This is a genomic window from Sphingobacterium haloxyli (assembly GCF_002980525.1).
Classification (GTDB): Bacteria; Bacteroidota; Bacteroidia; order Sphingobacteriales; family Sphingobacteriaceae; genus Sphingobacterium; species Sphingobacterium haloxyli.
In genome coordinates this window covers 115,344-230,686 of record NZ_PVBQ01000004.1, presented here as the reverse complement: position 1 = coordinate 230,686, position 115,343 = coordinate 115,344, and the positions used below count along the sequence as shown (strand labels likewise).

87 protein-coding genes and 1 tRNA gene (2 of these 88 cut by a window edge) are annotated in these 115,343 nt (G+C 42.1%); 31 read left to right on the top strand and 57 right to left on the bottom strand.

Features of this window, described 5'->3' with window-relative positions; all coding sequences use genetic code 11:
• Positions 1 to 1,695, top strand: partial view of a BNR-4 repeat-containing protein gene (locus tag C5745_RS06665; protein WP_105716211.1) — the 3' portion only. 180 nt of this gene lie to the left of the window's left edge; the window shows 1,695 of its 1,875 coding nt (coding positions 181–1,875); its start codon lies off the left edge, out of view; its stop codon occupies positions 1,693 to 1,695.
• A 7-nt stretch (positions 1,696 to 1,702) separates the two neighbouring features.
• On the top strand, positions 1,703 to 4,201 hold the full coding sequence (locus C5745_RS06660) for a sugar-binding domain-containing protein (protein ID WP_207795730.1): 2,499 nt from the start codon (positions 1,703 to 1,705) through the stop codon (positions 4,199 to 4,201).
• Positions 4,202 to 4,351: 150 nt separating this feature from the next.
• Here C5745_RS06660 and C5745_RS20060 read toward each other — a convergent pair whose 3' ends face one another.
• The 7 genes from C5745_RS20060 to msrA all read right to left on the bottom strand — a co-directional run bounded on the left by C5745_RS20060 (position 4,352) and on the right by msrA (position 14,287).
• Complete coding sequence (locus C5745_RS20060) at positions 4,352 to 4,567, bottom strand: hypothetical protein (protein WP_133166307.1); 216 nt, start codon at positions 4,565 to 4,567, stop codon at positions 4,352 to 4,354.
• A 39-nt stretch (positions 4,568 to 4,606) separates the two neighbouring features.
• Positions 4,607 to 4,816 carry a hypothetical protein gene (locus C5745_RS06655; protein WP_105716209.1) on the bottom strand — a complete coding sequence of 70 codons (210 nt, stop codon included), beginning with the start codon at positions 4,814 to 4,816 and terminating at the stop codon, positions 4,607 to 4,609.
• Positions 4,817 to 4,902: 86 nt separating this feature from the next.
• Positions 4,903 to 6,864 carry an alpha-L-arabinofuranosidase C-terminal domain-containing protein gene (locus tag C5745_RS06650; protein WP_105716330.1) on the bottom strand — a complete coding sequence of 654 codons (1,962 nt, stop codon included), beginning with the start codon at positions 6,862 to 6,864 and terminating at the stop codon, positions 4,903 to 4,905.
• Between the two features lie 39 nt (positions 6,865 to 6,903).
• On the bottom strand, positions 6,904 to 8,448 hold the full coding sequence (locus C5745_RS06645; protein ID WP_105716208.1) for an alpha-N-arabinofuranosidase: 1,545 nt from the start codon (positions 8,446 to 8,448) through the stop codon (positions 6,904 to 6,906).
• A 206-nt stretch (positions 8,449 to 8,654) separates the two neighbouring features.
• Positions 8,655 to 10,364, bottom strand: a complete 1,710-nt coding sequence (locus C5745_RS06640; RefSeq protein WP_105716207.1) for a RagB/SusD family nutrient uptake outer membrane protein — start codon at positions 10,362 to 10,364, stop codon at positions 8,655 to 8,657.
• Positions 10,365 to 10,374: 10 nt separating this feature from the next.
• A complete protein-coding gene (locus C5745_RS06635; RefSeq protein WP_105716206.1) occupies positions 10,375 to 13,398 on the bottom strand; it encodes a SusC/RagA family TonB-linked outer membrane protein in 3,024 nt (1,007 codons plus the stop codon).
• A gap of 376 nt (positions 13,399 to 13,774) precedes the next feature.
• Positions 13,775 to 14,287, bottom strand: coding sequence for a peptide-methionine (S)-S-oxide reductase MsrA (msrA, locus tag C5745_RS06630; protein WP_105716205.1), 513 nt, complete (start codon positions 14,285 to 14,287; stop codon positions 13,775 to 13,777).
• A gap of 145 nt (positions 14,288 to 14,432) precedes the next feature.
• Between msrA and C5745_RS06625 the strand changes: the two genes are divergently transcribed.
• Together C5745_RS06625 and C5745_RS06620 are read left to right on the top strand one after the other, a co-directional pair.
• Entirely contained in the window at positions 14,433 to 15,668 is a 1,236-nt protein-coding gene (locus C5745_RS06625) for a C40 family peptidase (RefSeq protein WP_105716204.1), read from the top strand.
• 4 nt (positions 15,669 to 15,672) lie between these two features.
• Complete coding sequence (locus tag C5745_RS06620; protein ID WP_105716203.1) at positions 15,673 to 16,740, top strand: dipeptide epimerase; 1,068 nt, start codon at positions 15,673 to 15,675, stop codon at positions 16,738 to 16,740.
• Here the strand turns inward: C5745_RS06620 and C5745_RS06615 are convergent.
• The 3 genes from C5745_RS06615 to C5745_RS06605 are packed head-to-tail and all read right to left on the bottom strand — an operon-like array spanning position 16,727 to position 21,273.
• A complete protein-coding gene (locus tag C5745_RS06615; RefSeq protein ID WP_105716202.1) occupies positions 16,727 to 18,409 on the bottom strand; it encodes a sodium/sugar symporter in 1,683 nt (560 codons plus the stop codon). The genes C5745_RS06620 and C5745_RS06615 overlap by 14 nt on opposite strands.
• Before the next feature lie 47 nt (positions 18,410 to 18,456).
• Positions 18,457 to 19,788 carry a xylose isomerase gene (gene xylA, locus C5745_RS06610; RefSeq protein ID WP_394342063.1) on the bottom strand — a complete coding sequence of 444 codons (1,332 nt, stop codon included), beginning with the start codon at positions 19,786 to 19,788 and terminating at the stop codon, positions 18,457 to 18,459.
• A 3-nt stretch (positions 19,789 to 19,791) separates the two neighbouring features.
• Positions 19,792 to 21,273: a xylulokinase gene (locus C5745_RS06605; protein WP_105716201.1), complete on the bottom strand. Its 1,482-nt coding sequence runs from the start codon at positions 21,271 to 21,273 to the stop codon at positions 19,792 to 19,794.
• Between the two features lie 98 nt (positions 21,274 to 21,371).
• Here C5745_RS06605 and C5745_RS06600 point away from each other — a divergent pair, with 98 nt between their 5' ends.
• Complete coding sequence (locus tag C5745_RS06600) at positions 21,372 to 22,397, top strand: LacI family DNA-binding transcriptional regulator (RefSeq protein WP_105716200.1); 1,026 nt, start codon at positions 21,372 to 21,374, stop codon at positions 22,395 to 22,397.
• Positions 22,398 to 22,409: 12 nt separating this feature from the next.
• Here the strand turns inward: C5745_RS06600 and C5745_RS06595 are convergent, their stop codons facing one another.
• A complete protein-coding gene (locus C5745_RS06595; RefSeq protein ID WP_105716199.1) occupies positions 22,410 to 24,563 on the bottom strand; it encodes a cation:proton antiporter in 2,154 nt (717 codons plus the stop codon).
• A gap of 105 nt (positions 24,564 to 24,668) precedes the next feature.
• Positions 24,669 to 25,844, bottom strand: a complete 1,176-nt coding sequence (locus C5745_RS06590) for an ABC transporter permease (protein WP_243403270.1) — start codon at positions 25,842 to 25,844, stop codon at positions 24,669 to 24,671.
• A gap of 126 nt (positions 25,845 to 25,970) precedes the next feature.
• Between C5745_RS06590 and fmt the strand changes: the two genes are divergently transcribed.
• Complete coding sequence (gene fmt / locus C5745_RS06585; protein WP_105716197.1) at positions 25,971 to 26,885, top strand: methionyl-tRNA formyltransferase; 915 nt, start codon at positions 25,971 to 25,973, stop codon at positions 26,883 to 26,885.
• A gap of 11 nt (positions 26,886 to 26,896) precedes the next feature.
• Here the strand turns inward: fmt and C5745_RS06580 are convergent, their stop codons facing one another.
• Entirely contained in the window at positions 26,897 to 27,103 is a 207-nt protein-coding gene (locus C5745_RS06580; protein ID WP_105716196.1) for a helix-turn-helix domain-containing protein, read from the bottom strand.
• 343 nt (positions 27,104 to 27,446) lie between these two features.
• On the opposite strand from C5745_RS06580, the gene C5745_RS06575 reads away from it, so the two are divergent.
• Positions 27,447 to 28,307 (top strand): sigma-70 family RNA polymerase sigma factor, encoded by an 861-nt coding sequence (locus C5745_RS06575; protein WP_105716195.1) that lies wholly within the window; start codon positions 27,447 to 27,449, stop codon positions 28,305 to 28,307.
• A 77-nt stretch (positions 28,308 to 28,384) separates the two neighbouring features.
• On the opposite strand, the gene C5745_RS06570 is transcribed toward C5745_RS06575, so the two are convergent.
• The 7 genes from C5745_RS06570 to C5745_RS06540 form a co-directional block, all read right to left on the bottom strand.
• Positions 28,385 to 31,243 carry a M16 family metallopeptidase gene (locus tag C5745_RS06570; RefSeq protein WP_105716328.1) on the bottom strand — a complete coding sequence of 953 codons (2,859 nt, stop codon included), beginning with the start codon at positions 31,241 to 31,243 and terminating at the stop codon, positions 28,385 to 28,387.
• A 179-nt stretch (positions 31,244 to 31,422) separates the two neighbouring features.
• Positions 31,423 to 31,494, bottom strand: a tRNA-Arg gene (locus tag C5745_RS06565).
• Between the two features lie 82 nt (positions 31,495 to 31,576).
• Positions 31,577 to 32,218 (bottom strand): hypothetical protein, encoded by a 642-nt coding sequence (locus tag C5745_RS06560; protein WP_105716194.1) that lies wholly within the window; start codon positions 32,216 to 32,218, stop codon positions 31,577 to 31,579.
• Between the two features lie 13 nt (positions 32,219 to 32,231).
• On the bottom strand, positions 32,232 to 34,349 hold the full coding sequence (locus C5745_RS06555; protein WP_105716193.1) for a TonB-dependent receptor: 2,118 nt from the start codon (positions 34,347 to 34,349) through the stop codon (positions 32,232 to 32,234).
• Positions 34,350 to 34,362: 13 nt separating this feature from the next.
• Positions 34,363 to 34,716: a hypothetical protein gene (locus tag C5745_RS20055; protein WP_133166306.1), complete on the bottom strand. Its 354-nt coding sequence runs from the start codon at positions 34,714 to 34,716 to the stop codon at positions 34,363 to 34,365.
• Positions 34,717 to 34,791: 75 nt separating this feature from the next.
• Positions 34,792 to 35,685 carry a site-specific tyrosine recombinase XerD gene (xerD, locus tag C5745_RS06545; RefSeq protein WP_105716191.1) on the bottom strand — a complete coding sequence of 298 codons (894 nt, stop codon included), beginning with the start codon at positions 35,683 to 35,685 and terminating at the stop codon, positions 34,792 to 34,794.
• A 364-nt stretch (positions 35,686 to 36,049) separates the two neighbouring features.
• Entirely contained in the window at positions 36,050 to 36,820 is a 771-nt protein-coding gene (locus tag C5745_RS06540) for an OmpA/MotB family protein (RefSeq protein ID WP_449448535.1), read from the bottom strand.
• Between the two features lie 128 nt (positions 36,821 to 36,948).
• On the opposite strand from C5745_RS06540, the gene C5745_RS06535 reads away from it, so the two are divergent.
• From C5745_RS06535 to C5745_RS06500, 8 genes are all read left to right on the top strand, one after another.
• Complete coding sequence (locus tag C5745_RS06535) at positions 36,949 to 38,478, top strand: NAD(P)H-hydrate dehydratase (protein ID WP_105716190.1); 1,530 nt, start codon at positions 36,949 to 36,951, stop codon at positions 38,476 to 38,478.
• Positions 38,479 to 38,546: 68 nt separating this feature from the next.
• Complete coding sequence (locus C5745_RS06530; RefSeq protein WP_243403269.1) at positions 38,547 to 40,217, top strand: M1 family metallopeptidase; 1,671 nt, start codon at positions 38,547 to 38,549, stop codon at positions 40,215 to 40,217.
• A gap of 99 nt (positions 40,218 to 40,316) precedes the next feature.
• Positions 40,317 to 41,339 (top strand): rod shape-determining protein, encoded by a 1,023-nt coding sequence (locus C5745_RS06525; protein WP_105716189.1) that lies wholly within the window; start codon positions 40,317 to 40,319, stop codon positions 41,337 to 41,339.
• 95 nt (positions 41,340 to 41,434) lie between these two features.
• Positions 41,435 to 42,271, top strand: a complete 837-nt coding sequence (gene mreC, locus C5745_RS06520; RefSeq protein WP_105716188.1) for a rod shape-determining protein MreC — start codon at positions 41,435 to 41,437, stop codon at positions 42,269 to 42,271.
• Complete coding sequence (locus tag C5745_RS06515) at positions 42,264 to 42,791, top strand: rod shape-determining protein MreD (RefSeq protein ID WP_105716187.1); 528 nt, start codon at positions 42,264 to 42,266, stop codon at positions 42,789 to 42,791. Before mreC ends, C5745_RS06515 begins: the two co-directional genes overlap by 8 nt.
• A 17-nt stretch (positions 42,792 to 42,808) precedes the next feature.
• Entirely contained in the window at positions 42,809 to 44,782 is a 1,974-nt protein-coding gene (gene mrdA, locus C5745_RS06510) for a penicillin-binding protein 2 (protein WP_105716186.1), read from the top strand.
• A 1-nt stretch (position 44,783) separates the two neighbouring features.
• A complete protein-coding gene (gene rodA, locus C5745_RS06505; protein ID WP_394342062.1) occupies positions 44,784 to 46,046 on the top strand; it encodes a rod shape-determining protein RodA in 1,263 nt (420 codons plus the stop codon).
• Between the two features lie 137 nt (positions 46,047 to 46,183).
• Complete coding sequence (locus C5745_RS06500) at positions 46,184 to 46,879, top strand: hypothetical protein (protein WP_133166305.1); 696 nt, start codon at positions 46,184 to 46,186, stop codon at positions 46,877 to 46,879.
• Positions 46,880 to 46,897: 18 nt separating this feature from the next.
• Here the strand turns inward: C5745_RS06500 and C5745_RS06495 are convergent, their stop codons facing one another.
• The gene (locus C5745_RS06495; protein WP_105716183.1) at positions 46,898 to 47,515 is read right to left on the bottom strand and encodes an IMPACT family protein; all 618 of its coding nucleotides are present in this window, start codon (positions 47,513 to 47,515) and stop codon (positions 46,898 to 46,900) included.
• Positions 47,512 to 48,360, bottom strand: coding sequence for a DMT family transporter (locus C5745_RS06490; protein WP_105716182.1), 849 nt, complete (start codon positions 48,358 to 48,360; stop codon positions 47,512 to 47,514). The genes C5745_RS06495 and C5745_RS06490 overlap by 4 nt, the downstream gene beginning before the upstream one ends.
• Positions 48,361 to 48,973: 613 nt before the next feature.
• Here C5745_RS06490 and C5745_RS06485 point away from each other — a divergent pair.
• The 4 genes from C5745_RS06485 to aroC are packed head-to-tail and all read left to right on the top strand — an operon-like array spanning position 48,974 to position 53,319.
• Positions 48,974 to 49,801: a prephenate dehydratase gene (locus C5745_RS06485; protein WP_105716181.1), complete on the top strand. Its 828-nt coding sequence runs from the start codon at positions 48,974 to 48,976 to the stop codon at positions 49,799 to 49,801.
• 19 nt (positions 49,802 to 49,820) lie between these two features.
• Positions 49,821 to 50,927, top strand: coding sequence for a chorismate mutase (locus C5745_RS06480; RefSeq protein ID WP_105716180.1), 1,107 nt, complete (start codon positions 49,821 to 49,823; stop codon positions 50,925 to 50,927).
• On the top strand, positions 50,928 to 52,184 hold the full coding sequence (aroA, locus tag C5745_RS06475) for a 3-phosphoshikimate 1-carboxyvinyltransferase (protein ID WP_105716179.1): 1,257 nt from the start codon (positions 50,928 to 50,930) through the stop codon (positions 52,182 to 52,184).
• Between the two features lie 46 nt (positions 52,185 to 52,230).
• Positions 52,231 to 53,319, top strand: coding sequence for a chorismate synthase (gene aroC, locus C5745_RS06470; protein ID WP_105716178.1), 1,089 nt, complete (start codon positions 52,231 to 52,233; stop codon positions 53,317 to 53,319).
• Between the two features lie 38 nt (positions 53,320 to 53,357).
• Here the strand turns inward: aroC and C5745_RS06465 are convergent, their stop codons facing one another.
• Positions 53,358 to 55,775, bottom strand: coding sequence for an alpha-ketoacid dehydrogenase subunit alpha/beta (locus C5745_RS06465; RefSeq protein ID WP_105716177.1), 2,418 nt, complete (start codon positions 55,773 to 55,775; stop codon positions 53,358 to 53,360).
• 269 nt (positions 55,776 to 56,044) lie between these two features.
• On the opposite strand from C5745_RS06465, the gene purL reads away from it, so the two are divergent.
• Positions 56,045 to 59,731 carry a phosphoribosylformylglycinamidine synthase gene (gene purL, locus C5745_RS06460; protein ID WP_105716176.1) on the top strand — a complete coding sequence of 1,229 codons (3,687 nt, stop codon included), beginning with the start codon at positions 56,045 to 56,047 and terminating at the stop codon, positions 59,729 to 59,731.
• Positions 59,732 to 59,808: 77 nt separating this feature from the next.
• Complete coding sequence (locus C5745_RS06455) at positions 59,809 to 60,915, top strand: serine hydrolase domain-containing protein (protein ID WP_105716175.1); 1,107 nt, start codon at positions 59,809 to 59,811, stop codon at positions 60,913 to 60,915.
• Positions 60,916 to 60,936: 21 nt separating this feature from the next.
• Here C5745_RS06455 and C5745_RS06450 read toward each other — a convergent pair whose 3' ends face one another.
• Both C5745_RS06450 and C5745_RS06445 read right to left on the bottom strand, forming a co-directional pair.
• A complete protein-coding gene (locus C5745_RS06450) occupies positions 60,937 to 61,947 on the bottom strand; it encodes a 1-acyl-sn-glycerol-3-phosphate acyltransferase (RefSeq protein WP_105716174.1) in 1,011 nt (336 codons plus the stop codon).
• Between the two features lie 63 nt (positions 61,948 to 62,010).
• Positions 62,011 to 62,292, bottom strand: coding sequence for a hypothetical protein (locus tag C5745_RS06445; protein WP_133166304.1), 282 nt, complete (start codon positions 62,290 to 62,292; stop codon positions 62,011 to 62,013).
• Between the two features lie 161 nt (positions 62,293 to 62,453).
• Between C5745_RS06445 and kdsB the strand changes: the two genes are divergently transcribed.
• From kdsB to C5745_RS06430, 3 genes are read left to right on the top strand one after another with little or no spacing between them, the layout of a single operon-like run.
• Positions 62,454 to 63,197 (top strand): 3-deoxy-manno-octulosonate cytidylyltransferase, encoded by a 744-nt coding sequence (gene kdsB, locus C5745_RS06440; RefSeq protein ID WP_105716172.1) that lies wholly within the window; start codon positions 62,454 to 62,456, stop codon positions 63,195 to 63,197.
• A 17-nt stretch (positions 63,198 to 63,214) separates the two neighbouring features.
• Entirely contained in the window at positions 63,215 to 63,874 is a 660-nt protein-coding gene (locus tag C5745_RS06435; protein ID WP_105716171.1) for an HAD family hydrolase, read from the top strand.
• A gap of 4 nt (positions 63,875 to 63,878) precedes the next feature.
• Complete coding sequence (locus C5745_RS06430) at positions 63,879 to 64,643, top strand: sulfite exporter TauE/SafE family protein (protein WP_105716170.1); 765 nt, start codon at positions 63,879 to 63,881, stop codon at positions 64,641 to 64,643.
• A 34-nt stretch (positions 64,644 to 64,677) separates the two neighbouring features.
• Here C5745_RS06430 and C5745_RS06425 read toward each other — a convergent pair whose 3' ends face one another.
• Positions 64,678 to 64,950: a GNAT family N-acetyltransferase gene (locus tag C5745_RS06425; protein WP_105716169.1), complete on the bottom strand. Its 273-nt coding sequence runs from the start codon at positions 64,948 to 64,950 to the stop codon at positions 64,678 to 64,680.
• Between the two features lie 131 nt (positions 64,951 to 65,081).
• Between C5745_RS06425 and C5745_RS06420 the strand changes: the two genes are divergently transcribed.
• From C5745_RS06420 to C5745_RS20185, 3 genes are all read left to right on the top strand, one after another.
• Positions 65,082 to 66,203 carry a CofH family radical SAM protein gene (locus C5745_RS06420; protein WP_105716168.1) on the top strand — a complete coding sequence of 374 codons (1,122 nt, stop codon included), beginning with the start codon at positions 65,082 to 65,084 and terminating at the stop codon, positions 66,201 to 66,203.
• Positions 66,204 to 66,253: 50 nt separating this feature from the next.
• Complete coding sequence (gene scpB, locus C5745_RS06415) at positions 66,254 to 66,814, top strand: SMC-Scp complex subunit ScpB (protein WP_105716167.1); 561 nt, start codon at positions 66,254 to 66,256, stop codon at positions 66,812 to 66,814.
• A 131-nt stretch (positions 66,815 to 66,945) separates the two neighbouring features.
• Positions 66,946 to 67,104 (top strand): hypothetical protein, encoded by a 159-nt coding sequence (locus C5745_RS20185; RefSeq protein ID WP_165793035.1) that lies wholly within the window; start codon positions 66,946 to 66,948, stop codon positions 67,102 to 67,104.
• Positions 67,105 to 67,196: 92 nt separating this feature from the next.
• Here C5745_RS20185 and C5745_RS06410 read toward each other — a convergent pair whose 3' ends face one another.
• From C5745_RS06410 to C5745_RS06365, 10 genes are all read right to left on the bottom strand, one after another.
• Complete coding sequence (locus tag C5745_RS06410) at positions 67,197 to 68,717, bottom strand: RagB/SusD family nutrient uptake outer membrane protein (protein WP_105716166.1); 1,521 nt, start codon at positions 68,715 to 68,717, stop codon at positions 67,197 to 67,199.
• Positions 68,718 to 68,734: 17 nt separating this feature from the next.
• Complete coding sequence (locus C5745_RS06405) at positions 68,735 to 71,986, bottom strand: SusC/RagA family TonB-linked outer membrane protein (RefSeq protein WP_243403268.1); 3,252 nt, start codon at positions 71,984 to 71,986, stop codon at positions 68,735 to 68,737.
• A gap of 268 nt (positions 71,987 to 72,254) precedes the next feature.
• Positions 72,255 to 73,364 (bottom strand): FecR family protein, encoded by a 1,110-nt coding sequence (locus tag C5745_RS06400; protein ID WP_105716165.1) that lies wholly within the window; start codon positions 73,362 to 73,364, stop codon positions 72,255 to 72,257.
• Between the two features lie 59 nt (positions 73,365 to 73,423).
• Positions 73,424 to 74,020, bottom strand: coding sequence for an RNA polymerase sigma factor (locus C5745_RS06395; RefSeq protein ID WP_105716164.1), 597 nt, complete (start codon positions 74,018 to 74,020; stop codon positions 73,424 to 73,426).
• Positions 74,021 to 74,142: 122 nt separating this feature from the next.
• A complete protein-coding gene (locus C5745_RS06390; protein WP_105716163.1) occupies positions 74,143 to 74,472 on the bottom strand; it encodes a helix-turn-helix domain-containing protein in 330 nt (109 codons plus the stop codon).
• Between the two features lie 92 nt (positions 74,473 to 74,564).
• Entirely contained in the window at positions 74,565 to 75,935 is a 1,371-nt protein-coding gene (locus tag C5745_RS06385) for a Mur ligase domain-containing protein (RefSeq protein WP_105716162.1), read from the bottom strand.
• A 4-nt stretch (positions 75,936 to 75,939) separates the two neighbouring features.
• Entirely contained in the window at positions 75,940 to 76,782 is an 843-nt protein-coding gene (gene prmA / locus C5745_RS06380; protein WP_105716161.1) for a 50S ribosomal protein L11 methyltransferase, read from the bottom strand.
• Complete coding sequence (gene tpiA / locus C5745_RS06375; protein WP_105716160.1) at positions 76,782 to 77,552, bottom strand: triose-phosphate isomerase; 771 nt, start codon at positions 77,550 to 77,552, stop codon at positions 76,782 to 76,784. The genes prmA and tpiA overlap by 1 nt, the downstream gene beginning before the upstream one ends.
• Positions 77,553 to 77,577: 25 nt before the next feature.
• Positions 77,578 to 78,759, bottom strand: coding sequence for a putative sugar nucleotidyl transferase (locus C5745_RS06370; RefSeq protein ID WP_105716159.1), 1,182 nt, complete (start codon positions 78,757 to 78,759; stop codon positions 77,578 to 77,580).
• Positions 78,760 to 78,844: 85 nt separating this feature from the next.
• Positions 78,845 to 79,090, bottom strand: coding sequence for a type B 50S ribosomal protein L31 (locus C5745_RS06365; protein WP_105716158.1), 246 nt, complete (start codon positions 79,088 to 79,090; stop codon positions 78,845 to 78,847).
• Between the two features lie 194 nt (positions 79,091 to 79,284).
• On the opposite strand from C5745_RS06365, the gene lysS reads away from it, so the two are divergent.
• Entirely contained in the window at positions 79,285 to 80,991 is a 1,707-nt protein-coding gene (lysS, locus tag C5745_RS06360) for a lysine--tRNA ligase (protein ID WP_105716157.1), read from the top strand.
• Between the two features lie 29 nt (positions 80,992 to 81,020).
• Here lysS and kdsA read toward each other — a convergent pair whose 3' ends face one another.
• Both kdsA and recQ read right to left on the bottom strand, forming a co-directional pair.
• On the bottom strand, positions 81,021 to 81,836 hold the full coding sequence (gene kdsA, locus C5745_RS06355; protein WP_105716156.1) for a 3-deoxy-8-phosphooctulonate synthase: 816 nt from the start codon (positions 81,834 to 81,836) through the stop codon (positions 81,021 to 81,023).
• A gap of 12 nt (positions 81,837 to 81,848) precedes the next feature.
• Complete coding sequence (recQ, locus tag C5745_RS06350; RefSeq protein ID WP_105716155.1) at positions 81,849 to 84,038, bottom strand: DNA helicase RecQ; 2,190 nt, start codon at positions 84,036 to 84,038, stop codon at positions 81,849 to 81,851.
• Positions 84,039 to 84,136: 98 nt separating this feature from the next.
• Here recQ and C5745_RS06345 point away from each other — a divergent pair, with 98 nt between their 5' ends.
• The 3 genes from C5745_RS06345 (at position 84,137) to C5745_RS06335 (ending at position 86,998) form a co-directional block, all read left to right on the top strand.
• Positions 84,137 to 85,099, top strand: a complete 963-nt coding sequence (locus C5745_RS06345) for a KpsF/GutQ family sugar-phosphate isomerase (RefSeq protein WP_394342065.1) — start codon at positions 84,137 to 84,139, stop codon at positions 85,097 to 85,099.
• A 115-nt stretch (positions 85,100 to 85,214) separates the two neighbouring features.
• Positions 85,215 to 85,592, top strand: coding sequence for a DUF1573 domain-containing protein (locus C5745_RS06340; RefSeq protein ID WP_105716153.1), 378 nt, complete (start codon positions 85,215 to 85,217; stop codon positions 85,590 to 85,592).
• A 203-nt stretch (positions 85,593 to 85,795) separates the two neighbouring features.
• Positions 85,796 to 86,998 (top strand): pyridoxal phosphate-dependent aminotransferase, encoded by a 1,203-nt coding sequence (locus C5745_RS06335; RefSeq protein ID WP_105716152.1) that lies wholly within the window; start codon positions 85,796 to 85,798, stop codon positions 86,996 to 86,998.
• 55 nt (positions 86,999 to 87,053) lie between these two features.
• Here C5745_RS06335 and C5745_RS06330 read toward each other — a convergent pair whose 3' ends face one another.
• The 19 genes from C5745_RS06330 to C5745_RS06240 form a co-directional block, all read right to left on the bottom strand.
• Positions 87,054 to 87,830: a glucosamine-6-phosphate deaminase gene (locus C5745_RS06330; protein ID WP_105716151.1), complete on the bottom strand. Its 777-nt coding sequence runs from the start codon at positions 87,828 to 87,830 to the stop codon at positions 87,054 to 87,056.
• Positions 87,831 to 87,931: 101 nt separating this feature from the next.
• Entirely contained in the window at positions 87,932 to 88,993 is a 1,062-nt protein-coding gene (locus C5745_RS06325) for a LacI family DNA-binding transcriptional regulator (protein WP_105716150.1), read from the bottom strand.
• A 376-nt stretch (positions 88,994 to 89,369) separates the two neighbouring features.
• Positions 89,370 to 90,443: a dihydrodipicolinate synthase family protein gene (locus C5745_RS06320; RefSeq protein WP_105716149.1), complete on the bottom strand. Its 1,074-nt coding sequence runs from the start codon at positions 90,441 to 90,443 to the stop codon at positions 89,370 to 89,372.
• Positions 90,443 to 91,456: an NAD-dependent epimerase/dehydratase family protein gene (locus tag C5745_RS06315; RefSeq protein WP_105716148.1), complete on the bottom strand. Its 1,014-nt coding sequence runs from the start codon at positions 91,454 to 91,456 to the stop codon at positions 90,443 to 90,445. The genes C5745_RS06320 and C5745_RS06315 overlap by 1 nt, the downstream gene beginning before the upstream one ends.
• 10 nt (positions 91,457 to 91,466) lie before the next feature.
• Positions 91,467 to 92,684 carry an Nramp family divalent metal transporter gene (locus C5745_RS06310; protein ID WP_105716147.1) on the bottom strand — a complete coding sequence of 406 codons (1,218 nt, stop codon included), beginning with the start codon at positions 92,682 to 92,684 and terminating at the stop codon, positions 91,467 to 91,469.
• Between the two features lie 4 nt (positions 92,685 to 92,688).
• Positions 92,689 to 94,050, bottom strand: a complete 1,362-nt coding sequence (locus tag C5745_RS06305; RefSeq protein ID WP_105716146.1) for an enolase C-terminal domain-like protein — start codon at positions 94,048 to 94,050, stop codon at positions 92,689 to 92,691.
• A 100-nt stretch (positions 94,051 to 94,150) separates the two neighbouring features.
• The gene (locus C5745_RS06300; RefSeq protein WP_105716145.1) at positions 94,151 to 95,446 is read right to left on the bottom strand and encodes a BNR-4 repeat-containing protein; all 1,296 of its coding nucleotides are present in this window, start codon (positions 95,444 to 95,446) and stop codon (positions 94,151 to 94,153) included.
• Positions 95,447 to 95,483: 37 nt separating this feature from the next.
• Positions 95,484 to 97,865, bottom strand: a complete 2,382-nt coding sequence (locus C5745_RS06295; protein ID WP_105716144.1) for a BNR-4 repeat-containing protein — start codon at positions 97,863 to 97,865, stop codon at positions 95,484 to 95,486.
• Positions 97,855 to 98,841 carry a DUF4466 family protein gene (locus tag C5745_RS06290; RefSeq protein ID WP_105716143.1) on the bottom strand — a complete coding sequence of 329 codons (987 nt, stop codon included), beginning with the start codon at positions 98,839 to 98,841 and terminating at the stop codon, positions 97,855 to 97,857. Before C5745_RS06290 ends, C5745_RS06295 begins: the two co-directional genes overlap by 11 nt.
• A 5-nt stretch (positions 98,842 to 98,846) precedes the next feature.
• On the bottom strand, positions 98,847 to 99,251 hold the full coding sequence (locus tag C5745_RS06285) for a hypothetical protein (RefSeq protein WP_105716142.1): 405 nt from the start codon (positions 99,249 to 99,251) through the stop codon (positions 98,847 to 98,849).
• Between the two features lie 33 nt (positions 99,252 to 99,284).
• Positions 99,285 to 101,114, bottom strand: coding sequence for a RagB/SusD family nutrient uptake outer membrane protein (locus tag C5745_RS06280; protein WP_105716141.1), 1,830 nt, complete (start codon positions 101,112 to 101,114; stop codon positions 99,285 to 99,287).
• An 11-nt stretch (positions 101,115 to 101,125) separates the two neighbouring features.
• Positions 101,126 to 104,182, bottom strand: coding sequence for a SusC/RagA family TonB-linked outer membrane protein (locus C5745_RS06275; protein ID WP_105716140.1), 3,057 nt, complete (start codon positions 104,180 to 104,182; stop codon positions 101,126 to 101,128).
• 295 nt (positions 104,183 to 104,477) lie between these two features.
• Entirely contained in the window at positions 104,478 to 105,701 is a 1,224-nt protein-coding gene (locus C5745_RS06270; RefSeq protein WP_243403267.1) for a Gfo/Idh/MocA family protein, read from the bottom strand.
• A gap of 52 nt (positions 105,702 to 105,753) precedes the next feature.
• Positions 105,754 to 107,334 carry a family 20 glycosylhydrolase gene (locus tag C5745_RS06265; RefSeq protein WP_243403266.1) on the bottom strand — a complete coding sequence of 527 codons (1,581 nt, stop codon included), beginning with the start codon at positions 107,332 to 107,334 and terminating at the stop codon, positions 105,754 to 105,756.
• A gap of 20 nt (positions 107,335 to 107,354) precedes the next feature.
• Positions 107,355 to 108,827: a sialate O-acetylesterase gene (locus C5745_RS06260; RefSeq protein WP_105716139.1), complete on the bottom strand. Its 1,473-nt coding sequence runs from the start codon at positions 108,825 to 108,827 to the stop codon at positions 107,355 to 107,357.
• 79 nt (positions 108,828 to 108,906) lie between these two features.
• Positions 108,907 to 110,145, bottom strand: a complete 1,239-nt coding sequence (locus C5745_RS06255) for a glycoside hydrolase family 88 protein (protein WP_105716138.1) — start codon at positions 110,143 to 110,145, stop codon at positions 108,907 to 108,909.
• A 20-nt stretch (positions 110,146 to 110,165) separates the two neighbouring features.
• A complete protein-coding gene (locus C5745_RS06250) occupies positions 110,166 to 112,541 on the bottom strand; it encodes a hypothetical protein (RefSeq protein ID WP_133166303.1) in 2,376 nt (791 codons plus the stop codon).
• Between the two features lie 32 nt (positions 112,542 to 112,573).
• On the bottom strand, positions 112,574 to 114,946 hold the full coding sequence (locus tag C5745_RS06245; protein ID WP_105716136.1) for an alpha/beta fold hydrolase: 2,373 nt from the start codon (positions 114,944 to 114,946) through the stop codon (positions 112,574 to 112,576).
• A 128-nt stretch (positions 114,947 to 115,074) separates the two neighbouring features.
• Positions 115,075 to 115,343, bottom strand: the 3' portion of a protein-coding gene (locus C5745_RS06240) for a putative oxidoreductase C-terminal domain-containing protein (protein ID WP_165793034.1). Its footprint extends 1,126 nt past the window's final position; the window shows 269 of its 1,395 coding nt (coding positions 1,127–1,395); its start codon lies off the right edge, out of view; it ends in the stop codon at positions 115,075 to 115,077.

The following is a 115,343-nucleotide window of genomic DNA, read 5'->3' as shown; positions in this document are numbered from 1 at the left end:
TATATCGATATACATGGTCATATCAAAGCGACCCAAATCAACCATCTTACCAATACGACGAACGAAGTATTGATTCGCTCATGGTTCCAACCGGATGACCACAACAATCCGACCTTTCTGGTACTACCCGATGAGCGCGTCATGGTTTTCTATTCACGCCACACCGATGAGCGCTGTTTTTATTACCGCATTTCCCAAAAACCCGGCGATATCACGACCTTAGGACGAGAAGTCAGGTTAGAGACGGATCACAACACCACATATCCATCACCATTTATCCTTTCCGACGACCCCAATCATATTTATCTATGTTGGCGTGGATTAGGCTGGCACCCAACAATCGCCCGCCTAACCTTACCTGATAAAAATGATGTTGTTGAATTTGATCGTGGCCCCTATCAGATTGTGCAGTCCCAAAAAGGAAAAGGTGGCGTTAGACCATATACAAAATACATGTCCAATGGCAAAGACAAAATATACTTAGCTTATACGACCACCCATCCAGACAATCAGGCCGTCAACTATATCTATTTTAACTATGTTGATATCCATACATTCGGATTGAAAGATATTAAAGGAGAAACACTAGCCACCATTGGAAGCGGAACATTACACGAAGTAGACGCCACCCCTGCTTATAAAAACAGGTATCCTGATGCTGTTGTGGAAGATGCACCTTTCCGAAATTGGTTATGGGAAATCTCCGTGCAGGATAAAGACAAACCTGTTATTGCCATGGTACGAATTAGTGAAGATAAGAAGAAGCACGACTATTATTATGCTAGATGGAACGGGCGTGAATGGCAAAAGACCTATCTGTCCCATGCAGGGGGGCACTTTCATCAAACACCCGATATCGAGAAGTGCTATAGTGGCGGCATGGCTATCGACAAAACCGATCCAGCTATCATTTATGGCTCGGTGCCGGTCAGTGGCAAACACGGCAACGTATACGAACTGAAAAAGTTTACGGTAGATCCAGAAGGAAAGCTGTCATCCAGCAAACAGCTCACATTTGACTCACCTAAAAACAATATCCGTCCTTTCGCTATTGCACACACAAAAGACGACCTGAGATTAACTTGGATGCATGGCGACTATTATGATTGGATCGTCAGTTCGTCACGCCCAAAAGGCTATCCTACGGAGATACATACAACTATGTCTATTCCGACTAACAACATCAACCTCACAAAAGAAAAGGCTCTACAGCAAAATCCCGGTAAAATTTCCGTCGAACATAGCGAGAACATCCGCCTGGCAAAATCCAAACAATTTAGTATCGTGATGACCTTATCAATCGATCATGACGCTTACTACGGTAAAATAATAGAGACCAACGCCTTTGTTTACGGACTTGAAAAGAGCGAACGCCCTAAACCTTATCTGGAGATTAAAAACAACACCTACAAAAGCAGCAATGTATTAGGAACCGCCGACATATGGAAAACAAAAAACAGAGGAACAGGCGGACAGTGGTATCCCCCCACAAAATTGGATACTTTCCAATTGGTAATAACCTACGAAAAAAGCCTCTTGAAAACGTATATCAACGGGCTTATCGACCAGAATATAGAAATAACCGGGTTGTCGCTGTCCGAGGTAATGCTTGGTAGATATCATGGAACTATCGATGACATACAAATATATAAACGCGCCTTATCGCAGGATGAAATAAAAGCAAGTAGGAAATAAACATATTATGATAAAAATAGCATCTTATCTGGCATCGACAATATTGATGTCATGCTGTATTCCACAGCTCCTTTTTTCTCAACCTGGATTCGGCCAGGCCGAAAAAATAAACACAAACTGGCATTTTCATCTGGGCGAGATCGACAGTGCAGCCCTACAACATCAGCTCGACCGATCCTGGCGAAGAGTCCAACTCCCGCACGACTGGAGCGTTAAACAGCCTCTAAGCCCTACCCTAGCTAGCGCCACCGGATACCTTCCCGGAGGCATCGGATGGTATAGAAAAAACGTCACCATTCCTCAGCAAGACAGCGGACAAAAGCTTTATATTTACTTTGAAGGCGTATACAACCGCAGCGAAGTATTTGTTAATGGAAAGTCGGTTGGAAAACGCCCGAACGGTTATATATCGTTCAGTTACGACATTACCCCATACATCAAATACGGAGAAGAAAACGCCATAGCCGTAAAAGTAGATCACAGCCAAGATGCCGATTCCCGATGGTACACCGGATCAGGAATATATCGCGACGTATGGCTAGTACGCGCAAATCCCGTTCATTTAGATCAATGGGGCGTATACGCTTATCCCGAAGTGAAAAGGGACCGCGGTACGATGCACGTGCAGACCGCCGTACATAACGAATCGGAGGCCCCCGCTACGCTCTCCATCGTAAATGAGCTAGTTGCTCCAAATGGCGATCTCGTAGCAAAAAAAACATCCAAGGTCACGCTCGCAGGCGGCGCCCGAGATGAAATCAAAACAACGTTGGAAGTCAAGAATCCACAATTATGGGATCTGGAACACCCAGACCTCTACACCCTACGTACCCGGGTACTCCAAGGCAATCAACAAGTAGATGAGTCCGAAGTAAAAACAGGATTCCGAACCTTTACATTCGACCCCAATAAAGGGTTTGCGCTTAACGGTCAGTGGATGAAAATGAAAGGTGTTTGTATACATCACGATGCCGGCGTATTAGGCGCTGAAGTCTACCCTGAAGTTTGGCGTCGCCGTTTGTTGGCCTTGAAAGAATTGGGTGTTAACGCCATCCGTACCAGCCACAATCCCCAAGCCCCTTCCCTATATACATTGTGTGACGAATTGGGACTATTGGTGATGAATGAAGCTTATGATGAATGGGAATATCCCAAAAGAAAGTGGCTGGAAGGTTGGAATGTAGGAACACCCGGATTCCAGGGCTCGTATGATTTCTTTGAAGAGTGGGGCGAAAAAGATCTGGCAGACATGGTAAAACGAGATCGCAACCACCTTTCTATTTTTGCTTGGAGCATAGGAAACGAAGTCGATTATCCCAACGACCCCTATTCGCACCCTATACTCGATGGCCGTACAGAAAGTGGGTTTACACAGCCTATATTCGGCGGATATAAGAAAGATGCACCCGACGCCACGCGGTTAGGAACGATAGCCAAACGTCTTGCGTCGTTTGTCCGCAAATACGACAGCAGCCGTCCGGTAACAGCCGGACTAGCCGGTGTTGCCATGTCCAATGAAACGGCATATCCAGGCGCATTGGATATCGCCGGCTATAATTATACCGAAAGCCTTTATCACCAAGATCATGAACGCTATCCCGGGCGTATCATCTATGGAAGTGAAAACCGCCACGACATGGGCGCATGGAAAGCCGTTAGAGATAACGAGCATATCTTCGGACAATTTCTGTGGACGGGTATCGATTATTTAGGTGAATCGGGCCGTTGGCCTTCTCGAGGTTTCTATTCCGGCCTATTGGACTTTGCCGGTTTTACAAAACCCCGTGGATATTTCCGCCAAGCACTCTGGTCGGCAAAACCGATGGCCTACCTAGGTACCTATCCATTACAGGGAGGTGGAGCTGCAACGGATGTTTGGTCCCGACTGGAGGCCGAACAGGGTCAACGTAAAGATCAGGCACCATCGATGGATGCCTGGCCGGTATGGAACTATCAAGAGGGTCAACAGATACGTGTCGTTTGTTATACCAACGCAAAAAGAGCGCGGTTAGAACTCAACGGAAAAGTTGTCGGAGCGGCTAAAGAATACAATGACGAGTACGGAATTATCCACTGGGATATCCCCTATACTGCGGGGATACTAGAGGTAGTCGGATTGAACACAGATAATCAGGAAATAACCCGTCATCGTATACAATCTAGCAAAAGACCACAAGCTATCCAGATACTCCAATCGAGTAAGACAACCGTACGAGCAAACGGAGGTTTAGCGCAGATTGAGCTACAGATTGTCGATGAGGATGGCCTTCCGGTGGTATTAGCAGAAGATGAGATAACCTGCCAGCTGGTTGGCCATGGTCGTTTGCTCGGTATGGAAGCAGGAAACAATGCCGATATGGGTGATTACACCGACAACAAGCAACGTGCCTACCACGGCAAAATGATTGTTTATATACAGGCAAACGGCGAACCCAATGAAAAGATTGTAGCGAGATTTACTGCCCCCTGGTTAAAGTCGGCGGATTTAGAGATCCAACTGGATTAGAAAGCAAAACGGCGTCTGTCGGTCTTTTCCATACTATTCTCCAACGTATCCCGAAAAAATTGGCACAAATATGGACTTTTAGACGTTATTTTGAATGACAAAATGAAGAGAAACTGAGGCTTACAATGCCATGAAGGCACTTTTCTAGCATTATAATCTTGAAAAGATGCGAGATAAAACAGTTATGTCTTTTGGGAAAACGCCTATGTCTTTTACAAAAACAGCTACATCTCCTGACAAATTAGCTTCACTTTCTACTAAAACAACTATGTGATCTGCTAAACTAATTAAGTCTTTTGAGAAAGCAATTACGCCTTTTACAAAAACAACTACTTCTTTTACAAAAACAGCTACATTCCCTGACAAATTAGTTTCACTTTCTGTTAAAACAACTATATGATCTGCTCAACCAATTAAGTCTTTTGAGAAAACAATTACTTCTTTTGCAAAAACAGCTACATCCCCTGACAAATTAGCTTCCCTTTCTACTAAAACAACTATATGATCTGCTAAACCAATTACGTCTTTTGAGAAAACAATTACATTCGCTGGTAGAATAGAAACGCCTTTTCGGCAAGCAACTACACGATAGTGCGGGACAACCGATAACATCATTAGGGTATATCTGGAATTTGACCGCACAAAATGGAAACAGGCTGTACCTTATGGATACAGCCTGTTCACATGATATAATGCTATTATTATTTCACCGGCACTTTAATCACGGTGAACGAATAGGGAAGAAATGTATCTTTAATTGTTTTGCCTTTATACGTTACCTGCGTTGTTTGCGGTTGTATTTTCAGTGGTTCTTCCAAGCTATTGGCCACGTCAAGATTTTCGTTTGCCAATGTAATCTTTATTGCGTCCCCGTTTATCTTTTTCTTCGTATCCAGTTGAAAGTTGGCGTCTATCGGTTGGTCGTTATAATTGACTAATTTTATGATCAGTTCCTTCGTATCGGCATCGTAAACAGCAGACGCGTATAAGCTGTCTTGACCTGTCACATTTTGACCGTCTCTCTTCACGGGTAGAATGTCGGTTCCCTTATGTAACGAATATAATTTCTGTACATGATAACTCGGTGTGCCGTATACATTCAGATTATCGACCCAGATGAGATCAGGTGACCATTGCCAGCCATCTACATGACCAAACAAAGGCGCATAGGAGGCCATGGTTACCACATCTCCGTTTCGTTCCAGTCCTGTTAAGAAAGCCGCCTCCGACAAAGCCGCCTCCCAAGTGCTTCTTCCTGGTCCGTTCGGACGTGTCGTATGCGACGCGTATTCTCCTGCAAAAATCTTAGGGCCATTACGATCGTAATCATCATACCGGTCGGCGCTTGAGAGAAACCATGCCGGTGGGCGATAATAGTGTTCATCTACAATATCAATGTTCATCGTGCGGAGTTTTCCGTCCAGAAACTCAAATCGCTCACCTTCAGGGTCAGTTCCCGAACTGGCTATGATTTCAATCTCGGGATGCTTTTCCTGCAGTATTTCGTGGAATACGGCGAGTCTTTCAATGTACTGCGGCCCCCAGTTTTCGTTACCAACACCCAACTTTTTTAAATAGAAAGGTTCAGGATGTCCCATTTCGGCACGTAGCTTGCCCCACGGTGTGCTCGTGTCACCGTTAGCAAATTCTATCAGATCTAATGCATCTTGAACGTATTCGTCCAATTCGTCCAGCGGAACCACCTCCCCCGTGTTAAATTGGCAGGCCATCCCACAATTTAGAATCGGTACTGCTTCGGCACCGATATCTTCTGCCAATAAGAAATATTCATAAAACCCAAGTCCAAATGTTTGAAAATAATCCGGGGTTAGCCGGTGGTTAAATTCTGTATTCCAGCGGTTGATGATAAGTTCTCTTTCTTCGATCGGACCTACGGTTTTTTTCCACTGGAATCGATTGGCTAGATCTCTTCCTTCTACAATACACCCACCCGGGAAACGGAGAAAATCGGGGTTCATGTCCGCCAATATCTGCACCATATCTTTTCTTAGCCCTTTAGACCTACCTTTCCATGTGTCTTTCGGGAAAAGTGACAACATATCAGCTTCCACATCGCCTGCTCCCTCAAACCAAACATTTAGTTTTCCCTTTGGCGAAGTTTCTGCCGATGTAAATACGACAGCGCCCGATTGCCAGTTTGCTCCTTCGGACAATGGCAACGCCGCGGTACCTATCACCTTGTCATTTTCGTTCAGCAACTCCACCTTCACCTGCATGCCTGGAGATGCCTGTCGATAAAGCAACGAAAATTCATAATCATTTCCTTGTTTTACCCCCATACCTCTAAATCCTTCGTTTTGCAAACCTATCTTGATGTCGGCAGCTTTATGTATTTTCAACGAACGGGGATTACCCTTGCGCCGACCGTCGTTGACAATTAAGAAAGTACCTTCCGGTACCTTTCCCAGACGTTTCCACCCCATCATTGGATGGTCAAACTCAAAAGAGCGGTTTTTCACTAATTCCGCATATATTCCGCCATCGGCGCCCATATTAATATCTTCAAAAAATATTCCCCACATATGTGGCGATATTTTCCCGGAAGCCTTATCTAATTGCACCTGCAGATCAATTGCATTTTGGGCAAAAAGAAAAGTTCCGCAAATGGCAAAAACAGTTGTTAATGACAATATCCTTTTCATGTATTTATCTTGCATTATATCGATGTTTTTAAAAATTCGCTAAATAAGTTCCAATACAATAACCGAGTGCGCAGGCACGTTTATTTCGATGCGGTTTCCTTGTAACTTAGCTTCTTTATATTCTTTCGGAAGCACCGTATGTGGTTGCTCGAAAGTGTTATGCTCTCTTAAACTGTTAGTTGCCAGAATTCGCCCCGTTACCTTCTTAGCCTGTATCGCTCCCAAATCCAATGAGACCTTCTTTTGCTGGCTAGGATCGATATTGACAACGGAGATATGCACTTTTCCTTGTTTGTCTTTCGATGCAGAAGCTGAAAGGGCCGGGATCGCGTCGTCGCCGTATTGATAGTTGTCGCTTTCCAATGTTATAGGAATCAATTGGGCATCTTGATGCACCTTATACATTTCCATCACATGATAAGTTGGCGTCAGGATCATATCCTTACCTTTCGTTAGGATGACGGCTTGCAGAACATTAATCGTCTGCGCAAGATTTGCCATCCTTACACGTTTGGCGTGGTTATGAAAGATATTTAGCGTCATTCCTGCAATCATGGCATCCCGCATGGTATTTTGTTGGTATAGAAAACCTGGGTTGGTTCCCGGTTCGACTTCGTACCAACCTCCCCACTCGTCAACCACCAAGTCTACCTTACCTTGTGGATCGTATTTGTCCATAATGGCGGTATGTTTTTCGATAAGCTCATTCATAAACCAAGCGGACTTCATCGTTTTGAAATACTCCTCATCGGAATAATTTGTCGATGAACCTTTCTTATTCCAGTTGATGACGGCATAGTGGTGTAACGCCACACCTTTCATGAGGTGGTTCGGTATTTTTTTCATCAATGTTTCTGTCCAATGGTAGTCGGCGCTGTTTGCTCCCGACGCGATACGATATAACCCGCCACTGTTGTCCCAATCGGCCATAAATGTGGCGTATTTTTTGTAGATATCGGCATAATATTCAGCTGTCATATTGCCACCACATCCCCAAGCTTCGTTTCCTACTCCCCAGAACCTAACATTCCAGGGTTCTTCTCTGCCGTTCTGACGCCGTAGATCGGACATGGGGCTTTTCCCCGAGAAGTTTACATATTGTACCCAATCCGCCAATTCCTGCACTTCGCCACTTCCGACATTACCAGCTAGATATGGCTCCGTTTCTAATAGCTCACACATGTTCAAAAAGTCATGTGTGCCAAAAGAATTGTCTTCCGTCACGCCTCCCCACCAGTTATTAACAATCGAAGGCCGAGCTCCTTTAGGTCCTATCCCGTCCTTCCAGTGATACGTGTCAGCAAAGCAGCCCCCTGGCCACCTCAAATTAGGTATTTGCAACTTCTTAAGTGCCTCCACCACATCGTTGCGAACACCGGCCGTATGCGAAATAGAGTCGTTGGCCTCTCCCACATAAAAACCATCGTAAATGCATCGGCCCAAATGTTCCGCAAAATGGCCGTAAATATGTTTGTTTATGGTGACCTTGTTTTGCTGGTCGGTTAATTTGATACGGTTCTGCGCATAGGAAAACATGCAGACAGATAACAAGACGATGCTCAGTTTTAACTTTACGTTTATCATATTAGTAGTTATTTACATTTTTGGTTTATAATACTTCTATATTAAAGCTATTCTCCTGGTCGTATTCACGTTAGGTTTTAATCCTAAAATTAATGTCAAAATAACATTTATTTTTATAAACACAAAATTTTTTTACGAGATAAGGCAGCTAAATTGACAAAGCTGGAAGAACAGACAGATTCTTCCAGCTTTAGTATAGTCATACTTTATTTGCTATAACCGGGGTTTTGCTTCAGTGATTCCCCTTCTTTATTGTTCAATTGGATTTCGCTCAAAGGGATAGGAAGTAAAGCGTTATAGTCTTGAAAACCCGACGTAATCTTATTAGCTGGGCCGTCATCTCCATTTAACACAATACGTTCTTTTAGTTTACCTGTACGTACCAATGTCATTCTCCGGTTTTCTTCCGAAATCAGTTCTCTAGCGCGTTCATCAAGAATGAAGTCAATGGACATATCCGAAGCGTCTACCTTACCTAAGTTCGCGTTACCACCCGTTTCGCGCGCCATCTTAAAGGCTCGATCTCGTAAAACATTGATATCATCAGCGGCGCCACCTGCATTTCCTCGGCGTAGACGTGCTTCCGCACGTAAAAGGTAAGTCTCACCTAAACGCATAACGGGCCAATCTTTTACCAACGCATATCCAAAGTCATCAGCGGGATCGTAACCTCCCCATTTCGTGGGGAACGGATACCAAACTTCCAGACTGTCCGCCCGGAATGGAATAACCTTATCCCCGGTTTTTATTGTCACATTTCTTACACCTGCGTCTTTTGCTACACGATAACCATCAGCGTCGACACCAATTGTCGCTTCATAGTTAGGACGATTGTAGTTTGTGGTTCGGCGAATATTATAGTTACTATTTCGAATATCGCCTTCTAATCCACTCCATACGGAGTACTTCATAAAATTGCTCAGCCGGAGACGCCCGTTTCCGCGACCGCCCAGCGAATCGGCATTCACCATACCTTCCCATTTATGATACCCTGGCTGCCAAACCCGTCGGTGCTGGGGATTATCGATCGTACCGCCATTTACTTCGCGGTTAAGCTCCAATTCAAATGTCCAGATAGCTTCGGTATTTCCCTCGGAACGACGCATATTGCCCTGTCGAAACATATCCCGATAGTAGTCGCCACCTTCCGCTAAATATTTACCATAGCGCGCTTCGATCAATTTATACTTTCCGCCTTCAATGATATCTGTTGCCATCTTTTCTGCTTTCTCAAAATAGGAAGCATCGCGTACACCAATGCGCAAGTAGGCTTCTGCAGCCAGTTGCCTAGCCATATCCTTGTTAATCCGACTTGGATTCGCCGCTTCTCCTACATTGGGCAGGTTGGCCACGGCATATTCCAAGTCGTCCGCTATCACGCGATCAACTTCTGCTACAGGCGTTCTGGAATAGTTAAAAGTCGGCACGTTGATCGATTCCGTTAACAAAGGAACATCTCCCCATAAGGAGACAAGCGTGTTATACGCATAAGCTCTGAAAAAGCGCGCTTCTGCTGCAGCGGCCGGATTTTCTTCCCCAACGGAGCTAATGATGGTATTCGCGTTATTGATAAACTCATAAGATCGCTCCCATAAATAAGATACCCCAGCATTCTCCGAATTCAGGTCGGCATATTGGTAAAACGGATTTTCGACTCCTTCGGTCGATCCGGCGCTGGTAATATCCATTCCAATTTGCCAACAGGATATAAACCCCTGTCGACCGCTCCATCCCCATAATTGAGCATAAATATAGTGTAGTCCTACTAATTGGTTTTCTACGGTAGAAGGGTCACCGGTTCCAGCTTCATATTGTGAATAAGGCTTTTCGTCCAAAAAACTATCGCTACACGACGCAACTCCTAAAGAAAACAGCGCTAGTACCGTGCCTAATTTTGTATGTTTATATATCTTCATGACTTTATTTTTAAAATGTAAGGTTTACGCCAAAAACATAATTTCGAACCATCGGATAATTGGTATTATCTCCTACATTATCCTGTGTATGTCCTCTCGGGATATCTCTAGATTCCGGATCCCACCCCAGCCAACTTGTCCATGTATACAGGTTTCGACCGCTGGCATAAAGTGTAACACCCGATACACCTATTCTGCTTGCTGCATTAGAAGGCAGGTTGTAGCTTAAGGTGACGTCTTTCAACCGGGTGAAGCTGGCACTCTTTGGAAAACCATAACCATACACATTGGAACGGTTGCTCAAAGAACGCCATTCGTTACTTTTATTGTCAGGTGTCCAGTAACCTAAATCTGCCGGAGCACTCCGCCTTCCGAGTTCATCCGCTGCGCCTCCTATTTGTACATTGTTACGCATTGCGCCCTGCACAGTTTGGATGAAAATATTCAATGAGAAGTCTTTATATGTGAATGTATTGGTAAGACCACCGGTCCATTTCGGAGCAGTCTGTCCTAATATCCTACGGTCATCGTCATTGATTATCCCATCACCCGAGAGGTCTGCCAACTTCACTGCCCCCGCTTCTGCCTGCTCGTCCCATCCTCTATGTAGGCCGGCAGCTATCTCCTCTTCTTGCCAAATACCCACTTGTGTATAATCGTATATCACACCAACCGGGTGCCCTATAAACCATCTATTTCCCAAATTGTCTCGCCCGTCACCGTATATATCTATAATTCTGTTCTTGTTATGCGAAAATACCAGGGCAGTAGACCAGCTGAAATCGTCCTTTACGATATTTCTCGAGTTCAGTGTGACATCAATACCCGTATTTTCGACTTTACCCAAGTTGGACCATACGTCGGCAAAGCCAGTTAAGCGTGGCAAGCGCTGTAATATCAACATGTCCTGTGTACTTGTCTTATAAAACTCAATAGTACCGCTCAAACGATTCCCCCATAGCCCAAAATCAATCCCAGTATTGAACCCCGCAGTTTTTTCCCAACGTAAATCGTCGTTCCCCATCCGATGGCGGTAGCGTAACGCGGCGCTGGATAATCCACCCATACCCAACGGATTGGAATCCATTAACGAGCGCGTTTGGTATGGCGTAATAGCCTCATTACCGGAAACACCATAGGAAACACGTAATTTTAAGTTATCAATTATATTTTTTGTATTGGCCATGAAACTTTCGTTATGAATATTCCATGCCGCCGCCGCAGATGGAAACACCCCATATTTATTATTCGGACCAAAAACCGATGCACCATCTCGACGGACAGTAAAGGTCAACATATACCGGCTGTCATATCCATAGTTCAAACGTGCCATTTGGGATACTGAACGATATAGATCCGCACCAGATGTCACTTTCTGCGTGGATGCGGTGCCTAGATTTCCCCACTCCAAGACATCGTTCGGAAAAACCTCGCCAATCGCTTCTGATTGTTGCCAGTATTTGCTACGTGCAGCGTATAATCCTGTAAAGTCAAAACGATGCAGCCCGAAAACTTTTTCATAGGTTAAAATATTTTCGATGGTATACGTCTGCGATTCTGCATTATGTATTCTTCCCCAACCGTTAACGTTATACACCGATAAACCCTGATATTCGTTTGTACGTTTCGGCACATAAGAATATCCGCCGTTAAACCGGTATTTCAAACCAGACAAAGGTTCCCAAATATTACCAAAATTCATTTCGGCGTAACCGTTTAACGACATATTAAACTCTCGCCGCTCTGGATCAGTAGTGGTATGCAGCAATGGGTTTTCCCATAATTGCTCCGAATACATTGGCCACCGTGTCAATGTACCATCATCTTCATACATACGCGCATACGGACTCATCGCCAAGGCTTGTGTCAGATTTGCTCGTCCACCATCCCGATTGTGTGCAGCTATAAAAGCTGAAGTACCGACAGTCAGGTACTTAGTCGGATCAAAATCCGTGTTGGTACGAAAAGAATAACGCTTATAATCGAATCCCTTCACAATCCCTTTTTGGCCGAAGTAGTCTACCGATACGTAATATTTAGCATTTTCGCTTCCTCCGGATAAACCGACGTTATGATTTTGGATCGTTCCGGTCTGCATGACAGCATCTAACCAATCTGTTGTGATGCCATTCTGATAATTATCCCATTCGTACTCGTTACGTACTGGACCGCCATCAAATAAACTGGTATTTGTAATCCGGGCATATTCTGCGTACCTATTCAACAACTCCTCTGCCGATACAGGTTCTAACATATGAGAAGGCTCCTCAATACCGCCATACCCGCTATAACGAATTTGAGGAGTTCCAGAAGTCCCTCTTTTCGTTGTGATTAATATAACCCCATTAGAGCCATTTACGCCATAGATAGCTACCGCCGAAGGATCTTTTAAAATTTCAACCGACTCAATGTCGTTTGGATTAATATCATTAATAGATCCATCTGTTCTCGATAAGGGTATTCCATCGACTACGATATAGGGTGAAGCGTTAGCACTCATGGAATTAAGCCCCCTCACCTGCGTAGACGGATTATCACCAGGTATCGACGAGGCCTGCGTAATATTGACGTTTGACACGGCTCCTTGAATAGCCTGCATCACATTGGTCACCGGTAATTTAGACAGTCTTTCTTTAGGCACAGAAGCAACGGACCCAGTAATGTCAGACCGCCTTTGCGAACCATAACCAACTACTACCAGCTCTTCCAAAACATTATCTGACGGTTGCAGATTGACGTCCAACGTTGTCGACTGTCCTACAGTAATCGTATATGGCTCATAACCAACGATTGTAAATACCAGTACCTGCCCCGTGCTCGCGGAGATCGAGAACGCGCCGAACGCGTTTGTTTGCGTACTGTTCGAGGTCCCCCTTACGGCAACCGTAACGCCAGCAAGTTCGCTACTTGTTACCGCGTCCCTCACAACGCCTTTTCGTGCTGTTTCTTGTGCGATACCGGATGCCAAACATAGCATCGCACATAAAAGCATAGAAAATGCCTTGTAGTAATTTTTCGTAATTTGTTTCAACATAGCTTTAAATGTTTAAAATGGTTAACTTACTCTATCCTCCCATAAGCGTTTCTGCTATCATCACACTACAAAACATCTGTGTGTACTAAAACATCTGTATTTATTCAGCTGCCGCAAGATGCATAGGTTTATGAGTCGGCTTTTATCATATTTATGTTACAAACATAGTATTGTACGGGGTTCACGAGGTTGGATTATCGTTCAAAAGTGTCTAAAATGGATGCAGAAGATAAATTTATCGAGAGAAAGGCTGGCAGACAGTTATTACAGCAACGGCAATAAAAAAACCTCGCTTGCGCGAGGCTGCATAGTTTTGTAAATAAACAAACGAAACCGTTCTTAAGCACCAGTGTGGAGAACACTTGTGCTATCGATTTTACTTATATTCTTTCAAAAACTTCTGTAACTTAGGAGCAATAACCGCGGCACAATAGGGATTTTCGGGATTCTGGTTAAAATAATCGCGATGGTAGTTCTCCGCTTCCCAAAATGTTTCTGCGGGTTCTACTGCCGTTACTATGAGGTCTGAAAAAACAGCCTGTTTTTCCAGTTCCGCAATAAAACGTTCGGCAGCTTCTTTTTGTAGCCCATCGTGATAAAAGACGACAGAACGGTACTGCGTTCCGATATCATTTCCTTGCCTATTTAACGTCGTGGGGTCATGTGTTTTAAAAAAGACCTTCAATAACGTCCCAAAATCAACCTTGGTTTCGTCAAAATCTAGTTGTACCACTTCGACATGACCCGAGTCTCCATTGCACACTTCCTTATATGTTGGATTAGCTGACTTTCCTCCCATATAACCCGGCAAGACACTGCGGACACCTTCTATGTTTTGGAAGATCGCTTCGGTACACCAAAAACATCCTCCTCCAAATGTTGCTTCCATAATAATACAAACCTAAATAAAATGTCCCTCATTCGCGAACGGACACGAATTTATTTTCGGCATCTATCCTTTGAACAGTCTTTTGAAGGGAAGTACCTTTACATCCGCGTTGTTTTGCATTATATTGCATATCTTCGTGTCTATCATGACAAAAAGCGTAAACTTTCTCCATAAAGCTACCTATCTGATAGGTAGTATTCTATATACGATATCGGCATCTGCACAAGTAGACTCAACTATATACTTTCGAGTTCAAGACCTCGTCGAGACTACAAAAAAAGAATACGCGCCGGATAAGCGGACAAAACTGCTGGAAATTGCCGAGGCGGATGCGACACAGGACACCTACAAGATTCAAACTAGCGAAAGCGACATTAAGGAAATACTCCAAGCTCAATTTGCTGCTCTATCCGGGGATTTCAAGGTCAACCTCTTACCCGAACAATCACTTGGCGAACATATTTACGGTATCGTGAACATATCCGTTGCTAACCTCCGTACAAATCCTTCCCATACAGCAGAAATGGCCTCCCAGCTGCTGTTAGGTACACAAGTTGATATTTTACAAGAAAAGAGCAGCCATTATCGCATACGGACTCCCGATGGGTATATCGCATGGGTGCCCTCCTCCTCTATCATCCGGATGGATAAAGCGGAATTATCCATCTGGAATAAAGCGCCCAAATTACTGTATACGGGCGAGTTTGGAAAGTCCTATTCACAACCGAAAACAAGTAGTCCACGGGTCTCCGATTTAGTATATGGCAATATTTTCGTTCTCCTAGTGGAAGACCAGAATTTTTTTAAGGTGGCTTATCCTGATCAACGGATTGCCTACATTCCGAAACAGGAAGCGGTTTTATTTGTCGATTGGCTAGCAACGAGGCAAGCCACGGCCGATAATATCCTGACAAGCGCAAAATCTATGTTGGGTTCACCGTATCTCTGGGGTGGAACCTCGGCAAAAGGGATAGATTGCAGTGGCTTTACAAAAATCTCTTTTTTTATGAACGGCTATATTGTTCCGCGGGACGCGTCACAACAGATAGCAGCTGGGAATCCCATTGAGATTCTGGACAGTGCTGAAAATTTTGCACCGGAATTGGCAATGCAAAACCTACGTCCCGCTGATTTATTGTTCTTTGCATCCAATAAGGGAAAGGGGCCAAATCCTGGCATAACACACGTGGCCTTGTACATTGGCGATGGCGCGTTTATTCATGCGGCTGGTAGTATGGTAAGGATCAATAACCTGTTGCATGGTGCATCGGATTATGACGAAGAGCGTGCCCGTACCATTGTCGCCGCACGTCGCTACATAGGTGTCGACGATATCGCTATTCAGAAAATTGCAGAAAACCCTTATTACAATATAAAATAACACTATGTCTAGACTAGCAGATTGGACAACAAGGAAAATGGGAAAATTTACACTACGCTTCCAGCCTTATACCTTGGAAATGAATCATGTATTTACGGTTGCTTCTTTCAGCCGTACCAGTACACCTGTTATTTTGACGGAACTGGAATATGAAGGTGTGGTCGGCTATGGCGAAGCCAGTATGCCGCCTTATCTCGGTGAGTCGCAACAAAGTGTAACCAAATTCCTGAATAAGATTGACTTATCTACGTTTAGCTCACCTTTTGATACGGAGGAGTTGTTACATTACGTAGACAGCGTCGAGGAAAAGAATACCGCAGCTAAAGCTTGTATCGATATAGCCCTCCATGATCTGCTGGGAAAGCTAATGGCACAGCCATTCCACAAAATATGGGGATTAAATGCTCGTGTTATACCGCCAACTTCCTTTACGATCGGAATCGATACAGAAGAAATCATACACAAAAAGGTATTGGAAGCAGAACAGTTCAAGATCTTAAAGGTCAAACTCGGCTTGGATACCGATAAGATGATAATCAATACCATTCGGTCTGTAACAAATGTTCCTTTATGTGCGGATGTCAATCAAGGTTGGAAAAACAAAGAACAGGCACTAGAGATGGCACATTGGCTTGCCGAGCGTAATGTCGTGTTTATCGAGCAACCCATGCCTAAAGAACAAATAGACGATATGGCTTGGTTAACAGAACGCTCTCCTATTCCAACGATTGCCGATGAAGGATGTCAACGCTATAGCGATATTATTGGTTTAAAACACGTTTATACAGGCATCAATATCAAGTTGATGAAATGCACCGGCATGCGCGAAGCAAAAAAGATGGCAGAGCTCGCAAGAGCATTAGATATGAAGGTAATGCTCGGCTGTATGACAGAAACGTCTTGTGCTATTACTGCTGCCGCACAGTTGGCTCCTATCGTGGATTGGGCTGACCTCGATGGTGCGCTCTTAATTAACAACGATGTATATGACGGTATGAAGATATTAGATGGTGAATGCCACTTACCCGATCGACCGGGTATCGGCATCCACCATCTTTTTACCAATACATGATATATAAAGCGGCCGTTATCAACGTCACCAAAAGTGCACCGACGACAAAACCTGGATGCGCTTTGAACATCTTTGTATCGACTTCTAATCCCTTTGGTACCACACCACGAGCGTTCTCAATTTTGCTGATGATATACATACTGACGATACAAATTACAAATACGAACCCCATGCGATCGATGAAAGGTATTTCATATAATCCACTTGCCGGATTTATCACCGCAAAACCTGTTGGGTTTAAAAAGGATAAGTCAGCAAAATTTGGCAGGAATTTAAAGAAAACGGACAACAAGAATCCACCTATGGTCGCAAATAGAGCGGCGTTAGAGGTTGTCTTCCTCCAGAAGAAGCCAAGGATAAACATCGCAAAGATACCCGGCGAGACAAAACCTGTATATTCTTGAATATATTGGAAGCCTCCTTTTTTATCGATACCTAAATGTGGAGCGATCAGTACAGCGAGTATCATAGATACAATAATAGTGATCTTACCAGTATTAACTAATTGTCTTTCAGAAGCGGTCTTGTTAAATACTTTTTGATAGATATCGAGCGAGAAGATAGTCGCCACGCTGTTTGCCTTTCCAGCCAAAGATGCCACGACCGCCGCTGTTAAAGCCGCAAATGATAAACCTTTCAAACCTGACGGCAATAAATTTAACAGTACCGGATAAGCACGATCCGGATTCAGCTCTCCTCCCTGTAACATTTCCGCTTGGAAATGCCCATCTTTCCATAGCACATAAGCAGCGATACCTGGAAGTACAACGATAATCGGCATCAATAATTTTAAGAAAGCAGCAAACAAGATGCCGTTACGCGCCGTTTTCAAATCAGCACCTAACGCCCGCTGCGTAATATACTGATTACAACCCCAATAATTGAGGTTGACAATCCACATCCCCCCGATCAAGACGGATAATCCCGGTAGATCCAAATAGTTCTCGTTATCCTTTGCAAAAATCATTTCAAAATGCTCAGAGGCCTTGTCTGTCATAATAGCATAACCGTTCAAAATTCCTTCACCACCATAGTGTTCTGAAACGAGGCTTAACGCGAGATACGTTGTTGCTAGGCCACCAAGTATTAGAAAAAAGACCTGGATAACGTCCGTATATCCGATTACTTTCATTCCCCCTAACGTGATGATAACCGCAAACACTGCAATAGCGTACATACAGAATTCCAAGCTAAAACCAGATATACTACTCACCGCTAGGGCGCCCAAATACAAAATGGATGTTAGGTTGACCACGACATATAGTGCTAGCCAAAAAACAGCCATAATCATCGCCACTGTACCATTATAACGCTTATGCAGAAATTGTGGCATAGTGAAGATCTTGTTCTTTAGATAAACAGGGATAAAGAACACAGCCACAATGATTAACGTAATAGCAGCCATCCACTCATACGTCGCTATCGCAAGCCCCATCTTAAAGCCAGAACCACTCATACCAATGAACTGTTCTGCAGAAATATTAGAGGCTATTAACGATGCTCCAATAGCCCACCATGTTAGCGAACCTTCTGCAAGAAAATAATCTTTGGAGTCTCCCCCAGCTACCTTTGATCTTTTTTTATTATAGACCCAGATTCCATATGTCGCGACGATTACGAAATAAACGAGAAAAACTAAATAGTCTGGAGTTGATAATATATTGTTCATACGGTTTATTTGATCACGGCTGCTAAGGTAATAAAAGAATTTAAAAATTAAATAAATCGACTTATGATATTTTCAATATATTCCTGTCTACCACTGGTTAACGTTGGCTCTCCGTATTGTACGGCGTAGTTTCGTAAATCCTCCAATCGCATGTTGCCGCTTTCAAAATCAGCTCCTGTACCGCTATCAAAGCTACTATAGCGCTCCGTCCGTATCTTTTTATAATCTGAATGTTGTAAGATGTTGTCTGCGATAATAAGAGCTCTCGCGAAACTGTCCATACCACCTATATGCGCATGGAACAAATCTACCGGATCGGTTGAATTTCGGCGTATTTTTGCGTCGAAGTTTACACCTCCACCTTGTAACCCACCTGCCTCTAAAATAACAAGCAAGGCTTCAGCGAGCTCATTTAAATTGTTGGGAAATTGGTCGGTATCCCATCCATTTTGATAATCGCCACGATTCGCGTCAATAGATCCCAATAAGCCGGCGTCTGCAGCAACCTGTAATTCATGCTGAAAAGTATGTCCCGCTAACGTTGCATGGTTTACTTCTAGATTCAACTTAAAATCATCCAACAGATCAAATTGTCGCAAAAATCCTATCACGGTAGCCGCATCGTAATCATATTGGTGCTTTGTCGGCTCACATGGTTTCGGTTCAATCAGAAAAGTTCCTGTAAATCCTTGTTTTCTCGCATAATCTCTTGCCATATGAAGAAAGCGTGCAAGGTGCTCTTGCTCTCTTTTCATATTGGTATTTAAGAGCGACATGTAGCCCTCTCGTCCGCCCCAAAAAACATAGTTTTCCCCACCCAAAGCAACGGTAGCATCTATCGCGGTCTTCACTTGTGCTCCGGCATGTGACAGTACACTAAAATCTGGGTTGGTAGCGGCACCATTCATGTAACGATGGTGGCTAAATAGGTTCGCCGTACCCCATAATAACTTCACCCCGCTCTGTTGCTGTTTTTCCTTTGCATATTGCACGATTTGTGCCATATGACGTTCATTCTCCTCAATATTGTCCGTGTGGTCAATCAAATCGACATCATGGAAACAATAATAGGCAAGCTGCATTTTGGTCATGAACTCGAAAGCGGCATCCATTTTATCTTTCGCGCGCTCTAAAATCGTTGTTTTTTTGTCCCAAGAAAAAAATAAGGTAGGGCCACCAAAAGGGTCAGACCCGTTTGCGTTGAAAGAATGCCAGTAGGCGCACGCAAACTTGAAATGCTCAGCCATTGTCTTTCCCGCTACCACACGGGAGGCATCATACCAACGAAACGCAAGCGGATTATCTGAATCTTTGCCTTCATATTTTACTTGTCCGATGTTTTTGAAATACTCTTGATTTCCTAATAAAATATTCATCATGTTTTAAATTGATAGTTTATGTGTTAGACTTTTTTTCCATTTATAATATAATTCATCATATAACTCCACATGCGTTGGCGCTATAGTAGCGCGCTTTTTAAGGCTTGAGAACGCTTCCCTGCGACTGACATATACACCAGCCCCCAGCCCTGCACCTAATGCAGCTCCAACACTGCCATCATTATCATACAACTCAACACCAATCCCTGTGGCACCGGCAAAAGATTGTTGGAATATAGGGCTCAAGAATAAATTAGCGTATCCGGCGCGAACAACTTCCGGCTGAATGCCATTCTCTCGCATAATATCCAAGCCATATCGAAATGCAAAAGCAATCCCTTCCTGCGCCGCTCGCCAAAGATGCGCAGCATCGTGACGTACAAAGTCCAGATTTTCGATATGTGCATGCACCGTCTTATTCAACAGCATCCGCTCTGCACCGTTACCGAAAGGTAATACTTGGACGCCCTCAGAACCTATAGGAACGGTTGCAGCCAACTCATTAATTTGCGGATAGTCATATCCCATCGCCGATATTTTTTTCAACCAACTATTCTGAATACCCGTCCCGTTGATACACAACAGAACCCCCAGGTTGGGATTATCATCTTCATAATTTACATGAGCAAAAGTATTGATTCGAGATTGGCTGTCATAAACGAGTTTATCTGTCACTGCGTAAATGACCCCTGATGTTCCTGCGGTTGCCGCTACTTCTCCCGGTTCGAACACATTCAGCGAAAGGGCGTTGTTCGGTTGATCTCCCGCTTTAAAGGTCACGACAGCTTCGGGCGAGAGCCCCAATTCTTGGGCAACGGCTGGACGGATCTTACCATAGGTCGAAAAAACAGGAAATAATGCCGGAACTAATGTTTCCTCAATACCATAGTGATGTAATAACGTTTCAGACAAACGGTTTGCTGCAAAATCCCATAGGACGCCTTCCGATATCGAACTCACATTCGAATTTATCTCCCCCGTGAAACACATACTCAAATAATCACCGGGCAACATAAACTTATATATCTGGTCATACAACTTCGGCTCATGTTGCTTTACCCACGCCAGTTTAGAAGCTGTAAAATTCCCGGGAGAATTCAAATGGGTTGTTAAAAACGACTGTTCTTCCAATTTGGAAAAAGCGTCGTTCCCTAGTTCTACAGCTCTACTGTCACACCAGATAATCGCATTTCGCAGTGGCCTGTGTGCCTTATCAATAACTACCAAACCGTGCATCTGATAGGCTATTCCGATAGCACTAATATCTTTTGGATTATATAATCCGCTCTTATGTGCTTTTTTTATAGCTTCCTTTGTATGAGACCACCAAGTCTTTGGATCTTGTTCAGCCCACCCCATTCGATCAGACAATATGGGTGCCTCTGATTCCGGAAAGCTCGTCGAAACTAGTTTGGTGTTAGTTGCCGCATCCACAACGGAGACCTTAATAGATGAGGTGCCTAAATCTATCCCTAATAATAACATATTCTTATAAAATATAAAACGATTGTAATGCAACCGCTTGCATAAAATTATTGAATAAATTTTATATTTACAAAAATTAAATTTAAAAAGATTACATTTTGGCTAAGAAAACGACGGTTTACGACATTGCAAGAGAGCTCAATATCACTGTATCCACGGTATCTCGCGCATTGAATAATATATCAACCATAAGCGAATCCACTCGCAAAGCTGTTTTAGAAACGGCAAAGCGCTTGAATTATCGTCCCAATAAAATCGCCTCGTCCCTTACTTCGGGCAAAACCTATACAATTGGCGTATTGATTCCGACCGCCCAGATCCAGTTCTTCGCGTCAGTTGTCCACGCGCTAGAGTTGTCTTTAAAATCGTTTGGTTACAGTATTCTACTGTACCAAACCAACGAATCGTTGACTGCTGAAAAGAATGGTATAACGACTCTTTTAGAGGCACAAGTAGATGGCATAGTCGCCTCTATGTCTTTGGAGACAAAAGACCCATCTCATTTTGAAAAAGTTAAAGAAGAGGGCAAACCGCTTATCATTTTTGACCGTACACATAACGACCTGCAATGCCCTATGGTGAAGATTGATGACCTACATGCAGGTTATATTGCAACAAAACATTTATTGGACGAAGGTTATCAGAAGATAGCATATATCACCACCAAACATACGATTAAGATTTTTAAAGAACGGTATGAAGGATATCTACATGCTCTCCAGGAGGCCGGGCTTGTCGCAAATCCGGGATACACTATACGCGGTGAGCTGAACGTGGAAGGGGGATATAACGGCACGCATCAACTACTGAAACTCCGGGAACGTCCAGACGCCATCATTGGCGGTGACGATTATGTAGCGCTTGGAATTATCAAAGCATTACACGACAAGAACATAATACCTCCAGAAATTGGTGTGATAGGTTTTGCGAATCAAAATTTTTCGGAACACATCATACCAAGTCTTTCCACCATTGATCAACAGGCATTAAAAATTGGGACTGCTTGCGCAAAGATGTTCCTCCAAATTATCGAACAAGCACCTACTTTGCGCACAGAGCAAGCACCAGTTGTAATTGAACCGCTGCTTCTTGCTAGAGAGTCAACCAACCGAAAAAACAAATAAACCGTAAAGTTTTTATTCTTTAGTAAACATATTGCCAATTTCACGGCTGATTTTACGGAAAATCGGTGCTGTTGGAACGTCTTCGTAATCATCAATATGCTGGTTTTCACGACGGCTCGGAAAAATCAAAATCAGGTTTTGTTTCTTAAAATAACGCCCTACCCTTTTCGCCAGGCCATCTAGTGAATCGCGATAAGATACATCTCCATAACGTGCCGATACAAATACCAATAGCGCATCCGCATTACTAAAGGTCGCCAATCCATATATGTTATCCCAGTCTTCATAGTTGTCGAACGAGCAAGGAACACTCGTTTCGAGCATCTTTAACACTTCCAAAATCGCCGTTTGTGTACGTTTGTCACACACAAATTTGAGCGTCAACGTTAACTCCCCAGCTAATTTCAACATTTTTTCCATCCAGTATTCAAATCCTTTTTCCGATTCGGCTAAAGGGGGAACAAAAATTATAATGGATTTGTTAGAAAGGAAAGGATTATCGAACCTACACATAAACAAATTGGCATCCGTGCGGTTTAAAATGCTCGCCGTCTTCTCGCCAACAATCTTATCGATAAAGGACGTAGCACTTGGCCAACCTAAAATCAGACAATCTGCTAACAATTCTTTTGACGTACGTCCGATACCACTTGCAATGTTAAAATCGATAGTGGAAAGAAGATCGACTTCCATCTCTGATCCCGACGCGTATTTCGCCATGCTATCTAAGTTCTTCCGCGCACTTGTCATGTTTCTCTCCGCTTGTGCATTATCTGCTACTACACTGAGAATATGAAGTGGATGTGGGGATTTTTTCGATTTTATCAATGTTGCAAAATCCAAAATTGGTTCCATCGTGTCTAAGTTTGCTATAGGCAACAATAGACGTTCTTCATGTTCAGGAACGTGCTCAATATGCTCATCATCTTGATGCCCTTCCATCACGATACGACGAGATGTGTTTTCCGTTACCAAGGATGCTATGATGCAAGTGATCAAAATTAACACGATTGTGCCATTTAAGACATTTTCATCGATAATTCCCCTATCGTACCCTACCATGATTATGGCCAACGTAGCGGCCGCATGCGCATTGCTCAACCCAAAGATTAAGTTCCGGTCATTTTTGGTATATTTCGCAAAAAAACTGGTTGCAGTTGCCGCCAGGAACTTGCCGGTTACAGCAACAACAGTCAATGTTCCTGCAATGATAAGCGCCATAGGCCCCTTCATTAACACGCTAACATCTACTATCATCCCCACTGAAATTAAAAAGAAAGGGATAAAAATAGCGTTCCCAATGAACTCTATTCTGTTCATCAGTGCAGAGGAATGCGGAATTAGCTTGTTCAATGCTAATCCCGCAACGAATGCACCGATGATCGGTTCCAGCCCCGCAATTTCGGCAAGAAATGCGGCAAAAAAAACCACCGCAAGAACGAAAATATAATGTGCTGTTTTTTCGCTTTCAATTTTCTGAAAGAACCACTTGGCAATCCGTGGGATAATCCCGAACATGATAAATAAAAAGAGTACGAACGATACACCCAAGGTCACCCAGAAATCTTGGTTAATTTCGCCTTGTGTTGCACCGACAATGACAGCAAGAATAATCAGCACCGCAGTATCGGTTAAAATCGTTCCCCCAATAGTAATTGCTACGGCTTCCCGCTTCGAGATCCCATAACTATTGACAATCGGATACGACACCAGTGTGTGCGTAGCGAACATGCTTGCTATCAGTATACTTGGCAAAAGATCATATCCCAAGAAATAGCGGCAAACGGGGAAACCTATACTAATAGGAATAATGAATGTTAAAAAACCAAACAATAAGCTTTTGTTTCGGGTTTTCTTAAATTCGTTCATCTCCAATTCTAGCCCGGCGATAAACATAATGTATAAAAGTCCAATCGTAGAAAATAGGTCGATTGCATCTACCCCATTTCCTTGTAGTGTATCCTTGTCAATTTTTGCCAGCCAATTCAAACCATGCGGTCCTAAAAGCACGCCAAACAAAATCAGTCCGATGATGCCCGGCACTTTGATAGGCCGCAGAATAATTGGCGAGACTAGAATAATAGTAAGGATAATAGTGAACACCAGAACAGGGTTCGTTATCGGTGTTGAAAATGCCGCTGATATGTGATGCAAAAGTTTATCCATAGAAGTAACTATTGTTATAATAACAAATAGAAGCGGAAAATAGCAAAACTTTAGCCGATTTCCTAATCAAAACATACAAAAAGCTATCGGACAAACTTATCTCGATTATTTAAACTGTATAACTTTGATTGGCGAAATCCGGCTGATGAGCATCGCCGGAACAAATAAGGCCAGTAAGCCAATTACGGCAATGGCAACATTCAGCCCAACGAATTCATACCACGCAATGTCCATTGGTACGTAATGAACATAATAGGTATAAGGGTCCAGTTTAAAAAAATGTGTATGGGTTTGAAAAAAATAAAGAGAAATGGCGATTAAATTGCCTATAAAAAGACCGATGCCAATAAGATATATAGAGCCATATAAAAACACCCGTCGAATCCTGTCGTTGGGACAGCCCAAAGCTTTCAGTACACCGATCATAGAAGCGCGTTCTAGGATACTAATCAGCAAGGAGGACACCATATTGATAACAGCCACAACAACCATCAACACGAAAATAATGTTATCGTTCATATCGAGCATGTTCAACCAGTTGAATATATCAGGCATTTGCTGTACAATATTAGTGGCGTCTAATTCGATGGGTAAGACTTTGTCGATCTCCTGTGTGGTTTGTTCTAACAAATCGAAAGAGGTAATCCTAATTTGATATGCCCCCACCTCATTCTCCTGTAAATCGTTTAGCCGTTTAATCAGATCCAGCGACCCAATGACATAGGTCTTGTCTAACTCCTCCGAATGTGTAGTATAAATACCTTTAACAGTAAAAGGACGTCGGCGAATCGGATCCTGTATAAAATACATGATGAACTTATCTCCTACATCCAAATGTAATCTGTTAGCTAAATATTCAGAGATCAAAATCTGCGTATTACCTGCTGAGGAAAACTCAAGTGTGTCCCCTTGTATAATGTTTTTTTGTAGGTATTGTTGGTTATAACTTTTATCTATACCTTTTAATAGTACGCCCTCTACTTGTCCATCCACGTTCATAATGCCTGCTTTGGTAGCGAAAGGCGTGATATCGACAACTTGCGGTATGGCCGCTAGCTGCTTTAAGTCTTGGGGCGATAATTGAATAGGCGTATTTTCGTAAGAAGCACTCAGGTCATTTTTCGTTACGATGATATCGCCGAAGAATCCCCTTTGTTTGTCGATAATTTCCCGTTTAAATCCATTCAGTATAGCGACTGACAAAATAACGGCGGAAATAGCCAGTGCTAACGCCCCTATAGTCACGCGAACAATCAGCTTCGAAAACGTTCGATGCCCCATGAAAGTGATCCGCTTAGCTAAAAAGTAAGGAAAATTCAAGGTGAATATTAATTTTGTAACTTCGCAAAGTTAATAATTTTTGTCACTTAGCGATATTTCGTTTTAACACTAAAAACTGAAAAATATATGCGAATTATATTTATGGGTACCCCAGATTTTGCAGTTGCATCTTTGGCAGCACTGTTGCAGTCTGGCGAAGAGGTTGTTGCCGTAGTCACCACACCGGACAAACCGGCAGGACGAGGGCAGAAAATGCACGAATCAGCCGTTAAGAAGTATGCCGTAAAAGAGGGGTTACCGGTATTGCAACCAGAAAGACTTAAAAGTCCCGAGTTTATCACAAGACTCCGGTCTTACCAGGCGGATCTACAGGTTGTGGTCGCTTTCCGTATGCTCCCCGAAGTAGTTTGGAATATGCCTTCTTTAGGCACCGTCAATGTACATGCGTCACTTCTTCCGCAATATCGGGGCGCTGCTCCTATTAATCATGCCATTATCCAAGGCGAAACACATACCGGGGTAACTACGTTTTTATTACAGCACGAGATTGACACTGGTCACGTACTTTTCTCACAACAAGTGGAAATCGCTCCGCGAGATACGGCAGGTGTTTTACACGATAAATTGATGGTCGCCGGGGCGGAAGTGCTGTTAAAAACGATCAGTGCGTTGAAAAATAACGATACACACCCTATACCGCAAACACAATTGGAAACGGCTGAGCAAAAAACAGCACCGAAGATCTTTAAACAAGATTGTAACATCATATGGAATAAGCCAACGGATCAGGTGTACAACCAAATAAGAGGTTTAAGCCCTTACCCTACGGCGTACACCCTGTTAAATGGAAAAGTTTTGAAAATCTTCGAAACAGAAAAAGGGCAACCGATTGGTGAAGCTCCTGGAGCGTATACCACCGACGGAAGAACTTTTCTATCATTTGCCACACAAGACGGGTCGCTTTCCATTATCTCTCTCCAACTTGAGGGAAAAAAAAGAATGCAAATAGATGAGTTTTTGAGAGGATATCGATTTGAATAACAGGTTTGTTTTTAGTCACTTATGTATTCCATAATATCTCCAGGTTGACAGTCCAGCGCCTTGCAAAGCGCCTCTAAGGTACTCAATCGAATTGCTTTAGATTTCTGATTTTTAATAATAGAAAGATTTGACAGCGTTATCCCTACGCGATGACTAAGCTCATTCAACGAGACTTTCTTTTCTGACATAATCTTATCTAAATGAATTTTAATTGGCATAACTTCTCCATTTTAAGATGACACATTGACCTTATAGTAACAATTCTAATATACAATATGTTTTATTGAATATCAAAATTTCACTCACTATTTAAATTAATAACTTCATAACAAAGGCGTTACAACGAACGTTTTGGAAAAACGAATAAAACAAATCGTCAGTTCTTACGTTTTACCTTAGTAATATATAGGGTTTGGAATAATTTTTGCTGTTAATTTTACACTAAACCCCTATGTTAACTTCCTCATACAGAGTATTTAATTTACACTTATATGAAGGAACTTTGGGTAAAATTCACTATTTTTGCAGACATTTCAAAAGAGAAAGGTATTTATATATTAAATGAGACAGCTCAAAATCACACAATCCATTACCAATCGCGAATCGCAGTCGTTAGATAAATATTTGCATGAGATCGGTAAAGTAGACTTAATTACGGCAGAAGAAGAAGTAATCTTGGCTCAACGCATTCGCGAAGGTGATCAGGTGGCTTTGGAGAAATTGACAAAAACCAACTTGCGTTTCGTTGTTTCTGTTGCCAAACAATATCAAAATCAAGGTCTTACGTTAGGAGACTTGATTAACGAAGGAAATCTAGGCTTAATTAAGGCGGCTAAACGGTTTGATGAAACAAAAGGTTTTAAATTTATTTCCTACGCCGTATGGTGGATCCGCCAGTCTATCTTACAAGCGATTGCTGAACAATCACGTATTGTACGACTGCCATTGAACCAAGTGGGCTCATTGAGCAAAATCAGTAAAGCTTTCTCCAAATTGGAGCAAGAGTATGAGCGTGAGCCATCTCCCGAAGAGCTGGCTGACATCTTAGAAACTACTGTTGACAAAGTGTCAGACACTTTAAGCAATTCTGGAAGGCATGTATCTATGGACGCGCCCTTTGTTCAAGGGGAAGAAAATACCCTTCTAGATGTATTGGAGAATGCAGATCCGGATACCGATAGTATACTGATTGATGAATCGTTATCTGAGGAGATTAAACGCTCATTGGCTACCTTGACAGAAAGAGAACGTGAAATTATCGTCTTGTTTTTCGGATTAGGAACAAACCACCAATTATCATTAGAGGAAATAGGTGAGAAATTCAGCTTGACTAGAGAACGCGTACGTCAAATCAAGGATAAAGCTTTACAGCGCCTACGCCATACCTCGCGTAGTAAAATTTTAAAATCTTATTTAGGCTAATCGCCGATACATTATTAGCAATGCGCAGCCCGAAAGCTGCGCATTTTTTTTCTATTCTAATTTGTTTTTATTGAATGTTATCTCTTATTTTCATCCGGTAAAAGAATGAACTTAAAGAGTTTGTCTTCATTCAGATATTTGTTGGCTACTTCTTTAACCGATTCCACCGATATTTCGTCCAAATCGTCCAGATAACTATTGATATAAGCGGGATCTTCTTCCCGCTGGTAGGCACCTGAAATTTGCCCTACCCAGAATTTGTTTTCTTTTAGCGAGAGTTCTAGTTGACGCTTTTGCTCTATTTTAAATTTTTCTAGATCTGAAGCCAACGGACCATTTTCCTTAACCTTTGCAATCTCATCCAATGCGGCGCCCATTAACGATTCATATCGGTCTACGCCCGTACCAAATGACACCGTGAAGCTATAGCGATTTTTAGGATACTTATTTGTTGATGCCCTAGCCCCGGTACCATATACTCCACTCTCTTCTTCGCGGAGCCGTTCAATTAATTTGATAGACAGTACACTTTGCAAGGCACTCATATTTAAATTTTCGACTTTATTATAAGTATAATCGCCATAATACCGTAAAACCGCCGTAGCTTTCTCTTCTTTCCCTTTACGAACCACTGTTTCGAATCCCTTTTCTGGCTCATAGATATTCAAGTCTTTTGCTTGTTCCTGACGGTCCAACGTTGGCAATGCCGCTAGATAAGTTTCCAAATAAGGTTTAATTTCTTCCTCTGTAAAAGAACCGACCAGCGTGAAAACAAAATCAGACGCATCGGCAAAGCGATCCTTATAGATCTCCAGTGCGCGATCTTTATTAATCTTCTTTACGTCCTCAGCTTCCATCGGAACACGACGGATATTATCTCCGTACAGACTTTCATTGATTGCTTTGGAAAATACAAAATTCGGATCATCTTCTTGATTGCTCATAGAAGACAGGCTTCTAGTAACAAAGCTCTGAAAGACATCCTCTTCAATCCGCGGTTCCGTAAAGTAACCGTAGATCAATTCAAAAGCGGTAGTAAGTCCCTCCCTATCGCTATAACCAGAAAGGCCCTCGCTCCGCTCGCCGATATAGGGACTGATATTCACATTCTTTCCGGTCATGTACCTGCGCAACTCGAACGTATTCAAGTGGCCAAGACCGCTACTGTTCACTAAATTTCCAGACTGGGCAGCGGAAAAATAATCAGCATCATCATATAAAGAAGTCCCCCCTGGGCTGAATGCGCTAATCAGAATCTCATCATTCCTAAAGGTGGTTGGTTTTAACACCACTTTCACGCCATTGCTCAGTACTAATTCTTTCGCAGCGATACCCTCAAGTTCCCTAGAAGACGTGATCGTGCCCGCTTGGGGTTTGCCCGCAAGCAAGGGGAGGTCAGATATCTTATCCTCGTAAGCGAGGACGTCCTCGTTCTCTACTTCGGAAAACCAAGCATTCGCCTGTGCTTCGGCAGGGAGATTTTCTTTCTCCTTGTCCGGCGCCATAATAATAATATCACGGTTGGTATCTAGGTAATATTCTCTGCCTATTTCTTCTACTTCCTTTAATGTTAAGGTTGGGAGCAGGTGCTTATACAGATTATACGAATCAGCATCGCTTAACGCCGGACTATCGTCCAAATAATAGTTCAAATAGCGGCTAACATAGCTATCTGATTTCTTTTTATCCCGCTCAATAAATATCGTTTCATTCCCCTTTTCAATATTCGCAATAGCCCTCTGAAATTCCGTCTCGGTAAAACCGTGCTTCTGAACGCGCTCCAGCTCACGCACCAAGGCTTTAAAACCGTTCTCAAATTCGTTCGGTTTTGCCGCGAACGAAGCGTTATATGCGTCCAATCCCCCTAGGAAACCGCCGATCCCCACTCTCGCCTGGATAAACGGCGGATTGGCTGACTGTGCTAGCTCGGACAAGCGGGCATTTAACATGGTGCCATATACTGATTTAAGGATACTTCTGCGGAAGTCACGTACCGTTTTAACTTCTTCTTCTGTGTGTTTGATTGTAATTTGGGCGGTTGTATAGGTCATTTCGGAATCCGTCACCACGATGAACTGGTTTTTATCCAATAAAGGCACCTTATACTCCACGCGCTCGGGCGCGTCAATGGGCGATTTTAGGTCACCAAACAAGCGCTGAACTTCTGCTTCCATCTCCGCCACATCAATATCGCCAACGACGATCAGCGACTGTAAATCCGGACGATACCATTTCTGGTGGAAGTTACGCAACACCTCATAAGGGAAATCCGTGATATTTTCTTTGGTACCGATAGGCAAGCGATGTGTGTACCGAGAATTGTTGAGCATAACCGGAAGATACTGATCGCGCATACGTTGTTGAGCACCGCGTCCTCCCCGCATTTCTTCTAATACAACACCTCTTTCTTTATCAATTTCTTCATCTGTCAATAAAGCATCCTGCGCCCAATCACGCATTACTTGTAATCCGTTTTTCAACAGCTCGGGATCATCAGAAGGAATTGGTAACTGGTATACGGTCTGGTCAAAACCCGTATAAGCATTGAGGTCACTACCGAAACGTACACCGGCGTTTTGCAAGTAATTTACCAGTTCATTTTTTGGAAAATGTTTGAGACCATTAAAATTCATGTGCTCCATAAAATGCGCCAACCCTACTTCTTCCTCTGTTTCTAAAATAGAGCCTACTTTGGTCGCTAAATACATAGTAACACGATCTTTAGGCTCCACGTTTTTTCGGATAAAATATTGAAAACCGTTTTCCAGTTTACCTGTTTTAACCTCTTGATCAAAAGGCAACGGTGCATCCCACGACAATGTATCGGCTCGAAGAATACTCCGTGATTCCTCAAACATAGCCGTTGGCACAGCTTGACTAAACTGGAATAATCCAGGTAATAAAAATGCTATCGCAATAGGTTTTATTAGATTCATTCGTGATTTAATTTGTTGTTTATAATAATCGAATACGGTAAACATACGAAATTTCGTTGTTTCTTTCCACATAATTTCCTACAAAATTTCGATTACAACGTGATATAGCGAATATTATTTGCTAAGGCAAGGAGCATTTTAAAAAAAACAGCGCTTTGCTAGCGCTGTTCTTTTTTGTGTGTTCCCGGCGGGGGTCGAACCCACATCGTCAGAACCGGAATCTGAAATTCTATCCATTGAACTACGGGAACCAAGTTCGCTGGCAAAAATACTATTTTTTACATTACTTTAAAATCGAAATGCAAAATATAAATTATACGCCAGCAAATTCCTTTAGTGGTCGTGGCCATGTTCACCAACCAAATGCACCTCGACTTTCAAATCTAAATCGTTTGCTCCTGTGAATTGCATAAAGTTGGAATTGCTCCAATCATCAACACTGATATTTTCTTTTACCCCAGGATTTAAATGACGTAATACATAACGCAACACGAATGTATCCGCTTCTTCGGCAACGGTTAAGTATCCTGTAACTCCTACATTCACTTCATTATTGTCGACATCTCTGTCCGCATATACATATTCCATCGTCCCTTCAAGACTTCCTGTCGGGTTCTTTAGAATAAAAGCTTGGTGAATATCATGTCTATCAATAAACGTCTGCCGCGTCTCGCGTCCGGCAAAGTCTGTCGCAAACAACTCCAATCTATATGTCTTACCTACATACAGATGTAAGTGTGCATCTACTGGGGGAAGCATCTGGTCACCTCCAAATACGACTTCTTCTACTTCTGGGTTCTCAATATCGTTATAATGAAAATGACCATTATGTAACTCACGCTCTACTTCGGTGAAAATTAACTTAGCTGTACCAACTTCCTCTTGGTCTTCTTCCGGTGTAGGATCATCTTTTGAACAAGATGGAGCAAAAAGAAGTAGGCTAATCGCGATAATAAAAAGATTAATTTGTTGCATGATTGTAATAATTTTAAAATTGATAAGAAATTTTTATGTTCATATTCCTCCCCATTTGGTGGGCGAAATACCGAAAACGATCCATATAGTCTTTGTAGGAACTATTGAAAAGATTCTCCACAGATAGCATCACATTCCACGATGTGTCAGTGCCATTGTTCATTTTGATCTGCTTATTTACCACGACATCAAACAAGTGGTAAGCGGGCGGCGGCCCAACGTAGTCCATCCCTTCGGTATATTGGGTTTGTTTTGCTACAAAGCGGTGGGCAAACTTGAGATAACTTTCTGCTTGTGACTCTCCCATATATGACCAGGAAAAAGCGTGTTGAAAGCGTGCTGATGGAATATAAGGTAAATAGTTATCCAACTCCATATTGCTCGCACGAACAATGGAGGCATTTACGTCATAATGTAGCTTATCCAAAAAAGCATAGCGAAGACGTAAATCAATGCCATAAAAGAAAGCGTCGTGCTGCTGATAGGCAAACAGCGGAAATGTACCTCGGATCGTTTGGCGAACAACATCTGGGTCCGGTTGTGCATAGATATAATCATATAAAAGCTGTGCATACACGTCCATCGTCGCCTGTAGACGCTCATCGTTCCATATGAATGCATTTATCCATTTTAGCCCCTTTTCACTGCGCAATTCGGGATTCCCTAATTCATAGCTCGCACTTCCGTGATGCACACCGTCACTATATAATTCATTAACAGAAGGTGCTCGCCAGGCCAGGCCAATATTGCTTTTCCAGCTCAGTTTTGACGAAAAATGATAAAGGGCACCGACTGTACCCGACGCGTTGTGAAACCTACGGGTATCCGTAAGCAAATATTGCTCAATCGTTCCGTCGTCATTGCTCACGTCTCGTCGATAACGATACCCTGCAATATCTAAATATTTAAAATCGTAACGACCACCTATCTCAGCATGCCACCGATCGATATGAAATTGATGCACGGCAAATATTCCTGCTGCATAGCTGTCGAAGTTGGGGATAATAGGCGTCGTCCCGGTACCCGGCTTATTATTATTGACCTGTATCAAAGATTGCATACCTACGGAACTATGCCCCTGCTTCACAACAACATCCAGACTTTGTGTCGTCAACACCATATCGGCCATAGGGATCTTGTCCGATTCCACCCTCCGCAAGTCGTACTCTCGGCGGTGGTTTCGCTGCAGCCCATATTGCACTTCCAATTTGCGGTCGGTTCGAAACTGATGTTCCCATGAGGCTTTGACCAAATCATGTGCTACTTTTTGTCGTGGTGCCTCGATCTGATAACTAAAATCGTACGTTTCGAACGGACGTCCATAGTCTATACGCGCTTGAATATCTTCAACCGTACCGATATGTGCACCCCGAAAGATGCCCAATTGCGTTCCGAAATGACTAAAATACAACTCCAGTTGATTTCTGTCCCGTTTATATTGCAGTGTTCCGGCATAGTTGAATTCATCAACACCCGTGTTACCCAAAAAGTAATCAGCCGCTTTGTAATTCCCCAGCTTTTTACCGCTAACTTGCATGCGCCAACCTAATCCAGACAAGGCTTTTACAGCACCCTCAAAACGCGTATTTACAGCTCCTCCACGTCCGTTCGACTGTCCTATCAGATTTATATCCCCCTTCCATTCCCTGTCTAAATCAATATCATTTGCCGAGGTCAATATGACTCCGCCTAAAGCATCTGCCCCATACCGAACTCCCTGTGCGCCTTTCACCACCTCCAGTTCGTCTGCTGTAAAAGGATCAATTTCAGGTGCATGTTCGATCCCCCATTGTTGTCCTTCTTGACGCACACCATTGTTCAAGATAAGAATTCGATTGCTGTGGAGTCCATTGATGACGGGTTTCACAATGCTGTTTCCCATACCTATAGTGGATACACCGGAAATGTCCGTTAGTGATTCCGCCAGCGTTTTTCCTTTGTTCTCCTGTACTTCCTGTGCAGAGAGGCGGTGTACGCTGTTTGATAATTCACCGCGACGCCCGATAACCTCCACATCTTGCAAATGGATGGAATCCTGTTCTTTTTTTTGCACCGAGTGTTCCTGTTGCCCGTTACATAAGCCGATAAAAAGCCATAGCATCCCTAATAGGGCTAAGCATTTGTATTGCATTTATTCAAAAATTTTATGAATGGTATAAATCTGAATGTTGTGGATTTATATATCGGGGCGGGTCTTTGTTCTGCTGCAGACGCTCTGCACCATCCTGGCAGGACAAATAGTAGCGTGCGTTGTGCAGACTTTTGTACTCATTTACCGCAACATCAGGTAACAAAGCATCAACCGCGAAATGATGGCTTATTTGATGTAAAACGAACCAACAAAGCGAACATTCATCTGCCTCAGGATGTTCTTGATGATCTGAAGACGAACAATCATGGTGGTGTATAACATCATGCGTATAGTGAAGCCCACTGCTTGTTGATAAAACAATCAATGTCATGATCACACCTATAAACCGTCCTAACTTTGCTGTCATAAGTCGGGCACAAAGATACATCAAATGCAATTGTATTGCAAATTAAAGTTTACCTAGTTGCATTTAAGCAGACGTTTATGATCTGGGATGGTATTGGGTAATGACCGATTGCAAATAATCTTTATCAATATGCGTATAAATTTCAGTCGTCGTAATGCTCTCATGTCCGAGCATATCTTGCACCGCACGCAAATCCGCTCCACCTTCTACCAAATGGGAAGCAAATGAATGACGGAACGTGTGAGGGCTAATAGGTTTTGTCAAACCTATTTTCTTTGCAAGATCTTTAATAATAAGGAAAACCATGACACGTGTCAACTGTTTCCCACGCCTGTTCAGAAAAACAATGTCTTCATGCCCCATTTGCACCGGAACATGGGGACGCACTTCCTCCAGATATATTTTCAAGTATTTAATAGCGTGATGCCCAATAGGAATAAGGCGTTCCTTACTCCCCTTCCCTTCTACTTTGACAAATTCGACATCCAAATAAAGATTAGAAACTTTTAATGTAACTAATTCCGAGACACGCAAACCACAACCATATAATACTTCCAAAATGGTTTTATTACGCATTCCCTCCAATGTGGACAGATCAATAGCTGCGATTAGCGCATCTATCTCCTCGATATTCAGTACAGTGGGAATTTTACGGTTTAACCGTGGGGATTCCACTAATTCCGTGGGGTTGTCCTTTCTATCGTATTCAATTTGGAGGAATGCAAAAAACGTCCTCAATCCCGAAAGAAGTCTAGCTTGCGTAAAAGCAGAAATGCTAAAATCATTTATAAAGACAAGGAACTGTTGTATGAAACGAGCATCTACCTGGGTAAGCTCTGTTTTCTTAAAGCTGCAATATGCTTCGAGCTTCTGTACATCGTTCAAATATGCATCTATCGAGTGGTTTGATAGATTACGTTCCAATAACAAATAGCGCTTAAAGTCTTTTTTTGCGATGTCCCATTCCATATGTACTAATCTGTTAACGGCCACATGGAATACCAAGATTATTTCTATCGTTATTTATGCTTCGCAACCGTGAGTACTTCATACTATCAAAGGTAGTGAAAACAAACAGTTTTCGACAACTTTTTGGTTATAGCAAAATTACATATCCTGTTCGAATCGCTAATAAGAAAGGAGCACACCCAGTACTGCTCCTTTCTTAATTAATTCGCAATCTCCCCAACTAAAACTCCGTGACAGTTGTCGTCTCCTCTTGTGGGTCTATTACATTCGTTTCTGTACTTGATTCGGGTGCCTTATCGATCAATTCCATAAATTGATCTAGCTTTGGTGTAATGATAATTTGTGTACGACGGTTTCGCGCTTTTCAATCAGGTGTTGTGTTGTCTGCAACAGGGTTGTACTCGCCCCGTCCCCCTGCGGTTAAACGTTTAGGGTCGACACCGTACTGGGTTTGTAAAGCCTGTACAACGGAAGATGCCCGTAACACACTCAAATCCCAATTATTTCGAATATTCTTTTGCGAAATTGGATCGGTATCTGTATTCCCCTCGATCAAGACATCGTACTCTCTATAATCTTGAATAATCTTAGCGATTTTACTAAGCGTTTCACCGGCTCTTGTAGAGATTTCATAGCTACCGGACCTATAAAGCATGTTATCAGACAGTGATATATACACCACGCCTTTCAACACCTTCACATCAACGTCACGCAACTCCTCCCGACTCAAAGAACGTGTCAAATTGTTTGTCAACACGAGATTAAGCGAATCGCTCTTATTTTTCGTATTTACCAAGTGCTGAATATACCTATTGGATGCGTTGATCTCGTCAACCAACTTTGAGATGTTAACATTTCCCTGCGTGTTTTGGTTTATACTCATATCCAATGTTCCCTGTAAACGTTGTAATGCGTCTCGCAAGGACGCGTTGTTTTTACGCTCAATTTCCAAAAGCTCTTCTAAGTTTTTAACTTTCGTTCGGCTTTCAGCAAGCTCTATTTGGCTTTGTTGATAGCGTTCAGTCAAATCCTGATGCTGCATTTGTAGTGCAGCATACCTTTTCTTTCCTCCACAGCTAGTAAGGAATAAACCAGAAATTAGGACGACCATCATGATTATTCTACCATTTATCATAAGCTGAAATTTTATTTCCTAGTATCAAGCTTTGCAAAAGTGATGCCTAAAATTTCCGGCCAGCATTTTCTACGACAATAAAAAAACATAGAAAATCCTTACTTTTAAACAAAAAACAATCTATCACAATGAAAATCCTTTCAGCCGCAGACATGTATAAATGGGAGCAGCTTACGATCAAGAGCCAAAATCTTGCTCCTGCTGAACTGATGGAACGCGCTGCAGAGGCGTTGTTTCACGCGATACAGCAATATATTGGCGAACGACACGCTTCTTTTGTTGTCCTGTGCGGCTTTGGCAACAACGGTGGGGACGGATTGGCCGTGGGGCGAATGTTATATAATGCCGGACATACTGTTAAAATTTATTTGCTAGCGCACGAGTCTTACAGCACAGAAAATCAAATCAATCAACAACGTTTGATCGAGATGGGCCTATCTATTACTCCCATAACATCTGAAAGCTTTTTGGAATTCCCCGAAAAAAGTATTCTTATCGACGCTTTATTCGGCTACGGTTTATCCCGCCGATTAGATGATAGCTGGAAAACACTTATCGATCAGATTAATGCCGCTTCCAATACTACGCTATCCGTCGATATTCCCTCTGGACTTTTTGCAGACAAGCCAACACCATTAGAAGCTCCAATTATTCGCGCAAATATTACATATACTTTGAGCTGCCCCAAACTCAGCCTACTGTTCCCAAAATACGCCCACTTTTCTGGCACATTTAAAGTACTGGATATCGGATTAGACAAAATCATATTAAGTAGAATACCAGCTACTTATCATTATACACAAAAAGAAGACATACAGCTATTTGTAACCCCATTGGAAAAGTTTTCACACAAGGGCACCTATGGTCATAGCTGTATAATTGGCGGGTGTTATGGCAGTATCGGAGCGATCATTCTAGCTAGTAAAGCATCACTAAAGACTGGTTGTGGAATGATAACAACATATCTTCCGGCTTGCGGTTACTCCATAATACAAAGTGCTTTTCCAGAAGCGCAAGTGCAGACTGACGCCCGCGAAACACACATCAGTACGATTCCTGAACAAATCACAAAATATAATGCGATCGGTGTCGGTATGGGGATGGGGACGCATCCCGACACAGAAAAGGCCTTATTTCAATTACTTAAACAACATAGCTTAACATCGAAGGTATCCGTCCTATTTGATGCGGATGCAATAAACATCCTCGCCAAGAATCCCGACTGGCACGCTCTCATCCCTTCTTACAGCATTTTGACCCCGCATCCCAAAGAATTGGAGCGTTTAGTAGGCTCTTGGGCGGATGACTTTGAAAAAATTAAAAAAGTTCGTGAGTGGAGTCATCGCTACCAACAGATTGTGGTGGTAAAAGGAGCGAATAGCACTATTGTCCTGCCTGATGGAAACGTACACTTTAACGCTACCGGCAACCCAGGTATGGCCACGGGCGGGAGCGGTGACGTACTCTCCGGTATTATCACCTCTTTGCTAGCACAGCACCACGCGCCTGTTAATGCTGCCTTATTGGGCGTGTACTTACACGGGTTAGCTGGAGACATCGCCGCAACCTCTATCCACGAAAAAAGCATTACAGCTACCGATATTATCAACCACTTATCGGCAGCATGGCAAAATGTTTCTCGTGACTACGCTCAGTGATGTCGTCCGTTGTGTATATTTGCCTTAAAATCTTTATCTTTGGACGTCATAAACCTCACTTATCATTGATGAAACTGGACATTCGATATAGTATCGTTTTTTTCTTATTCTTGACAGCACAAAACTTGGCCACAGCCCAATTAATGAAAGCCAAAGAGATATTTAACGTAGCAGACTCCCTTCGTGGCACCCTTACGCCTCTTCGGACATGTTATGACATTAAATATTACCATCTCGATATCAAAGTAGATATAAACAATCGCTTTATATCAGGAATCAATCTGTTTAAATTTGAGTCCGTTGAAGATTTCGACAAGCTACAATTTGACCTTTTTGAAAACCTTTCGGTTGACCGCGTGGAGTACCAAGGAAAAGAACTACCTTTTGAACGGTCCTACAATGCTGTTTTCGTAGACTTTCCGAATATCATCCATAAAGGAAAGATCGATTCTTTCAAAGTTCATTATTCTGGCCATCCCATTGCCGCCACTCGCGCACCATGGGACGGCGGTTTCGATTGGAAAATAGATAGCAAAGGAAAACCTTGGGTGGCAACGGCTTGTCAAGGCCTAGGTGCTAGTGTATGGTGGCCGAACAAAGACCATCAATCAGACGAAGTAGATAGTATGTTGATCTCTGTTGCTGTTCCAAACGAAGTCATGAATGTCTCAAACGGAAGGCTCGTAAAGACTGAAAAGCTGGATAAGCATTATACGAAATACCATTGGAAGGTAAACAACCCGATAAACAATTACAATGTAGCATTGAACATTGGCGACTATGAACATGTAACCGAAAACTATCTCGGAGAAAAGGGACCGCTTTCAATAGACTACTACGTATTGAGGGAAAACAGAAATAAAATCAAGCATTTACAAAGAAATACTAAAGAAACACTAGAGGCATTCGAATACTGGTTCGGGCCCTATCCGTTCTATGAAGATGGTTATAAATTGATAGAAACGGCGCACCTTGGCATGGAACATCAAAGTGCCATTGCATATGGGAACAAATTTCAAAACGGGTATCTAGGGCGAGATAATTCTGGTACCGGATGGGGTCTAAAATGGGATTTCATTGTCGTTCACGAATCTGGCCATGAATGGTTTGGGAACAACATCACAGCCAAGGACCTAGCCGATATGTGGATACACGAGAGCTTCACCAATTATTCCGAAGCCCTTTTCATCGATTATCATTACGGAAAAGAAGCTGGTCAAGCCTACGTAAATGGTAACCGACTGGGGATTTTGAACGACAAACCACTCCAAGGACCCTATGGGGTCAACAAGGAGGGTTCGGGAGATATGTATGTGAAGGGAGGTGTATTACACAACATGGTCCGAACTATTATCGATAGCGATGAAAAGTGGCGAGCTATCCTGCGCGGGCTGAACAGCACATTTTATCATAAGACAGTAAATTACCAAGATATCTTAACGTATTTGAACGCGGAATCCAGCATAGATTTCACGACGGTATTTGAACAATATATCCAGCGCAAAAGTATTCCTGTATTGGAAATCGTACGACGAGATAACGGGAAAGTTTTTTGCCGCTGGATTGCAGAAACGCCAGACTTTAAGATGCCTGTACATATTGGAAAAAAGGGACAGCCCAAAGCACGCTATGAAGTAAACTCTGTCTATCAGGCTCTGCCTATAAACGTGGACAGCATAGGTGATTTGGAGGTTGATACATTTAATTATTACATAGGGGTTTTACTACATGGAATATAGCGATAAAAAGTCGCTTTTTTTCGCAGGCAACAGATGGATAAAACCATTTTTTTTACTTAGGTTTGCATTTAAATTTGAAAACAAGACAATATATACTTCATGGGGTTATTTAACTGGTTTACGCAAGAAGTTGCTATCGATTTAGGGACAGCAAACACCCTAATTATACATAATGACAAAGTAGTAGTGGATGAACCCTCTATCGTTGCTTTTGACCGCACCACCAACAAGGTGATCGCTATCGGTAGACAAGCAATGCAAATGGAAGGCAAGACGCACGATAATATAAAAACAGTAAGACCATTACGTGATGGTGTTATAGCTGATTTTACCGCTGCCGAGCATTTGATCCGCGGGATGGTGAAACTAGTGAATAAGGGTAAATCGTGGTTTTTCCCTTCATTGCGGATGGTCGTTTGTATCCCTTCAGGCATTACAGAAGTAGAAAAACGTGCGGTACGTGATTCTGCAGAAATTGCAGGTGCCAAAGAAGTTTATTTGATTCATGAGCCTATGGCCGCAGCAGTCGGTATTGGTATTGATGTTGAAGAGCCAGTCGGCAACATGATCATCGATATCGGCGGCGGTACTACAGAAATTGCCGTTATCGCTCTCTCCGGTATTGTTTGCGATCAATCAATCCGTGTGGCAGGAGATAATTTTGATTCCGACATTGTGCAGTATATCCGTCGTCAGCACAACATCATGATCGGCGAACGTACGGCGGAGAAAATCAAGATTGAAGTCGGAGCAGCTCTACCTGAACTTACAGACCCACCGGCAGATTTCGCGGTACAAGGTCGGGATCTTATGACAGGTATCCCAAAACAGATCACGGTGTCCTATACCGAAATAGCGCACTGTTTGGATAAATCCATCTCGAAGATAGAGGAGGCCATCCTAAAGGCTTTAGAAATTACACCTCCTGAGCTGTCGGCAGACATATATCAAACAGGTATCTATTTAACGGGCGGCGGGGCATTGTTACGAGGCTTAGACAAACGCATACAAGCGAAAACAAAACTACCGGTACATGTTGCCGAGGACCCGTTACGCGCAGTCGTGAGAGGTACGGGGATTGCGTTAAAAAACATTGGAAGATTTAAATTTTTAATGCAGTAATAGCATTATAATCCATTGATATATACGCGATATAAACGAACTTAGTCGTTTATATCGCGTATTTGTTGAGAGCTAAATAATAGAAACCAAAACATATGAGGAACCTTTGGTTATTTCTGGTTAGATATAATGCTATATTTTGGTTTATTCTCTTTTTTGTAATATCCATTATCTTAGTTGTCCGGAATAACAATTTCCAGCGCTCTTCTTTTATTAATTCGTCTAATGTTGTTGTCGGCTCGTATTACGAACAAGTTAATTCCTGGAAAAGTTATCTCTCATTAAATGAAACGAATGAGGAATTGGCGGCTGAAAACGTGCTTTTGAGACAACAGGTCCAAAACCTTCTTCAGGCGGATACCTCCGCGGATTCAGTCCATATTATTGACTCCATCGAACAAGGCAGATACGCCTTTATCGTAGCCAATGTCGCTAACAACAGTATACATCGGAAGAACAACTATCTCACGCTCGATAAAGGTTCGGCTGACGGCGTAGAAAAAGGAATGGGAGTCATTACCTCTAATGGAGTGGTTGGCGTTGTGCTTCAAACCTCCACGCATTTCAGTTCGGTGCAGTCATTACTACACCCCGACACTAGGATTTCTGTCATGTTAGACAGCTCTGAAATAATCGGGTCGTTGGTTTGGGGAAGTAGCATAGATCCCCGCTATGGAATGGTAAAGGACATCCCTAATCATGTTGAAATTAAGAAAGGAGAAAAAGTCTATACTTCTGGTTTTTCACTATTTCCCGCAGGCATCCAGGTGGGTAGAATTGTCGAAACAGGTATAACCTCGGGCGAGAGTTTTTTAGATCTGAAAATAGAACTTTCAACGAATTTCAGCAATTTACACCATGTATATGTGGTAAAAGATTTATTGATTAAAGAAAAAGAAACATTAGAAGCCGATAGTCAAGATAATGGGTAGAGTAATCATCACAAATATTGTCCGATTTGTCATCATGGTTTTACTACAGGTAGCCTTATTTAAAAATATAGGATATTACAACGTAGCGACCACTTATCCATATATCTTCTTTATATTCCTTCTGCCGATAGGATTACCCAATTTATTATTATTTTTGATCTCTTTTGTAACAGGATTAGTCATAGATGCTTTTTATGATTCCGTGGGCGTACATGCCGCAGCGTGCGTCTGTTTGGGATTATTCCGTATATTCTTTCATAAAATCACAGTGGAAGTCGAACTTAAAGAGTCATTTAATACGCCGTCGCTAGGCGTGATGGGTACGAAATGGTTTCTATCCTATGTATTTTTTGGTACGTTTGTACACCACTTCTTCCTGTTTCTTGTAGAAACATTTACGTTCTCTAATTTCTTGTATACGCTGGCAAGTACTATTTTAAGTAGTATATTTACAACTTGTATCATCGTATTGATGAACTTGCTCGTTTATAGAAGAAAGTCACGCGTTGGTAACATTTAAATTGGGGGCTTACATTCATGAATAGTTTCTTTGCTCGTAAATTTGTTATTCAGGGGATCTTTATTGCTATCGCAATCGTCATCGTGGTTCGTCTATTTTACATTCAAGTTATTGACAAATCTTATTTATTATCAGCCAATAACAATGTCTTACGTAAAGTAGTCATATATCCAGCAAGAGGAGTAATATATGATCGGAACGGGAAAGTGTTGGTACAAAACGAACCAGTATACGACTTATTGGTAACGCCTATCGAAGCAAAAGAAATTGATACCACGCTTTTATGTCAGCTTATCGACGTCGATTACGATGGATTCCAAAAGAGGATGAATAAAGCCCGGGCGCACTCCCCTTACCGTCCTTCAATATTTGAAAAACAGCTATCTGCAGAAACTTATGCAAGATTACAAGAACATCTGTATAAATTCCGAGGATTCTATGTCCAAAACCGAACCGTCAGGAGCTATCCAGACAGTATCGCACCACAACTCCTGGGCTATATCCAAGAGGTAAATGACAAGAATATCGAGCAATCGGAAGGTTTTTATCGGCCGGGTGATTATATTGGCGCTAGCGGCATTGAACGCGCTTACGAAGAGCTTCTACGCGGACAACGAGGCGTAAAAAACCAAATGGTAGATGCACTCAATAGGCCCAAGGGATCGTTTATGGACGGCCAATATGACACGCTCGCGGTAGCCGGAGATGGTCTAATTTCAACGATCGACCGTGATTTACAGGTTTTGGCAGAAAAACTAATGAAAAACAAAATGGGTTCAGTCGTTGCTATTGAACCCGCTACCGGAGAGATACTAACTTTAGTCAGCGCCCCATCTTACGACCCCAATATGATGGTAGGGAGACAACGCGGCAATAATTACATGAAACTCCTGCGGGATGAGACACGGCCTATGTTTATCCGCCCGATTCAAGCCTCCTATCCTCCCGGATCGGTTTTTAAGGTTGTAGCGGCGCTAACAGCTCAGCAAGCGGGTGTCATCGACGAAAATACTATTTTCTACTGCCCCGGTGGTTACCGCTATGGTGGAGGTCGGGCAATTATGCGGTGTACACACGTCGACGGTGCAACCAGTTTAGCAAAATCGATACAGACATCTTGTAACACCTACTACGGTTATACCTATGCGCGGATGATCGACTCCCGAGGTATGTCTGGTCCCAAGGCTTACGATCTTTGGCGAGAGGCATTAGCGAAGTTTGGGCTAGGCCGTAAATTAGGTATAGACCTCCCCGGGGAACAGCCGGGTTTAATCCCTACTTCCGATTTTTATACCAAACGTTATGGGAATGATAAATGGCGTTCCGGATTTAATATTTCCTTATCTATCGGACAAGGGGAAATGGGCGTCACACCACTGCAAATGGCCAATATTATGGCAATCGTCGCTAACCGCGGCTTTTATTACCGTCCGCACCTCGTTAAAGCTATTGGTGAAAAGGGCATCGTGAAAGACGAATTTAAGGAAAAAATAAGTGCAGGCGTAGATCCTAAGTACTATGAACCTGTTATTGAAGGGATGAGTCGTGCCGTGAATGTTCCAGGCGGAACAGGATACAGGGTACGTATTCCAGATGTGGAAATGTGTGGCAAGACGGGGACCGTCCAGAATCCGCACGGTGAGAACCATGCTGTATTTTTTGCCTTTGCACCGCGCGAAAATCCTAAAATAGCCATTGCTGTATTCGTAGAAAACGCGGGATACGGCGGTACCTGGGCGGGTCCCATTGTTAATATGCTCGTCGAAAAATACCTGAAAGACACCATTACGTTACCTAAATATATACAGGATCGTATTTATAATGCAAACTTTCTTCCCGAACCAAAGAAAGAAAAGGAATCGGAAGTGAACAAAAGTACTTCCAACACTAAGAAGCCTGCGGAACGCCCCATTACAAAGGGAATACAAACTGTTGAACCAAACCGTGAACGTTATGTGCATCACAGTTTAATAAGAAAGGGGCATCAATAAAATGGGAGAGAAAAACTTTTTTGGCCGTATCGACTGGTTCACTATTTTATTATGGCTTGCCCTCTGCCTGATTGGCTGGTTTAACATCTATGCCGCTGTTTACGACCCGGAGCAGCCAAGCATTTTTAGTATGGAAACAAACTATGGCAAGCAATCTATTTATATTTTCACGGCCTTGATTATCGGATTCAGCATCTTGATTATCGACGCGAAGTTTTTTATTTCAACATCTCCCCTTATCTATGCAGTAGTCATCCTACTGTTGATACTAGTATTGATTATCGGTCGGAATGTAGGAGGAAACCAAGCATGGATACCATTGGGTAGCTTTCGTTTGCAACCCTCCGAATTCGGTAAACTGGCTACCTGTTTACTCCTAGCGACGTATCTTAGTTCTCAGACCAACAAGAACCCGAATATCAAAACACTCTTTATAGGGGCTTTGATTGTTTTATTCCCTGTCGCTTTAGTCATGCTCCAGCCCGACACAGGTTCTGCGCTAGCGTTCTTCGCCTTAATTTTTGTATTTTATCGAGAAGGGTATGTTGGAAACACGCTCCTGTTATTAGGGGGCCTCGCTATCCTCCTATTTATATTAGCTCTCCTGATCAATCAATGGATTATTATTGGTGTGTTAGCACTCATTGCGGGATTACTAATTTATTCGCTGCGGAAAAAGCGTAAATATATTATCAATGTTGGTGTACTTTTTTTTGCATGCGCCGTATACGTCCTGATGGTAGATTTTGCCTATGAACATATTTTGCAAACACACCAACGCAACCGGATTGACGTTCTTTTGGGAAAGATTCACGATCCACGGGGCGAAGGGTATAACCTCAACCAATCCAAGATAGCCATCGGGTCGGGACAGCTACTTGGAAAAGGCTTCCTGCAGGGAACACAAACAAAATACAAATTCGTTCCGGAACAAAGCACCGATTTTATCTTCTGTACCATTGGCGAAGAATGGGGGTTCGTGGGCTCCACGGTCGTTATCGCCATCTATCTGACACTACTACTCCGCTTAATTAGTATCGCAGAACGCCAAAGGACCGCTTTTGCACGCATTTACGCCTACGGTGTCGCATCTATCCTATTTTTCCATTTCTTTATCAATATCGGTATGACGATAGGTTTGGTACCCGTTATCGGCATCCCTCTTCCTTTGCTCAGTTATGGCGGTTCTTCTCTTTGGAGCTTTACTGTTCTCTTGTTTATCCTACTACGTTTTGATTCAAGCCGTAAAGGGCTCAACGGGTGATGGTGTTCCTAATGTCACATACCAGCGGAGAGGTATCTTAAAAGTGGCCGTTTTGAATCCGGTTGCGCTGCATAACCGCAATCTTCTCGTTCTTAAATAAATTCGGTAACTTTAACGCGCGGTACAGTAGCATGCATATGATCAGAACAATTCTTAAAAAACACCCCTTAAAGAATATTACACTCGATTTTGACGACCAAATCACGCCGCCTCCGTTTGAGCAGAAAGCTCTGCAATTCTATTACGAGGCACATGATAAAACTTGGGAAATCAAGGAGCACGTAATGAAAATACAGAGCGAACTCAAAGCGGCGGACGATATTATTGCGGACCTGTCTTTTCGACGTCTCGGCATGGAACAGGAACTGGAAATTTTAGAAGATTGGTTAGGTGTTACCGAACTGGAAGATAAAGAGTTCTTTGACGGCGAAATCACTATTGATATCGGGAACTTTTTTACTATCTGCGACAAACACAATCTGGATTTACAGAACCTCTATGAGAAAATACTAATCCTGACCGAAACATACAATCGCGACATAGAAAATATCTACGAAGATGACGCTGTGATCGACCCTAAATACTTCAGTGCGCTTGATGAACTATACCCACGTTATGAAGAAGTGTCTGTCCATACGGTATCATTAGACGATGACCACCAGTCCTTTTTAGAAGAATATGGAAAAGTAGAGGCATGTTTCTTTCACTACACGGAATTAGCGAGAGAAGTATTTAACAAATACAAACACCTGGTCGACGCGGCCCAAGCTATTTATCACCGAGTCGAAATAGTTGATCGGCTGTTAAGGGACAAATTAAAAAGATCGGAATAACAGTTACCTGACGGCACATCATAACGTGTGAAGGTATGCATACTGGACACCACTTAGCATATCGAGCTTCTCGACGACTTGATTAACGCGTAATTTTCTTACTTCCACATCCATAGAACAATTGTTGTCGAACGCCTGTTTTAAAATAGGCAGATCTTCTTCTTTGACTAGACGCATCACCTCATTCATTTGCAAATAATCGAAGGTAATCCGATAAACATCATTAACCGTTTTTTCGATAATCCTAGCTGCATCCAAAGCCTCTTGTGTGGCCGCTTTATAGGCGTTTATCAACCCGGGGACACCCAAAAGTGTGCCGCCGAAATAGCGCACCACGACCACTAAGACATTGGTTACATTTTTCGACAATAGCGTATTCAGTATGGGACGCCCTGCCGTTCCAGAAGGCTCTCCGTCGTCGCTTAAGCGGAAAACCGAACGGTCGGGTGTCAAACGATATGCCCAGCAATAATGACGTGCCTTCGGATGCAATGCTCTCAGCTCTGCAATAATATCATTGAGCTTTTCTTCGTTTTCAAAGGGATATGCATAGGCAACAAATTTACTCCCCTTGTCCCTAAACAATCCCTCATTGGATTGATCAATCGTTAAATATGTATCTTCAAATAAACTCACAGTAACGCAATTATTAATACGGAAAAAACGGCTAATAATAAGCCTATCTTATTCAAAAACGTCAGCCGCTCTGAGAAAAAGCCCACGCCAACGATCGCCCCGAGTAGAATAACACCAATATTCATTCCCGTGAAAACGACAGAAGGACTCTCAGACAGTTCCTGATGGGCTCTCATATAGAACAGGATATTGCCAAAGTTAAATAATCCTAAGACTATACCCCAAACAATGGACTTAAATTGTAAACGCTCTTTTCTTATTGACATGCGATAGATCAAAAAACCAAAAGATATAAACATTGCCAACAAGAAAATTAGTAGCATAGAATAAGTATACGGTACTGCGCGGAACAGTGCGACCTTCTTGAAAAGGATATCGATAATCCCCATCCCAAAAAACACGGCCAGAGCATAAACCCAGCCCTCCTTCGCACCTCCTTTTTTCCAACCAATAGAACACAGGATCGCAGCAATCCCGACAACGATCCCCACCAATTTAGACACACCTATCACTTCCTTAAAGATAAAAAAGGCAGCCAATAAAGGAATAAACAACGAAAGACGCTGTGCAACCTCCGTTTTAACGATACCATTGTACTGAATAGCATAGGCAATGCATAAAAATATAGACGGTAGCAGCACCGCCAATAACAAATACAAACCCCATGGTAGTGCAGACGGCGGAACGACAACCGTGCCCGGCTTTAGATACAACAGCGTTGCTAATACCGCGACGGGATAATTCCAAACAACAAGATGCAGATGCTGCACACCATTTTTTTTCGCCAGTTTAATGATGACAGAAACTGTCACACTACAGATTACACTAAGAAGTACGTAAAACATACAATTACCTTGATATGTGGGCAAAGGAATGAAATAATACGTTATTCTGCAAGCCGGACTAGCAGTCACTTGCGAACCGGGACCCTTTTTCTATATAAGTCCGTTTTTTAATGAAAATACAATAAATTTTATCACAAAAATAACCCATAAAAAACACCACTAATGACAAAAAAAATAGCATAAAATTGACGAATTAAATGAAAAAAAATTAGTTTAAAATAGATTAATGTGTTAGTCATTAAAAACCTAAAGCACTGTATATAAACATAATAGTAAATCAATAAAAGAAAATTGGGGATAGAAAAAGAACTGATATAATACACAAAAATCCGACAAAAATAACCGAAAAAAACATCGTTTTAAACCGCAAAATTGAACACAAAAAAAACAAACTATTTTTAAATTTATTTTGGATATATAAAATAATAGCTCTACTTTTGAACTGTAGAATTTGAGACATGACAACACGCAACACATACTTTTATTTTGGCGACTTTTACTATAAAAGGTAAGCTGGGAGCTTGTATGTTTGTGTGAATAGACAAAAAAGTCCCGGATGATGTTCGGGACTTTTTTGTATGAAAATAGTACCCTAGGCGGTTAAATAAAAAAAATGAAAACAAGAATTGCGATACAAGGTGTTAGAGCTTCTTTTCATGAAGAAGCAGCTCAAAAATATTTCGGGGCGGAAGGCATTGAAATTATAGAGTGCGAGTCTTTCAAGAAAACCTGTGAACTACTAAAGCACGGTAAAACAGATTATGTTGTGATGGCCATCGAAAACTCCATTGCCGGTAGTATTTTACCAAACTATAATCTACTCCGTGATTACAAATTCCACATTATTGGGGAGGTTCATCTAAACATACAGCAAAATCTGTTGGCGTTGCCGGGTACGCGACTTTCTGACATTAAATTTGTCGAATCTCACCCGATCGCTATACGCCAATGCGATGAATTTTTGAGTGAACATCCAGACTGGACAATAAAGGAGGGGATGGACACTGCCGCCTGTGCCAAAAGTATTATTGAAAATAAGCTGACGCATACCGCTGCAATTGCCAGTATCGCGGCAGCCGAATTATATGGCTTAGAAATTCTGGAAAAGAGAATCGAAACCAACAAGAAGAATGCAACACGTTTCTTGATTTTATCAAACGAGATAATTGAACAAAAGAATGCGAATAAGGCTTCCCTATCGTTTCAAACTGGAAATGCCGTAGGTGCTTTAGCCAATGTGCTGCAATGTTTCGCAGAACAGAATGTGAATCTGAGTAAAATCCAATCCATGCCTGTGGTAGGTCGACGAAATGAATATGATTTCTATGTAGATGTAGAATGGAAAAAACAAAGCGACTATGACGCGGCTATTCGCAAAGTATTAAAACACACCATAAATTTCACTATTATGGGGGAATATATAAAAAACGAGAAAGTATAGTATAAAAAATTATAAAAATATGAAACATACATTAGACATCGCTCCTTTAAAATCTTGGATAGATACAGGCGATAAACCGTTAATCATTGCAGGACCATGCAGTGCAGAGACAGAAGAACAGGTGGTTTCCACCGCACATTTATTGGCAAACACAGGGAAAGTAAATGTGTTACGCGCGGGTATTTGGAAACCCCGTACTCGTCCTGGTGAGTTTGAAGGAATAGGCAGCGTAGGGTTGGCGTGGCTAAAAAGAGCGAAGGAAGAAACAGGCCTATTGACTGCAACGGAAGTAGCTACAGCAAAACACGTAGAAGAAGCATTGGCTGCTGGTGTAGACATCCTATGGGTGGGTGCGCGTTCTACAGCAAATCCATTCACTGTACAGGAAATTGCAGATGCTTTACAAGGTGTCGATGTACCGGTATTCGTCAAAAACCCGGTCAACCCAGACCTTTCCCTATGGATTGGTGCACTAGAACGTATCAACCGCGCTGGTATAAAAAAATTAGGTGCTATCCACCGCGGATTCTCGTCTTTCGAGAAAACGGCCTTCCGTAATGAGCCAATGTGGGATCTCGCCGTCCAGTTGAAATCAGCTTGCCCTGAGCTCCCTATCATTAACGACCCTAGTCACATCTGCGGCAACCGCGAACTAATCCCCTATATTTCGCAGAAGGCAATGGATATGGATCAACAGGGTTTGATTGTAGAGTCGCATATCGATCCATCAGTTGCTTGGACAGATGCTAAACAACAGGTGACTCCTGCTGCATTGGCAGACTTACTCGATCACTTAGCAGTTCGCCATCCAGAATCCAACAATCCTATTTTCGATGATAAACTTGCGGAATTGCGTCAGCAAATAGATAAGTTAGACGACGCAATCCTAAAACAAATTGGCGACCGCATGAAAATTGCTGAAAAAATTGGTGAATACAAACGTGATAATAACGTTACTATCCTACAGGTTAGTCGTTGGGATGAAATCGTAGAAAAAAGAGTTCAACTTGCGAAAGCATTATCGCTTAGTGAGGACTTCGCAACCAAATACCTCGAATTATTGCACAACGAGTCTATTCGCAAGCAAAACGAAGTGATGAACGTGAAACCTGTGGCGGAGGCTTAAATGAGTTCAACACCACTTACAGTTCGCCATCCATCGAAAGCAATAAAGGGCACGGTTCAACTTACAGGTTCTAAGTCAGAGAGCAACCGTGCTCTTATTATACAGGCGTTAAGTCGCGGAGCAGTTAAAGTAGAGAACCTATCAGCGGCCGCTGATACCGTTATCATGAACAAAGCGCTAGCGCTGGTGGACACATCGCGTGAAACGGAAGAAACGGTTATGGTGGATATTGGTCCTGCGGGAACAGCTATGCGTTTTCTCACCTCTTATCTGAATCTGGCGGAAGGCAACTTTATCCTTACTGGTACGGAACGCATGCAACAGCGTCCTATTGGCATTCTGGTAGATGCGTTGAAAACAGTGGGTGCAGCTATTGACTACGAGAAAAAAAGCGGTTTCCCCCCATTGAAGATAAAAGGAGGAATGGCGCAGGAAAAACAGCGGGTCAGCATACAGGGAAATGTCAGTAGTCAATACTTATCTTCCCTTCTTCTCATTGCCGCTTCCCTAGAGCAAGGGCTGGTACTCGAGATTGCGGGAGAACTGACCTCCAAACCTTATGTTACCATGACTTTAGACATGTTACAAGAAGCTGGAATAACCCATACATGGACAGATAATACCATTGAAATTTCGCCACAGGAATTTAAGCCGACAACAATTTATGTTGAACCGGATTGGAGTGCGGCTTCCTATTGGTACGCTATCGTCGCGCTATCCGAAGAGGGAAAAGTCGTGCTACCAGGTTTAAAAGCACACAGCCTACAAGGCGATATCGCCATTATGGAGATGATGACACACTTCGGAGTAGCTAGTTCTTTCCAGGAAAACGGACTGCACATCGCTAAGGTTAACCAAGGCTCTGATAAGGTGCTTTTCGATTTTAAGGGATGTCCAGATTTAGCTCAAACGATCGTCGCATTGGCAGCAGCAGTTCGCCGTGACATCTCGATCACCGGAGTAGAGACCTTAAAAATCAAAGAAACAGACCGACTATCCGCCTTAAAGAACGAGTTAGAAAAGTTTGGTGCCACGATAGTAGCTGATGGAGAAACTTACCACGTTAAGACAAAAGAAGCTTACGCGCCAAACCGGATCACGTTTGACACATACGAAGATCATCGGATGGCGATGGCATTCGCTCCCTTGGCAATGATCTTCGACGAAGTGACGATTAACGACCCCATTGTAGTGGAAAAGTCTTATCCCGATTTTTGGAGTCACCTGCGCCAGCAAGGTTTCTTAATCAGCGGATAACCCTGGTATTAAATTAGTATATATTTACCAAACACATCACAACATTATGGCAGGAAATTCATTTGGCAACCTCTTTAAAATCACGACCTTTGGCGAATCGCATGGAAAGGCAATTGGAGTTATTATTGACGGTTGCCCTCCTAATATCTCGATCGACGAAGATTTTATACAATCTGAGTTGGATAAACGTAAACCGGGACAATCGAAAATTACGACGCAGCGCAAGGAAAGCGATGTCGCCCAAATTCTATCCGGTGTTTTCGAAGGAAAATCGACAGGCACACCTATCGCCATCGTTATACCAAATGAAGATCAACGATCCAAGGACTATTCCCATATCGCAGATAAGTACCGTCCGTCCCATGCGGACTATACTTATCAACAGAAGTATGGTATCCGGGATTATCGTGGCGGCGGACGATCGTCCGCAAGAGAGACAGCAGCGCGAGTAGCGGCAGGCGCTATCGCCAAGCTTTATCTTAAAAGTCAGGGTATCGAAATTTTTGCGCATGTGTCAGCTGTAGGTACATTGGAAGCTCCAAACTTGGACACAACTAATTTGTCAGCGTTACTCGACATACGGGAAAGCAACATCGTCCGCTGTTCGGATCCTGCAACAGCAAATGAAATGATTGCTCTAATTGATTATATACGAAAAGCAGGAGACACTATCGGCGGAAAAATATCGACGGTAGTACGAGGTGTGCCCGCCGGGCTTGGCGAACCGGTCTTTGATAAATTACATGCTGATTTAGGCAAGGCTATGTTAAGCATTAATGCTGTTCATGGATTTGAATATGGCTCAGGCTTCAGTGGATCAGAAATGCAAGGTTCTGAACACAACGACATTTTCTTAAAAGAAGAAGAGCAGGTCCGTACACGTACTAATTTTTCCGGCGGTATCCAAGGCGGCATTTCCAATGGTATGGATATCACATTTCGTACTGCTTTCAAACCTGTTGCTACAATTATGCGTGATCAGGAAACATTAAATGAGGCCGGTGATAGCACAACCATCTCAGGTAAGGGACGGCACGATCCTTGCGTCGTTTCACGTGCAGTCATCATCGTTGAAGCTATGACGGCATTGGTGTTAGCCGATCACGTGCTGCGGTCTAAGGCTTATAAAAATTAATTGTAGAGACGTCGCACCGGCGTCTCTACAAGATAATATTAAAACAGTCTAGGGAAAGTATTTTCATTATACTCACTCATCATTTCGTAAGCCAATTCTACTACGTCATCTACGGATGGTTTTGTAAAATAGTCGCCATCAGACCCGTACGGCGGACGGTTAGGTTTTGCTGAAAGCGTCCGAGGTTGCCCGTCCAATAAGTAATAGCCATTTTGCTTTTCCAATATCTCCTGTGTAATAAACGCGGACGCACCACCTGGCATGTCTTCGTCTACCACCAATAATCTATTTGTTTTCTCCAACGATTGACGGCAAATTTCTGTTCGGTCGAAAGGTTGTAAACACTGCGCGTCTATAATCTCCAAAGAAATACCCAATTTTTCCAGCTCGATGGCTGCTTCCTGCACAACACGCAACGTAGCGCCGTAAGACACGACGGTGATATCCCTCCCATCGCGTATCTGTTCTGCTATACCAATCGGCACCATAAAATCACCAACATTGGTAGGCATTTTTTCTTTCAATCGGTAACCGTTAAGACATTCTATCACCAATGCCGGTTCATCAGAACGCAAAAGCACATTATACATTCCCGCAGCTTGTGTCATATTGCGTGGCACACAAATATGCAAACCACGGAGCCCGCCAAGGAGCACAGTCATTGGTGATCCCGAATGCCAGATACCCTCTAATCTATGGCCTCGGGTACGGATAATAACAGGTGCTTTCTGCGTTCCTTTGGTACGGTAGCTCAGACACGCCAAATCATCACTTAATACCGGCATTGCATAGATCAAATAATCAAGATATTGAATTTCAGCTACCGGGCGTAAACCGCGCAAAGCCAAGCCAATACCCTTTCCGATAATGGCAGATTCACGGATACCGGTATCAAAAATACGGAGTTCGCCGAACTGTTCTTGCAGCCCTGCAAAACCCTGGTTAACATCCCCAATTTTACCAACATCTTCGCCAAAAGCAACGACACGTTCGTCACGCCTAAAATTAGCATCAAAACAGGCATTCAGCACCTCTCTGCCATCCACAATAGAAACGTCCTGTTCATAATGGGCAGGTATACCGTCCTTTTTTAATGGAGAATCGAGCGTATCAGAAAACAGCTTATCGTTATAGCGATTAAAATTTTGTCCCTGTTTTTCGGCATACCACGTCATCAGAGCATCCTTTTCAGGCGAATGTACTCCCCTCAGATCACGAATTGCCCTCCTTACATTGCCATAAACCTCCTTCAAAGATGGTTCCGCCAGAGACTGTAAGGTCTTTAGCGGTACTTCTACCATCGGACTTCCAATAGCCGATAGCAAGGCTATTGCTTCATCTAAATCAACTTGAAGCGTCTTATGATAGTCTGCCCAAGCACGCCGCTGTTCCTGACGGACAAATTCTTTCGCTTCTTTTTCGAGATCTTTCAACTCCTCTTCCTGTGCAATACCAGATTGCAACAACCAATCCCGCATCTTCAGGTTACAGTCGAATACATCTTCCCATTCCAATCGTTCGACAGATTTATAGCGCTCATGCGATCCGGACGTCGAATGGCCTTGTGGCTGTGTCAACTCTGTGACATGAACAACACACGGGACATGCTCCTCTCGGGCATAACGAGCTGCTTGTTCGTAGACCTCGCATAACGCCGGATAATCCCAGCCACGTACTTTAAATATTTCGATACCGTTGCTGTCGTTTTCACGTTGAAAACCTTTCAGCACTTCGGATATATCTGCTTTCGTCGTCTGTACCTCATTCGGAACAGATATTCCATAGCCATCATCCCAAACGGAAATAACAACTGGAATTTGCTTTACGGCCGCGGCATTAAGTGTTTCCCAGAAAACGCCTTCTGATGTAGAAGCATTCCCAATGGTACAAAAAACAACTTCTCTCCCCTGACGCGAAAAATAGGTAAGATAATCCAGGTTTCGGTTTTCCTTATATAGTTTAGATGCTAAACCCAGCCCCATAACGCGCGCCATCTGCCCACCCGTTGTTGAAATATCCGATGCGGAGTTCTTCTGCTCTGTCTGGTTCATCCAATTCCCCTCCTTATCAAGTAGTTGTGTAGAAAAATGACAGTTCATCTGCCGACCACCAGAGGATATATCAGCTTCCAGATTAGGATTAGCATATAGTTGTGAAAAGAAATGATAAATACTAGATATACCTAAAGCAAAGGCAAATGTTTGATCCCGATAATAGCCAGAGCGCCAGTCACCGGGCTGGAATACTTTAGCTAGTGCAATTTGCGCGATCTCTTTACCATCACCAAATACTCCGAATTTTGCCTTTCCAGTTAACACCTCCTTGCGACCTAATAGGCTTGCAAGCCGGCTTTCAACCGCTAATCTATAATCGTTTAAAATGATTTCACGAAAATCGTCAAAACTGATTTTCGACGTTTCAAAATCACTGTTTATATTCATGGTGATATTAGACATATTTAACCAATGGTTTCAACAAAAGTAGTAAAATATACGTATTATTGGAAATAGCAGCAGCGCATAACCATAAAACATTCTGCAAATAGCGATGCAGAGAAGAGATTATATTGTTGAATATGAAGATTCTTTTTCTAAAATCGAAAAGATGCTCATTCATTTCATCGAAACAGAAATGTTGACAGATAAAAAGAACATATAAAAAAGATTAAAATACTCCGTATATTTGTACTTTGATTTGAAGAACGTTCAAAATACACCCATTAGTAATGATTCATTTCTTTGTGAACCCAAGCCGCACCGTGTATGGTGTGCAAACTCAAAACGATTTATCGGCAGAAGATATCTCCAGATTAAACTGGCTCTTTGGAAACGCGGAAAAGCTCGACGAACAGACGTTATACAACTGTTATGTCGGTCCTCGTGCTGCAATGGTGACCCCTTGGAGTACGAATGCCGTTGAGATCACGCAAAATATGGGTATCGAAGGTATTATCCGCATCGAAGAATTTCATTCAGTAGATGAGAACTTTACGGATTTTGACCCGATGATTTCGCAAAAATATGCTGTATTGACACAAGACATGTACACCATCGATATCCAACCAGAACCTGTTTTAGAAATTGACGATATCGATGCATATAATAAATCGGAAGGTTTAGCTTTGAGCCCAGATGAGGTGGAATATTTGAACAACCTTTCGGAGAAACTCGAACGCAAGCTGACAGACTCCGAAGTTTTTGCGTTTTCACAGGCAAATTCAGAACACTGCCGTCACAAAATATTCAACGGGACCTTTATCATTGACGGTGAAGAGCAACCCTCTTCCCTTTTCAAGCTGATTAAAAAAACATCGGAAACCAATCCCAATGAAATTATCTCAGCCTATAAAGATAACGTAGCATTCGTTAAAGGGCCCAAAGTCACCCAGTTTGCCCCTAAATCGGCAGACAAACCTGACTTTTACGAAGAAAAGGCATTTGAATCAGTATTATCGATCAAAGCCGAAACCCATAACTTCCCGACAACCGTAGAACCATTTGCGGGCGCAGCAACGGGGTCAGGCGGTGAGATCCGTGATCGTTTAGCCGGTGGACAAGGGGCTTTACCTTTGGCTGGTACAGCTGTTTATATGACAGCGTACTCACGTCTTGGCGCTGACTCTGCGCAAGATAAACTATGGGAAAGTGGTATGAAGGAACGTCCGTGGTTGTATCAAACACCGATGGACATCCTCATCAAGGCATCCAACGGGGCCTCGGATTTCGGTAATAAATTTGGGCAGCCTTTAATCGCTGGTTCCGTACTGACCTTTGAACATGAAGAAGGAGGCCGGAAATTGGGCTATGACAAAGTCATCATGCAAGCTGGAGGTGTCGGTTATGGCAAAGCAGATCAAGCAAAAAAACATGCTCCAAAAACAGGCGATAAAATTGTTATTCTTGGTGGCGAAAACTATCGTATCGGTATGGGAGGCGCAGCGGTATCCTCTGCCGACACAGGTGCTTTCGGTTCGGGTATCGAACTGAATGCCATCCAACGTTCAAATCCCGAAATGCAAAAAAGGGCGGCAAATGCTATCCGTGCTTTTGTAGAATCGGACAACAACCCCATTGTTTCGATTCATGATCATGGTGCTGGTGGACATCTCAACTGTTTGTCAGAACTAGTAGAAGAAACCGGCGGACTAATCGATATGGATAAGCTGCCAGTAGGTGATCCTACCCTATCAGCAAAAGAAATCATCGGTAATGAATCCCAGGAGCGTATGGGCTTGGTAATTGCGGGCAAGGACATCGAAACACTGAAAAAGGTAGCTGATCGCGAGCGGGCACCGATGTATACCGTAGGCGACGTTACCGGAGATCACCGTTTTACTTTCCAATCGAAATCAACGGGAGAGAAACCGATGGATTACGATTTGGCGGACTTCTTCGGTTCTTCGCCAAAAACGGTGATGAACGACAGCAAAATCGACCGCGAATACGCGGATCTTTCTTATGACGTCAAAGCAATTCCTACTTATTTAAAACAGGTACTACAACTGGAAGCTGTTGCCTCTAAAGATTGGTTAACAAACAAAGTGGATCGTTGCGTCGGTGGTCGTGTTGCTAAACAACAATGTGCAGGGCCTTTACAACTTCCATTGAACAATGTGGGCGTTATGGCGTTGGACTATAACTCAACAGAAGGTATTGCGACCACTATTGGCCATTCACCGTTAACAGCGTTAGTCGATCCCGTTGCAGGCTCCCGCAATGCTATTGCTGAAGCCTTGTCGAATTTAGTATTCGCACCCATCAAAAATGGTCTAGCGGGCGTATCACTCTCGGCAAATTGGATGTGGCCATGTAATAACGAAGGGGAAGACGCCCGTTTGTATGAAGCTGTAAAAGGCTGTTCTGACTTTGCCATCGCTTTGGGTATCAACATCCCTACCGGGAAGGACTCGCTATCGATGAAACAAAAATATCCGAATGGCGAAAACGTAATCGCTCCGGGAACATTGATCATCTCTGCCGCAGGCAACTGTATTGATATCAATAAAGTAATTGAGCCGGTATTATCAAAAGATGCAGGTTCTATCTACTATATCAACCTATCTCAGGACACATTCAAACTGGGAGGCTCTTCCTTTGCACAGATAAACAATAAAATCGGTAAAGAAGCACCAACCATTCAAGATGCTGCTTACTTTAAAAAGGCATTTAACGCCATACAGAAAGCCATCTTATCAGGCCATGTAGCCGCAGGACATGATGTCGGATCAGGCGGGTTGATTACGACGTTATTGGAGATGACCTTTGCTGACGTTAACTTGGGTGCACAATACGACCTAAGTGGTTTAAGTGAAGGAGATACAGTTAAAGCGTTATTCAACGAAAATATCGCTGTTGTATTACAGGCTAAAGATGACGGCGCTCTCGAAACTGCATTATCCCAAGCGGGCATACAAGCCGTGAAAATTGGAAAAGCTACCAACGGAACAAACGTATCCTTCCGAAATAACGCAGACGAATTCACATTCGACGTAACTGAAACACGCGACAACTGGTTTAAAACATCGTTCTTATTGGACAGCAAACAGTCTAAAAACGGTATGGCCCAAGAGCGCTACAACAACTATAAAAACCAACCGCTGGACTATGTATTCCCATCCCAATTTAATGGCAAAAAACCTACACGCGCAGCAGACGGAACAACAAGACCAAAAGCAGCCATTATCCGCGAAAAAGGCTCAAACTCCGAAAGAGAAATGGCCAACGCCATGTATCTAGCGGGTTTTGATGTAAAAGACGTCCATATGACCGACTTGATTTCGGGTCGCGAAACGTTAGAAGACATTCAATTTATCGGCACCGTAGGCGGTTTCTCCAATTCCGATGTTTTGGGTTCGGCGAAAGGCTGGGCCGGGGCTTTCCTATACAACGAGAAAGCGAAAAAAGCCTTGGAAAATTTCTTTGCACGTCCAGACACGATGTCTGTTGGTATCTGTAATGGCTGCCAGTTGTTTATGGAATTGGAACTTATCAATCCGGAACATGAAATACATGGAAAGATGTTGCATAATATGTCACAAAAACACGAATCGAACTTCGTTTCGGTAAAAGTACAAGATAATAATTCCATAATGCTCTCTACTCTAGCGGGAAGCACATTAGGCGTGTGGATTTCGCATGGCGAAGGTAAGTTTAACCTTCCTCACAGTGAGGACGAATACAACATTGTCGCCAAATATGCCCACGAGCAATATCCGCACAACCCGAATGGATCAGACTTTAACACAGCTATGCTTTGCGACAAGACAGGCCGTCACCTCGTGACCATGCCGCATATCGAACGCTCTATCTTCCAATGGAATTGGGCGTTTTATCCTGCTGGTAGACAGGATGAGATTACCCCCTGGCTAGAAGCTTTTGTGAACGCACGCCAATGGTGTGAACAGCATAAATAATCAATGGGACCCGTCAGTTGGCGGGTCTTTTTTGTATATTCGGAAAACACTATTATGAACATCATACGAGGAACATTATGAAGAATACGGTCAAAATCATCTGTTTTCTGCTTTTATCTGTTTTACTTTTTCAATCGTGCAAACTAGGAAGATTCGTATTCTATAACTTTGCCAATATCACAGATCATAAAATATTCCCCTACCGAACGATAGAAACTTCTTCTTCGGTTTTCATCTTTCCGGAAGCACGTCATCCGAAACAGCTGGAAAATATCGATACGGATAAGGTCAATGAACCTTTTGATGCTTATTTGGAACGCACCAGAACAGTTGCTTTTCTGGTTATACAAGACGACAGTATACAATACGAAAAATATTTCAACAAATACGCGGAGGAATCCGTCGTTGCATCTTTCTCGATGGCAAAATCCATTACATCTATGCTCATTGGCATTGCCATTGAAGAGGGAAAAATTCAATCAGTGGATGAACCTGTCACCAACTATATTCCGGAATTAAAGCCGAACGGATTTGACGCTGTCACCATAAAACACTTGCTGCAAATGACGTCCGGGCTGGATTTTAACGAAAGCTACACCAATCCATTTGGACACGCGGCGACTTTTTATTATGGCACAAACCTTCGGAAAGCCATCAATAAGTTAAAACTGAACGATACACCCGGTGAAAAATTTGATTATAACAGCGGGACAGCCCAACTTCTCGGGCTCGTATTGGAAAGAGCACTAAAAACCCAAACGGTCAGTTCTTATCTGGAAGAAAAAATTTGGAAACCACTAGGGATGGAATATGATGCCACTTGGAGCCTCGATCGGGAAAAAGATGGACTGGAAAAGACGTTCTGTTGTCTAAATGCCCGCGCAAGAGACTTTGCTAAACTAGGAAGACTATATTTACACAACGGGAAATGGAACGACACGCAGATCATTCCGGAACGATGGGTAAAAGCCTCTACTAAATTAGATACCACCGAACATAGTGCCCCATTTTACCAGTATCAATGGTGGCTCACAAAAAACGCAGAGCAGTTTTACGCACAAGGTATATTAGGGCAATACATTTTTGTTGATCCTGATAAAAATCTTATTATTGTTCGTTTGGGTGAAAAAACAAGTAAGGTCAACTGGGTTAGGTTTATTGCTCAAGTCGCTGATTCTTATTAGGCTCCTATCCCCAATTTTCTCTTATTCAGAATCTTCCATATTTTCATTAGATCCTGTGGTTCTATTCCATGAATTTTGCTTGGGAATATTCACCTCCGTTTCTGTTACCGTTTGCTGATGCCTTGCCATCGCATAAGCAGTTGTCGGAAAAAAAATAAAGACAAAAAGCCCCCCAAAAAACCCTGCAAACTGTCCTATTAGGACGCTACACAACAAGACAAATAGCGGATATGAAAACAATAATACCGAGAAAAGTAATGAATCGTAGAATATGGTACCTTCAGTCTTCTTTTTAACGTAATCCCGCCATACACGATAAAACCAAAACTGCGTGTAATATCCTATTTTGGCTGAGATGTGCAAAAAACGATTGTATCCACCAACGTTGTTTTCCGCAGTTAATGGCTCAACGCACATAGCGTCGCGGAGATTATTCCGTCCATCCCGGATAATGTCTGCTGCCAGTACTTGATAACCGGATATATAGTCGGTCGTATCTAAAGGCGGCAATGCAACCAGTTCCACAACTTTCGGTACATGTCGGAACGAGTTATAATTTAAAGTATAGATTTGAATCTGTAACGGCAATTCGGCCTTATAGGAGCGCTCGAGCAGCGAGGTCAGTCCGCCATTCATGAAAGGCTGCAATTCCCATAGGTTTCGGGATCTGCCTTCGGGAAATATCAACACATGTTGCCCTGCTGCCAATCGTCGCATGCACTCATCAAATGTAAAATCGTTCTTCACCGCAAAGTCCTCGTCGTCATTCCGTTTATAGACGGGTAACATATATAGCAATCGTAGGACTACATTTGCTACCGGATGCTTAAAAATATCTCCTCTTGCGAGAAAGCACATTTTTACCGGCGCATACGCTGCGATCACCAGGGCATCCAAAAAAGAATTCGGGTGATTTGCTAGTATAATAGTAGGATAGCTATAGGTGGCCAGTTCTAGATCCTTGGCTTTCAACCCAGGAGCATACCATCTCAATCCTAAGCGAATAAACAATCGTAATACGGAATAAAACATATCGTTAAGGTATACTTATATTGTTACCTTTTAAACATTTTTTTTCTAAAAAAGTTTAATCTCTTACCTTTTCACTAACTCTCCATTCGTGTACACAAACGATGCATTCGTGTTGGCGAATTCTCTTTTCTTTATAAAGAACGACGCGTTCATCAACACGAATAGTCTTTTCTTTATAATGAATAGTGCTTTCCTGTTAACGAATTCTCTTTCCTTTATAAAGAACGACGCATTCATCAACACGAATAGTCTTTTCTTCATAATGAATAGTACTTTCCTGTTAACGAATTCTCTTTCCTTTATAAAGAACGACGCGTTCATCAACACGAATAGTCTTTTCTTCATAATGAATAGTACTTTCCTGTTAACGAATTCTCTTTCCTTTATAAAGAACGACGCGTTCATCAACACGAATAGTCTTTTTCTTCATAATGAATAGTGCTTTCTCGTTGGGGAAATTTTGATTATTTTTTTTGCGGTAAACAAAGTAATGACTTACTTTGGATATGAGAACAATCGGAATTATCCCGGCAAGGTATGAATCGTCCCGTTTTCCGGGAAAACCCTTAGTTGATATTGGCGGCAAATCCATGATTCAACGTGTTTACGAACAGGTGAAAGGTTGCGCTAGTCTTTCAGAAGTTATTGTAGCTACGGACGACGCTAGAATTGAGGAGCATGTGCGTTCATTTGCCGGAAATGTGATTGTGACATCTTCAACCCACCAATCAGGAACAGATCGTTGTGCGGAGGTGGTTTCGAAAATAAGCGGTTTTGATGTGGCCATTAATATTCAAGGTGACGAACCTTTTATAAGTCCGTTACAGATTGAGCTGTTGAGTAATCTTTTTCAAGATACAGCAACCGAAATAGGAACCTTGGTAAAAAAAATAGACAACCCCGATGATCTGTTTAATGAAAGTACGCCGAAAGTGGTGGTCAACTCTAGAAAAGAAGCTATGTATTTTTCACGACAGACCATCCCTTTTCAACGCGGGGCAAAACAAAGCGACTGGATAAACAATTATACCTATTTTAAACATATCGGCATATATGGCTATAAAGTGGATATATTAAAAGAAATTACGAAACTTTCTGTGTCTTCGTATGAAAAAGCAGAAGGGTTAGAACAACTACGGTGGTTAGAAAATGGTTACAAGATCAAAATAGCAGAGACCGATTTCGACACCATTGCCGTTGACCATCCCGAAGATGTCGAGCTTATCAAAAGGAAGTTTTTTAGTCAGTAAAACCGTACCTTTGCTGTATGAATCCATTTGCAGTAATTTTCGATATGGATGGGGTTATCTGCCATACAAACCCCTACCATGCTAAAGCTTTTGAACATTTTTTTGACAAATATGAAATCCCCTATACGGAAAAGGAATTTGAAGAACATATGTATGGAAAGCATAATAGTTATATTATGACACATTTTTTTAAAAGAGAGATTATCGGCGAAGAATTAAAACAATTGGAAGACGAAAAGGAATCCCTCTTTCGAGAAATCTATCAAGCAGAGGTCGATCCACTACCGCATTATTTGCCGTTTCTGGATGACTTAAAATCTGCAGGATTTAAAACCGCTGTGGCGACCTCAGCACCTTTGGCAAATCTAAAATTGATTTTAGATAGTTTACAGATCGACGCCAAGATGGATTCGCTAATGGCAAGTGAAGACGTCTCTCAACATAAGCCTCATCCCGAGGTTTATCTAAAGTCCGCTGAAAAACTGGGTGTATCACCGAATGGTTGCGTTGTATTTGAAGATTCTTTTTCCGGTGTGACCGCGGCATTAAATGCGGGAATGAAGGTGGTGGGTGTATTGAGTTCCCACACCCGAGACGAATTGCCTCCATGTTCTTTGTACATCAATGATTACCGCGAAATAAACGCTGCCCGCGTAATGAATCTATTACGACACTAGATCCATGACCGAAGCACTACAGCTCCTTTCCTCACCTTCGGAATGGGTCTTGTACTTTGTATGTGCCGTACTGATAGGCATGTCAAAAACGGGTGTCCAGAATATAGGGACCCTAGCCGTTCCGTTGTTCGCCTTTCTATTCGGGGCGAAATACTCTACCGGCATCGTACTCATACTTCTTTGTATCGCAGACTTGGTTGCCGTTATCTATTACAGAAAGGAATTTCTGTGGAACGAAATAAAAAATCTATTGCCTGCCGCTCTATTTGGGCTTGTCGTAGGTTTACTCCTTGGAAATTACATCGACGACAAGTTATTTAAGTTATTGATCGGCGCATGTATCATAGTCGGCGTCGGCATCATGATCTGGTTGGAAAAAACCTCTCAACAGAAACAGGATAAGTTAACGAAAAACCGCTGGTATTCACCTATTTTTGGTTTTATTCTCGGATTTTCTACTATGATAGGAAATGCAGCCGGCCCTGCCCTATCCGTCTATATGCTCTCTAAACGCCTAAATAAGATCAGTTTCGCCGCTACTTCCGCCTGGTTCATCATGCTGCTGAACTTCACCAAAATTCCGTTACAGGCATTTGTATGGCATAATCTCAGCTGGGCAGGTTTCTACCTCAATTTATTCGCTATTCCCTTTATTCTACTGGGAGGGTTAATAGGTATACAAATTGTAAAAATCCTTCCAGAGAAGGGATTTCGCGTGCTTATCATGACGCTGGTTGTTATTTCAGCGATACTGCTGATTATTTTGTGATGCGCGGTGAATTATCAATTACGCACCACTCAAATTAGGCTAATACATCCCGTTCATCGGGATATCGTTCAAATACCGTTTTTGCGAAAGAACAAGCTGGGATGACTTTCCAGTCATGTTCGCGCGCTTGCTGAATAGCTGCCAACACGAGTTCCTCCGCAATTTTATTACCTCGATAAAAGGGCTCAACCTCCGCGTGAGAAATCGTCATCACATTGTCCTCTACTTGATAAATCAACTCTCCAATTTGTACCTCATCATTCAGCGCAAGCCATCTGCCGCCGTCTGCTACATGTGTCAGTTCCATGATATCAATGTTTTTTTAAGATAGTTCACTATATGTTTCCCAATAAACATAACAAATTTTTGGGATAATAGTTTATTAGCATTATAAAGCTATCATTAAAAAAATAAAAATCCTACGTATCTTTGTTAACGATGAATGTAGACAAATTACTTGAGCGCGCGCTTAATTTTGAGTTTTTATCCAAGGAAGAAGGTATCTATCTCTACCAGAATGCAGCAACGGCAGATTTGGTCTATGTTGCCAACAAGTTGCGAGAAATACAAGTACCTCATGGCAGAGTTACTTGGCAGATTGACCGCAATGTCAATACCACGAATGTATGTATCGCAAACTGCAAATTTTGCAATTTCTTTCGCCGTCCTGGCCATGAAGAAAGTTATATAACGGATATTGAAACGTATAAACAGAAAATCGAAGAAACATTTCGATATGGTGGTGACCAGTTGCTTTTACAGGGTGGACACCATCCTGATCTGGGTCTCGGTTTTTACACGAACTTATTCAAGCAGCTTAAAGAGCTTTATCCTAGCCTTAAACTACATTCGCTTGGTCCACCCGAAGTCGCCCATATCGCAAAACTAGAAGGACTTTCACATATTGAAGTACTCCGCGCATTGAAAAAATCAGGATTAGATTCGCTTCCAGGTGCAGGAGCAGAAATACTGAATGATCGGGTGCGGAGATTAATCTCGAAAGGCAAATGTGGTGGACAGGAATGGTTGGATGTAATGCGTGCTGCCCATCAAATCGACCTCCCGACATCGGCTACTATGATGTTTGGTCATATAGAAACTATAGAAGAGCGTTTTGAACACCTGGTCTGGATTCGTGAAGTTCAACACGAAAAGCCAGCCGACGCTTATGGATTTGTCGCCTTTATACCTTGGCCTTTCCAGGACGATGGCACTTTATTAAAACGTTTGCGGGGTATAACCAATAACGTAAGCAGCGAAGAGTATATCCGGATGATCGGATTGAGTCGCATTATGTTACCTAATATTAAGAACATCCAGGCCTCGTGGCTAACTGTAGGAAAGAAAACTGCACAACTTTGTTTACATGCGGGAGCAAATGATTTCGGCTCGATTATGATAGAAGAAAATGTGGTTTCCGCCGCTGGCGCACCGCATCGATTCACTTCCACATCTATACAAGAAGCTATTTTGGAAGCCGGTTTCCAACCGCAATTACGTACCCAGAAGTACGAATTTAGAGAATTACCACAAATGGAAGAGCAGGTTATTAACTATTAAAGTACGTTGTCGGGAAACCCGCTTGAGTTGCCATTGAAAACATTATTCCAATGAAAGATATTTTATTAAATATAGAGGCGATTATTTTTGCATCCGAAGAGGGTATTAACGCCAACGAAATAAAACAGATACTCAAAGACGCTTTGGCCATTGACATAAATAAGCAAGAAGTGTTAGATATGTTAAACAAAATAGGGGAAAAATATACCGATGAAGATCAAATATTTAGCCTCAAGGTTTTCAATAAGCAATACCAGTTTTTGACTAAAGAAAAGTACCACGAAACCGTTAATCAACTTCAAGCGCATAAGGACAAAAAGAAATTAAGCCAAGCTGCTTTGGAGACATTGTCGATAATTGCGTATCGGCAGCCCATTACCAAATTGGAAGTTGAGCAGATCCGAGGTGTCAACTGTGATTATTCTATTCAGCGACTGTTAGAAAAGAACCTCATCGAGATTGTTGGAAAAGCAGAAAGTATAGGAAAGCCGTTATTGTATGCTACTAGTGGGCAGTTTATGCAGCATTTCGGCATCCGGTCAGTCAAAGATTTACCCCAGCTAAAAGACATTATCACAGACGACAATAGCATAGGTGAGGCCGCAAAATAGCTGATATGCATTTTAACTTACTGGTTGACAAGCGATAAAAAAACAAAAAAAATTTCTAGTTAGAAGATTCTTGATTATTTTTACCGTTGGTAACAAACAGTAGATTTATCATTTATTAACACGACAAGACTATGATGGCAGCGGCAGAAAAAGAGGTTTTGGCTGAAGAAATTATCAATTTTAACGGTCCGGAGGATGATGCAGATGATGTCTATGATGACGATTTCGAATTAGATGAAATTGATTCAATCGGAGAGTTCGATGATTTTGACGATGACGATGATTTTTAATGCATGACCACGTGAAATTCGTGAAAGATCTAAAAAGCAGGGTTTTATGAACCCTGCTTTTTCTTTGCACTGATGTTGTAATCTTGACGCTATCAATAACCTGCGTTTTGTGTATAATTTGGATTACCCAGTTGATTTAACGGGATAGGGAAAAGCAGGTTTCTAGCATCAGACACCGGTTTTTCCTGCCAAGCTTCTAAAAATCTTCCGAACCTAATCAAATCTGTTCTCCGATGTCCTTCCCAGAAGAACTCACGTCCTAGTTCCTCCAGTAGCAGTTGCTCGTCTAATTCAGATAAGTTACTTGCTCCTCTTTTTGTTCGCACCTCATTTACGAGCTGTAGTGCTTCTCCTTCTTGTCCGGTGCGCAAAAGTGCTTCCGCTTTCATCAATAGTACATCTGAATACCGGTAAAATACCCAATCGTTGTCTAATAAACTGGTAGAACCATTCGCATAGTCAATAGGATATTTAATGACACGTATACCAGCTACTTCGAGATGATTTTGGTCACGTTCGATAATACTTACTTCCGGTGTAAACGCCAAGAGATTACCTCGGCGGTCTGTTAAATTTTCCCCATTTTGGTTCACTTGCTGACCTACTAAAAAACCGACTCTTACACCACTTATATTCGTCATACCAGGGTACTCTCCTCCACGCCGCACGTCGCTTTCCTCAAATTTATTATAGAATTCAGACAATGTACAGAATCCGTTATTCCCCCTGGGGCTTTGATTGTAATGAAGCGTTGCCACCCACATATTTGTCATCCCCGTCGCCGAACTTTCTCCGCCTATATTTTCTCCTGTAAATATATTTTCTGTTTTCGATTGCCCATTTTCTGGGGCGAAATTCAGAAAATAATCATCGATCAACTCATATTTTCCACTATTAATAATTTCATCTGCAAGATCGATGACTTCTTGCATATCTTCATTGGAAAAAGTTGGTGATTCCCGGTTCAGAAATGCCCCTTTATTCAAAAAGATTTTCATTAAGAGTACCTTTGCTGCATCTGGAGATCCCCGATCTATACGATTAGTCGGCAAATCAGACATAACCGCTGTAATTTCCGAAATGAGATAACTGATTTGCTCTTCCGCATTCCGTACCCTCGGATTTTCCGTAACATTTTCTCCTGGCTCGCGATAGGGTACTTGTCCCCAACCATCAAGGATAGAAAATTCGGCAAAGGCTCTTAAAAATCTAGCTTGTGCTTCTTGAGCGGGAGTCGGGTTATATTGCAAAATATCGGTCGCCGCATAGCTCACACCGAGAACATCCTTGAACACACTATGAATCCGTGTATGATCTGACTCCCATCGATGTAAATGAAGGGCGCGCCAGGCACCGTTATCATCCCAATCTCCCCCCCTTGTAGGTACAATAGCTTCATCTGTTGGGAATTCTTGAAGCGCCCACCATCCGTACGGGCCGTAATAAGGATTACGCATAGCGATGTATGTCGCATTTAATAAAGCTGGTACATCATCACTTCCTACATCCCCAGATCCTACCTGTCCGTGAAGATTTTCTTCTAATTTTGTACATCCCGTAAAGGTTGCTATTACGAGGATGACCAAAACGATTTTTATATATATATTGTTCATAATATTTCATTTAATTTTTACAATGAAAAATTGACGCCAATATTGAATGTGCGGGCTGTGGGATACGTAACATTATCTATACCTGCTGAAGGAACACTATTTACAGATTTATTTACGTTTACTTCTGGATCAAATCCTTTATATTTAGTAACAACGAATATATTCTGTCCATTCAAAAACACCCCCAAGTTTTTAATCGAAGCCCCAACATCTCCTATCCGATAATTCAATGTTGCATTCGCTAATTTTAAGTAACTACCATTTTCAATATACCTTGAAGAAGCGGCGATAGGGTTTGCCGGTGATTCTAAGACTCCTTGACTCATCAGTTCTGATGCAATATTTCGGGAACCGAGATTAGAAATAGGTAATACGGCATTTGCCGTATTATTGTAGATGTCCTGCCCTATTACCCCGTTGAAATTGGCACTAAAGGAGAAGCGTTTATAGTCAATACCAGTACTGACACCCAATAAAACTCTTGGGTTCGGATTTCCTACGCGGTGAAATACAAATCCTTCATCTGTAAACCTCGAAAAGCCCTCCTCATCTAGTCCCAGGTATTCCCTCGTCACAAAAGCAAACAATGGATAGCCATTCTGTACGACCTGTACCGTGACGTCACTCAACCCCTGGCCGCTGAGGCTACCGGTCCGGATGATTTCGCTTTCCCCTAAATTTTGCACACGATTTTTCACAAACGTGGCATTTCCGCCTAGGTCCCACCTAAAGTCATCGTTTTCAATAATTACACCGTTCAGGTTCAGTTCTACCCCTTTATTAATTACTTCACCAGGTAGATTTATCCAGGTGATCGAAGCATCCGGTGATGCAGGATACTGCGGTGTCTGAGGAAAAAGTAGATCTGTTGTTTTTTTATGGAAGAAATCAACCGTTCCTTGGAGCCGCCCTTCAAAGAAACCAAAATCGGCGCCTATATTAATCTGTTCGTCCGATTGCCACCGCAAGTCAGTATTCTCATTATTATTAATGGGCCTAGTTTGTTCTCCGCTCCCAAATCCAATCGAATACCTTCGCTGGGAAGAACCAGACGGAAATTCCTGGTTACCCGTTTTCCCCCAACCTGCCCGTATTTTTAGTTCATTCAACCACGTCATATCGGTCATAAAACCTTCATTTTTAATATTCCATGCTGCAGCAAAAGAAGGGAAAGTTCCGTACCGATTATTTTCTCCGAACTTTGTAGATCCATCCACGCGAACCGTCGCGGTCAACAAATAGCGCTCTTTTAAATTAAAGGTAGCCCGACCAAAGTAGGATTGCAACTGTGTCGTAGGGTCGTGGAACGAATTAATATTTCTGTTACCGGGCGCAGTGGCCTGCATGATATCTGTATAATCTACCGGAATATCACCAAATCCCCGTGCGTTCATGTCGGTTCCTCTATTGATAAAGTCCATGTATTCATATCCGATTACGGCATTCAGGTTCAAATCTGCGGCAACTTCTTTATTAAACGATAGTGTGTGAGTGAGCTGCTTCGTAACGAGTTCATTGTTAGCGACACTAGCATAACCGCCGGCAAAATCATTTTCAGGATCGGCCTGTATACCCTGGATGTTAATAAAACTTCGGGTAGAAGATCGACGTTCTCCTTTACTATAGTTCACACTCAATAACATCCTGTATTCCAACCAATCATTAAACTTATAGAAAGGTGATAAGCTCGCTAAGATATTCGTAACATTAGCCCGATCATCATAAGCTTCTGACATGGCCAGAGGATTGATAATATTACCTTGTTCAATAGCTAAGCTACCGTCAGCATTTCGCAATGGACGTGTAGGATTCCAGGCTAAAGCCTGTCCAATTAAGCTACCATTAGCGCCTGCATCAGTTACTACAGGAGCAATGTCTTCCCTGTTTTGACTGGCCAATAAATTGACATCCAAACCCAATTTTTTACTTTCCAGCATCTTGAAATTTCCATTGAATGCCCCGCTGTAGCGTTTAAAACCTGTCTTTTGAACAATCCCCTGCTGGTCTTGATAACCAAAAGATGCCCGATATTTATTATCAGCATTTCCTCCACTTAACGAGAGGTTATGGTTTTGATTATAAGCGGTTCGCAAAATCGTTCCTAACGCATCTACATTGTCACCGTAATCACCTGTTGTAAATCCATATTTATTCAATGCATCTCTATATTGATTTCCGTCCAAGATATCAATGTTTCGCATAATGTTGGCTACACCTCCTGAAGAATTCACGTCCACTTTCACCGCACCTTCTTGGCCACGTTTGGTTGTGATCAATACAACACCATAGGCTGCTCTGGATCCGTAAATAGCTGTGGCCGAAGCGTCTTTTAAGACTTGAATAGACGCAATATCCGTGGGGTTTATAAAGCTTAACGGATTACCCGCAGGACTCGTCCCGATCCCCCCACTCTGATTCGGTCGAGATGTGCGCCCATCCAAGGCAACCCCATCCACGACATAAAGTGGTTGTCCCGAACCGGTAACGGCCGAATTCCCTCGAATACGCACTGTACTAGCCCCCCCAGGCTGTCCGCTATTGTTGACCATTTGTACCCCTGAAACTTTACCTTGAATAAGCTGATCAGCTGATATCAGTGGTCCTTTATTGAAATCTTTTTCAGCAACAGATGCTACCGCACCAGTTAAATCGCTTTTACGCTGTGTTCCATACCCCACTACGACTACCTCATCCAAGTCACTGAGCTGTTCTTTTAGCACAATGTTAACTACGGATTTCCCATTGATGGAAACTTCCTGCCTGGCAAAGCCCATGTAGTCGAACACTAAAACACCTTGCTGCGCTGGAACCTCAATACCATAAGCACCGTCCATACCCGTACTTGTAGCTATACTTGCACCTTTCAGTGCTACGGTTACCCCTGCAAGTGGTTCTCCCTTCCCATCAGTTACCCTTCCTTTAATCGTATATTGTTGTATGCCTGGGCTTTCCCCAGAACGTGTAGACGTTACCTGCGAAAGACGTGTTATGGCAATAGATTTTCCCTTAACTTCATACGTTAATGGTTGGTCTCCAAACAGAACATCTAACGTCTCTTGTATAGTACCGTTTTCAATGACGATAGAAACGGGATAGGTTGACGTTAGTTCCTTTTCGTCATAAATAAAAGTATAACCCGATTGTTTACTAATATCCACCAGCACTTTTTTCAATTGTGCCTTTTGATGATTGAGATTGACTCGCTGCCCATGTGCATTCGCAAAAGAAAGCATCATAGAAGCGAAAAATATAACTACAGTCAGTTTCATAGGTAAATAAACAAATGACGGCAACAAATATTTTATTTGATTTTGATGTTTGATCTTGTTCATTTCTGTCTAATGAACAATACGCCCTTAGTGATAACTGGCCGGGTGCAATCGATAAATTGCTTCCGAATCAAATAATCAGTAAGTTTGTATTGTTGGTATATAACTTTGTTAGCTAACACTATTTTAAAGTTATCCGGCATATCTTAACTATTGAGATGTTACGACCATCTCGATAGTTTTTACGGATAATCTCTTTTAATTATTCTTATTTTCTTGCCGATACCCTCCTTTCTTTTATCATAAATTTAGCTCCTGTTTTTAATTCGATAGCTTCCAATACCTCAGATAATTTAGCATTCCGAGGAATAATGGCAGATAATCTTCTCTCGCCGTAAGGGTTCATATCTACCTCGACATCATACCAGCGCTCGATCTTTCGTGCATAGTGTTTTAATGGTTCATCATTCACGATATATAAACCATCTTTCCATGACGAAATCTCTTCTGTATCTACTCTTTTAATTGTTATAACCTTTTTATCGGTCACTACTGCCTGCTGACCCGGTTTCAATTCTATCTGGTTCCCAAATTTGTCATGGTATACTCGTACTCGCCCCTCAGTTAACGTCGTCAAAATTTCCCCGTTATCAGCATAAGCGTTTATATTAAAACTTGTTCCCAGTACTTCAATACGTTGTTGGTTGGTGTGAACAACAAACGGTTTCTTGCTGTCGTGGACAACTTCCAGGTATACTTCTCCGGTAATCTCAACCTGACGTTCTTGACCACTAAATGCTGTAGGGTAGCGAAGGGAGGACAAGGCGTTGAGCCAAGCTTTGCTACCATCTGGTAATGTTATTTGATATTGACCGGCAATAGGGGTGCTTAACGTGGCCATCTGGACTTTCTCTATATCTTTTATAGATGTGCCGTCATGGTAGGTAATGGCGTCTCCATTGTTAACGAGACTTCCTTGTTCGCCGTTTAACTCGATCTCGTCCTCATTGTCAAAGGATAAAGTCGCTCGATTTGTTCCTGGCATTACATCGTGTTGCATGGAAACAGCGGGAGACGAAATATTTCCTACCATTACTTTTTTATTCCAAAGAATAAGGCTGATTGCCAACATTACACACAAGATAGCCGCGATGGAGCGAGCATAAATAAGAAAAGAAGTCTTTCGTTTCGGTACCTCAATTAATCGATTTTGCAGCTCATACAAGTCTGCCTGTATTTGCTTATCCGTTAATTCGTCTATATCATTATGAATAGACAGATACCAGCCTTCAACCCAAGCTTTTTCCTCTTCCGTACAATTTCCTTTCAGATATTTTCTTAATAAAGCTTGTGCTTTTATATCGTGTTGATCAGCCATGATACTCCCCTTATTTACAGTATAAGACGGATGAAATGGACCAAGGGGGGTGCTTTACTTTAAAAAAGTTTACAGTACAAGACAAACAGTATCCAAGGATACATGCTCAATTTCATCCGTAGCGCGCGTAGCGCATCCTTAATATAGCTGCGCACGCTCTGCTCCGAAAGGTTAAGTTTTTGTGAGATTTCTTTATGACTGAGGTATTGTTTCCTACTTAATTCGAAAATTTCACGTATCCGAGGCGGAAGTTGGAGAAGTACAGTTTCAATCTGCTCCTCGAGCATTTTCTCCCGCACGTGATAGTCCGCTTCGTCAGGTTGGCTTTCTATTCGATGAGTTAACGATGCCAGATAACTTGCCTTCGATCGCTCTTTCGAGATATAATCTAAGATTCTATTACGGACACTAGCATACAAATAAGATGACAGCTTCCCGGTCACTGTCAACGATTCCCTTCTCTGCCATAGATTAGCAAAAAGGTCATGTACAATATCTTTTGCAGCATCCCTGTCCCGTAACTTATTGTAGGCATGTATGTATAATAAACTATAATATTGGTTGTAAATTCGCTGAAAAGCTGATGTATCACTTTTCCGCAATGCATGCAACAAAGCTTTTTCTTCACCTATAACATGTGATTTATGCATGGTCATATATACAATATTAATAAAATACTGTAATAACAGCAAAGCCCAGGGGCTAGTTTAGGAAAAATTTGAAAAAACAAAAAGAGAGCATCGGGTAATGCTCTCTTCGTTAAGGATTCAATTTTTTTCTATTTTTTATGAAGTTGTTCGTACAAGTCGATTACTTTCTTTTGTAATTCTATTACTTCAGCCTCTCGCGCTTGCAGTTTATCGTTTAACTCATTAATTTCTTCCTGTGTTTGTCTTTCTTGTTCCGAATCCGATGTAGACAAGAGCTGTACCAATGACATACCGAATAGCCTAGAAATCTGATTTAATCGTGAAAGATTCACATCGGTAATTCCGGTTTCAATCTTCGAAAAAGCCGGAATCGAAATATCTAAGCGCTTTGCCACATCTTCTTGGCTCCATCCTTTTTGATGTCTTAACAGACGAATTCTTTTTCCTAATGCGTTCATTTTAGGTAGTTGCTATCTTATTCTATCGGAAAATTTTATTTCTTCCAAAAGTAATAAAAAGATAATTAAAGCGACCCAATTTTACAGATTAATTAATAATTTTTAAGGAATCTATCTGCTAGGCTGACAATATCCATGCTGTTGTGGCGGGGAGAAACCATAAATAAGAGATTGAAACCTAATGATTTAAAATTATCCAAATAAATTTCTACAGAAGGAATATCTGTCAGGAACATAAAATTTCTGTGGTTAAAAACACGTTGGATTTCAGAGGCCAAATTACTTATTAATATATTTTTCTCCTTTATAATATCTTTATTGACTACTACCACCGCATGGTCGGATTCATTCATAGACTCCCGATAAGTATCCAAAAAGCTACGGTTATTAACATCATAAGGGTTCAATTCAATAATGGTTACGAGCCCCTGTTCAGGAAACTGCTCTTTAACTGCATGAATGCTAGTTCTCAGCTTATAGGGTGAATAAAGAAAGTCTTGATATACCACGCTGTCATTTTCACTCGCAACAAATTCCAAGTAACGGACAGAACTTTTAAAATCTTTAATTGCTTCATAGAAATCTACCCTTTTTATACCTAACCATTCGCATATGACATATGCGCCCGCAATGTTCGATAAGTTCAATTTTCCAAACACTTGTAAAGGGATACGTTCCTCCCCTAGATGGAGGTACGTGACACCTTTGTTAATAGAATATTCGGGTAGTTTATAACCATGTCGATTAATGTTACAGCCTGAGGTCGCCTCTACAATCTTTACCAGATTCTGGTTATCCTTATTATAAATCAATGTACCTTTGGGCACGATTGTTTCAATAAACCTCACAAATTGATTAAAATATGCCGACTGCGCCATATTAGCTCTGCTCTCGTTCCATTCTATTCCGCTGATTAATGCTATATTAGGATTAAAAAGGTGAAACTTCGAACGGTCATCTATCGGAGAAGCATAATACTCGTCTCCTTCCAATAAAATAATCTTGCTATGGGCCGTTAGTTTCACGAGCGAATCAAATCCCTCTAATTGTGCCCCTACAAGATAATCAAAATCACGTCCAAGTCTTTTGAGTACATGCATTACCATACTCATGATGGTCGTCTTACCATATGTTCCCGCCACGACTACCCGCGTTTTATCCATGCTTTGCTCATAGATAAATTCCGGGAAAGAGTAGATTTTAATGTTCAGCTCTTGTGCCCGAAGTAATTCGGGATTATCCTTCTCGGCATGCATTCCCAAGATTACAGCATCAATATCCTCTGTTATCTTTTCTGGAAACCAACCAGTCGTCTTTGGTAAAAGTCCCGCGTTTTTTAACCTGGACTTCGACGGTTCAACAACTTGATCATCAGACCCACTCACTTGGTGCCCTTGCTCTGCCAACGAAATGGCTAAGTTGTGCATCACGGCACCGCCAATAGCTATAAAATGAACTCGCATGCTCCTAAGAATTTTTAACAAACTTTGCTGCACACCATTTATCCTGCACCTTCTTGTGCTGATAGTCAAACCCTGCAGATAGCGCCTTTTTCTTTAACATTTTCAAATCTTCCCCATCATAGAACCCACTAATATATAATTCTCCGCCAGACCTCGTGCTTAGGCCGTATTGGTCCAGCTGTTCCATTAAAATGTTCCGATTGATATTAGCAAGAATAACATCAAATACCTTACCCTTGATACGTTCCTCTGATCCTAATTCCGATACGATAGGCTCTATACTGTTCAGGATTTTATTCTCCTCGACACTTTTTACGCAAATTTCGTCATAGTCTATCGCCAACACCTGTTTCGCCCCACGTTTAACCGCCAATATAGCCAGAATACCCGTACCGCATCCCATATCCAGCACTTCTTTATCCGTCAAATCATTCTCCAAGATATAAGATAGCATCATCGATGTAGTTTGATGATGCCCTGTTCCGAATGACATCTTGGGATCGATAACAATCTCGTATGGTATATGAGGCATTGATTCGTGAAAAGTAGCGCGAACATAACAAATATCATTCACCGTAATCGGCTGAAAGTTACTTTCCCATAACTCATTCCAATTTTGATCCTGTATCTCTTGGACAGTATAACGGATGTCGAACCCTTCAGTTTCTTGCAATAACAACGTCTCCAACGCTTGTATATCCAGATTGGTTGTCGGAATGTAAGCTACAAACCCTTGCCTTATGTTTTCAAAGGTCTCATAGCCAATTGCTCCTAGCGAATCAATAAGTAAATCCCGCTGCCAATCTTCCATCGTTGAAGAAGTGAACATAACCGAAGAATACTTCATTATTTCGAATTAAAAACCTTAACAATTTCTAAAAAGTCACGAGATTTTAAAGACGCTCCCCCAATCAATCCGCCATCGATATCCTTTTGTGAAAACAATTCACTAGCATTTGCCGGATTGCAACTTCCACCATACAGAATTGATGTATCCGCTGCGATTTTCTGCGTATAATGATCAGCTACCGTATCCCGTATAAAAGCGTGTACCTCTTGTGCTTGTTCTGGAGAAGCAGTCAATCCTGTTCCGATCGCCCAAACAGGTTCGTAAGCCAATACAATTTTTTCAAATTCTTCGCTCGACAGGTGAAATAACCCTTTTTCCAGCTGTGTTTTGATTACGTCGAAAACTTTTCCTTCTTCGCGTTCGTCTTTCGTCTCTCCGATACAGAAAATTGGCCTCAAACCATTAGCTAGTGCTGCATCCACTTTTTGCGCTAATAGCGTGTTTGTCTCCCCAAAATACGCTCTACGCTCCGAATGACCTAGAATAACATAATTCGCACCCGTAGATTTCACTTGTGCTCCAGATATTTCTCCTGTGTATGCGCCGGATTCTGCCTGATGGATGTTTTGCGCACCAACAGCGACGTTGCTTACGGGCTCCGCTAATTTCGCGATACTGTGTAAATGGATAGCTGGACTACATACGACAACCTCTTGGTCACCCACAACCTCATCTTTGACCATGTTGACAATTTCCGAAAATAAGCTTAAACCTTTCTCGTAATCTAAATTCATCTTCCAGTTTCCTGCTACAATGTTTTTTCTCATCGTTTTAAGTTATCTATTTTGTGTACTAAATTCTGCTTTCTCTTGTTAAACGATATACCTCCCGTAATATACGAAGGTCTGCTTCTGGCAGTACCTCTCTCTTGGTGGCAGATCGTGCTTGCAACATCTGTTCAAACTTGTTCCAAACATATGCTTCCTGTTTTTGATCTGTGATCCACGAAAACTCTCGCACAAACTTCGGAATAATATTTGACATAGACACCTGCGCGCCTACGCCAATTACAGCACCTGTCGTAATGGAAGAATTGATACCACACATTGCAAAATCTCCCATAAAGGTGCCGACTTTATGATGCCCCGTTTTCCGCCAATCCCGTAACCGATAGTCATATAATTTAATCGTACTCCAATTGTTTCGAAGATTAGAGTTGCTCGTTCCAGCCCCTAAATTGCAGCCTTCACCAATTACAGCACAGCCTAGATACCCATCATGTCCCTTTGCACTACTTTCCCACATGACTGTATTATTGACTTCCCCTCCAACAGTAGCTTTCGGGCCGATGCTGACATTAGGATACAAACAGGCCCCCATCTTTACTCTTGCCCCTTTACCGATAGCTATTGGTCCCTTTAGATGAGAACCTTGCTCTAACAACGCGTCATCGGCGATATAGATAGGGCCATCCAATGTATTAAATGTACAACCAAACGACCGCACATTCGTTCCGACAAAGAGATTATCTCCTATCACCACATTAGAAGCATGCAGCGTTTCCGAGGTTCTATCCTTTGTAAGCAAAGAAAAGTCAAAGAAAATTTGCCGGACATTTTGAAGATAAATATCTTCTAAGAATTGGATACGGTGCACTTCTCCTTCAAAGTTCTGCACTTTTAAGGTACTCCCCTCCGGTTGAGATAACCATTTATTAACTTTATATGCAATCCAATCACCATCCTTCTCCAATATACAGTCTTGCTCTAATTGAGCAAGTACATTTATCAAATCTGTTGATGGGCAAAGGTTTCCACGTATTACCAAATAGGTAGCGGTAGATGAAGGGCCTGGAAACTTTTCTTGGAGATACATTGCTGTATAAAAGCTGACAGGAGCACCCAATACCAATTGCCATTTCTCCTGAAGTGTCAATATTCCTAGTCGAAAAGCTCCCACCGGCCTTGTGAAAGCCATAGGCAACAAATGCTCGCGCCATGGGGCTCGATCATGTAAAACGACTTCTAACAGCATAATTCGATAAATTTACATAAAAAAATCCCGACAAGGAGAACCTATCGGGATTAAAGTTATTTTTGACCGAAGCCTATATCGAAAATTATTTTTGGTAACGACTACGGAATTTGTCGATACGTCCTGCTGTATCAACCAATTTCATTTTACCTGTATAGAACGGGTGAGAAGTGTGAGAAATCTCCAATTTCACCAACGGATACTCATTACCATCTTCCCAAGTAATAGTTTCTTTCGTGTCTACACATGATTTAGTTAAGAAAGTATAGTCATTAGACATATCTTTAAAAACAACTAATCTGTAGTTTGATGGATGCAGATCTTTTTTCATTTTATCTTATGATTATTATATATTCAACAATTTGAGGTGCAAAGATAATCTATTTCTCTAAATAAAACAAAAGAATAATTTTAAATAGGACTTTAGCCGTACATGTTTCACTTTAACATTCAATTAACAGCTGTTTAAACATCCACTTTTTTTTCCTACTTTTGCATTCTCATTTAGCATTTTGAATCATTAATATGAGTACTGTATTATCGGAACAGGAACAACAGCGTAGACTAAACCTCCAAGCCCTTGTCGACTTAGGTATCAACCCCTATCCGGCGGATGAGTTTAAAGTAAATGTCTCGGCTGCAGATATTCTGGAAAACTACGAAAGAGACAAACTAAATTACAAAAGTATCCGCTTTGCCGGACGGATGATGAGCCGACGTGTCATGGGAAGCGCATCGTTTATGGAGCTGCAAGATGCTACCGGACGCGTTCAAGCTTATGTCAAGCGTGACGACATTTGTCCTGATGAAGATAAGACGTTATATAATACGGTTTTTAAGAAGCTCTTGGATATCGGTGATATTCTAGGTGTAGAAGGTTATGTTTTCACAACACAAACGGGGGAAATCTCCATCCATGTTGAAAAGCTCACAGTGTTGACAAAATCGTTGCGTCCGTTACCTATTGTAAAGGAAGCAGACGGCAAAACCTATGACGCGTTTACCGACCCGGAGCAACGTTACCGTATGCGGTATGTCGATTTAATCGTTAATCCACAAAATCGGGAAAGATTCGTCAAGCGGACGAAATTGTTCAATGCCATGCGATCGTTTTTCAATGACGCGGGTTATATGGAGGTAGAGACACCTGTTCTTCAATCCATTCCTGGGGGTGCTGCGGCGCGTCCCTTTATGACGCATCATAATGCTCTGGATATCCCTTTGTATCTACGTATCGCAAACGAGTTATATCTTAAACGACTTATTGTTGGAGGCTTCGACGGCGTGTATGAATTTTCTAAAAATTTCCGCAACGAAGGTATGGATAGAACACACAATCCAGAATTCACCGTCATGGAGATCTACGTCGCTTACAAGGATTATAACTGGATGATGAGTTTTACAGAACGCCTGCTTGAACATTGTGCCCTTGCTGTCAATGGAACAACAACGGCAGCTTTCGGAGAGCATCAGATCGATTTCAAAGCTCCCTATAAACGTGTAACTATGGCTGACGCCATCAAAGAGTTTACAGGTTTTGATATTTTAGGAAAATCGGAGCGCGAGATCCGGGAAGCGGCTAAAAGCATGGGCGTTGCCGTGGATGACACCATGGGGAAAGGCAAACTGATAGATGAGATTTTCGGAGAGAAGTGTGAAGGCAACTATATCCAGCCTACGTTTATCACGGATTATCCGATCGAAATGTCTCCATTGACTAAAAAGCATAGAGATAATTCTGAATTGACGGAACGCTTTGAACTCATGGTATGTGGAAAGGAAATTGCCAACGCTTATTCAGAACTAAATGATCCGATCGATCAACGCGAACGTTTTGAGGAACAGCTTCGACTTTCCGAAAAAGGAGATGATGAAGCGATGTTTATCGATCAAGATTTCTTACGTGCCTTGGAATATGGTATGCCCCCTACTTCCGGACTTGGCATTGGTATGGACCGTTTGATTATGTTCCTGACCAATAACGCTTCTATCCAGGAAGTTCTCTTTTTCCCACAAATGCGACCCGAGAAAAAAGAAGTCGTTGTGGAGCTGAATGAGGAGGAAAAACTGATATTGGGACTACTTCAAGAAGAACGTAATATCTTGACAGACGTGAAGGAAGCGGCAGGATTGAGCGGGAAAAAATGGGATGTAGCAACAAAAGGTCTACGTCAGAAAGATCTTATTAATATTATTGTCGAGGGCGACGATAAGTTTATCATAAAGAATTAGCGATGCGATTAAGCACATCGCTAATTCGCCTATAAGATTGCTTCGCGGATACGCACTAACTTTTCGAGCAAGCCTTCCAGCAAATCAAGGTGTAGCATATTGGCGCCGTCCGATTTCGCATTCGCTGGATCGGGATGCGTTTCTATAAACAGTCCGTCTGCGCCGACAGCGATAGCTGCCTTCGCTATTGTTTCAATTAACTCGGGTTTCCCTCCCGTAACACCCGATATTTGATTAGGTTGTTGCAGTGAATGCGTGCAGTCCATCACTGTTGGCACATTAAATGTCTGCATCTCCGGCAATCCCCGAAAATCAACAATTAAATCTTGATACCCAAATGTGTTGCCTCTGTCAGTCAACAAAATCTTGTCATTTCCCGCGTCTTTCACTTTATCCACAGCAAATTTCATCGAAGCAGCGGATAGAAACTGTCCCTTTTTAATGTTGACTACTTTGCCTGTTTCAGCAGCAGCCACCAACAATTCTGTTTGCCTACACAGAAATGCCGGGATCTGTAATACGTCTACATATGCAGCCGCAACAGCCGCTTCCTGGCTTTCATGTATATCGGTCACGGTGGGGAGGCCAAATGTTTTACCTACCTTTTCTAGTATTTTTAAAGCCTTCTCGTCTCCTATCCCTGTAAAAGAATCCGAACGCGAGCGATTGGCTTTTCTGTAGGACCCTTTAAAGATGAACGGAATTCCATGTCTGTCCGTAATCTCTACAATCCGCTCCGCAATCCGCAAGGCTATTTCCTCGCCTTCAATAGCGCAAGGTCCTGCCATCAAAAAAAAATGGGTGGATTCCCGATGTTTAATAGCAGGTAAATATTGTTGAATCATCTATTATAGTTATTAATTTCCTAATTCAGACATGAATTTAATTCGCATCAACTGAATATCCTCATATGTATAATCGTCCTCCCCTAGTTCCTTCAGCGCTTCTTGGATAGAGTCTACTTCAGCTGTTCGGAAGTAATCATATACTTCTTCTTGTCGGTCACTATCAATCATCTCATCGACAAAATACCCGATGTTCAGCTTTGTTCCAGAATTAACAATAGACTCCACTTCTTTAAGTAAATCTTCGTAACTAATCCCCTTAGAGGACGCTATATCTTCTAAACCTATCTTTCGGTCTATATTTTGTATAATGGAGACTTTTAACGCCGATTTATTTGCCGTACTCTTGATAACAAGATCCAACGGACGGTCAATATCATTGTCGTCTACGTATTCTTTAATTAACTCGACGAATGGCTTTCCAAATTTAAGCGCTTTGCCCGCCCCTACACCATGCATTTGTTTCAGTTCATCCAAACTAACAGGATAGTGCGTGCACATTTCATCAAGTGATGGATCTTGAAATATCACAAAGGGTGGTAAGGATTTCTGCTTTGCTATTTTCTTTCTTAAATCTTTCAACATCTTCAACAACTCTGTATCCAATGTTCCTGATCCCTGCGCAACGTCGTCTGTCCCGTCTTCATCTGCCTTCTCCATTATTCTGTTTAGAATAAATTTGATCCCATAGGGATTAGCTATATACCTTCTACCGTGCTCGGTCAGCGTTAGTAAGCCATAGTGATCAATATCCTTCTTTAAAAAATCGTTTAATTCCGCTTGTCGAATCAGTGATTTCCAATAGTTTACACCTAGGGTTTTACCTTTTCCGAACAACGGATGTAAATCATGTTTATAAGAAGATACGGGCTGATTATTTTGTCCAATCATCACATTGATGATATGATGATCGTCAAATTTCTCTCCTTCTTTATCTATAAAGCGTAATACCTCCAGTAAATTTTCCTCAGCGTCAAAGTACGTTTTCGGCGCGCGACAGTTGTCGCACATATTATCGCAGCCTGTTTCGTCAAACTGTTCCCCGAAATAATGTAAAATTTGTTTCCGACGACATACAGACGATTCCGAATAGTCGATGACTTCTTTTAAAATTTGTGTACCTATTTCCCTCTCGGAAACAGGCTTATCTTTCATAAATTTCGTCAGTTTCTCAATATCCTTTTCAGAATAGAAAGCTAAACAAACACCCTCTCCGCCGTCACGTCCAGCACGTCCAGTTTCCTGGTAATACCCTTCCATAGATTTCGGTATGTCGTGATGGATCACATAGCGAACATCCGGCTTGTCTATCCCCATCCCAAAAGCAATAGTCGCTACGATGACCTCGACATCTTCCATCAGAAACTTATCCTGTGTTTCGGCCCTCGTTCTCGCATCTAAACCTGCATGATAGGGTAACGCCTTTATTCCATTAATGTGAAGCACTTCGGCGATTTCCTCGACCTTTTTGCGACTGAGGCAATATATAATACCGGTCTTTCCGGCATTGTTCCGGATGAACTTCACAATTTCCTTAACGACATTCTTTTTAGGTCGGACCTCGTAGTATAAATTCGATCTATTGAAGGACGATTTAAACAAGGCCGCGTTGTTCATCTGCAAATTTTTACGAATATCCGATTGCACCTTGGGTGTCGCTGTCGCCGTTAACGCAATAATGGGAATATTATCACCGATTCCGTTAATAACTTGTCTTATTTTTCGGTATTCCGGCCGAAAATCGTGTCCCCATTCCGATATACAATGTGCTTCATCGACAGCAACGAAAGAAACTTTTATTTGCCTTAAAAAAAGTGCATTTTCTTCTTTAGCCAACGATTCCGGTGCCACATAGAGTAACTTCGTTTTGCCTTCTGTTACATCCTTTTTTACCTTCGTAATCTCCCCTTTGTTGAGCGATGAGTTTAAAAAGTGTGCAATGCTATCATTTCCACCGAATGCCCGCAACTGGTCTACCTGGTTCTTCATAAGCGCTATAAGCGGAGAGATAACAATCGCCGTACCCTCACTCATCAGCGCAGGCAATTGATAACAGATGGATTTCCCCCCCCCTGTGGGCATAATAACGAACGTATCTCTTTTATTCAAGATATTCGTTATAATGGCTTCTTGGTCTCCTTTGAAGGTATCAAAGCCAAAAAACTCCTGCAAATTGTCAAATAGTGATTTTTCTATTTCCATTGACCTCAAAACAAAATTAAATGGATCCGGGGCTCATTTGAGCGCTAAATAACCTACTTTTGTAGGTAATTAAAATAAAATTAACGATTTTTTCTGTGATACACAACATCGATATCAAAAAGACTGCGATCGAGACGCTGGAACTGGAAGCCGGAGCAATTCGGAAACTGACGCAATTTATTGACCACGACTTCATTACGGTCGTAAATAAAATATTAGATCTATCAGGTAGGATTATCGTAACGGGCATTGGTAAAAGCGCAATTATTGCACAAAAAATAGTCGCGACGCTTAACTCCACCGGTACACCGGCCATTTTTATGCACGCTGCTGATGCGATTCATGGAGATCTGGGGATCATTCAAGAACACGATCTTATTATTGCGCTATCCAAAAGTGGAAATACACCTGAAATCAAGGTGTTAGTACCTTTTTTAAAACAAACGGGTAACACCCTGGTTGCTATGGTGGGCAATTTGGACTCCTTTTTAGCGCAGCATGCAAACTTTGTTTTGAATACGTCCGTTGAACGGGAAGCCTGCCCAAACAATCTGGCGCCTACCACAAGTACAACCGCACAACTAGCCATGGGAGACGCTTTGGCGGTTTGTTTGCAAACCTGCCGGCAATTTTCAGATCGTGATTTCGCTAAATATCATCCCGGCGGCACGCTCGGTAGGCGGTTATATTTAAAAGTCAGTGATCTATCAGACAATAACGGAAAACCTGAAGTTTCACCTTCTGCGAATATACGTCAAGTGCTCATTACCATCACGAAGTATCGATTGGGCGCCACAGCTGTTATCGACACAAATGGTATTGTAGGTATTATTACAGATGGAGATATCCGCAGGATGCTTGAAAAACACGAAGATGTGACACATTTGACTGCCAATGACATTATGACGCGAAATCCTAAAACGATGAGAAGAGAGGAACTCGCGGCTGATGCGCTCCATATGATGCGCCGACATAATATTTCACAGCTTTTAGTTACGCAAGAAGGACATTACGCAGGGATTATACATATACAAGACCTCCTAAAAGAAGGCATCATATAATGCTCGTCTGTAATATTTTTGTTTATTTCGAGGGATTTGAGCCGCATCCTTTACGGTATTCGTAATTTTGGCGTATCTTTTGATAATTATCATAGAGGTTAAAGCATATAGTAAGATGAAGAAAAGAACATTAGGAATATTAGCGACGTTTATAACAGTCATTGGATTCATGTCCATGACCGTGGCTATAGGCGAATTTAAATTTGAAAAAGAAACCCATGACTTTGGGACCATTCCCCAAAATAAACCTGCATCGTACAATTTTAAATTTTCCAATACGGGCGATGCTCCTATTATCATCGGTGAGGTGAAACCTTCTTGTGGCTGTTCAGTTGCTGAATTCACCAAAACACCTGTTAAGCCGGGGGAAGGAGGCACAGTCACGGTGACCTATAACGCTGCGGCTAAAGGCCCTTTTACTAAACAATTCACGATTAAGTCCAACACGAAGACACCTGTCAAAACGTTGACAATTAAAGGAAATGTAGAATAACAATTTACGCCCGTCTCAGAGGCTATATAACAAAGTAAAGGTCATCGGTTGATGACCTTTGTTGTTTGGAAAAAAATTATATTATCGTAAAATCTGAATTCACAGAATATTTAGCAGGTATCATCCCTGATATCCATCACATAACATAGGATTCCTGAAGGTTTTTTACTAGCTTTGTCATATACTTAAAAACGTACAAGGTAATGCCAGAAATATCAAAGAGAGGTCGGGATATGCCGGCTTCACCAATTAGAAAGCTTACACCTTCTGCAGAACAAGCAAAAAAAGAAGGAAAGAAAGTATACCATTTAAATATTGGGCAACCCGATATTGAGACGCCTGAAATCATGCTAAACGCTTTAAAAAACATCGATTTCACCATATGGGCTTATACCCCGTCGGAAGGCATTGCCTCCTATCGGGAGAAGTTGGCAGCATACTACAATAAATTGAATTATCATATCGCGCCGACGGACATTTTAATAACCAACGGTGGATCAGAGGCGCTTACTATCGCTATGCAGAGTTGTCTTAGCCCCGGTGATGAGATTATAATTCCTGAACCGTTTTATGCAAACTATAACGGATTTGCATGCGCCGCAGACGCCATAGTGAAGCCTATTCTGTCTTATATCGAAACTGGGTTTGCATTACCTCCGATAACAGAATTTGAAAAACTAATTACTGCCAAGACACGCGCAATAGTAATCTGTAACCCGAATAACCCCACTGGTTATCTCTATTCACGCGAAGAGTTAGAATCCTTAAAAGCATTGTGTCTAAAATACGACCTTTATCTATTTGCCGACGAAGCTTATCGCGAATTTTGTTATGATGGTAACACATTTGTTTCACCCATGCACCTAGATGGGCTTGAACAGCATGTGGTCATTATCGACACGGTATCCAAACGATATTCAGCTTGCGGCGCACGGATAGGTTGCCTAATTACCAAAAACAACGAATTATATCAGACCGCCTTAAAATTTGCCCAAACACGTCTGAGCCCTTCCCTTGAAGGCCAGATTGCAGCTGAAGCAGCGGTAGACACGCCAGATAGCTATTTTGACGCTGTATCCAAAGAATATACTGCCCGCCGGAATACACTTGTTGAAGGCTTAAATAAAATGGAGGGCGTCTCCTGTCCCGTTCCGGGCGGAGCGTTCTATGTGGTAGCAAAATTTCCTATTGATAACGCCGACAAGTTCTGCCAATGGATGTTGGAAGAATTTTCGTATAATAACGAAACAGTCATGATGGCTCCCGCTACTGGCTTTTACAGCACACCGAAAGTAGGAACCAACCAAATACGGTTGGCTTATGTTCTTAAAGAGGAAGATTTACGCGACGCTTTAGTTTGCCTAGAGAAGGGTCTGCACGCGTATCCAGGACGTATATCGATTTAAAAGGGATACCATCTTCTCCAGCTTCTGAGCTTTGGAGAAGATGGTATTATAAATTTCACAACGATTCGTGAAGATGTTGAGCACTCTCTTTATCAATGAATAAATGTGCGTTTTGATGCTTTCTCAATATGGTAGACGGATACCGAGCATCTATTCCTTCATAAAGCGTTTGGTAGACCGCTTTAGCTTTGTTCTTGCCAGGCACCATGCAATACAAAAATTCTCCCTGTAATAACGCCGGAACGGTCAATGTAATGGCGTGGGTGGGCACATCACTAAAGGATCCAAAACACCCGTCATTCACCTGCTGCTGACGACTTTCATCATCCAGGTCAACGATTTTTACCCAATAAGGATCATTAAAGTCCGCTACATGAGGGTCGTTGAAAGCGATGTGTGTGTTTTCCCCGATTCCCATACACACAATATCTACCGGATGTGTTCGCAGTAGCTGCTCGTAGCGCTCACATTCTTTTTCGATATTGCTTGAATCTCCTTGTATGTAATGCACGTGATGAATCGGTACTTTATCAAATAAGTTCTCCTTTAGGAAATATCCAAAACTTTGCGGATGGGCCAGATCTAAACCAATATATTCATCCATGTGAAATGCCACGACTTTCTCCCAGGCAATATTCGTATCTCTCGCCAAGGTTTCCAAAAATTCGTTCTGTGAAGGTGCAGAAGCGAATATGATATACACGTAATCCTTATTCTGTTGTAGTTCTTGAATTTTTTTGCTGACCATTTGCCCAGCATCTTGTCCGAGCTGCTCGCGGTTTTCATACGTTCTAATCTGCAGCTGCTCTATTTTGTTTTGTTCGATTTCCATTAACTTATATTTTCCTTATTTTAATTAAAAAATGCCTCTAATTACGATTGTGTAGGTACACGTTTTTTCTATATCAAAAAGGCATACTACGAAGCGTATACCTAGTTACGATAGAATCGTTGATTCTCTCGATGGATGATGTCAATAGGCATTAAATATTCTTTTTCTTGTTTTTCTTCAAACATTAAATATCGATATAACGCCTTTATTCCACGATAAGCCTGTTCTTGTGGTTTCTCACAGATTAAAAAATCAATGACACCTTTGTTAAGAAACTCAATATTTCGATCTAAAAAATCGTATCCAACGAGCAACGTATCTTCTATTCTCTTTTCCAAGAGGTATTTTGCTACCAATGAAACCCGCGAGTTCGTAACAAAGATTAACCGTATATCAGGATAATCCCGTAATACCTTTGCCACAGTCTTTTTTACCGATTGATAGTCCGTATTATCCAGATTTTGCTTTATTATTCTCTCGGGGTTATTTTCTGTGAAGTATTCCGTAAACCCCTCTTCTTTTTTAAGAATGTGATAATCCGAGTTAATATCTTTAGCAATATTCATTAATAGTATCTGATCTGATTTTTCTACCAAATAATTTACCAGATGCGCTGCAGTGTACCCACTATAAAAAAGATCCGGTCCAAAATAACTGAGGTTCTTACGATTTGGGATATTCGAGTTAATGAAAACAAAAGGAATTTTCCTCTTCTGACATACATCTGTGAATGCAATTGCTTCTTCAATAAAGGCTGGGGCCAAAAGAACACCATCCACAGATTCTGATTCAAGAATTACCCTCGTCTGCTTCATGAAAGATTCTTTGTCGTTCATGTCATAAAACAGCTTTTCGATTTTGACATTATAAAGCATAATTTCCTTTTCAGCCTGTATAATACCTTGCAATGGCACAGACCAGTAATCCGTCTCCTCCGATACTGCGGGTATTAACGTATAAAGATGCATGGTTTTAGATGAGGCTAGGCGCCTTGCCAAAATATTGGGTTTGTAATCCAATTCTTTGATGATGTCGTTAATCTTCTGTTTGGTCTTCTCCGAAACACCAGTCCGATTGTGCAAGACCCTGTCCACCGTCGCAATAGAGACATTCGCCCGACGTGCAATCTCTTTAACACCGACTAGTTCTTTTTCATTTTTCATCCGTATAATTATTCATTGGTATCTGTTTCCAATTGTATTCATGAATGCTTTGTTTTTTGCTTTCTACACAAAACATTACATCCCTTTACAGGATACAAAAATATAACTAAGATTTGTCTATTTTGATTACCCTCATAACCAAATACTAACCTCTCTACAATTATAATAATTGGAGCTGCAAACTGTGTACGTTACCGAATATAAGCCAAACTTTTTTTATTCCAAAATTTTTATAAAAAAACCTAAATTACCGACGAGGAATACGGCAAAAACGGTACCTTTAAGTAGCCGCTACCACATACTTACCGTGATAGGTCCACTTTGCACGCTTATCCTAAGCCACCAAAAAGCATTATGTTTCTTGCTAAAAAAGGTTTTACCATGGAAACATATTATCTTTCTCCAAAAAACTTTGCACAAAGTTATCGTCGTTTAATTCCGGGTAATCGTTGTAGACGCGGGAAATCTCATCGGCTTGGCCAGGTGATAATTTTTCCGCTGGGTTCAGACACCAAGTACCGTTCAAGAGCCCCTGGCGTCTTAGCACCTCGTGAATGCCAGGGATGCAACCGTGAAAATGGTGTGCGGGATCGAATAACGCTGCATTAACATCCGTTATTTTGGTGCCTTTGGTCAACAGTGCCTGTGCTTGATCTGCATTTGGGTTCTTTTTATATTCCTTTATTTCAGTCATTAATTCTACTGCCTTTTGCGTCCATACAGCCCAATGACCCAACAAACCTCCCCGGAAGTCTACCGATACATTTTCACCTTTCACATTAAACCGATAGGTTGTCAGGAGGTCAGTCACAATATTATCGTCATTTCCCGTATACATTGCAATCTCTGACCGGCGCGGAGAGTTCGCCACTGCCCGCATGACGTCCAATGTTTGATAGCGATTAAACGAAGCGCATTTAATGGCCTCGACGCCTTGTATATCGACAAACGATCGCCAAAAATCATAAGAAAATATGCGGCCTCCGACAGAAGGTTGCAAATAGAATCCAAAAATAGGAATAACAGCGGCCACTTTCCGAACTCGATCCAAGATATCCTCTTCCGACCAGCTTTGTAGTCCTCCCATGCTTAACAGGCCAATATCATATCCTAGCTCCACTGCAGTATTCGCCTCGGAAACCGCTTGCTCGGTGATTCCACATATTCCAGCTATTTTGATAAAAGGTCTATTCAGTGACAGGTTATCGATCTCTTCGATCGCCATAGCCAGTACTTTTTTAAATAGATTAATCTGCGGGTCACGGATCTCAAATTGTGTAGAATGTACAGCTACAGCCACTCCACCGGCGCCGGTCGCTATATAATAACGTGTTAAACGCCTTTGCCGGTCCTCGTCCAGTGTTCTATCGGCATTTAGTGCCAATGGATGAGCTGGAATGACCGTACCGACTAATAATAGCTCTTTTAATTCGCTCTTTAGCCTCTTCATTAGAACTGTCCTCCTCTTTCTTGAAAATGCGTAGGTTTGCCAAATTCATCTCCTCCATTTAATAGCCAATTTCCGGTGATATCGATAATCTCCCTGATGCTCACCTTAGGATAACCAAACAGTCGATGGCATTCAGACGCGTTGTTTAACAGTGCAGTTCCTTCTGCTTCAAATTGAAATAAAGGTTCCCGATTAAAGAGTTTTCCGAACTCCTTTGCTAGCCAACGGATAGACAGCGTTTCGGGCCCTGTGACATTCAATACCTTCGCTGGAGACGTGCAATGCAATAAAGACCTAATGGCAATTTCATTCGCATCACCTTGCCAGATGACATTCACATTTTCCGTACGCAAATCAATTGCTTGACCATGTAGTACGGCCTTCGCAATTTCCATAACCACACCGTATCTGAAATCGACCGCATAATTTAGCCTATAAATTAATATTGGTGTACCATTTTTCTTTGAAAAGTATTGAAATACGCGTTCTCTCCCCAAACAGGACTGCGCATATTCGCCAACAGGTTGCGGCAGTATGTTTTCGTCTGCTCCTCCCTCCTGCAGTTTCACAAATGGTAGGACGTTTCCAGATGAAAACGCAACGATATTCGATTTCCTAAATTTTTCGGCAACCCGTCCCGGTAGATAGGTGTTCATAGCCCAGGTAAAATCCTCATTACCCGTAGTACCAAACTTATGTCCTGCCAAATAGATAATATTAGGCACGTCCGGCAATGCTTGCAAATCCGCATTATGGAGCAGGTCACATGCGATTGTAGTTACTCCGCCTGCGTCCACTTGTTGCTTAACCATGTTATCTGAAAAGCGTGATACACCATACACCCGGTTATCCTTTCCAGCTTGACGCAACGCATCAACCAACAGACTTCCCATACTTACGCCCATCTTTCCTGCTATGCCCAACAACATGATATCACCTTCTAACTCATGCACATCCTTCACCAATTCATTGGAAGGACGTGTGTATTTTTCTTCTAGTTCTTTTAAATCCATATTTAAAACTTTATGATAAAAACAATGCTTTAAAATTTATGATTGCTAAAAAAATAACCAAGCCAATCCCCAACAGACCGGTTACACGTTGGAACCTGTTATTTCTGTACTCTCCCATAATCTTTTTACTGTTACCTATCCAATAGATTGCAATCCCGATAAACGGTACTAAGAAGACAGTCACACTTTGGGCTAAAACTATTAGCTCTAAAGGAAGCTTTCCAAAAATGACAGCAATCATCGCCCCGAAAATCATGACAACGGCTATCAACAATTTTACTTTATTGCTATTTAAGCCTTCCTTAAAACCTATAGCATCTCCCAACATAGCCCCTCCCAGTACGGCGTTGCCAATTAAGGAAGAGAATGATGAGCCAAATAACCCTATGAAAAACAGATAACTCGCAGACGAACCAAACAAGGGCTCTAAAGCCATCGCCATTTCTGATGCAGAATTCACTTTGACACCTTGTGGATATAGTACAGAAGCTGCACACATAAGTACAAATGCACTCATCAGACCTAAAATGACGATACCGACAATACTACTCATCTCTGCCGAGACAAACGCTCCGTTTGCATCGGAAATTTTTCGTCTCTCCTGTACTAAGTAAGATTGATAAAAAGCACCGACCAATGAAAAACAAGATGCAATAAATGCTACAATAAGCCCCGTTGAACCGCTCGGGATTACCGGAACAAACCCCGACATCACCGCCGAAAGGTCAGGCCTTACGACAATAACGGTAGACACGAAAGAGATAAGCATCAAGATGACAAAGCATAACATTACTTTTTCGAGCATTTTATAAAACGAACGAAAGAAAAGCAAAAGAATCCCTGCGAGGTTAAATACCACTATCCAAATTCTGGCATCTGTACCAGTGGCTTCTCCAATGGCGATACCGACTCCCGTCGAATTCCCCGCTTGAAACGAGGTCGCAACAAGGAAAATACCTAAGCCTATAAATATACTTGGACCTTTTCCTAACTTATTCCTTATCAATGTCAGCAATGACTGCTGATTGTGGAGGCCAATACGGGCACTCATATTCGTAAAAATCATCATAAAGAAGATAGCCAAGACAATCACCCACAGTAGATCCATGGAAAAATCTGCTCCCATTTTAGAGGTTATCGTCATTTTACTCGGTCCAAAAACCAAAGCAGCCGTAACGACCCCTGGGCCGATGACGGATATACCTTTTAACAACCATTTGTTACTCATCGGATTATCTTTTTTGCTTTATATCATTTTGATCAACTTGTTTTCCGTCGCTAAACTCCGTTTTCACATAGTTGATATATTCTGCGCCTTCCATCATTTCTCGGTAATAAGACGAGATTGAAAAAATTCCACCGGCTACAGCATAGAAATCTTGATCTAATTGAAATATACCATCCGTTACCTGTGTCCAATTGGCGTCCGCAAAAGGATGCCTCTCCTTCATATTTTCCCAGTTCGCATAATTCATATCACCATTGGTTTCCATTAACCCCATCCCGATTATCGGAAAGGGAGCCAATGTGGCGGCTAGGTTCTTATTCCAATCTACTAAAATCGGATTGACGGTCAAATCTGAGCACAAACAAGGAATACCATTTTCGTGCGCTACTGTGGCAATTTTAATCGTCTGGCTTAACGTCTTAGCGATACCTTTCAAGATAAATGCTTTATATCCCAGTGCCATCTTTCGACGGGCGTCATTTTCGTTGTGAATGCTTTCATCAGCTCCTACGATTAGTCCTAAGTCCGAAACGTCCTCGTCATTGCCCTCCATAAACGGTTCTTCGTACAACAGTATATGTTCAAACGCCCCAATTTTTTTTGCATAATCCAGATAAGCCCGTAACGTTTCTTTCTTTCCATACCGTCCGTTGGCATCCATGGTATAATATATTTTGCTTATTTCGTTATTTCTTTTCCTGTCAAGGATATCATGGATTTCTTTCAATCTAGCTTTGTCCTTCCGCAACATACTGTCTTGATCTCCAGGGCTTCCTGTTTTTATCTTAAACACGAAGTATCCTTGATCGGCGGCCTTCTGTACCTCCGATAACGCCATATCATACGAAACTTGAAACATTACGGCAATCCGATCATTCTTGTAGCTAAACGTCGGTCGATAAATGGAAGGTATAAGCTCCCTAAAAGTCGAAATGCCGTTCTCTTTTGCATACAACATCCACATCGCATTATCAATACTAACCAATGCATTGTATACAAAATTTATATTAAGATTATGATGTCCTGTTAACTTTCTTCCTTCTTCGAGCAACCAAAGCAGCATCTCGTCGAACAGCTCTATGGGAGTATGGAATGATTTTCCTTCTATCCATTTTAACGCCTTATTTGTTAACACAAACATGTACGCATTTCCGCTAGATTCAGAAGTAGCGGCAAATATCTCTGCATCGCCATATAGAACGCTCTGCGTAGCTAACCCCAATCCTTGCTCTCCCTTATCATCCTCCAGCAAAACGATTGTTTGCCATAATTCGCTGATGTATGCCCCTTTAAGTCCGAAAGGAAACCGGAGCTTCTCTCTTTCAAAATCTGATTCTGCTTTTATAATTATTGATTGGTTTACCATTTCTAATTTCTGATCATTTTACATTCCTGCAACCAATGCACTTGCAGGATCAACCATATTGGTAAGATATTTACATCTTACGAGATCCTAGTTCAATTGACTAGTTATAGACCCGTTCGAGTCTTGTAGACATCGTTTGATTTATACGTAAATCCGTATCGAATTGGGTGTAGTGATTGTACGTTCCTGTCATCCATAACACAATCGGGTCCCCCGTAAAACTAAAAACAGCATACGGCCGTATGTTATCGATTCCAGACCCTGAAGTTATTTTCGTATGAATCCATCGTTTTCCTTTTCTTTTCCAGTGCTCAACTTCAAAGAAACGATCGACCTTGCGAGACAAATAAACATTGGACGGATCATGATGGTCCAATGCAATCCCGCCTGAATAATGAGGCTCTCGCACCTTTTCTCCCGGCTTTACAACCGGCATCGACCCGCCTCCTTTACAGATTTCCTCATCAAGCCATCTTTTCCCATTCCACTGGGCGTAATGGTAACGATGGTCGGTATCTTGCGGAAAGCGGGTATAAACAACAACAGGCGTTCCATTTTTGTCCAGAGCCACATCCGATATCCAAGCCCTTATACTACTCTTTTCTCCATCATATACCTTATGAACACGTTCATGCTGAATGGCAGATCCGTTCAAGGCACTAAGCTGTTCCCCACTAGTTTGATGGAATATTCCTTCCTTATAATAAAAATGATAAACAGAATTCGTGGGCTCTACAGCAGGATGTCCATCCGTAAATATAAAGTCTATCCTATCCTTACCATTCGAATGAACCTTCAGATAAGGCCGGTTCTTTACGCCCTTACTTTCTATTAACGCTTCGGCCGGGCTCCAACTATCTCCTAAATCGTCGCTGAATGAAAAGGACGGCCGCCAATCACTACCGCGCCAAAACATATAAATACGGTTCCCTTCCTCTTTCAACATAACGGGATGGGAATACGTAATGCGTTTTCCACCAAAAGGAATAACCCTTTCTTCTTCCCATTCCGTAATATTCTCCGCTTTCTTACTTGTCCTCATAAAGAAACGACCATTATGTTCTGTATAGAAAGTTATGAGACGACCGTCTGGTAAAAACAATATGGAAGGAACATTATGATCATCCACCTGCAATTCCTTATGCAAAACAAATGTCTCCACCTCTTTTGACTCCAAATACCTCGCACTGATGACGACGTCTCCTTTGCTATTGATATACGCATAATATATTCGTTCATTTAATCCTTTATGGTACACTGCCCTTGGATCAGAGAACCAACACCAAGCGGCATCTTCTGCCACAACTTCGTAATCATCTGCCTGAAATTGTGCTTTGGCAAAAAGATTTAAAAACACGAGTACTAAAACCGTAGGTACGAAAACTGCTCTGTTCATGCTGTGATTTGTTTAGTCTTAACCATTATACTAGACGTCATGAAGCAAGGTCGTCTCCCGAAACCAATTCCCAACGCTTTCCTCCATCGTGTGACATCAATAAGGTACGTTCCGAATACTTTCTATCATTTCTGTAGAACCAGAAGGTAGACCAGTAATCATACGAGATAAACAGTCGCCCTTTTCGGTCGATAGTTAGACGATGGCGAAAATTGCTATAATGGGATAATGGCGCTTGCACCAATATTTTAGGTTCAGACCATTGCTCACCTTGCTTTTTAAACATGTATGCCAATGTTGCATAATGAGTCTCAGCAAAGGGCTCCGCATTATGCTGCCAATACCTGAAGATAGTATGCAATGTATTCTCTTGATCTATGACTAAACCCAAATATGTTTGGGTCGAGTGAATTGTATTCCGATCTAAAAGGGATTCGGCCTCTGTCCAGCCATCAAGAACGCTTAGAGGTTGTAAAGATTTTGCATACTGAAAAGGTCTGCCGTGAGTACCTGTCAAGACATGTAAATAGCCTTCTCCATCGATAGTTATGCCGGGGATGTTATGTGTATCATTTGGTGGAGGCCCGAATCCAACCAAAACTGGAGCTGTTAATTTTTTTGTTCTCTTATCATACATAGAAACAAAAACAGGCACTCCCGGCACTTCTTCTCTTCTTATGTTTACATCGGTAACCTCCCCCCATACAATAAAAATTTTATCTCTAGAAGATACGACCGATGACGGAAGTCCGGAATGCGATGAAACTCCAAGGCATTTGTCAGAAATCAAAATAGACTGTTCCCATTCAATCCCTTTTCTCGTTTTCTTCGGCACCAACAGTTCCAAATTGCCATACCGTCTCCAAAAATGTTGTTTATCTGCTCCAACACGGGTATATTTTATAACGGGCGGTGGGCCCTCCAACATATTGTGCCCCGTAAATTGCTCTATATCGAAACTTGTTCCAAGTACACTCGGAAGGCAATACTTCTTAAACGTGAGCCCTTTATCTTTCGAGTGTAATAAAGCCACTTTATTATTATCACGACCTAAAACATACATATCACCTTCCGAATCGAAAGCAGCAATTGAACTTTGAAGAGGACCCGTGAACGTTTCTTTCCACGTACTATTTTGGCAGGATAAAACACTGTTCTCAGAAAGTATATATGGCATGTTGTCCACGTTGAAATAGGGCTGATTGTTTGTAGGATAATCCGGTGTATAACCAAACTGCTCTTGCTCATGACGATAGGGTTCAAGTTGGATTGGCATTTGTAAGAAAGGATCTGTGTCTGGCTTTTGTGCTTTACTATATAACGTAGCATAAGTTGAAAAATCCTCGCATATCGTGCGTAAATGTACCGATCTATCTACGTCATTGCCTATCCAATTTAATACTACCTCTCTTTCCTGATTGGGATCAAGGAGAATCTCCCTATGTGATAATTGGATATTCCATTTTTCATCTGGGAACTCTAATTCTAATTTAACCTTCTTAGGAGTAGTTCCATTATTATGAACTTTAAATATTGCAGATTGCTGCTTGCCTGACTGGTCGTACGACGTGTAGCTGTAAGGTGTTATTAACCAACGGTTATCGTGTAAGCTGAACCATTTCTCCGTATCAGGTGTCCAAAGCGCCCCGCCAGGATATTCATTGAAAAAATCAGATTTATCACCTATGTCCCAATTCGTCACTCCCTCTATCTCCACCTTCGCTAAGGCTTTTGGAAAATGTAATTTCCAAGGAACCCTAAGCCGTCTTCCCTCTTCCACATGGTGGAAAGCAGTATCGTTATGTACTTCAAGAAAAGTGATATGCAGGTCACTCGCATCTCTCAATTCGACTTTTTTAACCTCGTCCGATAAACCTGTTATCAGGATATTAAATCCATTCCGTTGGGGCATGAAACAGAGATCTGTTTCTTTTTCAGGGTCGACCAAGACGATCGGTTCTTCGTGGCGCTGGTCCTTGTGCCCTCTTGAAGTTTCTATTATATACTTATCACAGTTTGTCCTAAACCTCCAGCTTGTATTTTCGCCGTACCGATCATTTGATATAGTGACCATAACAGCATATATACCTGGTCTATTAACATATCCTTCTAATCGTAAAGATTTGCCACCGGATTCTTCAGAAGTATGTATGTCTCTCAGAACCTTTCTGTCAGGTCCGATAAAGGTTGCTCGCAATGATCTTGTTCGTGAACCTGCTTTCAGATCCGTTTTCTCTATCTCAACAATTAGTGGTCCTTCTTTAGCATGAAAGAAAATTCCTCCACAGCCACCGAATTTAGGCGTCCATTCATTTTGTCGCATGTCGCTTTCATTTACTTCCGGTGACATATAGGAAGTCGTTATCCCCAAAATCACAAATATGAAAGCACTATAGGTAAAAAATCGTTTACATTTCATATCTTTTAATGCTTATCGTCATTGTTTCGTCTCCGTTGTTGACAGCATTGACATAGACATAAGCCCGATATTTGTTATCAACGGTTTGGATCCAGGCGCCATATTCAGCCCTTAGGTCTATCGCATAATTGGACGCGTCGGAAATATTTAAAGTTTGAAAATCTAGGTCATCAACATATATCCCGAACTGCAATCTGGCTAAATGCTGATCCTGTAAACCAAACGCCCTCTGTATCAATGTGGCATTATCTATACTCGAAGGCACAGTTTTCCCCTGTAGAAACGTGGCATCTACATCCGGTGAAACTAACGCATGATCGAATGCTATACCGGGAATAGCTCTATAGAGATAAACCAAATCTATCTTATCGGTCCTTTGCAATGCCTCAGCTTCATCATATACTTTCATATCAGCAATCGAAAAAAAACACTTATCATCATTAGAAAGTACGATATCCTTTTCTATATTCATTTTTGCGATTTGGTAAGGTCCCATCTGATACGATACACGCTCCCCCGTACTTGCTGTTGAAGAAAACGTGAAGGTTACCGATTTTCCTCTTGCTTCTTCAGGGATCGTGTAATAATATCTTAGGGTTGCTGCGCAAGTATCGACACTGAATATTACTTTTGTAGTGTTTTCTGCGGTAATGGATGGTTCCCCTACAACGACTCCCACATCATTGCCTCCATTATCCGTATGAAAAGAACGGTGTTCCAAAAAGGTTCCGGTCGCTCCGGATATAGAGGCTTCCACCTCGGCACTAACGATATGGCCGCGCTCACATCCTAGTGCCATTGCGTAAGCAAACTCTATATCAAGTCCAACCACATTTGGCCCTAATGTTCGCTTTATGACATCATTGTGAAGTTGGGTATTCGCTTTTGGCACACTGTACTCATCACTTTCACAGGAGATAAATAATAAGCCAAACGAAAAGGTCAACAGGAATATCTTATAATACTTTGTACACATAATAATTAAGGGTTTAGTTGCTGAATTGTTATATTCACGGAATACGTTTTCTTCACCTTACGGTTACCCGAGATCACCGTCCATTCTCTCGGTGAACTTATATCAGTAAAATCAGTCCAATCGGTTATTTTGGGATCTAATTTAGCATCCGTTACCAGCGTAAATTGAGGCCACAGCCTTTTTAAATTAGTTCCCCACCGGACTTCAACATCTATTGTTTGTGCTACAGTGTCTATAACGGCGTTCTTCGTTCTGACAGTCTGATAGTCTGTATCCAGAAGCTCAAAATTGCTCACAAAACACTCGGCTCGATCGGTTATTAATAATCCGTCTTCGTCCACGGGATAATAATCATCTCCGCAACCGAATAAGCCAACCAATATTACTAACACTATACTATATTTTTTCATACGGTTATTTGTTTTTAATGAATCTTCTAAGTTTTACATCCAAGGTGTGTTTTGCGTTAGATTTGGATTTCTATCTCGTTCAGCGGGCGGGATTCTAAATATGTAACATTGCTCGTAGGCTCTTTCAGACGCATTGTTAAAGTACCTAGTGACATTTGCTCCGTGACTGTCAATACACCATACGCCGGGTGAAAATGGCGGCACCCACACCCTTTCAATAGCCCGCCAACGTCGCAGATCAAATGATCTGTGCCCCTCCCCCAATAGCTCTATAATTCTCTCTTGCTCAATTGCGTCAAAAAAGTCTTCCTTGCTGGCATACTTCTCTGCTTTTAAAGGTGGAAGGTTTCCCCTGTGTCTTATCCGGTTTACCAGGTCAACAGCAACCTGCTGGGGGCCATAAGCTTCATTAGTAGCCTCTGCATACATCAGATATACATCTGCCAATCGCATAACTGGCCAGGCATAATCACCGGACGCACGATCCGCCCCGGGGTAGTTTCTTAGAAATTTTCTGTACACGTAGCCGGATAGTGCAGTTCCGTGTCCTGTGTATGTAATATAGTTTACGCCATCTATCGTCACAGGGGATGTCCAAGTTTTATATATAAACGGCGTCCATCCGTCGTACTGAAAATTCACAATGCCCATAATCATCTCATAATCCCACAAGATAGAAGCCTTCATTCGGTAATCTCGGTCAGCATAACTTTGTGGATTAATTGCAGAGTTTTCGGTGGTTCTTGCTTCTGGATTAGATGGATTCATTGGAATTAGCGGCTTCACAAAATCACCCGTGATGGTGGATTGATACCTGTCTGCTATTTCAAAACGGGGGAATACCTGAAGTTGACCACTCATAAGTTGCCGTCCTCCTAATGCCCTCATTAGCGATTCTCCTTGGCCCGAGCCTTGTCCGCCATGTGTAAAGCTCATAATTATTTCTGAGTCCCCATTTGCTGTAGGCAGAAACAGGTCAAAATAATTGGGTAGAATCTCTGCTTTTCCTAATTCGTCAATTTCTCCCGGCTCTCCGTTCCTGAACAATGCCAACCCGAAGTCCTGAATAACGCTTCTGAAATCATCTGCCGCCCCGACATAAGCGGTTCTGGCCTCCTCTGGATCAGGCACAAATCCATCCAATTCCGGCCACCCAAAGTTATTCCAAGACGCCCAATAAAGCTGTAGCTTTCCCCTGAAAGCCAGCGCCGCAGGTTTGGCAGCACGCCCCAAGGCGGGAATGCGGTCTGGAAGCTTTTCAGATGCATAAGTAAAGTCGGCATAAATCGAATCCTTGACCTGCTTTATTGGCATCCGAGTAATATCCTCCACTTCAGAATTATCATAGATGATTTTTCCTATATAGGGCACATCTCCCCAAAGCGAAATCAATCTGAAATAGACCATTCCTCTTAGCAAACGAGCTTCGCCTATTATTGCTTCGAGTTCACCAGTGACGTCTGGAGACGTGTTTTCAAGCAACATTCTCTCTACGTTTTCAATAACGTAATTTGTTCGGTGCACACCACCGTAAAGATCCCTGTACAGAGCGTTAAAGGCCCCACCATAACCACTGGGGTTAAAACTACCGTCTGTCATTCCGGGAGATCTAGCAATAGCGGTGGTATTTAGAACGCGTTGGTATTCTCCCTGTCCATCCCACCACAAATCCCATTCAAAGAGTGAACGGACATCCGAGTAAGCCCCCATCAAAGCTGTAGTTGCGTCTTGCGTGGTCTGCCAGAACGCAGCAGCGCCTAATTCAGTCCTAGGCTGTCGATCTAGAAAGTCATCATTACATGAAAAGCACGACAAGGTGATGATCATGGGTATTATTCTATAAAGTTTATTTATATTTTCCATTGTTATTTAGTTTAAATTCCAATCTTCAGCCCCATTGAATACGATTTAACCAAAGGATATGCTTCGTTTATATCCTTGCCTTGTATTTCCGGGTCAAGTCCCCTGTACTTGGTAACTGTGAATAAATTTTCACCTGAGATGAAGAATCGTATATCATTTAGCCCCAGTAAAGAAAGGGCCCTTTTGCCTCTTAACGTATATCCAATCTGTATATTCTTCATTCGTAAATAATTCAGGTTGTCTAGCCACAAGGTTGTTTCCTGTCTGTTTAAACCCCCACCACCTAATCTAGGCCATTCGCCACCCCTATTCGCGTGACTCCACGGGTAATCCAAATGCAATTGGCTAAAGGCGTAACTTGTCACGTTCGGATTAACATCATTATAACGGGTAATCCAATAATCCTTACGCCCCGTTTCCGCTGTTAGGAAAGTCGAGAAATCAAACCCTTTCCAGCTCATATTGATAGCGAATCCGAGATTCGTGCGAGGCCTGTTTTGGTCTATATTTGGATAAGCTTTTTTATCATTAGCGTCTATTCGACCGTCTCCGTTCAAATCAAGTCTCAATACATCGCCCGGTGCAGCGCCCTGTGGCGTACTGTTATATATATCGTCCCAAGTCTGCGCTATCCCCTTATCTTCGTATGTATACAAGAAACCATACGGCATATCGATAAAAGTCGAACCTCTTCCTAAATATTCGTTCCAGCTTTCCAAACGATTTCTGTTATGGGCGATATTAAAACGCAGACTATAATTAAAATCACCGATATTATCTCGCCAAGTGAAATTACCCTCGACACCTTGATTCCTTAAATTACCAATATTCCTTCTAGGTGCCGTGTATGCACCGGTTAAATGCGTAGACATTTCAGAAGGACGGTTCATGCCCTTAGTCAACCTATTATAATAATCAATTTCAGCTGTCAGTCTATTTCGAAGAAAACCAAGATCTAAACCTATATTTGTCACGTAGGTTCCTTCCCATGATAAATCTCTATTGATCATCTTGGAATTTACAAATCCACGCACTATTTGGCCATCGATTATATAATTCATTGTAGTCAAAGTTTCTTGCTGTTCATACCGACCTACACCGCTATTATTTCCTAGACCTCCGTATGAAACCCGTAATTTACCTTCGTTCAAGAAGCTTTGCGCAAAATTTTGCACGAAACCTTCTTCCGAAAATCTCCATCCAAAAGAACCCGATGGAAAGAAACCATACTGTTGGTCACCAATAAATCTGGAAGACCCATCGAATCGAGCACTGAACTCCAACAGATATTTACCATACGCATTGTAATTGAAGCGACCGACAAACGAACGCATAGCTTCTTCGTTGGAATTTCCCCCATTGGACTGTATCTCATTCAGTGCGGCGTCAATTTCAGTAAGTGAGGGATGTAGACGATCATTCCTTGATGCGTTTTGGGCTCTATTGTACCAATACTCCTGGCTAAACACAAAAAGTCCTGTTATCTGATGATTGGCATTTATTTGCTTGTCATAATTGAGCAAAGCATTTAACTGCGTCTTATACCCTGTATTTGTAAAATTTTGTATTGGAGCATTTGGTGTGATAAACCATCGGTCTGTCAGCATTTCACGCTGAAAATTATACGCCTGAGTGGGTATATTTGCCCCTCGTCTAAATTGGTTGTAATAATCAATGGTATAATCAGCACGGGCTCTTAATCCCTCGATTGGGAACCACTCTAGGTACATCGAAGGATTGATTTCCTGCCGGTTTTGGTGGTTTCTCACATTCGTATAAGCTTGTAGCGGATTGAACACGAGTGTATTTTCATTATATGCCATCTCTCCTCCGTAGTATCCCGTAACAGGATCGTAAGGGGTTATTCCGGCAACCGAAGCTCTGAGATCAGCTCCCACCCCACTCCCCTGAGTAAAACCTTCGGAACCGGCGTACTCCCAAACAGACCAGTTTCCCCCGAAGCGTGTCCCGATAACCAAATTATCCCTTAAAGAATGTTCGTAGTTAAATCTAGCGTTGTATCGTTTAAAATTGTTGTTTATTTGCAATCCCTTTTCGTCCATAATCCCGACAGAACCAAAAAAGCTAGATTTGTCATTTCCTCCCTGCACCGAAAGGTTGTGGTTCTGCAACACGCCATTTCGGACAATTATATCCCACCAATCTGTATTCGGATACCGGATAGGATCGATCATTCCCAAAGCCATCCATTGGTCTATCGTGCCATCTTTGTAGTTCAAGTTTGCGCGTTCAGTAGACGTGAGTTGAGCTATTTGATGGAGAGTTAAAGCTCTTGGATAGTCAGGTAAAAATGAATACGCATCAGTAGGGTTTGACATCGCTACATTAGACGAAAGTTCAAGTCTGGGCTTTTCTAAATTCTTTCCCGATTTCGTAGTGATCAGAATTACACCGTTGGCTGCTCTAGAACCGTAAATAGCAGCGGAGCTTGCATCCTTCAGGACAGTCACACTCTCTATATCGTTAATATTCAACCTGTTCATATCAACATCAGGCATACCGTCCACTACTATTAGTGGGCTTGCGTCGTTGACTGTTCCCATTCCTCTGATGAGTATCGACATATCGTTACTTCCCGCCATGCCGCTATTTTGACTAATAGCCAGACCGGGCAACTGTCCGCTTAAAGCTGAAGATAAGTTTGTCAAGGCTCTGCTCGTAATCCTTTCATCTATTTGAAGGGAAGAAACAGCGCCTGTCAAATTCGACTTTTTCTGAGTTCCATATCCCACGACAACCACTTCATCCAAATCGGATAGCCGATTTTCCAACATAACTTCCATTGTACCTGCAGTAGAAGCTAATTCCAAGAAGTCATACCCTAAAAGCGAAAAGCTGATTTTCTCTCCGACATTGCCTTTAAGTTCAAAACGCCCTTGGCGGTCGGTCTGGGTGGTTACACCACGAATCTGAACCGTTACGCTAGAAAGCAGCTCCCGCGTTTCGGCATCTTTAACGATGCCAACGATCTGCGTTTGGCTATAGCCATCTACTGCCAATAATGACATAATAAATAGCAGGGAAAACTTGTGTAAACTACGCATCATAACATTTTCTATTGGTTATTATTTGTAAACTTATCAATGACTTATATGTGCAAAATTCGGTTACGTAACCGCACTATATCAACAGAATTCACCGGATAGGTCGGTTACGTACACGTTATTTCATAAAATTTTATTTTCGTTAGACTTATAATTTGTTACTAATATAGTAACTTTTCAATGCTTTCCAAACATAATCTGGATAGATTTTGCAAAAAGCATCTGTACCATCACTGTTCTTTGATCCATTCCTTTTCTCTTTCCGCTGTTCTGCTGCTTAGCGATATGCTTCCAGATCCTAGGACAACATGTCATACTCCGGTTTCCAATATTGCGTTTTTTCCGTCTCAATGGCGTCTAAACCCATACAAATAGCGATTGCGGAGTCTCGTCCTGTTTCTACATTGGATACAGGCTTATTACCGTTAACTATACAATCTGCAAAATCATTGAGCGCATTTATAGTCGGCTCGACCATTTTCTCACCTGGACCCAGGTATTCAATTTCTGTTCTTTCACCTTGCGTCGCGTTTAAAATAGTCGCCCCGGTCACACCGTCGACGGTACCAAGTGTACGCTTTGTCGCTTCCGGGTATAGGTAAGCTTTGTTACGTTCAATTTCAATCGTTGCTTTGTTACCTAAGATTCTAATCTGATATCCATTGAACGCGTTGGACAAAACCGATGTATATGTTGCTTTTATGCCATGCTCATATTCATACACCGTCCTGACATTATCATGGGTCTCTCTTCCATCTTTCCAGTAGTCTATTCCTCCTAAGCCCATTACCTTAATAGGATGACTATTGGTAATATAGTTTACCGCATCGATCTGGTGAGCACATAATTCGGATAAAGGTCCGCCACAAAGGTCTTTATACATCCTCCAGTTGATAACTTTCTCTAATTTTGGGTCATTGACAGGATATCTCCAATCCGAGTTTCGATTATACTGGCATTCAAAGCTATAGGTATCCCCTATCCAGCCCTGATTGACAACGTCCTTAATTTTGTGATAGAGTTCAAAATTCCTGTACTGAAAACCTACTTGGAAAACAAACCTCGAATTTCTCACCCTTTTAACTAGATCCAACGACTGTTCTATCGTAAAGGCCATCGATTTCTCGACATATACATGTTTATCCGCCGAAAGTGCTGCTACCGCCATCGGATAATGCAGGTACAAGGGTGTCGCAATGATCACGGCATCTATATTTTTATCTGCTAACAGCTGTTCGTAGTCTGTATATGCTTTAGCCTTTGGATCGGCCTTTGCCATCGCCGCGTGCAGATTTTCAGGAATGATATCACAGCAAGCGGCGACTTTCAAACCAGAAACTTTTTCTATTGTATTTATTAATCCTAGACCTCTTTTTCCTGTACCTATTACGCCCACTTGTACAGTGTTCTCTGATGAAGTGGCTTTCCCAAACAATGCCATATCCGCGACAAATAGCCCCCCCAGCGTTAAAGCACTATTAGCAATAAATTTCCTTCTATTTATAAAATTATCTGACATCATTATTATATTGTTTTTTCGTTCTACTCTATTATTCTCAAAATACCCAGCCCCCTCAGCGTATCTTGCCCAATCTATTATATAGCGCTTGGACCTTCACGAGCCGTAAATCATTATCAATACTCAGTTCCGATATGTAAAAGGCTTTTTTATTTAATTTTAAGTAATCATTATTTAATTTTTTAATCTTCGAAATGATAACTTTTAACTCGCTTAATAATTCGGGAACTTGCGACATTACAAAATCTTCCCTGTTTACTTGATGCTCTATATATTGATACGAAACATAAAGCGCCCTTGTTTTGGCCATAAGGCGATAATGTTCAAATTCATCCTTGTTTTTCAGCGGTCGTAACTCGTCGAATACTTTTTCCACATACGTAACACTATCAAGCAATTGTTTGATTGACATATCTTCCGTCCCAAGAACGCGACCTTGTCCAATCTGATAAGGAGCAGCAAACAATGCCTTAAAGAATCGATTAGATTGTTGCTGATTAAATCCATACACCCTATTTGTATAATCTTGCACAAAAGCTTGTATATCGAGCGTCTGCGTTTCGTTCATCGCTTTCAGGTATGCTTCCAATAAGAGGTTAAAACCGGACAGTGGATAAACTCGTCGCACGGCATGTAGATCAATTATATCTGCGCCGCTTTCTTTTAGATAAGAATACACACCTGATGTTGACCAGGAAGTCATAATCATTCCTGTATAGCCGAGCGCTCTTGCCTGAGGAATAAAGTCCCGAATATTATTAAAATGCTTCTCCCATGAAGTCAAGTTGTAATTATCGGGGTTGGACCTTAGAGAGGGAGCACCCCAAATCTCAAAATCACTTTTCGTAAGTTTTTGGTGATCGCCAAACCTATTGAGATCCCAGCCATAATTCCAATCCACAAAAACAACTCCCCGAGGTAAAGACTTTAATGCTTCAGGATATTTTAACGCTATATCAGCCCACAACACAGGTATTTTTCCCATGTCCATTACAAGGTCGCACATCAATTTGACATAATCGCCATACAACCTTCCAGTACCATATTTCTCAACTTTGGCTTTGCTACTGGGACTGTGTCCCAACAGTCTTGTTTCGTCACAACCTATATGAAAATATTTAGAAGGGTGTAGTTCGGCCATTTCCGTAAACAATTCCTTAAACAATTTAATAGCCAGCTCCTCTTGCATTGGGTTAACTTGAGAATAGTCGGCATTAGATTCCCTAAGTTTAGCATAAGTAGGAAAACGTAAGATATATTCAACGTGTCCAAAGCTTTGTTGCAAGGGAATCACATCTATCCCCAAATCCGCGCAATACTTTACAAAATCTGCTATTTCTGCTTTCGTATAAGCATACCGGTTAGGAATAAGCGGATGCTTTTCGAAAGGAAAGGTCGCTTCATATTCCATAATCAATGTATTGATTCCCGACCTGCTTAGTTTCAATGCAAATGACTTTAAAGCCTCCGGCTTCATCACCTGTATCCTTAGATCCAAGTGAAATCCCCTAACTTCAAAGCCTTTTGAATCAGAGATCTTTTCGCTCTGCGCCTCCACTATATCTGTAAAAGTCAATAAGAAAACTACAAATAAGGAACAGAACATCTTGAATCTAGTCCTTGCTTTTTTTTCCATAATTCGTTTATTTAAAATAATCAATTCAAATCCATGATTTCTGCTCTCAATGAATCTCCTTTGGGGCTATTTGTCAATCTTCTGATTTTGATACGCCTGAAATAAGCTTTGTCGTGATGATCTTGTAACAGAATGTAACCGGCCGAAGCCTCACCGTAGTTTTCATATTCTTTAAACTTTGTTTGATCCACCAGTCTCCGGAATTCTTCGGATCCGCGTTCATAAACTAGTACCTTTTTTCCGTTAATCCAATGTTCGACATTTTTGCCATTTGCTATTATTCTTGCCTCGTTCCATTCTCCGGGTTCATTCAGTGTCTTATTATTTGGAGCATACAATAAATACAAAGAACCCGTGCTGGTTTCCGGACTTTTGCCATCCTTTACCGTTTCATGCTTAAAGTCATCTATTAATTGGAATTCAGGGCCATTCAATGCGGTTTTTCCTTTTACATTTTTCAATTCTGAAACAAAGTATTTTATTCCCGTATTCGCAGAATCTGCCAATTTATAATCAAGCACCAGTTCGAAATTGGCAAACTGTTCACGGGTGATAATGTCCCCTCCTTTCCTCCCTGGCAAAAGAACAAGCGTATTATTTTTAACAGCCCATCCTTCTTTTGGGAATTTATCATCCCTGATACTCCTCCATCGAATGTTCGGGTCCTTGCCGTCAAACAGCAGCTCCCAACCTTCCACTTTTTCCTTTTCAGTCAAATAATTATGTTGTAGATGCAACATACCCTGAGCAAAACGCCGCCCCAGTTCAGATGCCGACGGACTATCAAAATGTGTCCCGTCGCCTTTATGCCAAAGCCCCTCAGAAGAAACAATCGCTGTGTTGGACACCGTACCCTCAAGCTTCCCTAACTCGCTATTGACCAGCTGATAGTTATCCCGGTACCTAGCTAGCTGTCCTGCTACGAAGGGTAATTCCGGATCACCGACCAGCTTGCGTACCCTATAAATAAGTTTTTGAAGGTTGCTCAAATATACCTTTGCCGATTCTTCGTTACTATCTCCTTCTCCTTGATGCCAGAGGATTCCCTTTACAGTTCCCGTTTCCATAGCTTTTCTTATTCTCTGCTCCGCATCATCGTATGGATGCGTCTCCGTTGCGCTATCATAAGCCCCTGGCTCCCATTTTGCGATCGGTGTTCCTCCCACAGCACATGGTACTAGTCCGATGGTAGCATGAGGATTAGCTTTGGCCATAGCTATACCGAAAGCCAGCCCCGGACCGACGCCCGCGACCTTAGGTTTGTCGAAATGCACGGGGTGTCTGGCGACGATCCACTTGCCGGACTGGTCAAGCATCTTCACTCGGGAATGCTGTTGCTTTGCGTATTGCCCGGTCACTTTTCCCCTCCCGGCCATGTTAGATTGGCCCATGAGAATATAAATATGTTTTTCCTTATCCTGTTGTGCGAATGCTTGAAAAAGTAGGCAGCCGAAGAACAACTGGAAGTAAAATATAGTTACTTTTTTTTTCATCTATATAATTAGTTTTCAAATCATGTTCAGATTTTTTCTGCTTTCAGGTAATATATTCATCAACTATGTTTTACACCCGCTAATGCCCCTTTTGAAGTATCTTTCCAGCTAACAAACGTTTATACCGTATTAAAGCCTCCACATAATAATAATCCGCATAGGTCAATGGAACGTCAACTTCCGAATTCCCAGGGAAACTCCCCACGGAGTGTTGTAAAATAAATCCGCCTTTATCGCCCTTTTCCACTTTATAGGGCGATGCCGATAAACTCCTAATCATCGTTTCAGCGGCCTGTAAATACCGTTTGGATTTTTCATCATTTCCGAATGTGCTTAACTCCAGTAAAGCGGAAGCCGTAATCGCACCAGCCGAAGCGTCCCTAAATGTATTGGGAATACCGTCTGCATTAAAGTCCCAGTATGGAATCATATCCTCCGGTAAGTTCGGATGGTTCAATATGAAATCGGCAATATGCCTTGCTTGTTCGAGGTATTCCTTTTTCTCCGTATCACGGTACATCATGGTATAGCCATACAAACCCCACGCTTGTCCCCTCGCCCAGGCCGACTCATTAGCGAACCCTTGGTGGGTATGCTTATGCAAAACCTCTCCTGTTTCAGGATGATAATCGATTACATGGTACGAGCTATGATCTTCTCTAAAGTGATTTTTGAGTGTTGTATTGGCGTGCGTAATAGCGATCTCACCATACGTTGGATTTCCACTTTCCCGGCTAGCCCAGTTCAGATATTCCAGGTTCATCATATTGTCCACAATGACCGGAAACCTCCATTTACCGTGCGTTTGATCCCATGAACGAATACTTTTTACCGCCGGGTTGTATCGTTTGATCAATGATTCAGCTCCCGTAAGTAAAACAGCGTAATATTCATTGTTTCCCGTCAATCGCCATGCGTTTCCATAGCTACAATACAGTATGAAGCCCAAATCGTGCGTACGAGTACTAAATTTCTGTTCCTCTAGGATTGGCAACCGCCGCTCAGCTTCCTTCCGCAGCGCTTGATCGCCGGAAAATTCGTACAAGTACCAGAGCGTGCCGATGTAAAACCCAGCTGTCCATAATCGGTTATGTCCGTTGATCACTTTCTTAGTTTCTGGAGAAAAAGTTCTCGGCAACACTCCTTCGTCAATATTCGACTGTAAAATCTTATATTGGTCGATGGCATCTAACAGTTGCCGGTCAACAAAAGTTGGAGCTAATTTCAATGCGTTCTTGTTGACGCCACACCCGGCCAACAGGACGAAACCGGCCAACAAAAGACCGTAATATTTGAATACTGTGATTTTTATATTCATTTCATCTGTATATTTTAATTTCAAACCATCTTCACATTTTCTGCTTCTAATTCATGATGGCATTTCAGCATGTCAATAAATGCCGCGGCGATAACAATTCCTTCGTTTTTACAAAATTTTAGGATATCGTTGCCGAGCCGCGTGTTCAGGTGATTATACTTCACCGTCTTGTTGAGTTGTACGATATCAATGAGATGGAGAAGATCTGGACGGCTCTGTCCGTTGATATCCGGAGCAAGCAGCAGACAATTCGTGAATGTTGTCCCAAGGACCGAGGCCACCGAGAATGGCTTATTTGCTATAGAAGAAACAGGTTTAATTTTGCAATTACTAAAACCGATACTCCCCTGTAATAGCTTTGTATCAGATGCACGCACCTCACTTACGGTGCAATCTTCAAATAAAATGCTTGCTATATTTCCTCCAAAATCGCCCCTAAAGTACCTGCAATTTTTGAAAACGATATGCGGGAGCAACGTATGTGTACCGACCTTTCCTGTAGGCGACTCAAATATAAAATGCATATCTTGCTTGTTGCCGGAGGAGTTTATCACCTCAAGTTGTATATTTTCAAAAGTTAAATGGGCATTTGAAATCAATTCGGTGGAATCATAAACTCCTTCATTTTTTAATTTAAATCCGTTTGCATTTGGGATGGCCATCAACCGAACTCCACTCCCTCCACCCTCCACGGTGATATTTTTAAATTCGGCGAGTGCAGGAAAAAACAAACCTTCACCATGACGTAAAGAAGAATGAGCAGCCGTTCGCATAACCCAACAGGAAACTTCCTTCACAGGCATAGCTGTATAATCCACGACAAAGTCCTCAATCTTGATCATATGTGCATAGCCGATAGGATAACGATAATCAAAGTTTGCAGACATAAATGACAATATGCTCAGATCCGTCGATTGATCGGGTGCAAGCCTACAATTGCTAATATAGATACTGCCATCCCATTTCGCTCCGTAGTCATAACGAAAATTAATGAACCTGCGATCTCGGCAAACCGTATTAGTAACGATTAGCTCACCACCCCCAGTTATGGAAATTCCTTTGAATCCAATTTCAGAATCGCTAATCTGCAAATTCCAACAATGGAAATGTACGTCTACTCGATTCAATTTACACCGTTCGATCCTGAAATTCTTATTCATATTCGTACCGAACACTCCCCAATGAACCATACTACCTTCGGCTGTTACATTGCGAAAAACCACATTAAACATCCGATTACCCCCTAATCCATACGTACCTTGAGACACACTAGTTTCTTTGCTTCCACGATCTTTCTCCCAGGGGATTAACCGTACATTTTCTAACAAACAGTCGTAGACATTTGTGAAAGAATAAAACCCATTTCTCGGCATCATAGAAACATCGCGTTTTCCCGTATCTAATCCTACCCATTGATTGCGAATAATAGTTCGGCTCCGACTGATGCGAAAGCCATTCATTACATACCGCATTTTCTTAGCACCCGAATCATCGCCCGACACATAAAACGTACCCCCTTCCACAGACAAATAGCTTTCATCCGCTGGATAGGCAATAAATGTCGTGTAATTGCTAAATGCCCATGCAATATCGCCAATGATCCGCCCGTATTCCTCTACATAAAACAACTCCTCACGCATCCGGGATACCTTGCCACCATACGCTTTGCCAGCTCGATATCCAATACGATCTTTATTATCCGATACAACTACTAAACAGTTTTTATATGCCGCCATTACAGGAATCACACCCACACCCGGTTTGAATTTTTCTAAAAACTCCTGTTTTTCTCCTTCCGTTAATTCAATAGAAATCGGAGTGTGCTTACTAGTGATGTGGAAGCGCGGTGCGCTAGTATTATGTCGCTCGTTAATATGGAACTTGGTTTTCCCCCATGCCACATCCGTCTGTATGATTATACCGTCGGTTTTTTCGATCCAGAAGTCCCCCTGAAGGTTTATTACCGGTATATCCATCTTGTTGGCATACATATGAGCAGCTTTGATCTGTTCGCCATCGTCATTGACTCCATCGCCTTTTGCGCCAAACATCCTATAATTTATTGCTCCCACGTTTACTAAAACAGCCACCAGGCCGTTGTCTAACGAAATGAATTCCGGACCAATGCGTTCTACTGTGCTTTGGGCCAAGATCAAATACTCTGCCGCACCTCCATCTCCTATAGTATAATACCCTGCGGTACGCACAATACAACCACTCGTTAAAGCCCCGTCTTTTTTCATTGCCTCTATATTGGCACAAAGTTTTACAGTTTTCTGACCACTCCTCTGCGCTTCTTGTTTTTCTCTTGCCATTAGCGGAGATATCACAGCTAAACTTGCTAAACTAAACGCTGTGAGCACCTTCCTTCTACTTAATAGTTCGTCCTTGGCCATCTGTTCTTTGTTGTTTTTCTTTAACTATTCGGCTATTTACTCCTTTGACGCACTTCATACAGTCCACCAAAAAAAGCCCCTATCTCACCATACATTTCCACGGTCATTCGGTTGATTTCACCGGCTGGATAAGCTACCGTCAATTGATCTTGTTTTCCATACAGGCTGTAAACTTGGTGCACAGGGTTCATCATTTTTTTTAACGCTTGGATATCAGTATAGCGATCCAGATCGGGTGTTAAAATCAGTATAGGCTTTGGTGCAACTGCGGCAATAATTTCTCCGAAATCAATGGGGGTATTTTGCGGATTATCCGCAAATGTCCCAAGCCTCGGAATAAAACCGTGCAAATGAGAATAAGTCCTCAAAGACTCGTACTGGCTATCGGAACTCCTCCAAGGGGAAAATGCGGCCACGGTAGCGATTCCTGCCACCCTATCGTCCAGGGCAGCGGTCATTAAGGAGACACTGCCACCTATCGTATTGCCCAATAAATAAACATGATCTTCGTCTAAATAGTCGAGATCTTCTATCGCATCGATGCAACCTTTTACATCACGGATCATTTTCCCCATTTTTGACCAATTAGGGTACCGCAGGTAGAAGTTCTTCGCCTCCCATATTCGAGTTCCAAAACCATACATATCAATCGCTAGTACTGCAAAGCCACGTTTTACCAACGACTCAAAAAGCTCCTTTGTACCTCGTGACCCCGTTTTATCGTAACCCTTCACGAAACCAGTTGAATGCGCATACTGATGCGAGTAAACGATAACTGGCAACTTTCCATTCGACCTGGTTTTAAGTACCCCGTCCTCGTCTGTCGGACAATATAAAACACCTGGAACATGATCTCCTGTAGCGCTGTAGGGCCCTAGATAAATTTCTTTAGCTCCTTTAACAACGGGTACGGGATTTATTTTTTCAATCCAATCCCTTCTCGGATTATTCCAAGTTCCCACATTCGCCGCTCTGACGCTTGGGGGTTCTTCCCCCAAGATCCAGTTCAGATTCGTCAAAATCTTACGCTTGTCCTGATTAAAATCTTCGATAGTAGAGTAATTCTCTTTAAGACTTACCAGAGAAACTTGCTTTGCGTTTTCCTGATTATTGGGATGGTTTTCTTTCCATTTTTCGTAGTCATAGGTATAATATAAATTATTTGTCCACTTTAGCGGAATTCGCTTAAAATGAATATCTAAAAAATCGATTGTTTGTTCCACATCCCTTGCCGCAACAGCATGCGCTCCCATGCGGGTAAGTACACCAATATTGTCAGGAACGCCTAGAAAATCATATACTTTCTTTACCGAATAGTAATTTTGTTCATTTGACCAGGAGTTTAAGCCGGGTTCCACAAGTGAGTAGTGATAAAGCAGAGGTCTTGGGGCAATCAATGCACCCAACAAGTTTTGGTCAACGGGCAATTTGTCTTCCCGACCGGAGAAAAATTTGAGTCGCGGATGAAACCAATGCGCGTTCCAAGCAGTGACATAATCCAACGTTTCACTAGCGTATTGAGGATCCCCATACCGCCATGGAGCATCTCCGCCTGTACTTGAACTGCTCGATATTACTGCGGCGATACGTTCATCAAACGATGCCGCCCATAAAGACTGCTTACCATTACGCGAATGGCCAGTAATGGCGATTTGTTGTTTATTGACTTCCGCTCGCATCATCAAATAATCGACCACCCTTGATGCTCCCCACGCCCGACGCATCAACGCGCTAAAGTCGTATTCGGGATATAAGAACATATAGGAATCCGTGTCATCTTTACTATCAGCCCCGGCATATACGCAACCGATATACCCTCTTTTAACCGCTAACTGTGCCCAATCGCGATGATTCCACTGCGTCATGAATACAGGAAATGGACCCTCTCCATTCGGAATCAATAACTCGACGGTCATTTTTGCCTTATGCTGCGGCCCGAAACTTAGCCGGATTACCTGTACCCGGTTCCCTCCCTCCGCGAACGTATCTTTTAGTATTTCCGCCAGTACATTACCTGGCGCCGGCGGTGCATGTCCTGATATCCATTTTTGATACTCCGATTTGATCCATTCTCGCTTCTTCTCCCATTCTTTTTCCGTAGTTATTGGTACTTCTTTTCCGTCCTTGTACTGTACCAAAGGTTCCGGCAACATCGGTATGGAACGCATCTTGGAAAAATCAGGCGGCAATTCGCCAGTTCGATGTAGCCAATCTTTCCAAGTGCTGTCTTGGACCGATACTCTCCTGGTATTCGCCCTGAAACGTTGCTCAATATTGATTTTCAATATTTCATTTAGATATTGATTTTGTCGATCAAGCGTATTTTGTGCAAATGCGCTATCTGGGACAAAAAGAAATAGGAATAAAAATAAACACCAAGTGAAAATCTTCTTCTGTGAATTCATGGTTTATCAATTAATTCTGTTTGTAGGTGCGTACCATCTTTTGTTGAGGTATCAGTTAGTTCACTTATCTCCCAATTTCAGACCCGCGTGGGTAATTTTCTTATTTATAAACGTAAACTGTTCATCGATTATTCCTGTCCAAAAGGTGGTGCTATCGTCGTAGCTTCCTCTAAAGCTTTAGTGGTCAAATAATACTTCGCCAGTATGAAGGATTTTTCCCATGCGGGCAAAACACCGTCCTTCCGGTACCGTAAAAACCCGTCCAGCACTTTTGCAAAATGGTCTTCATGACTGAGGTACAGTTTTTCGGGGATGACAATCTTAAAAGCGTTTGCTACTCTTTCCGCAGTTATCCCAGGTAAACCCTTAATGGCATCCAACGCATCCACCAATTGAT

Coding starts and splice junctions, on each gene's coding strand:
- C5745_RS06590 (WP_243403270.1), bottom strand. CDS start 25,844: ATGGGGCATCGAACGTTTTCGAAGCTGATTGTTCGCGTGACTATAGGG.
- C5745_RS06300 (WP_105716145.1), bottom strand. CDS start 95,446: ATGAACAGAGCAGTTTTCGTACCTACGGTTTTAGTACTCGTGTTTTTA.
- C5745_RS06365 (WP_105716158.1), bottom strand. CDS start 79,090: ATGAAAAAAGATCTGCATCCATCAAACTACAGATTAGTTGTTTTTAAA.
- C5745_RS06660 (WP_207795730.1), top strand. CDS start 1,703: ATGATAAAAATAGCATCTTATCTGGCATCGACAATATTGATGTCATGC.
- C5745_RS06465 (WP_105716177.1), bottom strand. CDS start 55,775: ATGTCTAATATCACCATGAATATAAACAGTGATTTTGAAACGTCGAAA.
- C5745_RS06450 (WP_105716174.1), bottom strand. CDS start 61,947: ATGTTTTATTCCGTATTACGATTGTTTATTCGCTTAGGATTGAGATGG.
- C5745_RS06400 (WP_105716165.1), bottom strand. CDS start 73,364: ATGGCTGATCAACACGATATAAAAGCACAAGCTTTATTAAGAAAATAT.
- xylA (WP_394342063.1), bottom strand. CDS start 19,788: ATGATGAATATTTTATTAGGAAATCAAGAGTATTTCAAAAACATCGGA.
- C5745_RS06490 (WP_105716182.1), bottom strand. CDS start 48,360: ATGTTTTACGTACTTCTTAGTGTAATCTGTAGTGTGACAGTTTCTGTC.
- C5745_RS06290 (WP_105716143.1), bottom strand. CDS start 98,841: ATGTGTACAAAGTATTATAAGATATTCCTGTTGACCTTTTCGTTTGGC.
- C5745_RS06285 (WP_105716142.1), bottom strand. CDS start 99,251: ATGAAAAAATATAGTATAGTGTTAGTAATATTGGTTGGCTTATTCGGT.
- aroA (WP_105716179.1), top strand. CDS start 50,928: ATGAGTTCAACACCACTTACAGTTCGCCATCCATCGAAAGCAATAAAG.
- C5745_RS06260 (WP_105716139.1), bottom strand. CDS start 108,827: ATGAAAAAAAAAGTAACTATATTTTACTTCCAGTTGTTCTTCGGCTGC.
- C5745_RS06275 (WP_105716140.1), bottom strand. CDS start 104,182: ATGATGCGTAGTTTACACAAGTTTTCCCTGCTATTTATTATGTCATTA.
- lysS (WP_105716157.1), top strand. CDS start 79,285: ATGAGTACTGTATTATCGGAACAGGAACAACAGCGTAGACTAAACCTC.
- C5745_RS06425 (WP_105716169.1), bottom strand. CDS start 64,950: ATGGAACTGACACATGTAGCAGACGGCGGCAGATGGCTTGCGCTGAAT.
- mreC (WP_105716188.1), top strand. CDS start 41,435: ATGAGGAACCTTTGGTTATTTCTGGTTAGATATAATGCTATATTTTGG.
- scpB (WP_105716167.1), top strand. CDS start 66,254: ATGAAAGATATTTTATTAAATATAGAGGCGATTATTTTTGCATCCGAA.
- C5745_RS06405 (WP_243403268.1), bottom strand. CDS start 71,986: ATGAAACTGACTGTAGTTATATTTTTCGCTTCTATGATGCTTTCTTTT.
- C5745_RS06395 (WP_105716164.1), bottom strand. CDS start 74,020: ATGACCATGCATAAATCACATGTTATAGGTGAAGAAAAAGCTTTGTTG.
- C5745_RS06540 (WP_449448535.1), bottom strand. CDS start 36,820: ATGATAAATGGTAGAATAATCATGATGGTCGTCCTAATTTCTGGTTTA.
- C5745_RS06340 (WP_105716153.1), top strand. CDS start 85,215: ATGAAGAAAAGAACATTAGGAATATTAGCGACGTTTATAACAGTCATT.
- C5745_RS06580 (WP_105716196.1), bottom strand. CDS start 27,103: ATGCCAATTAAAATTCATTTAGATAAGATTATGTCAGAAAAGAAAGTC.
- C5745_RS06445 (WP_133166304.1), bottom strand. CDS start 62,292: ATGAAGAAAAGACTATTCGTGTTGATGAACGCGTCGTTCTTTATAAAG.
- fmt (WP_105716197.1), top strand. CDS start 25,971: ATGCGAATTATATTTATGGGTACCCCAGATTTTGCAGTTGCATCTTTG.
- C5745_RS06390 (WP_105716163.1), bottom strand. CDS start 74,472: ATGAACGCATTAGGAAAAAGAATTCGTCTGTTAAGACATCAAAAAGGA.
- C5745_RS06310 (WP_105716147.1), bottom strand. CDS start 92,684: ATGAGTAACAAATGGTTGTTAAAAGGTATATCCGTCATCGGCCCAGGG.
- C5745_RS06245 (WP_105716136.1), bottom strand. CDS start 114,946: ATGAATTCACAGAAGAAGATTTTCACTTGGTGTTTATTTTTATTCCTA.
- C5745_RS06605 (WP_105716201.1), bottom strand. CDS start 21,273: ATGTTATTATTAGGGATAGATTTAGGCACCTCATCTATTAAGGTCTCC.
- kdsB (WP_105716172.1), top strand. CDS start 62,454: ATGAGAACAATCGGAATTATCCCGGCAAGGTATGAATCGTCCCGTTTT.
- C5745_RS06335 (WP_105716152.1), top strand. CDS start 85,796: ATGCCAGAAATATCAAAGAGAGGTCGGGATATGCCGGCTTCACCAATT.
- C5745_RS06525 (WP_105716189.1), top strand. CDS start 40,317: ATGGGGTTATTTAACTGGTTTACGCAAGAAGTTGCTATCGATTTAGGG.
- C5745_RS06420 (WP_105716168.1), top strand. CDS start 65,082: ATGAATGTAGACAAATTACTTGAGCGCGCGCTTAATTTTGAGTTTTTA.
- msrA (WP_105716205.1), bottom strand. CDS start 14,287: ATGGAAGCAACATTTGGAGGAGGATGTTTTTGGTGTACCGAAGCGATC.
- C5745_RS06330 (WP_105716151.1), bottom strand. CDS start 87,830: ATGGAAATCGAACAAAACAAAATAGAGCAGCTGCAGATTAGAACGTAT.
- C5745_RS06640 (WP_105716207.1), bottom strand. CDS start 10,364: ATGAAGATATATAAACATACAAAATTAGGCACGGTACTAGCGCTGTTT.
- C5745_RS06515 (WP_105716187.1), top strand. CDS start 42,264: ATGGGTAGAGTAATCATCACAAATATTGTCCGATTTGTCATCATGGTT.
- C5745_RS06620 (WP_105716203.1), top strand. CDS start 15,673: ATGTCTAGACTAGCAGATTGGACAACAAGGAAAATGGGAAAATTTACA.
- C5745_RS06385 (WP_105716162.1), bottom strand. CDS start 75,935: ATGCGAGTTCATTTTATAGCTATTGGCGGTGCCGTGATGCACAACTTA.
- C5745_RS06435 (WP_105716171.1), top strand. CDS start 63,215: ATGAATCCATTTGCAGTAATTTTCGATATGGATGGGGTTATCTGCCAT.
- tpiA (WP_105716160.1), bottom strand. CDS start 77,552: ATGAGAAAAAACATTGTAGCAGGAAACTGGAAGATGAATTTAGATTAC.
- C5745_RS06595 (WP_105716199.1), bottom strand. CDS start 24,563: ATGGATAAACTTTTGCATCACATATCAGCGGCATTTTCAACACCGATA.
- C5745_RS06635 (WP_105716206.1), bottom strand. CDS start 13,398: ATGTTGAAACAAATTACGAAAAATTACTACAAGGCATTTTCTATGCTT.
- C5745_RS06500 (WP_133166305.1), top strand. CDS start 46,184: ATGATCAGAACAATTCTTAAAAAACACCCCTTAAAGAATATTACACTC.
- C5745_RS20055 (WP_133166306.1), bottom strand. CDS start 34,716: ATGACAGCAAAGTTAGGACGGTTTATAGGTGTGATCATGACATTGATT.
- C5745_RS06625 (WP_105716204.1), top strand. CDS start 14,433: ATGACAAAAAGCGTAAACTTTCTCCATAAAGCTACCTATCTGATAGGT.
- C5745_RS06250 (WP_133166303.1), bottom strand. CDS start 112,541: ATGGCCAAGGACGAACTATTAAGTAGAAGGAAGGTGCTCACAGCGTTT.
- C5745_RS06255 (WP_105716138.1), bottom strand. CDS start 110,145: ATGAATATAAAAATCACAGTATTCAAATATTACGGTCTTTTGTTGGCC.
- C5745_RS06315 (WP_105716148.1), bottom strand. CDS start 91,456: ATGGATTTAAAAGAACTAGAAGAAAAATACACACGTCCTTCCAATGAA.
- recQ (WP_105716155.1), bottom strand. CDS start 84,038: ATGGAAATAGAAAAATCACTATTTGACAATTTGCAGGAGTTTTTTGGC.
- C5745_RS06430 (WP_105716170.1), top strand. CDS start 63,879: ATGACCGAAGCACTACAGCTCCTTTCCTCACCTTCGGAATGGGTCTTG.
- C5745_RS06555 (WP_105716193.1), bottom strand. CDS start 34,349: ATGCAATACAAATGCTTAGCCCTATTAGGGATGCTATGGCTTTTTATC.
- C5745_RS06530 (WP_243403269.1), top strand. CDS start 38,547: ATGAAACTGGACATTCGATATAGTATCGTTTTTTTCTTATTCTTGACA.
- C5745_RS06320 (WP_105716149.1), bottom strand. CDS start 90,443: ATGAAGAGGCTAAAGAGCGAATTAAAAGAGCTATTATTAGTCGGTACG.
- C5745_RS20185 (WP_165793035.1), top strand. CDS start 66,946: ATGATGGCAGCGGCAGAAAAAGAGGTTTTGGCTGAAGAAATTATCAAT.
- C5745_RS06485 (WP_105716181.1), top strand. CDS start 48,974: ATGAAAACAAGAATTGCGATACAAGGTGTTAGAGCTTCTTTTCATGAA.
- C5745_RS06455 (WP_105716175.1), top strand. CDS start 59,809: ATGAAGAATACGGTCAAAATCATCTGTTTTCTGCTTTTATCTGTTTTA.
- C5745_RS06570 (WP_105716328.1), bottom strand. CDS start 31,243: ATGAATCTAATAAAACCTATTGCGATAGCATTTTTATTACCTGGATTA.
- C5745_RS06645 (WP_105716208.1), bottom strand. CDS start 8,448: ATGATAAACGTAAAGTTAAAACTGAGCATCGTCTTGTTATCTGTCTGC.
- prmA (WP_105716161.1), bottom strand. CDS start 76,782: ATGAAGTATTCTTCGGTTATGTTCACTTCTTCAACGATGGAAGATTGG.
- purL (WP_105716176.1), top strand. CDS start 56,045: ATGATTCATTTCTTTGTGAACCCAAGCCGCACCGTGTATGGTGTGCAA.
- C5745_RS06575 (WP_105716195.1), top strand. CDS start 27,447: ATGAGACAGCTCAAAATCACACAATCCATTACCAATCGCGAATCGCAG.
- mrdA (WP_105716186.1), top strand. CDS start 42,809: ATGAATAGTTTCTTTGCTCGTAAATTTGTTATTCAGGGGATCTTTATT.
- C5745_RS06305 (WP_105716146.1), bottom strand. CDS start 94,050: ATGGTAAACCAATCAATAATTATAAAAGCAGAATCAGATTTTGAAAGA.
- C5745_RS06655 (WP_105716209.1), bottom strand. CDS start 4,816: ATGATGTTATCGGTTGTCCCGCACTATCGTGTAGTTGCTTGCCGAAAA.
- rodA (WP_394342062.1), top strand. CDS start 44,784: ATGGGAGAGAAAAACTTTTTTGGCCGTATCGACTGGTTCACTATTTTA.
- aroC (WP_105716178.1), top strand. CDS start 52,231: ATGGCAGGAAATTCATTTGGCAACCTCTTTAAAATCACGACCTTTGGC.
- C5745_RS06535 (WP_105716190.1), top strand. CDS start 36,949: ATGAAAATCCTTTCAGCCGCAGACATGTATAAATGGGAGCAGCTTACG.
- C5745_RS06265 (WP_243403266.1), bottom strand. CDS start 107,334: ATGGAAAAAAAAGCAAGGACTAGATTCAAGATGTTCTGTTCCTTATTT.
- C5745_RS06270 (WP_243403267.1), bottom strand. CDS start 105,701: ATGATGTCAGATAATTTTATAAATAGAAGGAAATTTATTGCTAATAGT.
- C5745_RS06280 (WP_105716141.1), bottom strand. CDS start 101,114: ATGGAAAATATAAATAAACTTTATAGAATAATACCCATGATCATCACC.
- C5745_RS06370 (WP_105716159.1), bottom strand. CDS start 78,759: ATGCTGTTAGAAGTCGTTTTACATGATCGAGCCCCATGGCGCGAGCAT.
- kdsA (WP_105716156.1), bottom strand. CDS start 81,836: ATGATTCAACAATATTTACCTGCTATTAAACATCGGGAATCCACCCAT.
- C5745_RS06650 (WP_105716330.1), bottom strand. CDS start 6,864: ATGAAAAGGATATTGTCATTAACAACTGTTTTTGCCATTTGCGGAACT.
- C5745_RS06295 (WP_105716144.1), bottom strand. CDS start 97,865: ATGAAATGTAAACGATTTTTTACCTATAGTGCTTTCATATTTGTGATT.
- xerD (WP_105716191.1), bottom strand. CDS start 35,685: ATGGAATGGGACATCGCAAAAAAAGACTTTAAGCGCTATTTGTTATTG.
- C5745_RS06410 (WP_105716166.1), bottom strand. CDS start 68,717: ATGAACAATATATATATAAAAATCGTTTTGGTCATCCTCGTAATAGCA.
- C5745_RS06615 (WP_105716202.1), bottom strand. CDS start 18,409: ATGAACAATATATTATCAACTCCAGACTATTTAGTTTTTCTCGTTTAT.
- C5745_RS06480 (WP_105716180.1), top strand. CDS start 49,821: ATGAAACATACATTAGACATCGCTCCTTTAAAATCTTGGATAGATACA.
- C5745_RS06560 (WP_105716194.1), bottom strand. CDS start 32,218: ATGCAACAAATTAATCTTTTTATTATCGCGATTAGCCTACTTCTTTTT.
- C5745_RS06325 (WP_105716150.1), bottom strand. CDS start 88,993: ATGAAAAATGAAAAAGAACTAGTCGGTGTTAAAGAGATTGCACGTCGG.